Here is a 98927-nt window from a genome sequence, read left to right as displayed (position 1 = left end):
ACACCCGCGGAGGTCTTCGAGAGCAACCTGATGGCCATCAGAAACAGACTGGAGTAGAAGAAAAACAACGATTTGCGCTTCGGCGTGAGTTCTCATCGCACGCCTCTGGATCAGCGTCGATCCTTGGGCGCCGGACATGGGATGGGGGATGATGAGCGAACCCCATCTGAACCGGGTCGAGGTTCAGAGCCAGGCGGTGCAAGGCCGGATGGCGCCCTTGCCGCGCATCTCGTTCGAAATCGACAGGCAGGCGGCCCGCGCCGCCGCGCGGGGGTCAGAGGCAGCCGAGAAAGGGCACGGTTTCGCAATCAGATCCCGCGCATCAAGCCTGGCGTCTCGGCGGGAAGCTGCCGCGCCAGAAAACCCACCGGCCCGTGGCGCTCGGACAAGCGGCGGCCCGCCTCGCCGTGCAGCCAGACACCCCAGCAGGCGGCTTCCCAAGGTCCAAGACCCCGCGCGCTCAGCCCCGCGATGATCCCGGCAAGCACGTCTCCGGAACCGCCGGTGGCAAGCCCTGCGCCGCCGCCGCCATAAAGCGCGAGGTCGCCCTGCGGGTTCGCAAGCATTGTCGTCGGCCCCTTCAGAACCACCACGGCGCCCAAATCCTGGGCCAGTGGCACAAGCATCCTTGCACGGCCTTTCATCACCGCATCCCGGTCCTTTCCGGTCAGCGCCGCCATCTCTCCGGCGTTCGGCGTCAGGATCAGGCGCCCTGCCATCCGGCGCAACAGTGGCAGACGGTCATGGCCGGCAGCCACTGCGGCCGCGTCAAGGATCACGCTGCACGCCTCGGCACGCGGCAGGATCGCCTCAAGAATCCGTCCCGCCGCATCGACAGATCCCATGGCCGGGCCGATCGCCAGGCAGTCGCAGTGGTCCAGCAACGGCTCCACCGGGCGGGTGCCCGCGATCTCGCCGGTCTCGTCCGTGGGCAGGGCGAACATCCCCGCTTCGGGCAGCAGCACGCCCAGGGGGATCGCCAAAATGTCCGGCACGGCCAGTTGCACCTTGCCGGCGCCGGACTGGAACGCCGCCTCAGTGGTAAGGCGCACCCCACCCGGCACCTGTGCCGAGCCGCCGATCAGCACCACGCGACCGCGCTCATTCTTGTCGACATCATCATGAACCGGCAGCGGATGAGCCCGCAGCCATGCGGCATCCAGCGGGATCGGTGCATGGTTCATCCTCGGCTGCCCGCCATTGCGTCGGGGTTGGACGTGACCGGCGTATGGTCGGCCACCATCGGCGCGATCACGTTGTAGCGCAGCAGCCTCATTTCGCCGTCGCCTTCCTCGGTTTCGGCAAAGCGGTATTCCGTGATCGAACAGTTCGCCACATCCCCTTCCGCGTCGATCGCGAGGATTTCCTCCTCGGTCAGCCCTTCGATGATATAGCGCAGGCACAGGACCACGACCTGATGGGCCACGATCATCACCCGACAGCCGCCATGGTGAAGCCCGACCGTGTCAAGCAGCGACCGCAGGCGGAAAATGACGTCGCACCAGCTCTCGCCGCCGGGCGGGCGGTGATAGAACTTGCCCAGGAGCAGGCGCAGTTCGGCTTGCTGCGGTTCCTCGTCGCGCACGCCCATGGTCGTCAGCCCGTCCAGGATGCCGAATTCCTTCTCGCGCAGGCGTTCGTCCAGGCGCAGGCCCAGGGTGCCCCGGCAGCCCCCGGCGTCCCGGAATATTTCGGCGGTCTGTCGCGCGCGCAGATAGGGCGAACACATCAAGACGTTGGGCCGCGCGCCTTCCTCCCCGTCAGCGAACCATCGCCCCAATGCGCGCGATTGATCGCGCCCCAAGGCCGAAAGCGGGATATCCACGTCGCGGGCGCGCAGGTCGATGCGGCGCTGTCCCGCCTCGTGCGCCTTGTCGCGCGCGACATTGCCGGCGCTTTGTCCGTGGCGCACCAGCCACAGCCGTTCCGGCCACCGTGGCGTCATGGTCATACCTGCCCCCGCATGGTGTCCCCCCGGATGGTATCGCGGACTAACGGACGAAGGGGGATAACGGTTCAGTCGCCCGATGCCAAATCATCCTTGGTACCGGCTTCGTCCATGAGGTTCCGCACCTGGTGAACCGCCGGATCCGTTCGATCCCGCGTCGGTCAGGCGCCCCGGCATTGCGTCCCTCATCGGCCGAATCGGGATCGCGAGCGTCTGCCAGGCGGCCTGTGCCAAAGGAACAGGGCTGGTCCGATTGCCTCTCGCAACCTCACGCTCTTTGACAAATCCGGATTTCAGGCTGTTCGGAGCACGACCTCGAGGCTTTTCGCCAGTTGCTGATCGGAATAGGGTTTCTGAACCTTCGGGCATTGGTCGTAGGGCGGGTCGATTTCAGCGTAGCCGGTGGACAGCAGGAAGGGTATGCCTCTTGCCATCAGCCGGTCGACGATCGGATAGCTCTTTTCCCGACCAAGATTGACGTCGAGAAGGGCGATATCGACGTCTTCCTTTTCAAGGAGGGTCAGCGCCTGAGCGACGCGCGCCGCCGGACCGATGATGACGCACCCGAACCCTTCGAGCATGTCCTCGATGTCCATGCAGACCAGCATCTCGTCCTCTACGACCAGAATGCGCAGACCCGCCAGATTCGATATCATCAGCTTGCCTCCGGCATCGGCATCTTTATCTCGCAGATCAGCCCGTCCGGATGATGCAGCAGCCGCACCGTCCCCCCGATCTCGTTTGAAAGGCCTTCCTCGAGCAGGCGTGTGCCGAATCCCCTGGAGGGGGGCGGCACGACCACGGGTCCGTGTTTTTCAATCCAGGTGATGCACAAGGTGCCCTTGCCAAGATCCTGCCAGCGGATTTCAACCAGGCCGTTCTCGGATGTGAGCGCCCCGTATTTCGTGGCATTGGTAGCCAGTTCATGAAACCCCATTCCCAGAGCAAGAGCGAGCTTGGGCGTCAGGGAAACCTGCTGACCCTCCAGAAGAACCCTGTGGTTGCCGGCGACATTGCCGACAAAGGGCGCCAGCGACGCCGAGGCGATCGCCCTCAGATCGACGCTTCGCCAGTTTTCCCGCATGATAAGGCTGTGGCTGTGCGACAGGGCCAGCAGGCGCCCGGTGAACAGACGCATCGCCGTGTCCTCGGCGCGCCCGCGAAAGGTCTGCCTGGCGATGGCCTGAACCGTTGCCAGCATGTTCTTGACGCGGTGATTGAGCTCTTGCGCCAAAAGCTTCTGGTGATCCTCGGAACGCTGGCGGTCGGCGATCTCTCTCTGAGCCGCCTCGAAAAGATGAGCGTTGTCGATGGCGATGGATGCCTGTGCCGCGATCGCTGTGACAATGCGTTCACTGCGTGCGCTGAAGACGTCCGCGTCCTTGTGACCGAAAATGAGCGCGCCAAGAATCTCACCTCCCCGCGAAACGACAGGAACGGCCAGATAGCTTGTCACGGGCAAGTGGCCCGGCGGCATGCCATGAAACGGCGCATGATTCCCGTAACGGGGATCCGCCTTGATATTGCCGACCCTGAGGACGGAGCCTCCGGCAAAGGTGGGGCCGAAGACGGCCGTGTGCCGGGGCGGGGGAAAGGAGGAGAACGCAGAGCGCGGAGCGCCCGACAGGGCATAAAGCTGAAGCGTCTTTCCTTCCCGGATGGTGTTGTAGAAAAATGCGCCGAATTGCGCGCCTGACAGTTCGGTGGCGATATCGGTTACGGTCTGGACGATTTCTTCCAGATCAAGCGTGCTTGTCAGCATCGTCCCGATCCGATTGAGAAGTTCCAGCGTCCATGTTTCTTCTTCAAGCGCCCGCCGGGCTTGAATATCGGCGCTGATGTCGCGCACCTCGAGCACGGTGCCGACGACGACGCCCCCCTCCTCAACCGGACTGGCCGTATATTCCACCTCGTAGAAATGACCGTCCTTGTGAATGAAGGTGTCCTGTCCCTGCTGCCGGCGGGATTTGGGGAAAGCCTGGACGATGGGGCATTCCTTGATCGGATAGGCGCTGCCATCCGGTCGGGAATGGTGAATCGCGTCGTGCAGGGCACGCGTCTGAAGTTCTTCGAGAGCGTATCCGGTCAGATCAGACGCCGCAGAGTTCATGTAAATGCAATGCTGCTTTTCATCGAGAACGAACAAGGCGCTGCTTGCGTTTTCGCAGGCAGCCTTCAGCAAGCGGATATCCGAGGCACTCGCCGACTGATCTTCAGGTCTTCTTGTCAAGTTCGAGGCCTTTGTTGCATGCGGTCATCGCGATAGTGATGCCTGTCCTGTAACAAAGGCAGCCCCGCGCGTCTAACAAATCTCGGGTCCGTCGCGCGTGTCGAGGACGACGCGACATCGGGCCATCGGGCGCTGCGCCGCAACCCTGGCACCTCGGTCTGCCAAGGACCGTCAGGTAAGGCGCGGCATGATCGAACCGAGCCGGGCGGCGTTGCTGTTTCACCATCCACAGCAGACGCGGGGCCGGTCCGGTCCTGCCTCAGGATGTGCCCTCCCCCCGGAGATCGCGACGGTCCTGCGCGTCTCGACACGGGTCCGCAGGAAACAGTCCCGCGGGAACGCGTCGGGATCATCGCCTTGCGTGGCCATCGGCCCGGCGGCCCGCTGATCCTGGGTCAGCATAGGCGTTGTTCGTTGCCGTCGGACCCCCCAACGCCCATCCGGTCATGTCGGCTCTCTGGCCAGGATCGCGCTAAGCGCATTGGTCAGCCGGTCGACCTGCCCGACCGTATTGTAGTGAACCATCGAGATGCGCAGGACGCCGCCCAGATGGTCGTCGCCCAAATGTTCGACCAGGCGGCGGGAATGAAAGTCGCCAAAGCGCATCGCAATGCCATGGTCATCCATCGCGCGGACGATGGCGCCGGAATGGATCCCGTCGAACTTGAAGGCGATGGTCGGAACGCGCGTGCTGTTGCGGTTCACCCCCTCGCCGATGATCCGGCAGTCGTTGCGGCCGGACAGCCACGACAGCAGGCGATCGGTCAGCAGGTCTTCCTGCGCCGTTATCAGGTCATAGGCGGCGGCAATCATCGCGCGGCGGTCGCCCCCTGCCCCGTGATGGCGGGCAAGGCCGGCCAGGTATTCCACGATTCCGTCGGTGCTGTAGGCGGCCTCATAGCTGGGGTTGCCGGGTTCCAGCTTTCCGGGGACTTTGTCCTTGCCGTAGAAATAATGGTAAAGCCCGTCCAGTTCGGCCAAAAGATCGTATTTTCCATACATCAGCGCCCCATGCGGGCCATAGGCCTTGTACAGGCTGAAGGCATAGTAATCGACGTCCCAGGCCCGGACGTCGATCAGCCGGTGGGGGGCATAGGCCACCGCATCGACGCAGATCAGCGCGCCCCGGTCATGCACGAAGCGGGCGAAATCGGCGACCGGATGCACCTTGCCCAGGATGTTGGACACATGGGTCACGCAAACCAGCCGGGTGCGGCCGGTCATCAGCGGTTCCAGGTCGGACAGTTGCAGATCCTGGGTCTGCGGGTTCAGCGGCCAGACCTTGACGGTCACGCCGACATCCGCAAGCCGCATCCAGGGACCGATGTTGCTTTCGTGGTCGGCCATGGTGACGATCACCTCGTCGCCCGGACGGAACTGGCTGCGCATCGCGGCGGCCAGGTTCTGCAACAGCACGGTGGTCGAGGGGCCGAAGACGATTTCCTCGGGGCGGGCGGCGTTGACCAGCGTCTGCGCGGCCTGGCGGCCCGTCGTCAGCGCCTCGGCCGCGGCCTGCGACACGGCATAGCTGCCGCCGATCTGGACGTTGCGGTGGGTCAGGAACTCGACCATCCGATCAAGCGCAGGCTGGCAGATCTGCGATCCGCCGGCATTGTCGAAGAATACCCAATCATCGCACAGGCCGGGAAACTGGGACTGGACATGAGTCAGATCGAGAGCTGTCATTTGTGTTCGCCTTCAGTGATTCAGCACGGCGCCCAGAAAGTTCCGGGTGCGCTGCTCGACAGGATGGGTAAGCAGTTGGGCTGGCGGGCCTTGTTCGACGATCTGGCCGCCGTCCATGAAGATCACCCGGTCCGCGACCTGCGACGCAAAGCCCATTTCGTGCGTGACGACGATCATGGTCACGCCGGTGCGGGCAAGGTCGCGCATCACGTCCAGAACCTCTCCCACCATTTCGGGGTCAAGCGCACTGGTCGGTTCGTCGAACAGCATCACCTGCGGATCCATCGCAAGCGCGCGGGCGATCGCCACGCGCTGCTGCTGCCCGCCCGACAGATGCTCGGGGTATTTGTCGGCCTGATCGGCGATGCCCACGCGGGACAGCAGCTGATCGGCCCGCGCCGCCGCCTCGGCGCGCGGCGTCCCGCGCACCTTGCGGGGGGCCAGCATGACATTCTCGCGCACGGTCAGGTGCGGGAACAGGTTGAAGGACTGAAAGACCATGCCGACCTCGGCCCTCACACGGGCAAGCGCGCGGCCGGTCGCAACGGGGATGCCGTCCACGCGGATTTCGCTTTCGGGCGAAAAGCTTTCCAGACGGTTGATGCAGCGGATCAGCGTGGACTTGCCCGACCCGGACGGGCCGATCACGCAGACGACCTCGCCCTTGGCGACGTCCAGGTCGATGCCGCGCAGCGCCTCGAAGCTGCCATAGGACTTGCGCAGGTTGCGGATGCTGACGAAGCCGTCCATCTCAGCGTCTCCTTGCGGCAAAGCGGCGTTCCATCCGCGACACGGCCGCCACCAGCGGCCACAGGAACGCGACATAAATTGCGGCTGCCACGATCAGCGGCGTCGGATTGGCAGCCAGAGCCTGCGCCTGCGTCGCCTGTTTCAGCAGGTCGGGCATCGCCACGACCGAGGCAAGCGCCGTGTCCTTGACCACGTTGATCGAGTTGTTGGTCAAGGGCGGAATGACGATCTTGACGGCCTGGGGCAGGATCACCTCTTTCATGGTCTGAAGGCCGCCGAGGCCCAGGGCGGCGGATGCCTCGAACTGGCCCTTGGGAATGGCCTCGATGCCGGCGCGAAAGATCTCGGCCGTGTAGGCGCCGGAAACCAGGGTCAGCGCGGTCATCGCCGACAGAAAGGGCGACAGGCGGATGCCCACGAAGGGCAGCGCGTAATAGATGATAATCAGCAAAACCAACAGCGGGATCGACCGGAAGACGTCGATATAGACCCGCGTCAGCAGGCGCAGGGGCGCCACGGCATAAAGCCGCGTCATCGCCAGCCCCAGCCCCAGGACCAGCCCCGCGACGATGCTGGCCGCGCCAAGTTGCAGGGTAATCCACAGGCCCTGCAACAGCATGGGCAGGCTGCGCCGCATGACCTCGGCGTTGAGGAAGGTGTCGACAATATCCATGGGCGTCCTTTGCCGGTTCCGGGTCGTTGGCCGGACCCAGGGCCTTAGCCTCGGGTCCGGTCAGCCGGATCAGTCCAGCGAGGGCATCGGCAACACCGTCACGGTCGAGGTTCCCGCGTCCGGCGCCAGGCCGAACCATTTTTCATGCAGCTGGGCCATCACCCCTTCGGTCTTGAGGTCGTCCAGAACGGCGTTCACCTGGGTCGCCAGTTCGGCGTCCTTGGCGAACATCATCGAATATTTCTCGCCCGTCTCGATCCGCGCCACGACCTTCAGGTTCGGCTTGTCCTTGACATAGTAAAGCAGCGCCGGAATGTCCGAGATATAGCCGTCGATCCGGCCGGCGGTCAGGTCCAGCATCGCCGGAGCCAGTCCCTCATAGCGGCGGATTTCGGAAAAACCATAGGTTCCCTGCTGTTCCGTAGCCCACATGTCGCCGGTCGACCCGGTATCGACGCCGACGACTTTGTTCTTCATCTCCTCCAGCGACGCGGGACCGCCTTCGGCCACGGTCAGCGACTGGTCGCTGTCGTAATAGGGCTGGGCGAAGCTGACAGACTTCAACCGTTCGTCCGTGATGGTGATCGACGATGTGGCAATGTCGATCCGCCCGGACTGAACCGCGGAAAAGAGGCCGTTGAAGGGGATGTTGACCGTCTCGACCTCGACACCCAGACGTTCGGCTACGGCGGCCACAAGGTCGATTTCAAATCCCACGAACTGGCCGGTCTCGTCCTGGAATTCCCAAGGCACATTGCCGATGTTCGCGCCGACCGTCAGCGTATCCTGCGCCCAGCCCGATGCTGCCGTGCCCGCCAGCAAGCCCAGGGCGAGCGTCAGGCGTCGCATTCCATTCGTTCTCATGATACATCCCCGTTGCGTTTTTTGGTTTGACCGGAAAAACCGGTCTGACCAGTATTCAGACATGGCCCCCCGGTCTTTGCAACATCTATGTTCGCGACCGGACGAGGGCGGACAAGAAGGGATGGCAATGGCAGGGTTGGTATGGGACAAGGCCCCTGTGACGCAGACGATCGCGCGTCGCCTTCAGGACATGATCCGGTCCGGCGAATTGCAGCCGGGCCAGAAGCTGCCGTCGCAGCGGGTGTTGGCGGAACGCCTGAACGTCTCCCGCCCGTCCCTGCGCGAGGCCTTGCTGACCCTGGAGACCCTGGGCCTGGTGCAGACCCTTCCGGCGCGGGGCACCTTTGTGCTGGATCCGATCACGCGCCCGACGTCCCTTGCCTGGCGGTATGTGGACGCCCATGATCTGAAGGACGTCTTCCAGACGCGCGTGCTGATCGAATCGGAACTGTGCCGCCTGGCGGCGGCGATCATCACCCCCTCCGTGCTGCAACACCTGACGGCTGCGGCACATGCGTTCGAGGAGGCCTGGCAGTCTGGTGATCTGGTCGCCCATGTCGAGGCCGATCTGGCGTTGCATCTGGGCATCGCCATGGCCTGCCCCAACCGGATGCTGACCGGCCTGTACTGCACGGTGCAGCAATTGCTGACCGAAACGCAGCGGCAACCCATCCCCAACACCAATCATGACCGGATGACCCAGTCGATCGCCGAGCATTGGGCAATCATCGATGCCCTGCAACGCGGCGACGGCGCGGCAGCCGCCGACCGGATGCGCGATCACGTCCGCAACACCGCGCACAGCGCCGGGATCCGGATTTAGGGCATCGGACCTTGGCAACTGCGCCGCCCTTGACCGCCACCTTCAAATCGATCAGTCCAGATCCTGGGTCGGGTTTCGCGCCGGGCGATCCGGCGATCCGGCTCGGCCATGGTCCTTGCGTCCGGCGCCCCGCCGGATCGTCATGTGCCGGCGCACGGCCCGCCCCATCGATCATCATACCGGGATAGAAAAGGACAGGCTTTCATGGCTGGCGAACTGTTCGAGAAAGGCCTCAAGATCCGCAAGGAAGTTCTGGGCGACGCTTATGTCGAGAAATCGCTGGGGGACGCCGATGACTTCAACCGCGACTTTCAGAACCTCGTGACCGAGTTTTGCTGGGGTGCGGGCTGGGGTCGCGAAGGCGACGATGGCGCGTTGACGCGGCGCGATCGAAGCCTGCTGAATCTGGTGATGCTGGGCGCCCTGAACCGAGGCGAGGAATTCAAGCTGCATCTCAAGGGAGCATTGACAAACGGCTGCACTCGGGACGAAATCCGTGACGCGTTGATACAACTCGCGATCTATGCCGGGATTCCTGCCGGGGTCGAGGCTTTCCGCCTTGCCCGCCAGGTTCTGGCCGACCACGATGGCGCGTCCTGATTTCCTGCCGCGCGGGCCGAGGCTCGAACGGCCACGGCGTTCCGCCAGCCCATTCGACACGGGCTCCGGGGCTGTTTGACCAAACCCGGACGGTCTTGGCGCGGCGGCACGGCCCGGATGTCGTTGCAGCCCGCCGTCAAAGCCCCGCGACGATCACGACATGCGCAACGCATGCGCCGTCCCGCCTGTCCCGTGCCGCCCGATACTCTGGAGAGGCATAGCAGGCCCGCGCCGTCGCAAGATCGGCGAATTCGATCACGACATGCCGATCAAACGCAGGCCCTTCCAGCACGTCGGCCTCGCCCCCTTGCGCCAGGAATCGGGCGCCGTAGCGGGCAAAAGCCGCCGGGGCAAGCGTCCGATAGCCGGCATAGGCCTCGGGATCCGTCACGGTGACATGCGCGATCCAATAGGCGCTCATGACACGTCCCTGACCTTTGCGCCCTCGGCTTTTTCCAGCAGTTGTCTGGCGATATGGGCTGCTTCGGTCAGGTGTTCGCGAACGGCCTGCTCTGCGGCCTCGGGCTCGCGTGCCAGAATGGCCTCGGCAATGCGCCGCATCCGCGCCTGACCCGAGACGCGCCGATCCGTCGAGGCCAGCGTCAGCGCCCGCAGCCGCGAGATGCGGCCATTCAGACGGTGGACGATGTCCCACGCGACATGGTGCCCGGCCGATGTGAAAATTTCCTGGTAGAAGCGCGTGGTCGCGTCATAGAGCACCTGCGGATCGGCCGACTCGAACGCCTGTTCGAGCTGGCGCAGTGCTTCGGCGAGCCGCCCCCGCGCCGCATCGTCCGCAAGTCTTGCGCAATCGGCGGCCGCGGCGGCCTCTAGACGCAGACGGATGTCATAGATCTGCCGTGCCCGTTCCCAGTCCAGCGTCGCCACGACGGGACCGCTGCGGGGCAGCACCTCGACCAGCCCTTCTGCCTCGAGATAGCGGATCGCCTCGCGGATCACCGAGCGAGACACGCCCAGCTGCTCGACCAGATTGCGTTCGACCAGCCTGCGGCCTGACGGAAAATACCCTGACACGATGGCCGCCCGCATCCGCTCGACCGCGATTTCGCGGAGCGTTTGGGGAACATGATCGATTCGAAGATCGGCCAGCTTTTCGTTTTCCATATCCGTGTGCTTACCCCACATCACAGCCTGGCACAATGACAGATTGACATATGGTATGTTGGTATACCACGATTGTCAGGACGAATCGAAAGGCTTGCCCATGACTGCGGACATCCGGAAGACGCTGCTGAACGTCGAAACCACGCTGATCGAGGGCGGTCGCCCGGCCGCTGTGCCACTGAGGCTTATCGCCGCCGCCGCCGTGGTGAGAAACCCGTGGGCGGGGCGCGGCTATGTCGACGACCTGAAACCCGAGATCCACAGCGTTGGTCCTGTTCTGGGCAAAGTGCTGACCCGGATGATTCTCGACGAGGCCGGCTCGGGCGAAATGGTCGAGGCTTACGGCAAGGCTGCGGTTGTCGGCCTGAATGGCGAGATCGAGCATGCCTCGGCGCTGATCCACACGCTGCGCTTTGGCAACCACTATCGCACCGCTGTCGGCGCCAAATCCTATCTCGCCTTCACCAACACTCGCGGCCCGGCGAATTGTCCGATCCTGATTCCGCTGATGGACAAGAACGACGAGGGCCGCCGTTCGCATTATCTGACGATCCAGTTCGCGATCCCCGATGCGCCCGCCGCCGACGAGATCGTCGTGGCGCTGGGGGCGTCGATCGGCGGGCGTCCGCATCACCGCATCGGCGACCGCTATCAGGATCTGAAGGATTTGGGCCATGACGTCTCGAACCCTGCCGCTGTCTGACGGCGGCACGGCCCACATCCTCGAGGCGGGCGCGGGCGAGCCTTTGCTGCTGATCCACGGGGTCGGCATGTGCGCCGACGCCTGGCGTCCGCAGATCGATGCCTTGAGGGGCGGCTACCATGTCGTCGCCGTCGATATGCCGGGCCATGGGGGAACCTCTGCCCTGTCCCCCACGGCCCGGTTGCCGGACTTCGTGGCCTGGGCCGCGCGCCTGGTCGAGGCCCTGGACCTTGGCCCGGTCAATCTGGCGGGGCATTCGATGGGGGCCTTGGTGTCGGCAGGCCTTGCCGTGGAGCGCCCCGATCTGGTGCGACGCCTGGCGCTTCTGAATGCCGTCTATTGCCGCGGCCCGGAAGCCCGCGCGGCGGTCATGGCCCGTGCCGACGAACTGGCGCGCGGCAAAAGCAGCATCGACGGCCCGCTGACCCGGTGGTTCGGAGATGACCAGGCGGCGATCCGCGACCGGGTCGCGGGCTGGTTGAAGCAAATGGACCTTCAAAGCTACACAACGGCCTATCGCAGCTTTGCCGAAGGCGACCGCACCTATGCGGAACACCTGGATCGCATCGCCTGCCCCGCTCTGATCCTGACCGGCGACGGGGATCTCAACTCCACCCCTGGAATGAGCGTCGAGATGGCGGCACGCATTCCCAGGGGGCGCGCGGTGATCGTGGCCGGTCACAAGCACATGGTCAACCTGACCGGCCCGGACACTGTAAACGACGCCCTGAGAACGTGGCTGAACAGCGAGGTGGCCCATGAGCGCATTTGACCCCCGCGCGTTGCGCGATGCCTTTGGCTGCTTCATGACGGGCGTCACGGTCGTGACAAGCATGTCCCCGGATGGAAAGCCGCTTGGCTTCACCGCTAATTCCTTTTCGTCGGTGTCGCTCGATCCGCCGCTTCTGCTGGTGTCCATCGCGAAGTCGTCGCGCAACTTCGCCCATTTCTCTCGGGCCGAAGGTTTCGCCATCAATGTTCTGGCCGAAAGCCAGAAGGATGTGTCAGGCACCTTCGCCAAGCCTGTGGAGGACCGTTTCGCGGCTGTCGAATGGCGACCCGGCGACGCGGGTTCGCCCATCATCGCCGGCGTATCGGCATGGTTCGACTGCACGCTGGCCCAGGTGATCGACGCAGGAGACCATGCGATCCTTCTGGGCCGGGTCGAGGATTTCGGTGCCACCCAGGAAGCCGGGCTTGGTTATTACAGAGGCGCCTATGTCACGCCCGCACAGACCGGCGCTCAGCTTCCGGCCGGTCCCGACGTCAAGATTTCCGCGATCCTGGAAAGCGCCGGCGAGGTTCTGCTCTTGGATGACGGCAAGAATGGGCTGACCCTTCCCGAAACCCGCGTCGGTCGCGATGGCGTCCAGGCGGCCTTGACGCGCTTGCTGTCCGAAACCGTCCCGGACGCGTCGGCGGGCGAAATCTATGCCGTCTACGAAGGCGCTTCCGAAGGCTGCCAGCACATCGCCTATCGCTGCCCTGCCGCTACCACGGAAACGCTTCGCGGCCAATTCGTGCCGCTGGAGTCGAGCCAGTTCAAGGGCATCGCCGATTCCGCCATGCGCTCGATGCTCGAACGCCTCTGCGAGGAATCTCGTCTTGGCAATTACGGCGTCTATTTCGGTTCTCACGAACAAGGCCAAGTCACCCGGAAACCCCAAGGAAGCGCATCATGAAATTCTCTCTTTTCATCCACATGGAGCGCGTTTCGGCCACGGACGACCAGCAGCGCCTGTATGAAGAGATGATCGACCTGTGCCGCATCGCCGATGAAGGCGGCATGCACGCCATCTGGACCGGCGAGCATCACGGCATGAACTTCACCATCGCGCCGAACCCGTTTCTGAATCTGGTCGACCTGGCGCGGCGCACGAAAAACGTGCGCCTGGGCACCGGAACCGTGGTCGCTCCCTTCTGGCATCCCATCAAGCTGGCGGGCGAAGCGGCGATGACAGACCTCATCACGGACGGACGCCTCGACCTGGGCATTGCGCGCGGGGCCTATGGTTTCGAATACGAACGCATGGTGCCGGGGCTTGACGCCTGGGGTGCCGGTCAGCGGATGCGCGAGATGATCCCGGCCATCCAGAAGCTGTGGGCAGGCGATTACGAACACCACGGCGAATTCTGGAAATTCCCCAAGACCACGTCCTCGCCCATGCCGGTCCAGCAGCCTCATCCTCCGATCTGGGTGGCCGCGCGCGATCCGAACAGCCACGAATTCGCCGTGGCCAACGGCTGCAACGTCCAAGTCACGCCCCTGCACCAGGGCGACGAGGAAGTCGTCAGCCTGATGGGCCATTTCAACGCGGCCTGCGAGAAGAACCCTGGCCGTCCGCGTCCGCAGATCATGGTTCTGCGCCACACCTATGTCGCCGACAGCGAGGAGGATGCGCAGCGGGGTGCCGAAGAACTCAACATGTTCTACAACTATTTCGGGGCGTGGTTCAAAAACGAAAAGCCGATCTCGATGGGCCTGATCGAGGAGATCACGCCCGAGGAGGCCGCCAGGCACCCGTTCTATTCCGCAGAAGCCATGCGCAGGAACCAGATCGTCGGGCAGGCGCCGGAAGTCATCCGGCGGATCAGGTTCTATGAGGCCTTGGGCTACGATCAATTCAGCTTCTGGATCGACAGCGGCATGAGCTTCGAGCGCAAGCGCGCGTCCCTCGAACGTTTCATCCGCGACGTGATGCCAGTCTTTGCGTGAATCCATGGAACGCTTGCAACACTACATCGATGGCCGGTTCGAGGACGGGACACACCGCTTTGAAAGCCTCGATCCCGCGACCGGGACACCCTGGGCTGTGGTCGCGGACGCCTCGGCCGCCGACGTGGACCGCGCCGTTCGGGCCGCCGACCGCGCCTTCACGGCGCCCGAATGGGCGGGCCTGACCGCGACCGCGCGTGGCAAGCTGATCGCGCGGCTGGCGGATCTGGTGGCCGGGGCCGCGCCGCGCCTCGCGGCCTTGGAAACCCGCGACACCGGCAAGATCATCCGGGAAACCGGCAGCCAGATCGCCTATGTCGCGGACTATTACCGCTACTACGCGGGCCTTGCCGACAAGATCGAGGGTGCGCACCTGCCCATCGACAAGCCCGACATGGAGGTCTGGCTGCGTCGCGAACCCGTGGGCGTGGTCGCGGCCATCGTGCCCTGGAACAGCCAGCTGTTCCTGTCGGCGGTCAAGATCGGTCCCGCCTTGGCGGCCGGTTGCACCCTGGTCGTCAAGGCCAGCGAGGACGGTCCTGCCGCGATGCTGGAATTCGCCCGTCTGGTCGATCAGGCCGGTTTTCCGCCCGGCGTCGTCAACATCCTGACCGGCGGACCGGAAGCAGGAAAGGCGCTGACGACGCATCCGCTGGTGGCGCATATCGCCTTTACGGGCGGGCCGGACACCGCGCGTCACATCGTGCGGGCCTCGGCCGAGAACCTGTCCAAGACGTCGCTGGAACTGGGGGGGAAATCGCCCTTCATCGTGTTCGACGATGCCGACCTCGACAGCGCAACCAACGCGCAGGTCGCGGGCATCTTCGCCGCAACCGGGCAAAGCTGCGTCGCGGGATCCCGCCTGCTTGTTCAGCACAGCATCAAGGACGAGATGCTGGCCCGCCTCAAGGCCAGGGCCGAGGCGGTCCGCATCGGCGCCCCGGACGACATGGCGACCGAAATCGGCCCGCTCTGCACCGCCCGGCAGCGCGACCGGATCGGACGGATCGTGGCGGACAGCGTCGCGGCGGGGGCAAGGCTGGTGACCGGCGGCAGCGCGCCCGATAGGGCGGGCTTCTATTTCCCGCCGACCATCCTGGACTGCACGGATGCCCCGAACGCACCTTGCGTGACCCAGGAGCTGTTCGGTCCGGTGCTGTCGGTCGTCGCCTTCAAGGACGAGGCAGACGCCTTGCGCCTTGCCAACGACACGCGGTACGGCCTCGCCTCGGGCGTGTTCACCCGCAGCCTGACCCGCGCGCATCGCATGATCCGCGGCATCCGCGCGGGCATCGTCTGGGTCAATACCTATCGTGCCGTATCGCCCATCGCGCCATTCGGCGGGCACGGCCTGTCCGGCCATGGCCGCGAGGGCGGACTGGCCGCCGCCCTGGATTACACCGCCGTCAAGACCGTCTGGCTGCGAACGTCGGACGATCCGATTCCCGATCCGTTCGTCATGCGCTGACAAGAACCCGCCCGGCACGCTGCCGGGCTTTCAAGAACACAGTGGAGGAGAGAAACATGAACAGGAAAGTTTTGGCAGCCGCTGCGATGCTGACCGTTGCAGGGGGCGCGGCACAGGCCCAGCAGATGGTCTTCACCTCGTGGGGCGGAACCACGCAGGATGCGCAGACCGAATTCTGGGCCGCGCCCTTCAGCGAAAAGACCGGCACCGCCGTGGTTCAGGACGGCCCGACCGATTATGGAAAGATCAAGGCCATGGTCGAGGCGGACGCCACGAACTGGGACGTCGTCGATGTCGAATTCGATTGGGCTTTGCAGGCCGGCAATCAGGGTCTGCTGGAGCCGCTGGACTTCACGGTCATCGACAAGGCGTCCCTGGATCCGCGCTTTGTGTCGGATTACGCGGTCGGCTCGTTCTACTATTCCTTCGTGATGGGCTGGAACGAGGCCAATTTCCCGGATGCAAAGCCCGCGACGCTTGCGGACCTGTTCGACACCGCGAAATTCCCCGGCAAGCGCACCTTCTACAAGTGGTCTGCCCCCGGCGTGATCGAGGCCGCGCTGCTGGCCGATGGCGTGGCGCCCGACCAGCTTTATCCGCTGGATCTGGACCGCGCCTTTGCCAAACTGGATACCATCAAGCCAGACATCATCTGGTGGGAAGGCGGGGCGCAAAGCCAGCAGCTTCTGGCTTCTGGCGAGGCGCCTGTGGGGTTCTTCTGGAATGGGCGCCTGGCGGCTTTGGCGGCGGACGGAATGCCCGTAGGCATAAGCTGGGAAAACAACATCACCGCCGCGGACGCCCTGGTCGTCCCGAAGGGCGCGCCGAACAAGGATGCGGCGATGGCCTTCATCGCCGATTATGTGGAATTTCAATAACCACATCAGGACGGCTTGTGAGTAAGCAATCACGGAGCCCGTGATAACCATTTCGCCAGAAAAGCTTGAGAACTACCTGCACCGTTGCTTTACTTCTCGGATCGGGTTTCATTTTGCATCCGTGTGTGGTGTGGCATCTAAAGACAACGCTAGAAAACAGCTCGTTCTCCGACAACAAGGGCGGAAGTGCGTTTGAAGTGGTGAATGCCTAAGCGGAAGTTTCCGCAAGCCGTTCAGTACAGTGTCCGCTGCCTAAATTGCAGATGAATGGCTTTGCGCCGTCACCGAATAGCCATCCAGCGCCTGCGCGATCATCCGTGTCAGCGGCCGCGCAGCCGGCGTGATCTCCAGCCCATCGTCCCGCAGCCGCAGCGCTGTGCCGAACCGCGCCAGCAGCTGGGCGAACAGCTCGGCCTGCCGGGTGGCCGAGATCCCGAAACGCGCCTCGATCTCGGCCATGTCGATCCGAGAGCTGCACATCAGCATCTCGATCATGCGCCCGCGCCAGTGATCTTCGGGCGTGAAGGCATGGCCGCGGGACACCGGCAGCTGCCCGGCTCGCACCAAGGCCGTGTAGGCGCCTGTCGCCGGAGCATTCTGCACATAGCCTTGCGGAAAGCGCGCGATGGACGAAGCGCCCAGCCCCAGCAGCACTTCGGCCGGGTCGTCGGTATAGCCCTGAAAGTTTCGTCGCAGCCGCCCGGTGGCCGCAGCCTGCGCAAGCCCATCGCAGGGCCGGGCGAAATGGTCGATGCCGATCTCATCGAACCCTTCGGCGATGAACAGCTCCTGCGCCGTCTGGAACAGGTCCAGCCGGGCCTCGCCGCCCGGCAGCGTGCTTTCCGGGATCATGACCTGACGCTTCGACATCCACGGAACATGGGCATAGCCGTAAAGCGCCACCCGGTCCGGCGACAGGGCCAGCACCTTCTGCACCGTCTCGGACATGCGGGCGCTGGTCTGGTGGGGCAGGCCGTAAAGGATGTCGGTATTCAAGCTGCAGATGCCATGGCCGCGAATCAGGCGGACGGCCTCGGCCGTCATCTCGAAGCTCTGGGGGCGGCCGATCGCCTCCTGGATCAGCGGATCGAAATCCTGCACCCCGATCGAGGCGCGGTTCATCCCCGCCTCTGCCAGCGCCGCCATGCGGGGGGCGTCGATCTCGGACGGGTCGATCTCGACCGAGAACTCGCCGTCGGCGGCCATCGGGAACGCATCGTGCAGGGTGCCTGCCAGCCGCGCAATCAGCGCGGGCGGCAGCAGCGTTGGTGTGCCGCCGCCCCAATGCAGCCGCGACAGCGTGATCCCGGGCGCGAGCCGTGCCCGAAGTGCCGCAATTTCGGCCAGCAGCGTCTCGACATAGGCTTCGACAGGCTTACTGCCCTGCGTGCCTTGCGTGCGGCAGGCGCAGAACCAGCAAAGCCGTCTGCAGAAAGGCACATGTACGTAAAGCGAGATGCGCGCCCCGGCAGGAACCGCCGTGATCCATTGGGCCGCCCGCAGACCGTCCACCGAAGTGCGGAACTGAGTGGCGGGCGGGTAGCTCGTGTATCTGGGAACGCGGGCGTCAAAGAGGCCAAGGCGTCCGAGTTGCGAATGATTGCTCATAAGCGTATGCATGACTTGTAATGCGTGAAGATTCCTTGACCCAGATCAACAGACGGCAGCAAGGCTTGCACGATCGGGTCGAAGTGCGCTGTGCTGACTGCCCGATTCGTTACCGTGCCGTTTGCGCGCAATGCGAAAGCGACGAGCTGACGCAACTTGAACAAATCAAGTTCTACCGCAGCTTCGACGCTGGCCAGCCGATTGTCTGGGAAGGCGACCGGATGGACTTTGTGGCCTCGGTCGTGACTGGCGTCGCTTCGCTGACGCATACAATGGAAGACGGTCGCACGCAGATGGTCGGGCTATTGCTGCCGGGCGACTTTCTGGGCCGCCCTGGCCGGGACCGCGCGGCTTACAATGCGACTGCTGTGACCAAGGTGGTCCTGTGCTGCTTTCGTATGAAGCCCTTCGAGGAAATGATGCGGCAAACGCCGCATATCTCGCATCGTCTGCTGGAAATGACCTTAGATGAGCTGGACGCAGCGCGTGAATGGATGCTGCTGTTGGGCCGCAAGACGGCGCGGGAGAAGATCGCCTCATTCATTGTCATCGTTGCCCGCCACGAGGCCGCGCTGCAGAAACTCCAGCCGGCCGGGTGGATGGAGTTGGAGCTGCCCCTGACGCGCGAAGCGATGGCTACTTACCTTGGCCTTACGCTTGAGACCGTTAGCCGCCAGGTGAGCGCGCTGAAGCGCGACGGGGTGATTGAGTTAAAGGGCAAGCGCAAGGTAATCCTGCCCGACTTCGCCCGCCTTATGGACGAGGCGGGCGACGACGCCGATGGCGGCATGCTAGACTGACGCCATCTTAAAATTCGCTAAACTCGTTCGTAGACATAATTTGCACATTAGGATTATCGTCATTTTCTGGAGAGATGAGTGGCGTGGGTGCTGAAAGCCTAAGCTCCCCAGAGGCTGGTATGCCATCATTCTGGCGCTTTGCGTATGCAATATGTGTCGCCCCGTACAGTCTTGGCCCTAATAACCGTTTAGACAGTTATACGAGCTCGTGAATATGTGCTGTCGCAGCCGTCGTGACGCCGCCGCAGTCAGCGAGCCATGCCGCCAACGAAATGGCATCGGGCGCGAGACAGGTAGCAATCCCTTCTGAAAATGTTTCGAAAGCCGCAAGGTTCAGTGCGTTGATGCCCACGATGACCGGAACGTCCATGGACAGAGCCTCGGCGATAACACCCCGCAACCCACGCCCTTCGGCTTCGTGTTTCCCGAACTTGTTGACAATGAGGACGTCCGCACCGCGCGATAGTTGTTCTGAGACCAGGCCGACTGCAGTTTCCAGTGCAGCCGCGTCGAGCCGACAGCCACGTGCCCCTTGGCCAAGGTGTTGACTGATACGCAGCACCGGGCCGTCGGGTAGTACCTGAACATCCATATCGCATGGACGCGCATCTGCCCGTTCAGAGTTGATCTGGACAACTCCGCAGCATCTCAGCCCGCGTGATGCAAGCTCGGTGGCCAGTTTGAATAGGATAAGGTCCATATCGCCCCGTCCGGGTGCCATTGTATATGCTAGATGCATCTGTAAGGTCCTCTTGATGATCGGTGAGCTGGAACGTGACCATCGCGCCGAAAGGAGGCTGCGATGCCTGCGTCGGCAGAATGGAAATTGAATTCAGACTCCAAGGCGAAGGCGGCCAGCAATGCCGGCAACCGGACATGCCAGCTTTGCAATGGGATGGATGCTTTCATTCTGCGACCTCCGCATAAAAATGGCAGGGGCCGATGCTGCAATCCAGATCGCGCAGAAGACCATCCTTTAAGCCGTAGATCAGGCCATGCACACGCAAACCCGCGCCGCGCCGCCAGGCCCTTTGCACGATCGCCGTCTCGCAAATGCGCCGGACGCCCTCGATGACGTTCAATTGGGCCAGACGGTCGCGCCTCGCCTCGAGGTCAGGCTGTTGCGCCAGATCAATTGCGTAGCTGCGAGCCAACCGACGGATCGGCTCCAGCCAGTGATCGGCAAGGCTTTGCGGCAGATCCTCGGTCGCCGCCCTGACGCCCCCGCAGCCGTAGTGTCCGCAGACGATGATCTCGCGCACCTTCAGGTTGTCGACTGCGAATTCCAGCGCTGACAAAACGTTCATGTCGGCCGAATGGATAATGTTGGCAACATTGCGATGAACAAAGACCTCGCCCGGATCGAGGCCCGCGACCACGTTTGCCGGGACCCGGCTGTCCGAACATCCGATCCAGAAGAACTCGGGCGCCTGTAGTCCTGCGAGCTTAGTAAAATAATCTGGTTCTTCAGCCTGACGGTCCTTTGACCATTCCCGATTGCGTACCAGAAGGTCATTGAGCATTTGAACTCTCCAAGATAGGGGGAAGCCCACGCCGCGACAGCATGTTCTGTGAGAGCATCCGCAAATCTGCCCGGGTCAAACGTGCGCGGGCGATCGGCAACAGGATCGCATTTTCGGCGACAAGGTGACTTCGCACATGCCCCGCGAACTCAGCAAATGTTACGCGGTCGCTGGCATTCAGGTCGGCCCCGGTGTCCAGACATCTGGCAAGCGTCGCGCGCACTAGTGGCAGCAGACAGGTCGCTTCTTCCTGGACAGCCCTGATCCGACTAATAGCACCTTCGATAGCATCGTCTTTCGTGCAGCGCCGCGCAAGGAGAGGGAACAGATCCTCGACATCGTCACGCATATGGACATTCAGCTCTTCGTTCAGAAAACGCAGCACGGTCAGGGCCGCCTGCCGGTCCAAAGACGCGGCCATGGCCAGTCCTTGGATCACAGCACAAACATGACGTGCGCGCAGGTGGTCGTCGCTGATGAAATCAAGAGGGCTTGCAAGCAGGGTTTGACTTGGTGGGTCGACGCCGCTTCCGCGCGGCTTCGGAACTGAGTGTTTCACGGCAGACTCCTTCGCAGGGTCAAATCGGGGCAAGACTTGCACCTGAGATCTGCGCCTCTTCCGCAAGCGCTTCGATGAAGTCTCTGGACGCACGCGCCCATGCGGCCTTCTCCAAAGCCTGGGCGATCTTGGGCCGGACGGTGTCGTAGGGCAGGACCTGCCCCGGTGCGGTCGCATTCAGCCGGATGATGTGCCAGCCGTGCCGCGACAGGACGGGTGCCGTGGTCATCCCGCCTTCTGCCAAGACGCGCAGGGCGGCTTCGAATTCCGGCACCGTGTCGCCGGGTCCAAGCTGTCCAAGATGGCCGCCAGCCGCCTTCGACCCGCAGTCGCTGTCCCGGGCAACATCGGCAAAACCCCGGGCATCGCCCTTCAGCCGTGCAAGCAGGTCCTGGGCGCGCGCTTCGGCCATCGGCCGCTCGGCCTCGTCGCGCGGATCGCAGGCGCACAGGATATGGGACACATCCCACAAGGGGGCCGACCGATACCGACCCGGATCCTTCGCCCATTCAGCGCGAACCGCCTCGTCCGTGACCTGCGGGATGGTCAAGGCCTCATCGAGAAGCGTGCGGATCAGTGCTTCATCCTCTGTCTCGAACCGACCGGGCGCAAGTTCCTCCGGGTCGGCCTCCAGACCGCGCGTGCGGGCCTCCTGCAGCATGAGGGCGCGGATCGCCAGCGCCTGCGCCGCCTTGCGCCAGGCGATGCCGGGTTTGTCCCTGGGCGCGTTGTGGTTCTGCGCCTCGGCCGCGATGGCCGCCGTGGGGATGGTTTCGCCGTTCACGACGACGGCAGGAAAGAGGGGAACGTTCATGTGCATTCACTCCGCCGGTGTCGTGGCCGAGGGGCCGGGTTTGCCCTGACGCGCGTCATAGGCCTGGCGGCGCTCTTCCAGCGGGCGGCGGCGGCGCGACCGGACAATCTGATAGCCGGGGCGCAGAGTGACATAGCGGATCGGCACCGACAGCATGTGCACCAGCCGGGTGAAGGGGAACAGCGCCACGATCACCATCCCAAGGACGATATGCGCCTTGTACAGCCAATGCACATTGATGACCTCCATCCAGGCGTTCAGCTGGAGGGTCATCACGCTTTGCGACCATGTCATGAACAGCACCATTCCGGCGCCATCCATATGGTCCAGCGTCACGATGATCGTGCCCATCCCGATGACGATCTGCAGCCACAGGATCACCAGGATGCCGATATCGGCAAAACTGGAATTGACCCGGATGCGCGCATCGAACAGCCGCCGGTGCAGCAGCATGGTGGCCCCGATGAAGGCCGAAAGCCCGGCCACTCCGCCCAGGATCACCGCGATCCATTGCTTGACCCCATAGGGGATGCCCAGGGCGTCGAGGATCCAGACCGGGGTGAACAGGCCAATCAGATGGCCAAAGAACAGCACGATGATGCCGACGTGGAAAAGAACCGACCCCCACATCAGCTGCTTGCGGCGCAAAAGCTGGCTCGACGATGTTTTCCAGGTGAACGGATCGCGCTCGTAGCGCGCAATCGTGCCGATGAGTGCCACGGCAAGGACGGCATAGGGCATGATGCCGAAGATCAGAAAGTCGAGATCGAAGTTGCCGAACATGTCATGCACTCCTGTTCAAGGGTGTGGGGCCGGGTCTGTCCATCGTGGCCAGCATGTCGCGAACCTGCGGGCAGCCGGCGTTCGGATCGGGACCGAACGTGACTTCGGTTTCCTCCCATACGGCATCAAGCGCGGTCAGGTCGGTCGGATCATCGTCGGGCTGTGCCAACATTCCGGCGACTGCGTCGCTATCCGCCTGCACGCCGGCGAGCTGCGAAAGACCGGTGAAGACGGCAGCGTACCCGCTCTCGCGCCGCAGCAGGCGCGTGACCAGCCCGTCAAAGATATGCGCCGCATCCGCCAAAATATCCTGTGCTTCGGTAAAGGGACGGGTCGACAGGAACTCCAGCAAGACCGGCAGATGATCGGGCAATTCCGTGGTGGCGGGTTCGAACCCGCCCTCCCGGTAAGTCTCGATCAGACTGACCATCGCGCCCCCCCGGTCCCGGCTTTCACCATGGACATGTTCAAACAGGTTCAACGACAGTGTCCGTGACCGGTCGAACAGCATCACGTAGCTTTCCTGAAGGTCGAACAGGTCGCCCTCCGCCAGGTGCGCGGCCAGCTGCTGCAGTGCCACCCTGGTTTCCGATGTAAGCCGGTGATCAGAGACCAGGGCTGCGCCGATTTCGGGCATCGCGTCCTGCAACTCGACCGTTGGATAGCTGAGCGTCAGCGACAGCGCCTTGAGGGTCCGGTCCATCATCAGAATGCCTCCAATGGAAGAGCAAAGGATTTCTTCTTGCCACCAAACATGGATGTCTTGCCGGTCTCGCCGCTGGAGCAACCGTTCCCGTCGGTAAAGCCGCAGCCGCCGCGAATATCGGCACCTTCCTCGTTTTGTTCACGATGCGCAGTCGGGATGGCAAAACGGTCTTCGTAGTCGGCAATGGCCATGATCTTGTACATGTCCTCGATCATCCTGCCGGACATGCCCACACGGGCCGCGATGCCTTCGTCGCGCACGCCATCCACGGTCAACGCGCGCATATAGAGACGCATTGCCGACATCCGTTCCAGCGCATGAACGATGGGTTCCTCGTCGCCTGCCGTCAGCATGTTGGCGAGGTATTGCACAGGAATACGCAAGCTGCGCACGTCAGGCATCTGATCGCTCATCGCGATCTGACCAGCCTGTGCCGCATTCTGAATGGGCGACAGCGGCGGGATATACCAGACCATCGGCAGCGTCCGATATTCGGGGTGAAGCGGAAAGGCCACCTTCCACTCCATCGCCATCTTCCAGATCGGGCTGATCTTGGCGGATTCGATCCAATCTTCGGGAATGCCGTCGCGGCGGGCGGCGGCAATCACCTCGGGGTCGTTGGGATCAAGAAAGACGTCAAGCTGAGCGCCGTAAAGATCAGTCTCACGCTCGGAACTGGCGGCCGCTTCGATCTTGTCGGCGTCGTAAAGGATGACGCCCAGATAGCGTATTCGCCCGACGCAGGTTTCCGAACAGACCGTCGGCTGGCCGCTTTCGATGCGGGGATAGCAGAAGGTGCATTTCTCGGATTTGCCGCTGTCCCAATTGTAATAGATCTTCTTGTAGGGACAGCCCGAGATGCACATCCGCCAGCCCCGACATTTCTCCTGATCGATCAGGACGATGCCATCCTCCTCGCGCTTGTAGATTGCGCCTGAAGGGCAAGCGGCCGAACAGGTGGGGTTGAGGCAATGCTCGCACAGGCGCGGCAGATACATCATGAAGGTATTTTCATACTCGCCATAGATCTGCTTCTGGATGTTCTCGAAATTGTAGTCCTTGGACCGCTTCGAGAATTCGCCGCCCAGGATTTCTTCCCAGTTCGGGCCCTTCTCGATCTTTTCCATCCGCTCGCCGGTGATCTTGGACCGGGGGCGTGCGGTGGGAAAATGATCCATGTCCGGCGCGGATTTCAGATGGTCATAATCGAAATCGAACGGTTCGTAGTAGTCATCAATCTCGGGCATGTCGGGATTGGCAAAGATATTTGCCAGGATCCGCCATTTGCTGCCTTGCTTCGGGTGCAGCTTACCGGATTTTGAGCGTGCCCAACCGCCGTTCCAGCGTTTCTGGTTTTCCCAATCGGTCGGATAGCCAGTGCCGGGCTTTGTTTCGACATTGTTGAACCAGGCGTATTCAACGCCTTCTCGGCTGGTCCACACGTTCTTGCAGGTGACCGAACAGGTGTGGCACCCAATGCATTTGTCAAGGTTCAGAACCTTGCCGATTTGCGCACGAACTCTCATTCCGCTGCCTCCATCTTCCGGGTTGCGGGCGTATCCAGCCAATCGATATTCTTCATCTTGCGGACGATCACGAATTCGTCGCGGTTGCTGCCGACGGTGCCGTAATAGTTGAACCCGTAAGACAGCTGCGCATAACCACCGATCATGTGCGTCGGCTTCAACGTCGTCCGGGTCACCGAATTGTGGATGCCGCCGCGATGGCCGGTCTTCTCGGACCCCGGTGTGTTGATGATCTTTTCCTGGGCGTGATACATGAACAGCGTGCCCTGCTTGATCCGCTGCGACACCACCACGCGCGCGGTCAGAGCACCGTTGATGTTGTAGGCTTCGACCCAATCGTTATCGACAAGTCCGGCCTTCTGCGCGTCCACTTCGGACATCCACACCACCGGGCCACCCCTGTTCAGGGTCAGCATCAGGAGGTTATCGGTATAGGTGCTGTGGATACCCCATTTCTGATGTGGGGTGATGAAGTTCAGGACGACATGCGGGCTGCCATCGGCCGCATCGTTGTTGATCGCCTTGGTGATGGTTTTCAGATCCACAGGCGGGCGATAGCTGACAAAGCCCTCGCCAAAGGCCCGCATCCACAGGTGATCCTGATAAAGCTGCTGGCGGCCGGTCAGGGTGCGCCACGGGATCAGCTCATGGACGTTGGTATAGCCCGCGTTGTAGCAGACGTCCTCGCTTTCGATGCCTGACCACGTGGGCGAGGAGATGATCTTGCGCGGCTGAGCTGCAATGTCGCGAAAGCGGATCTTGGTGTGATGCGCGCCCTCTGCCAGATGGGCGTGATGGCGGCCGGTGGGTTTCTCCAGTTCCTCCCATGCCTTGACCGCGACCTCGCCATTGGTTTCCGGCGCCAGCATCAGAATCATCTCGGCTGCGTCGATGGCGGATTCCAGCTTGGCGTGACCTTTCGAGACGCCCTCGTCCAGCACGACACCGTTCAGATCGCGCAGGTGACCCACCTCGACCTTGGTGTCCCAGTTAATTCCCTTGCCGCCGTTGCCGAGCTTTTCAAGCAGCGGCCCGACGGAGGTGAATTTCTTGTAGAGGTTGGGATAGTCCCGCTCGACCGCGATATAATTCGGCGCGGTCTTGCCGGGGATCAGCTCGCATTCACCCTTTTTCCAGTCACGCACATGGGCCTGCGCCAACTCGCCCGGAGTATCGTGCAGCAGCGGCAGCTGGACGATATCCGTCTCGACCCCCAGTACCTCAGGGGCAACTTCCGAGAACTTTCGGGCAATCGCCTTGAAAATTTCCCAGTCCGACTTGCTCTCATAGGCAGGGTCCACCGCCGCCTGAAGCGGATGGATGAACGGGTGCATGTCCGAGGTGTTCAGATCGTCTTTTTCGTACCAGCTGGCGGTCGGCAATACGATGTCGGAATAGACGCAGGTCGTGGACATCCGGAAATCGATCGTTACCAGAAGGTCAAGTTTTCCCTTTGGCGCCTCGTCGTGCCAGACGGCCTCCTTCGGCATCACGCCGCCTTCCTCTCCCAGATCCTTGCCCATCACGCCATGATCGGTGCCCAGCAGGTGCTTAAGAAAGTACTCGTGACCCTTGCCACTGGATCCCAGCAGGTTGGACCGCCAGATGAATAGGTTGCGTGGCCAGTTTTCTGGCGCATCCGGGTCCTCGCAGGACATCTGTAGGGCGCCGGATGCCAGCTGCTCGGCCACATAGGCCGGGATCGTCTTGCCAGAGGCCATCGCCGCCTTCGACACCTCCAGCGGGTTCGTTTTCAGCTGCGGGGCAGAGGGCAGCCAGCCCATACGCTCGGCCCGGATGTTATAGTCGATCAGACTGATGTCCCAATCGCCCTTGGGTGCCGTGGGCGACAGGATCTCGTCCGCGCGCAGGGTCTCATAGCGCCACTGGTCGGTATGCGCATACCAGGCGCTGGTCGAGTTCATGTGCCGGGGCGGGCGGCTCCAGTCCAGTGCGAAGGCCAAGGGCTGCCAGCCGGTCTGCGGGCGCAGCTTCTCCTGACCGACATAATGCGACCAGCCGCCCCCCTCCTGACCGATGCAGCCGCACATCACCAGCATGTTGATGATGCCGCGATAGGCCATGTCCATGTGGTACCAGTGGTTCAGGCCGGCCCCCAGGATGACCATCGATTTGCCTTTGGTCTTTTCGGCGTTCGATGCGAATTCGCGGGCCACGGCGATGATCTTCTCGCGGGCGACCCCGGTGATCTTTTCCGCCCATGCCGGCGTATAGGGGCAGTCGTCGTCGTAATCCTTCGACACCCAGGAACCACCCAGACCCCGGTCCAGGCCGTAATTGGCGCAGAAGAGGTCGAAGACCGTGGCGACCAGCACCGTTGATCCGTCGGCAAGCTGAATGCGCCGGACGGGAATGTTGCGGGTCAGCACCTCGGGATGTTCGCATTTCACGAAGTCGCCGGTCGCGACCCCGCCGAAATACGGGAAATCGACACCCACGATCTGATCATGGTGCCCGTCGAGGATCTGGCTCAGGCGGAAGCTGCCTTCCGTCCCGCTGGCCTTCTGCTCGAGGTTCCATTTGCCCTCCTCCCCCCACCGGAAGCCGATGGAGCCGTTGGGCGCCACGATCTGGCCCGAAGCCTCGTCATAGGCGACGGTCTTCCAGTCGGGATTGTTGGTCTCGCCCAGCTGGCCGTCGAAATCCTCCGCGCGCAGCATCCGGCCCGGCACTAGATGCCCGTCGCTTTCGTCCAGCCTGACCAGCATCGGCATGTCGGTATACTTGCGGGCATAGTCCTCGAAATAGGCGGCCTGCCGGTCCAGGTGGTATTCGCGCAGGATCACATGGCCCATGGCCATCGCCAGAGCCGCGTCTGTCCCGGCCTGAGGATTCAACCAGATGTCGCCGAATTTGGCGGCCTCGGAGTAGTCGGGGCTGACCACGGCGGATTTTGTGCCGCGATACCGAACCTCGGTATAGAAATGCGCGTCCGGCGTTCGGGTCTGCGGAACGTTGGACCCCCACAGCATCAAGAAGCCCGCGTTGTACCAGTCCGCACTTTCGGGCACGTCGGTCTGCTCGCCCCAGGTCTGCGGGCTGGCTGGCGGCAGGTCGCAATACCAGTCGTAGAAGGACATGCAGGTGCCGCCCAGCAGCGAAAGATAGCGAGACCCCGCCGCATAGCTGACCATCGACATCGCCGGGATCGGCGAGAAGCCGAACACCCGGTCGGGGCCATAGGTCTTGGCGGTATAGGCGTTGGCGGCCGCGATGATCTCGGTTGCCTCGTCCCAGGACGCGCGTACGAACCCGCCCTTACCCCGCGTTTTGGTATAGCTGGCGCGCAAGAGCGGATCGCCCTGGATCGCGGCCCATGCCGCTACCGGCGTCATCATTGGCCGCATCTTCCGCCAGGCGCGCATCAGACTGCCGCGGATCAGCGGGTTTTTCACCCGGTTCGCAGAATAGAGATACCAGCTATAGGACGCACCCCGCGCACATCCGCGCGGTTCGTGATTGGGCAGGCCCGCGCGGGTGCGCGGATAATCGGTCTGCTGGGTCTCCCAGGTCACGATGCCCGATTTGACATAGATCTTCCATGAACAGGATCCGGTACAGTTCACCCCATGGGTGGAGCGCACGATCTTGTCGTGGCGCCAGCGGTTTCTGTAACTGTCCTCCCAATCGCGATTTTCCGACGTGGTCTGGCCCCAACCGTCCGAGAATTGCTCCAGCTCCTTGCTGCGGAAGAAGTTCAGTCTGTCGAGAAGATGGCTCATCTTGCTGTCCTTTTGGGGGTCCAGTGCCGGGCGTCGTAAAGCGCGGCCCGGAAAGGCGTTGGGGTTATTGGGCGGGCTGGGCTGCAATGGATGCAGGACGCGCGCCTTTGTGTTCGATCTGGTGCAGCAGGCCGCCGGGACGCGTGTAGACGGCCCAGGTGATGGCAAGGCACAGCACGTAGAAGGCAAGGAACAGCCACAGCGCGCCGATGGGGCTGCCCGTCATGGCGATTGACGAGCCGTAGGCCTTGGGGATGAAGAACCCGCCATAGGCACCGATGGCACTGGTGAATGCGACGATTCCACCGGACTCCATGGCGATCTGGCGGGCACGGTCGGTGCCGGTCAGATGAGGCATTAGGCGCGGCACTTCGCGGCCCATGATCACGGGGATCATCTGGAAGGTGGACGCATTCCCAACCCCGGTGAAGAAAAACAATGCCATGAAGCCGGCAAAGAACCCCGCAAAACTGCCCGCCTGCAGAGACAGGATCACGGCAAGGACCGAGACGATCATTCCTGCAAAGACCCAGAAGGTGACCCGTCCGCCTCCGAACCTGTCGGCGACCCAACCGGTGCCAGCGCGGGACAAGGCACCCACCAGCGGCCCCAGAAAGACGAATTGCAGGGCGTTGATGTCGGGAAACGCGATCCGGCTCAGCAAGGGAAAGCCCGCGGAATAACCGATGAAGCTGCCGAACGTCCCGATATACAGCACGCACATCAGCCAGTTATGGGTCCGGCCGAAGATCACCGACTGCTGAACGAAGCTGGCCTTGGCATCGGCGATGTCGTTCATGCCCAACCAGGCCGCGACGGTCGCTGCAAGGATGAACGGAACCCAGACGAAGCCTGCGTTCTGCATCCACAACTGGCCCCCGTCCGACAGGGTCTGCGGTTGACCTCCCATAGCGCCAAAGACGCTGATCGTGATGACCAGCGGCACCAGGAACTGCATGACGCTGACGCCAAGGTTACCGAGGCCGGCATTCAGCGCAAGTGCGTTGCCTTTCTCAGCCTTGGGAAAGAAATAGCCGATATTCGCCATGGACGAGGCAAAGTTCGCCCCGCCCAGCCCGCACAAAAGCGCCAGCACGAGGAACATGACATAGGGGGTTTCCGGGTTCTGCACGGCATAGCCGATACCGATGGCCGGCAGCAGCAGCGACGCGGTGGCCAGCGTGGTCCACAGTCGCCCGCCAAAGATCGGCACCATGAAGCCATAGAAGATGCGCAGTGTCGCGCCCGACAAGGCAGGCAGGGCCGCCAGCCAAAACAGCTGTTCCGGTGTAAAGGCAAAGCCGATGGCAGGAAGGCGTGCGATGACCATCGACCAGACCATCCAGACCGAAAAGGCCAGAAGCAACGCAGGGATCGAGACCCACAGATTGCGGCGGGCGACGGCACGGCCTTGCGTTGCCCAGAACTCGGAATCCTCCGGTCGCCAATCATCCAGAACGCGGGCCATGGCGTTTCGCCCGGGGACGTGGATGGCGCGCATCTCGGGCAATTCAGGCAGACGGTCCAGCACCTCGCCATGAGCCGCGCGTTCCATGGCACGGACAGAGAAGTGCATCCAGGCCAGCGCGATGGCGACCACCAGCAGCAGCAGCGCGAAGCACGACGTGTAGATGCCTGTCAGGTCCAGCAGCACCCCGAAGGCGATGGGCAGGGCAAAGCCGCCAAGCCCGCCGATCATCCCGACAAGGCCCCCGACCGCACCGACATGGTTGGGATAATAGACAGGGATATGCTTGAAGACGGCCGCCTTGCCGAGGCTCATGAAGAAGCCAAGCGCAAAGAGTGTGGCGATGAAGGGCCATAGCCCCATCGAGGTCGAGAAGGCAATCGGACCGTCTTTGCCCGCGATGACGTAATCCGTGGGCGGATAGGACAGCATGAGCAGAAACAGCATGCTGAAGCTGAAGGTCCAGTACATCACGGACCGGGCGCCGAACCTGTCGGACAAGATCCCGCCATAGGCCCGAAACAGCGAGGCCGAGAGGCTGAAGGACGCCGCTGCCATGCCGGCATAGCGCACGTCGATGCCATAAACATCGATCAGGTAATGGGGTAGCCACAGCGCCAGAGCGACGAACGCGCCGAACACGAAAAAGTAGTAAAGTGAAAAGCGCCAGACCTGCAGATTTTTCAGTGGCGCGAACTGTTGCGTCAGGGATGGCGCCTTGGCGCCCGATTTGCGTCGGGCGACCAGTTGCGGATCGTCCTTCGCCAGAAGGAAGAACAGCACCCCCAGGATCGCCAGCCCGGCCGCCCAGACATAGGCCACCCCGTGCCAGCCATAGGCGACCATAACGAACGGGGCCAAGAACTTGGTCACAGCCGCCCCGACATTGCCTGCGCCGAAAATGCCAAGCGCGGTGCCCTGATGGCCCGCGTCATACCAGCGGCTGACATAGGCAACGCCGATGATGAAGGACCCGCCCGCAAGCCCGATGCCGAGGGCCGCGACCAGATACATGACATAGGTATCCGCCAGCGTAAGCGCCCAGGTAGCAATCGCTGTCAGAAGCATCTGACTCGAAAATACCAGCCGTCCGCCATATTTCTCGGTCCAGATCCCAAGGAACAGGCGGGAGACGGAGCCTGTCAGGATTGGCGTCGCCACAAGCAGCCCGAACTGCGTGTCACTCAGGCCCAACTCGGCCTTGATGGCGACGCCAATGATGGAAAAAATCGTCCAAACCGCGAAACAGGCGGTAAAGGCGATCGTGCTCAGGCTCAGGGCGCGCGTCTGATCGGCGCTTGATGCTGTGGCTACGCTCTGCATGGAAGTGTCTCCGACAGGAATGGCTCGGTCACCCTGACTTGGGTGTCAGTGCCAGTCCTGCAGTCCGGAAGCGCCACAGAAGTTGATCCAGATCAAAACACCGGTTAAATGCCAGCAAAATAAATGGCTTATCTAGATTTCGCATTCGGTCATTACCACGATGTCAAGCAAGGCAATCGAACCCATCCAACTTTCGCTTGATAATTATCAATTAATATGATGTTTATGATGGGCGTAGCGGAAAGAGGTTCCCCGGCATGCTTGCTTCCGACAATCATGACATTCGGCAGCTGGGCCTGTTCGAAAAATTGTCCGATACACACTTTTCAGCGTTGATGCGCGGAGCCTATGTGCAAAATTTCCCGCCTCAGATCGAGCTGATCACCGAGGGCGAACCAAGCGATTTTCTGCACTTTGTCCTGTCTGGTGCGGTCGATCTGTTCTCAAGTTGGAATGGCCGGGAAACCAGCATGGCAACCGTGCGGCCCTTGTCCACCTTCATCCTTGCGGCGACGATCAGGAATGCGCCCTATCTGATGTCAGCCCGGACCCTTGAGAAAAGCCGGATCGTGCTGATCCCCAGCCAGGACGTGCGCGCCATCTTCGACGCGGACGGCGACTTTGCCCGCGCCATCGTGGCAGAGCTTGCGCAATGCTACCGCTCGGTGATCAAGGCGCAGAAGGAGCTCAAGCTAAGGACATCCCTTGAACGCTTGGCGAATTATCTTCTGCGCCAACAGAAGCAGGCCGGGGGCGGGCCGGTGTTCGAGCTGGATTTCGAGAAGCGTCGGCTTGCCTCGGTTCTGGGCATGACGCCGGAAAACCTCAGCCGTGCCCTGAAGGGGCTGCAGCATTACGGCGTTGCAGTCGACGGCATGAGGGTTACCATCAGCGATCAGACCGACCTGGACCGTTTTGCAAAGCCAAATCCATTGATTGACGACTTCCGAACCTGAGGACAGACTCATGAAAAAATCCCTGCCCGGAGCCGCCGGAGATCTGGCCGAACACCATCCTGATGTCTGGAAGGCGTATTCCGCTCTTGGCAAGGCTGCAGCGGACAGTGGGCCACTGACGTCCCGCGAAAGGCGATTGGTGAAGCTCGCACTCGCCATTGGAGCGGGTTCGGAGGGAGCCGTCCACTCGCACACCCGGCGTGGACAGACAGAGGGCGTCCTAACCGAAGCCATGGTGCAGGTTGCGATGCTGGCGATCGGGCCCTTGGGTCTTCCCCGCGCGGTGGCCGCCAAGACATGGATCGAGGATATTGTCGATCGCCCCTCAGGGCAGCGGGCTGACCCCGAACAGACTAGGGTGCAGAGCGATCAGAACCGCGTATAGAAACACGCCGGCAGCAAGCCGGCGTACCGTATTCATGTCGCCCAAGGCAGGCAATGGCGCTGTTTTCCCGACAGAGAGTGTCAGGCGGGTCCAGCGATCGCCCATCCGGCGTTGCTTGCGGTGGTCGATCATCACGCCGCCGATCAGGGCGAAGCATGCGAAGGTGCCGAACAGGACGGCATGAGCAAGATCTCCATTCGGAACGGTATGGGATGCAGACCATAGCGCCAGTGCCAGCAAAAGCGGATGGCGCGACAGGCGGATGATGCCCGGTCGTTCAGGATTGAAGCGCTCGTTCCGCGCTCCGCCGAAAGAGAATGGATTTGGCCGAGCGATTGCCAAGGTCAGGATCAGACAGACCGGCAGCATGGTCACCAGTGGAACCCAACGCTGCCAAGGCGCCCAGTCCCATAGCGGCACATGAGGCGCCTGTCCCGCTGCCCGCAACAGCCACGCCAACACCACCAGCGCCAGCAGCGAGTAGACCAGCGTAAAGCCCCGGCGGCCGAGTCGCGTCTCCAGCCATGGCCGCAGCGGCGGCCTCGCCGGCAGCACATGCGATAGCAGAAAGGCCAGCCAGGCGGCACTGTATTCCAGCCATCCCATGATGCTGTTGCCCCCCTGTTATCCCGCCGAGCGACGGCGTAGCAGCAGCGGTCCGTAGACAAGTGCGAAGCCTCCGAAGGCGCCGATCCAGCCCAGAGCGGCTAGTGGCAAGGTCCATGTGCTGCTGTCAGGCCAAAGGCCGGCGGCGACCCGCGCAAGAACCGCCACAATCAGGGCCGCATAGAGCAGGAGGGTCGCGCGGCTTGCGGTCAGCGGCTGCCCGGTATGGCCAAGCGTCGCCCGCGTCATGACGGCCAGTGTCATCAGACCGACAGCGCCCGTCATCCACAAATGCTGCGCGGTCGCCATGTCCAGGAGTGAGGGCATCAAGATCGAAGCTGCCAGCGCGCCAGCCCCGAGCGGCAGGAAGGCATAGCCAAGATGCAGCACGCTCAGCAGCGGTTCGGCCAATGTGCGATGACCTGCCCAACGTGACAGCCTGATCGCGTGAAGCAATCCGGCAGATGCCAGCGCAATGGCAGTCACAGTACCAAAGGGCGACAGCAGCCAGAGCGACAGCGCCGCGAAAAGCCCCACCAGCGACAGCGTGTCAAAGCGTTGCATGGGCGGCGTGGGCAAACGCTCTTCACCCCGCGCCTGGAGCCAGTTGCGCGTGAACAACGGGATTATCCGCCCGCCGATCACCGCAATCATCATGATGGCAGTCGCAAGCCCAAGCCGGGCTCCAACCCCTTGTGGCGCATGAATGCCCGATGCCACTTCCCAATGAAACAGAGCGTTTGCGACGATGAAGACCGCCAGCATGGCCAGCACAATTACGTTGCGCCAGTTACGGCTGGCCAAGATCTCGCGCGCGATTGCCACGGCAAGAAAAAGGGGAAACGCTAGGTCGATGGCCGCCACCTGCCAGCTGGCAAGGCCAGACGGGCTTGCGATGATCAGGCGCCCGACCAGCCACAAAAGCGCCAGCGCCCCAAGAGACCAGCCAACGAGGGGAGGTCGTCCAGTCCAGTTCGGCACGGCGGTCAGAAGAAAGCCTGCGATCACGGCCCCGAGATAGCCAAACAGGAACTCGTGCGCATGCCAGCTGACAGGATCGAAAGCCAAGGAAGATGTCAGGTGCCCCGACATCATCAGCGCCCACGCGACCATTGAAAGAGAGGTCCACAACGCCGCCCCAAAAAAGAAGGGCCGGAAACCGCGGGAAAAGATCACCAGCCCGCGAAGTGTGCGCAGCGGCGCAGAGGGGGCCGCACTCATCCCAGGGTCCCCCTCGTCGAACCATCGCTGTCCCTCGCGCTCCGGGAGGGTGATCCGGTTGGGGCCGCCGTCAGCCGTACACGAGATCTCTTCAGAACCTCCCCATCGCCGGCGCAGGTCAGGCGAAGCCGCCACATGGGGGAGGTCAGCGTCAGGCGCAGATTGCCCTCATCATCACCTTCGCCCCGCTCGGTCCGGGTGAGAATGTGACCAGCCCCCATCATCTGCCGAAACCCGGCGACATCAAGGTCGAGCAACGGCGCGATCTCGGCCGCGTCGATCACGAGATGGCCGTTCTCGATGACGATTCTCATCGGTTGCCCTTTCACGCTATGCGGCAAGCTGCTCGTCAGCCGGCCCGAAGAACTCGTAATGGATCCGTCCCGCCGGGACGCCCACCGCGCGAAGTCCGGCGACCAGATAGCGCAAGAATGGCCGAGGTCCGCAAAGGTAGATGTCAGCATCTGCAAGAGGTGTGTTTGCTTGCAGCCATTCCAGGCTGATGCGCCCCGGATTGGCAACATCGGCGGGCGACTCGTAAAAGATCTCGATCCGCATGTTCCCGTGCCGTGCACCGGCCGAACGCATCTCGGCCTCCAACGCATGATGAACGGGACTTGCCGTACCATGGATGTAGTACACGGGCACATCGCGATGCTTTTCCGCGATCACCGGCATCATGCTGGCAAAAGGCGTCAGTCCGACCCCGCCCGACAGAAGGATCAGGGGCCGCTGCGGCGCCTCGCTCAGATGGAAATCGCCGGCGGGGGGCGTTGCCTCCAGCACCGTGCCGACAGGTGCCTCGTGCAAAAGCGAGGATGCCTCGCCTTCGCGCTTGACGGTGATGCGATAACCCTTGTCACCCGGAGCGCTGGAGATCGAGTAGTTGCGCTTCAGTCCGGGCTTTCCCGTCAAGTCAAAGCGCAAGGTCAGATACTGGCCCGGTTGATGCGGCAGGACAGCCTCGCCATCCTCTGGCCGAAGATCGAACGACATGATGCCCTCCGCCTCGACATGGCGGCCCGCGATGCGAAACCTGCGCCAGTCGGTCCAGCCGCCAGGCTTCGCCTCGATTTCCTTGCGGATTGTTGCCTCACGCTCAATGAGCAGGTCGGCCAGAAACCAGTAAGCCTCTCCCCAGGCTTCGATAATCTCAGGCGTCGCGGCGTCCCCCAGAACCTCCTGAATGGCGTCCAAGAGCGCCTTGGCAACATACGGATAATGTTCAGGCTGGATGGCGTAGCCGATATGTTTCTGCGCAATCCGCTCGACTGCCGAAGCCAGAACCCCCAGGTTGTCGATGTTGCGGGCATAGGCAAGAACAGCTTGGGCCAGCGCAAGACGCTGTGTCCCGCGCTGCTGGTTCGCTTGGTTGAACAGCGCAGCGATGTGGGCGTCTTGGAACAGTCGGCGATACATTGCGCCCGTGATTTCAGGACCATGTGCCTCCAGCGCCGGCACCGTGGCCCGGACGACGTCAATTGTTCGGGTGGAAAGTTGACGAGGCATCGGCTTCTCCTAAAACATGTATTTGTAGCGCATCTATAGACGAACTATACATGCATTGGGAATACCTATATTACTGCGGCATGAAATTGACCCGATATACCGACTATGCGCTTCGCGCTCTGATCTATCTGGCAGCCCATGACGGCGGCCTTGTTTCAATCCGGCAGATCGCCGAGGCCCACCGCATTTCGCAGAACCATCTGATGAAGATCGTTCAGGATCTGGGCCATGCGGGTTTTGTGGAAACCGTGCGGGGGCGGCATGGCGGGCTGCGGCTGGCCCGACCGGCAAACGAGATTACCATCGGGCAGGTCGTCCGGCATACCGAGGCGGACGAAAGCTTGGTCGATTGCAGCACCTGCCGGATTGCAGAGGGCTGTGGACTTCCATCAGTCATCGCACAAGCGCGGGAAGCCTTCATGGTCGTCCTGGATCAGTGTCGGCTGACGGATGTAGCAAAGACACCCCACGCTTTCCAACATCTCTTCATAGCGTAGTTGGCCGACGTCTTATTCTGCCGAACTTCTGCATTGAATGGTTGAGACCTATGCAATCCTGGGGTGCGGCATCCCGTGCCATTAAAGCCTCGACGGTCTTTGCGGTCTGCAGCAGTCTCTGCGTGTATGATGAGGCTGTGAGCGCTGGCATAGGCGCTTTTCCATGTCAGAACGTACAAAGTCTTCCCGCAAACGACCATTGTTCATGCTTGGGATTCCCACCCCTCGCCGCTGGCCTCGATCTGCTGGCGTGTACGCCCGTCTGGCGCCGGCACCTGTTCGAGGCCAGCGGCGAGTATGTCCATCATCCGCGCGCCGTCCTCGACTGCGTCTCGTTCGGTGTCGGTCAGGGGGATTTCCTGCAGCATCCGCTTGAGGTTCCCGCCCGCCTCCAACGCCTGCATGCGCGCAGAGGCCTTTGGCTGATAGAATGAGCATTTGGCGCAGGCCATTCGGTGCGCGCACTGATCGAAGAAATCATAGGTGCAGTAGCCATGCCCGAGGTCGTAATACTGCCAGGGTTTCGACGGTCCGTCGCCGCGGGTCCGCTGCGCCGCCTGATCAATCAGGACCTCGATCGTACGGACGTTCCGCTCGAAATAGCCGGCGCGGTCAAAGGAGCGCGCCAACTTCGTCGGCGTGATGGCCGCGTAGTACTGGGTGGCTTGCGGTGAGGCGTGGCCGAGCCAGGCCTGCAGTTCGAACAGCGACAAAGGCTCTTTGGCGTTGAAGAGCTGCGTGGCGATCGTGGCGCGAGCGCGGTGACTCGTAATCCGACCCCGTGCATCTGTTTCGGGCACGCCTGCTTTGGCGCATAAGAGGGGAATGAGAGAGCGATTGATATAAGCAGCGGCCACCCGCCGCCCCTTATGAACAAAAAGCCAGTCGACCCGCTCGCCAGTCTTGACGTCCACCTCCCGAGGGTGGGGAAGTCGTTCGGCCTCCCACGCTTCGATCGCTGTTCCAACGATCGGGTCCACCGGTTTGGTGAAGGCACGGCTGGTTTTGTTGACTGGAACGTCAAGCAGGCATACTGGGGACGCGTCATGATCGTCCGGCATGGGCGACCAGCGGATCGCACCGACCCGCATGCGGTGAATTTCGTCGCGCCGCAGGCCGCCGAACAGCCACAGGATCGCAATCGCCCGTACCATGGCAACGGGGTAACGGAGTGGTTGGTCCGCCCAGCCCCTGCGCTTTGATCGATCCCGAAGGTCGTTCTCTGTCAAGTTGAGAGCAGCCCAGATCAGCTTGGCCCAGATGTCGTCGGCAATAACCCGCGGTGCCGGTCCGATCTTCGCCAGTATGGCCCGCGACGGCACAAGTGTCTGAGCCGGGGCGAACCGGGGTGCAATCCACTCCCACTCCTGAAGGTCGGAGAAAAATGCCCGTACGCACCGCAGGTGTGCCGCGATCGCGGCTGGTTTTAGAGGCTCTCCCATACGGCCAGCGGCTGCACCGAAGGGCGCCGCCCAGTCTCCGATCCGCATCTTCATTGCGGCTGCGGCATATTCGAGGGCCAGGGACCGATCCCATTGGGTTGGCGAGCGAATATCTGCATGCCGGTCACCAAGCCAGCGGCCACACTTGAGAATACCATAATAGGTGCTCGTCACCGAGGAGGGTGCGAGGGTTGCGGTCGTGCGCCAGCGATCACACCAACTCAGCCACTCGTCCGGGACGTCCGTAGACGCTTGTCGCTCGTTGGGCGGACGTCGCCTGTCTTCCTGCCAAAGGCAGAACCCCGTCTCGATGATTCCGAGGCGTGCCAGGACGCGCGAGAGCGCTGCAGTGCCTGTGCGTGTGCTGCCCAATTTGCTGGACGCGACGCGGCGCATCGTTTCTACGGTGATGTCTTCAAGGCGGCCCGATCTTTGATAGAGCAGCGCGGAGTAGAGAGCCTGCTTCAGCCCACAGGGAACCTCTGCCCTGAGGCCGACGGAGCGCATCTCATCGCGCACTCGCTTGCCCGCCGCCTCGACCTCCTCGCGGCCGAACACCTTGAGCGCCAAGCGATACTGATAGAACGTCCCGATCTGCTCCAAGCGGTCGAAACTGCCAAGACGATACGCGAGAGCCATCACGTATTGCCTGCAGTTGCCGTGGCAGCCGTTGCGCTTATGGAAAGCGCCTTCAGATGGTGCCAACACGTCCTGCCACTCGTCCTGCGACCACGCCCAATAGGCGTGCCGCCGTCCGATCAACTCCTGTGTCACGACGCGGATTGCGGAGTTCCGCGGGGCGGGTGCCGCGTTCATGCGATCAAGAGCCGCTTCGAGGGGCAATAGAAGCCTTTGAAGATCAGCACGCACGGTTCGTGGCCAATGCCGATGGCGCTCAGCAAAGAGCCGTTTCAACGCGTCCAGGGCCCTATGTTCAGGCTTTGAGAGTTCAGTCGAGCAATCAGGAGGCAGAATGAGTTCCCAGAATGCGGGGTTCGACGGCGCCAGCCCGTCAGGAACCGCGCTCATCGGGGTGTATCCGTGATGGAGGCTAGTCGCGCTTCGTGCAGTTCGGCCGCAGTCGCAGCGAATTTAGCTGACAGGTCGCGCGCGCTGAGATGGATGTAGAGAAGCGTAGACTGAATGCTCCGGTGACCGGCAAAGCGGGCAATCTCGTGTATGTCCCAGCCTACCCGCGCCAGGTCGGTCAGGCACAAATGCCGCATCGTGTGCGTACCAAGCTTTGGCTCGCCTGCGCGGGAACCCAGGGCATGTACGACCTTCGACCATGTCCACTTACTGATAGGCATTGCTCGGTTGCGCGGCGAAGTGGAAAGAAACAGCGGCCCCCTGGCACGGCTTAGCGTGCGGCGTTCGGGGAGATAGGCGGCAAGCAACTCCCCTGTAACGGCAGAGTACGGTACGACGCGCCCGGCCTTGGTCTTTGTCGTCTCAGCCCGGATCGTCACCAACCGATGCGAGGGGTCCATGTCTGACGTGTCCAGTGCACACAACTCCTCACGCCGTAGGGCGCAGTCATAGGCGAGCGCGAGCATGAGGCGGTTGCGGACTGGCTCAGTACGGGCCGCTTTGAGAATGGCGCCCCACTGCCCCTCCGAAGGGATCCAGGGAAGCACGCGATGAACCCGTACCAACCCGCGTTCACCGCGATGACGTCCCCCGTCAAAGGCACCCCTGCGTCCTCGAGCCACAGGGTTTGTTGCGCGTACACCCTCTTCCACAAGGTGATCATAGAACAGTCGAATGATCGTCAGTCTGTGCCGCAGCGACGCATTCGACGGCTGACGGGGTGAGGCAGGCAAACTGCCGACTTGACCTGCATACCCGCCCCCCGGGGGGCGGGTATGCAGGTCAGCGAGATACGCCGCGATGATACCTCTGCGAACATCAAGCGGATCGACGCCCTGCACGCGGCAGAATGCTGCGAAGTCGGTAATTCCTCTGGCATAGGCCGCGACGGTGTTGGGCGCCTTGCCCAGATCTGTCTGCAGGGCGATCCAACCGTCGACATGAATGTCTGCGCGGGTTGTCGACTGCTGAGACATGGGCACACCTCCGCACTGAAATAATACCAGAAAGAAACCGACTCGTCGTCTGGCTATTCCACGTAACAGCGAGGCGACGAGCGCCCAGGCCCAGACGGATTTCGCCGCCAATACCGGCTATGCCCCGATCAACACCGGCTCGGCGGACCTGATGGACGCAGAGATCCGCAAGACCTTGCCCGACAGCCAGACGGCGACCCAGATCAACGCCGACATGGCCTATTGGGCCGAACACCGCGACGAGATCGGCACCCGCTGGTATGTTTGGCAGGCTGAATAGGGCCGGTGACGCGACCGGAGGCCCGGCATCGGGCCGCCGTCCCATTCGCGAAAGGTGATCCCCCATGCTGTCCTTCTTTTCGCCTGCGCGACGCGGTTCGGGGCTTGGCACGGCCTTGCCGGCATTGCTTCTGCTTCTGGCCTTTTTCGTCATCCCCGTTGCGGCCCTGCTGAGCCGGTCCATCACCGAACCGGAGCTGGGCCTGCACAATTACAGGACGCTGCTGGGCTCGGCGACCTATCTACAGATCTTTCTCAACACCTTCATGGTGTCGGCCGTGGTGACGCTGATTACGGTGCTGATCGCCTTTCCGGTGTCCTGGGCGCTGGCCATCATGCCACCGCGCCTGTCCAGCGTGATCTTTGCCATCATCCTGCTGTCGATGTGGACCAACCTGCTGGCACGCACCTATGCCTGGATGGTGCTGCTGCAACAGACGGGCCTGGTGAACCGGATCCTGATGGGCATCGGGCTGACCGACCGGCCGTTGCAGTTGACCAACAACCTGGTCGGCGTCACGATCGGCATGGTCTATATCATGCTGCCCTTCATGATCCTGCCGCTGTATGGGGTGATCCGCAAGATCGATCCTGCCGTCCTGCAAGCCGCAGCCCTGTGCGGCGCGACCCGTGGGCAGGCCCTGCGCCGGGTTCTGTTGCCTCTGGCCGCGCCGGGCATCGCGTCGGGGGCGCTGATGGTCTTCGTCATGTCGCTGGGCTATTTCGTCACGCCGGCGCTGCTGGGCGGCACATCGAACATGATGGTGGCCGAACTGATCGTGCAGCAGGTCCAGAGCCTTGTGAACTGGGGCATGGGCGGGGCCGCGGCCTTCGTGCTGCTGGTCATCACCCTGGCGATCTATGCCGTGCAACTGCGCGTCTTCGGCACGGAGGTCCGCTGATGCTGCTCGACTTCGACAAGCTTGGTGCCTGGAAATGGATCCTGTCGGCGGTCTGCGCGCTGATGGCCCTGTTTCTGCTGCTGCCGATCCTGTTCATCGTCGCCCTGTCCTTTGGCGATTCCCGCTGGCTGATCTTTCCGCCCCAAAACTGGACGCTGAAATGGTACGGCGAACTGTTCGCCGATCCGCGCTGGCTGGCGGCTGCCTGGACCTCGGCCAGGATCGCGCTGATCGTGATGGTGCTGTCGGTCGTCCTGGGGCTGCTCGCCTCGCTGGCGCTGACCCGCGGCACGTTCCGCGGAAGGGCGGTCCTGCGGGCCTTCTTCCTGACGCCGATGGTCCTGCCGGTGGTCATCATCGCCGTGGCCCTTTACGCGGCGTTCCTGCGGCTGGGGCTGAACGGCACGCTGGCGGGTTTCGTCATCGCCCATCTGATCGTGGCGCTACCGTTCTCGATCATCACCATATCCGGCGCGCTGGAGACCTTTGATCCCTCCATCGAGGACGCGGCGATCCTGTGCGGCGCCAGCCCGTGGGAGGCGCGGTTCCGCGTCACCCTGCCCGCCATCAGCCACGGCCTGTTTTCGGCCGCAATCTTCTCGTTTCTCATTTCCTGGGACGAGGTCGTGCTGGCGATCTTCATGGCCTCGCCCACGCTGCAAACCCTGCCGGTCAAGGTCTGGACCACGCTGCGCCAGGATCTGACCCCGGTGATCGCCGCCGCCTCGACCCTTCTTGTGGCCCTGACCATCCTGCTGATGATCGTGGCCGCCCTGATCCGCAAAGGCAAATCCCGATGAGCAGCCCGTATCTGCATATCAACGGCATCCGCAAGACCTTTGGCGAGGTGGTCGCGACCGATCACGTCGAACTGGAAATCGCGGAAGGGGAATTCATGACGTTTCTCGGGCCGTCGGGTTCGGGCAAGTCCACGACGCTGTATATCCTGGCCGGGTTCCAGGATCCGACGGCAGGCGACATCCGCCTGCGCGGCCGGTCGATCCTGCAAACCCCGTCCCACAAGCGCAACATCGGCATGGTCTTTCAGCGATACACGCTGTTTCCGCATCTGTCGGTGGGCGAAAACGTGGCTTTTCCCCTGCGCGTGCGCCGCGCGCCGCAGGCCGAGATCGCGGCCAAGGTGCGCCGCGCGCTGTCCCTCGTGCGCCTGGACGGATTCGAGGACCGGATGCCCGCCCATATGTCCGGCGGGCAGCAACAGCGCGTGGCCCTGGCCCGCGCCCTTGTCTATGATCCGCCGGTCCTTTTGATGGACGAGCCGCTGTCGGCCCTGGACAAGAAGCTGCGCGAGGAAATCCAGCACGAGATCCGCCGCATCCACCAGCAGACCGGCGTGACCATCCTGTATGTCACCCATGACCAGGAGGAGGCGCTGCGCCTGTCGGACCGCATCGCGGTATTCAACACGGGCAAGATCGAGCAGGTCGGCACCGGCCCGGAACTCTATGCCAGCCCGGCCACGCATTTCGTGGCCGACTTCATCGGCAACAGCGCCTTCCTGGCCGGTGATCTGGTTGCGATCGGCGCCGGTCGGGCCAGCCTGCGTTTCGCGGATGGCACCGTCCTGGCTGATATCCCCATGCACGGAACGGGCCTTGCGGGCGGCAAGGCGGAACTGATGCTGCGTCCCGAACGGATCGAACTGACCGCCCAGCCCGGTCTCTCTGGCGCCTCGCTTCCGGTTACCGTCGAGGATGTGACCTTTCTTGGCAACAGCAGCACCGTCTCGGCCCGAACCGGCTGGGGCGAGGTGCTGTCGGTGCGAATGAACTTTGGCCATCCGATGATGGGCCAGGTGCGGCAAGGGGACGCGCTGCACGTCCGCTGGCAACCCCAGCACGCGCATGTCTTTGCCAAGGCCTGACCGGCCGCTCGGCGACGATCCAGGGACATGACCATGCTGGGCGTCGGACGATCCTTTCCTTCGGGCCGATGCCTGCCTGCCGAATGGCAGATGGGTCCAGGCCCGGTCGGGCGCCACGATCACGGTGACGAGCCCCGCGGCCGGGTCCGGGGGTGGCCGGGTTTGCCTCCGCCGGTATTGCAGAAATCGCCCCGAGTTCCTTTGTCGCGGGGCCCGATCCGCAAGCCCTGCATTCCGCGGCCGGATCGGGTTATCCTTTTTCGCTCGCAACCCGCCGGCTCTCGTCTCGCAGCGCGGCCATTGCCGTGTGCAATCGCGCAATCGGCTCTGCGCGGCACTGACGTATTCCATGACCTGCTGTTGCGTTGGGTTGCCGGGGTCGGGATCGATGAACCCTGCCCGGATGCCAACCAAGTTCCGCAAGAACCGCGACCGGCTGTTTGTGACCAAGATGTCGCGCAAGGTCATGGCGGCGATCCTGGCCTATGCGAGGTCGCGCCGCTCCTGTCGGACGATCGCCTCTTGGTCGATGGCGCCCTCATCAAGGTCTGGGCATCGGTGGAAAGCGTCAAGCCGACGGCCGGGGCATTTCGCCCGACGATAAGGGCCTCGGCGGTCAGGCCGCCCCGATGCCCCGCCTCGCACAACGCAGCCGAACGGCCGAGGCCGGCTTCACCCTTGCAGCCAAGCGCCCGCATCTCCTCGACGATCCGGATCAGGGGCTGCCGAACACGCGCGAAAGCGTTTCGGCACGACCTGATGCGACCGGCGGCACCCGGACGAACCTTGCCCCGCGGTCCTCGGGCCTCAGGTGATAAAGACCGTTGCAGGCTCCTTGCTGCGAACTGGATCGAGGGGTTCAATCCTGGTCGATCATGACCTCAACCCGACCTCGATCCTCGTTCCGCCCGTTATTGCCGATGCCCGAGCGTCACCCCCGTGGACGCGCGCGATCGCCCGAACCATGGCAAGGCCCAGCCCGATCCCGAAACCGGCATTGGCAGGATTGACGCGATGCAGGCGCCGGAACACGGCTTCGATTTCCTTTGCAGGGATACCGGGTCCGTCATCTTCGGCCACGACGGTAACTTCGGTCTCTTTTTTCTGGACCGATAAGCGCAGGTAGGTCGCTCCCGTCGCGTGATGGACAGAGTTCTCGATCAGATTTGCCAACATCTGCACCAGCAGGGCGCGATCCCCCCGCAGAGTGGGTCCGATGTCGGGCACGTCCAGGACCAGGGCAATGCCGACATCCTCGGTCACGGGTGCATAAGTCTCGGCGACGTTGCGGACCAATGCTCCAAGATCCAGCGGCGCCGTTTCCGGACGGGTCTTGCGGCCATCAAGTTCGGCAATGGAGAGAAGAGCCCGGAAGGTCCGAAGAATGTCGTCTATCTCATGCAGTGCCGCGGCGCGGTCATCGGCTGCTACGCCCCTCAGCTTTTCGATCCGCTGGCGCAGATGCTGCATCGGCGTGCGCAAATTATGAGCCACCTCGGCAGTCACCATTTCCTGGGCTTCCATCAGATCGGTGATCTGCGCTAGGGCGTCGTTGACGCTTGCGGCGACCTGACCCAGATCATCTTTGGGCCGGCTGATCTCGGGGGGCACACGCGCCGTCATTTCCCCCCTGCCCGCCGCCGCCAATGCTGCCGAAATGGCGCTGACCCGATCGCCCGTCAGGCGGCCGACACGAACGCCCACGATCGCACCGATCACCACCAATGCAACAAACCCAAGAACCAAGGCAATCAGCAAGGCCTCGGTGATCTCGAAGATGACGTGATCGCTTGTGCCCTGATAAAGGATCAGATCCCCAAGCGTATCGCGCCGCATCCAATAGCCTGACACCTCGTCATCTGTTCGCGTTGCGACATCCAGGTCGCTGGCCAGGATGAAGTCCAGCGAGGTTTCAGGCATTTCGCCAAGATTGCCGGCAAGACGTCTGCCATCCGCATCAGTCAGCAAATAGATCCGGCCGGTTTCGAAGTTGACCTGCGTCATGGCCTCGACGACCGAGACCACCTGCATATTGCCCTTCATCTTCTGGATCTGGGCCAAATCCTCGGCGTCCGAGCGCATCTGGTCGCTGATCCAGTCATGAACCTCGTATCGCGCCAGCAGATAGGCCCCGGCAAAGATCAGCGCCGACAAAACGCCGTAAAGCAGCGCGAACTGCAACGAAAGGCGCAAGGCTATGGCGCCCCGCAACCGTCGCGCGAATGTCCTAAGCATGAAGCGAATAGCCTGTCCCGCGCACCGTATGGATCAGCGGTGTTTGAAAGGGCTTGTCCACCTTGGCGCGAAGCCGGCTGATATGCGTTTCGACAACGTTCGTGCCCGGCTCGAAATGGAAGTCCCAGACATTCTCCAGCAGCATCGTGCGGGTGATGACGCGGCCCGCATTGCGCGCCAGATGGCACAGCAGGCGGTATTCGCGCGATTGCAGCGTGATCGGTTGCTCGGCACGCCACACTTTCTGCGCGATCAGATCAATGACAAGATCACCCACCCGCAGTTCAGCCGATTCCTCGCGCAAGGGCGGGCGGCGCAAAAGGGCGTCCAGCCGCGCCGACAGCTCGGCGAAAGAGAACGGCTTTATCAGATAGTCGTCAGCACCGCGGCGTAATCCATTGATGCGGTCGTCAACCTTGCCCAAGGCACTGAGCATCAAGATCGGGGTCGTCACGCCGGCTGCCCGCACGGCGGACAGAATGGACAGGCCATCCAGGCGGGGCAGCATCCGATCCATGACCATGGCATCGAAATCCCCGTCCAGGGCGATCAGCATCCCCTCGCGGCCATCCGACGCAGACGTCACCGCGTGCCCCGTCTCCCGAAGGCCTGCAATGATGTAATCTGCGGTTTCTTGGTCGTCTTCGATCACCAGAATGCGCATTGCCTGCTCATACCCCTTTTCCCGGTCCGGCGCACCTTACGAATTTGTAAGGTGCTTATCATCCTTCGGCGATGATGGCAGATCCATAACCGCCGGGACACGAAACGGCCGGAGCAGCGGATGCGACAGGAACGACTGACCGAACTGGCCGCAGCCTTGGCTGTGGACGAGATATCGGGCCCCGAGCTCAGCATTGTGATTCCGGCACTGAACGAGGCCGCGTGCATCGTGGAAACACTGTGCGCCGTCGATCAGCAGATAGCGGGTCTGGTGCGGTCCCACGAGATCATCCTGGTGGATGACGGCAGCACAGACGGCACCTTGTTGCGCGTCGCGACCTTGGCCCATCGCCTGCCGCTGACCACCATCCGCCTGTCGCGCAATTTCGGCAAGGAACAGGCAATGATGGCGGGTTTGGCGCAGGCCCGCGGCAATGCGGTGATCGTCATGGATGCCGATCTGCAAGAGCCTGTCGATGCAATGGCGACGATGGTGGCCCATTGGCGCGCCGGCTGGGACATGGCCTATGCCGTCCGCGCGCATCGGCAGGATGAAGGCCGGCTGAAGCGCGGCCTGACCCGTGCCTTCTACCGGCTGGTGAATGCCGGATCCGACGCGCCGATTCCCGAGGATGCGCGCGATTTTCGTCTGATGGACCGGCGCGTGGTCGATGCGCTTTTGGCATTGCCGGAACGCAACCGGTTCATGAAGGGGCTTTATGGGTGGGTCGGGTTCCGGTCAATCGCCGTGCCGGTCGAACTGGCCCCGCGCGCGGAAGGGGTCAGCAAGTTCGGCCTCGCCAATCTCTTTCGGCTGGCGCTGACCGGCATGACCGCCTTTACCAGTTGGCCATTGCGGGTCTGGACCGGCGTGGGCCTTGTCATGTCCATCATTGCCCTGGTTTACGGCAGCTATCTGGGATTGCGCACGGTGCTTTTTGGCCACGACGTGCCCGGCTGGTCGACACTGGCCGTGGGCATGTTCCTTCTGGGCGGGGTCCAGCTGTTCTCGATCGGGGTGCTGGGCGAGTATCTGGCGCGTATTTTTACCGAGGTTAAGGGCCGCCCAGGCTATATCATCGCCGAACTGCGCCGCTCGCAGGACGAGAAGCGCGGGTGAGCCTGCGCCGGCAGGTCGGACGATTTGCGGTCGTGGGCGCGGCGGCAACAGTCCTTCATATCGCGTCCGGCAGTATTTTGATCGCCATCGGTATCCCGCCGCTGGTCGCGAACCTGCTGGCGTTCCTGATGGCCTTCGGGTTCAGCTTCATGGGTCATTGGGGCTATACGTTCGCGCAGGGGCAGGTTCCGCTGAGCCGGGCTTTTCGCCGTTTTGTCGCCGTTGCAGCAGTCGGATTCGTTCTGAACGAAACAGTCCTCCTCTTGCTGCTGCAAGTCACGGATGTGTTGGTCGCGGCCCTTGCCTGCGCCGTTCTGGTTGCGGCTGCCGCCTCCTTCGTGCTTGGGCGCAGCTGGGCCTTCAGGTCGTCACCCTCGGGTCTTTTGGCGCGGACGGACGACCTGCCATAGCCAGGCCAGCACGACCAGCCCAAGGATCGCCGTGGAAATCGGATCGATCCAGGTCGCCAGCAGGTCGTATTTCGCTTTCAGGACATAGCCACCGGTCATCAGCAATCCGGTCCACAACGCGCTGCCTGCGGCAGTCAGCAGCAGAAAGCGCGTGACGGGCATTCCGGCTATTCCGGCAGGAATGGATACGAAGGTGCGGATTCCGGGAACCATCCGCCCCAGAAACACGATCTTTCCGCCGTGCCGCTCAAACCACGCCTCGGCTGCGGTCAGATCGTCGATCGTGAACCCGATCCAGCGTCCGCGGCGCGTGGCGAAGGCGCGTAACCGATCGCGCCCAAGGCGGCGTCCGGCCCAATACCAGAACAGCGCGCCCAGCGATGCCCCCGTGGTCGCCGCGAGAAAGGCGAGGATCGGCGAAAACCGGCCCTGCGCAGACAGGTATCCGGCCAGCGGGATCACCAGTTCGGACGGGATGGGCGGAATGATGTTTTCAAGCAGCATCAACAATCCAAGACCGGGCACCCCAAGGCTTTCGATGGTCGAGACGATCCAGTTGAACATGACGTATTCTCGTGATGGGGCGGTTATCGCCAGGGCATGATGATGTTGCGGGTCCGCTTGCGGGGCGGTTGCCGAAAGCGGTCCGCCGCGGGCAGCTATCGCGCCCGTGAAGGCTCGACCCAAAGGCGATAGATCGTCCAGCGGCCAAGATCCTGGAACCCTTCCGGCAGCACGGCCGATCCCTTGGGATCTCTCACGATGATCGCATCCGTCCGATCATCGTTCAGCAGACTGGGCAGATCGTCCGGCATGATCGCCTGCGCGCCGCCCCGCGTGTAGAATTCGGCCGAATAGACGCGGTCGCCAAGCGTCCAGACCCGCGCGTCCGGCGCGACCTCGGACAGGACGCGAATGGCGCCCTCTGTCGTCCGGAACGGATAGGTCTTCAGGTCGTGGGTCATGAACACTCCAAGGGCGAAGACAGGCAGGACGGTCGCCGCAACCAACGCGGCCGCGCTTATCAGACGGCCCTCGGGTGCGTTCAGGTCGCGCCATGCGACGACCAACAGGGCGGCTGCGGCGGGCATCCCCGGCAGAACATAGGCTGCAAGGATATTCGCGGCGGGGGTGAACAGGATCAGCGGCGCGATCGTGAACAGCGCAAGATAGCTGTAAAGACCCCGATCGACGGCGCGCCCGGCCCGCCATGGCAGGATCGGCACGAACAAAAGCCAAGGCAGGAAGGCCCCCAGCCCGTAAAGCCAGATCATGCCCTTGGCACGCTCGTGTCCCGACCCGTAGAGATCACCCTGCCAGTTCGGCACGGTGAATCGCTCGAAATGTTCGCCGATGACGAAATAACGCAGAAAGCCTGGTGTCTTGATCTCGGCCGCGGCATACCACGGCAGGACCGTCAGACCCAGCAACACCGTCCCGGCGAACCAGGGAAGCCGGCGCAGAAGGCGCCAGCGGTTCCCGATCAGCAGCCACAGGAACAACGGTATGCCCACCAGAACCGCCGCGACCGGACCCTTGGCCAGCAGCCCCACCGCCAGCCCGCCAAAGAAGGCCAGACCCCAGCGACGATCCGGAACATCGTCGGCCAGGCCGACCCCGCGATGAAAGCCCACCATCGCCAGCACGACGCCCAAGGCCAGCGGCATGTCGGTCATGACAAAGGCCGAGGCTCCGAAGAACAGGGCCGACGAGCTTAGGACGATACCGGCGATCAGGGCCGTCTCTCGATCCCGCAGCAGGGCGATCCAGCGATAAAGCACCCAGAGCAGGGCAAGCGCCGTCCCGAGGATCGGCAGCCGCGCGGCAAGGGCAACCGGTTCCGGAGCGTGCAGAAAGGACAGCACCGGCCCGAATGCCTTGATTCCGGCCGCCGACAGCCATGTATGCAAGGGCGGCTTGCCCCAGAAGGGCACGCCATAGTCGATCTGCGGCGTGATCCAATCGCCCGTTTCCGCCATCATCCGCGCCATGTCGGCATAGCGCGCCTCGGTCGTATCCGTGACCGGCGCAATGGCGGCAAGAACCAGCCGCGCCATCAGCAGGAATGCCAGGACCAATTCGAATCGTCCGATGCGCGCCACCGCGCCGGCTTGGACCAAATTACCCTGCAAGCCCGCTTTATTCTGTTCCGTCATGCCCATACCTGCCGTCTTTCGACAGCGGCATAGCCGGGTGCGCCTGCCGGGCGCGTGGCGGCAAGATTACCAATTCGCAATGATCGATCCGGGACGACGCGGCCAGTTGTCGTGCCAATTGCGAAACGGTCACGATCAGGTCGGACGGGTGCCAAGGGTCTTTTGGCGTTGGCAGGGATCGCAGGCCGTATTGCCGTCTGGCTGACCAGCCATGGGGGGATCACTTTATCCTCATGACAAGGCTCTTGCGCGAGAGGCTGATGGCCTGTCCGGCGTTTCTGGACGTGTTGGCGGGTTTCGGGGGCCAACCATTCCATCGCCACAGCCTTAACCAGGGCGATCCATGCCGAGCGGAACCGATTCTGACGCCTACAGGCTTTTCAGCATGGTCCAGAACGCGTTCTCGGCAAGGTTCTTTTCGCCGGTCAGCCGGGTTGCCGTGATGTTCAGGTCATAGAAGGGCAGCGTTTCGGACAGATCGACCAGACAGCCCGATGCCAGACCGTCGCCGGCAAGCGACTGGGGCACCCAGGCAATGCCGATCCCCATCTTTGCCATTTCGACGGCGGCAAGGGTCAGCGCCGTTTCCACCCTGGGAATATGCCGCAGGCACGGATCCACAAAAGGCAGGATTTTCCGTTCCATCACGTGGCCCAGAAACACTTCGGAAGGATAGGTGATATAGGGGATCTCGGACGCGCCCTGTGCGGGCGCCGTGGCCAGGGCCGCGTTGAAAACAGGCACGAGCCGGTCCGAGCCGATCGTCAACTGTTCCAGAAAGTCCGCCGCGACATCGTCGCTTTCATCGGGCATGCTGTAGACGACCGCGACATCGGCCTGTCGGGACAGCACCATGCCGGTGCACTGGTCCAGATTGGCGGACCGCAGGCGGACATAGATGCCGTCGCGCTCGGTCGGCAGCTTTTGCAAAAGCGACGGCAGGCGCATGGCGGTCAGCGAATGCTGACAGGCAATGACGATCCGGTTGCTGGTGATGCGTTCACCACGGCGCAGATCGACCGCCAGCTGACGCAAGGCAGAGGCGATCATGACAATCTGTTCGCTTTGCGCGATCGTCGTCGGTTTCAGCCGGATGGGCTTGTGCGCCCGGTCAAACAGCTCGACCCCCACGAAATCCTCGATCTGCTTGATGCGCCGCGAGAATGCCGATTGCGTAAGCCGCCTGCGCTCTGCCGCGCCGCTGAAGGATCCGGTTTCGGCAATCGCCAATATATCCTCCAGCCACTCCAGCCTCATATCACCCTCCGACTTGCAATTTTTGCATTATAAATCAAAAATTTTGAATTTGCGTTGATGAAATCAACAAGCAATGATCGATACACACAAGTTATCGAGGAACACCACATGCATCTCGCTCGCTTTCCGCGCGTTCATCTGGCCCATCTGCCGACCCCTCTGGAAAAGCTCGACCGGCTGTCGAAAGAACTGGGCGGACCCGAAATCTGGATCAAGCGGGACGACTGTACGGGCCTGTCCACCGGCGGCAACAAGACCCGCAAGCTGGAGTTCCTGATGGCCGAGGCCATGGCGATGGGCGCCGACACGGTGATGACCCAGGGCGCGACGCAATCCAACCACGCCCGCCAGACAGCGGCCTTTGCCGCCAAACTGGGCCTGGATTGCCATATCCTGCTGGAAGACCGCACCGGATCAAGCGACCCCAATTACAACGGGAACGGGAACGTCCTGCTGGACCACCTGCACGGGGCCACCACCTCCAAGCGCGCGGGGGGCATGGACATGCAGGCCGAAATGGAAGCCGCGGCCCAAACGCTGAAGGACCAGGGCCGCAAGGTCTATCTTATTCCAGGCGGGGGATCGAACGCCACGGGCGCGCTGGGCTATGTCAACTGCGCGTTCGAACTGGTGGGCCAGGCCAACGACCGCAGCCTGGTCATCGACCACCTGATTACAGCCACAGGTTCGGCCGGCACGCAGGCGGGCCTTGTCACCGGTCTCAAGGCGATCAACGCCCGCATTCCGCTGACCGGCATCGGCGTGCGCGCGCCCAAGGACAAGCAAGAGGAAAACGTCTTTGCCCTGGCGCGCAAAACCGCCGAACGGCTGGGCTGTCCCGATGCCGTCCAGCGGGCGGATGTCGTGGCCGACAGCAACTATGTCGGCGCGGGTTATGGAATCCCCCGTGAGGACACGATCGAGGCGATCCGCATGTTCGCGCAGCTTGAAGGCATCCTGCTGGACCCTGTCTATTCCGGCAAGGGCGCGGCCGGACTGATCGATTATTGCCGGACCGGCAAGCTGAAAAAGGACGAGCGCGTGGTGTTTCTGCATACCGGCGGATCGGCCGCGCTGTTCGGTTACGATGCCGTCTTCGCCGATGGCCGCAACGCCCTGAAAGCGGCCTGACACGATGGCCCCGGCGCGCTTTTCCAAAAGCTTCACACAGCAACTGCCGATTCCGGACGAGGCCATCGACGCGGCCGTTGCGGTGATGCGTTCGGGGCGGCTGCATCGTTACAACACGCTGCCGGGACAACCCAGCGAAACGATGGAGCTGGAGCGGGAGTTCGCGCGGTGGCAGGGCCAGACCTTCTGCCTGGCCGTCGCCTCGGGCGGGCAGGCCATGCAGATCGCCCTGCGCGCGGCGGGCGTTGTGCCGGGCGATCCGGTGCTGACCAACGGCTTTACCCTGGCCCCGGTCCCCGGCGCCATCGCGGCCGTCGGAGGCCGGACCATCCTGGTCGAGATCACCGGGGATCTGGTGATCGACCTTGACGACCTTGCCGCCAAGGCCCGCGCCAGCAACGCCCGGCATCTGCTGCTGTCGCACATGCGGGGGCATCTGTGCGACATGGACCGCCTGATGCGGATCGCCGCCGACCTGGATCTGACGGTCATCGAGGACTGTGCCCATACGATGGGTGCCCGCTGGAACGGCAGGCTGTCGGGATCGTTCGGGATCGCGGGATGCTTCAGCACCCAGACCTACAAGCACATGAATTCGGGCGAGGGCGGCTTGCTGACCTCGGACGATGCAGAGTTCATGGCGCGGGCGACGATGCTGTCGGGATCCTACATGATGTACGAACGCCACGGGGCCGGTCCGGCGCCCGAGGTCTATGACCAGATCCGCCTGGACACGCCTAACATGTCCGCGCGGATGGACAACCTGCGCGCCGCCCTGCTGCGCCCGCAGCTGCGGATGCTGCACGACAGCATCGACGCCTGGAACGCGCGCCACGATCTGATCGCCGAACGGCTGGCGCGACACGACGCGATCCGCCTGCCCAGCCGGCCCCCGGCGGAACGCTATGTCGGATCGTCGATCCAGTTCCTGGTGCCGGGCATCACCCGCGACGATGCGGCCGCCCTGGTCGCGCGCCTTGCCGATGCGGGGGTCGAGGTGAAATGGTTCGGCGCGGCCCAGCCCGTGGCCTTCACCTCGGACCACCACAGCTGGCGGTTCGTGGCGGCGCAAAGCCTGCCTCGGACGGATGCGATCCTGTCGGGCCTGTTCGACATGCGCCTGCCGCTGACCTTCGACCTGGACGATTGCAGCCTGCTGGCCGATCACATCATCGATGCCGTCGCGGCCCTTCGCATCAAGGAGAACGGATGATGCGCCGGGTCGGTATTCTGGGCGGGATGGGGCCCGAAGCCACGATCCTCATCATGCAAAAGGTTCTGGCGGGCATCGAGGCGCGGGACGACGCCGATCATGTTCCGCTGATCGTGGACCAGAACCCGCAAGTCCCATCGCGGATCAGGCACCTGCTGGAAGGGGGCGGCGACGACCCGGCCCCCGTGCTTGCCGGCATGGCGCGGCGCCTGCTGGCCGGCGGGGCCGAGGCCCTGGCGATGCCCTGCAATACCGCACACCATTATGCCGATGCGATCCGGGCCGCGGTGCCCCTGCCCTTTCTGGATATGGTGGACCGGTCGGTCGCCCATGCCGCGCGCCTTGCCGGATCGCGCGGCACCATCGGCGTCTTGGGTTCCCCTGCCCTGCGCAGAGTCGGCCTGTTCGACGCCCCCCTGGCCCGCCATGGCCTGACAAGCCTTTACCCCGACGACGACGATGCGATGCTGAAGGCGATCCGGCATCTGAAATCGCCGAGCTCCCGGACTGCGGCGCGGCAAACCCTTGCCCAAGCCTCGGCTGCGCTGCTGGATCGGGGCTGCACCGTGCAGATGATCGCCTGCACCGAATTCTCTCTCATCCCCGATGCGGTTTCCCCGCACGCGACCGTTTTCGACACGCTGGACCGGCTGGCCCAGGCAATCCTGGCATTTTCGACCGGCTGGGATGGTCCGCCGCACGAGATCCGACACCATGAACCATAAGCGGCACCAACAGCCGCAGTTCCAACAACGGAGGTTAACGATGACTGGACTATGGAAACCGATCCTGACGAGCGCGACGGCCTTGGCGCTGTCGGCGACCGCCCTGGCTGCCGAAACCCTGGTGGTGGCAACCTTCAGCGACCCCACCCCCATGAACGCGGTGCGCGCCACGGACGCCTTTGAAAAGGCGACCGGCTGGGACATCGAATGGCGCGTGTTCAATTCGGGGACCGAGGTGATCGCGGCAATGGCCTCGGGCGACGTGAAGCTGGCGGAACTGGGATCCTCGCCCCTGGCGATCGCGGCCACGCAGGGCGTCGATCTGCAAATGTTCATGCTGTCCTATGCCATCGGCCAGTCCGAAAGCCTGATCGCCCGCGAAGGATCGGGCATCGCCGCGGTTGCCGATCTAAAGGGCAAACGCGTCGCCGTGCCGGTCGGATCGACCGCACATTATTCGCTGATCGGGGCGGTGGCCCATGCCGGGCTGACAGAAGGCGACGTGACGATCATGTCCATGCCACCCGACCAGATCGCGGCGGCCTGGGACCAGGGCACCATCGACGCGGCCTTCATCTGGCCGCCGGTCCAGACCCAGCTGCTGGAAAGCGGCACCCGGATCGTTGGCGCCGACGAGACCGCCGAATGGGGCTATCCGACGTTCAACGCCTGGGTGGTGAACACGGAATTCGCCGCCCAGAACAGGGACCAGGTGGTCGCCTTCGCCAAGGTGATGGACCAGGCCAACCAGGCCTATCTGACCGATCCCGCGGCGTGGACGGCCGACAACGAAAGCGTGCGGGCCATCGCCGAGGTGACGGGCGCCCCCGCCGACCAGATCCCCGAGATCCTGCGGGGCTATACCTTCATTCCGCTGGCCGACCAGGTCGGCGAGACCTGGCTGGGAAATGCCGCCAACATCATGAAGTCGAAGGCGGAATTCCTGCAATCGGCCGGCCGCATCGACACGGTGGCCGACGATTATTCGGCGTTCGTGAACACCGACATCGCGGCAGAAGCCGTGAAATAGGTGCCCGTCCCTGTCCGGGCGCCCTGTCCGGGCGGGCTTGTCACTGCGCAAGGAAGCCAGCTCATGGGACTGAACATTCAGGATGTGTCCGTGGTCTATCCGGCCGCCGACCGCCGGCCGCCGGTCAAGGCGCTGAGCGGGATCAACCTGACCATCGACGACAACGAATTCGTGGTGGCCCTCGGGGCTTCCGGCTGCGGAAAATCGACGCTTTTGAACCTGATTGCCGGGTTTCTTTCGCCCAGTTCGGGCAGTCTTGTCCTGGATGGCCGGCATGTGTCGGGTCCGGGCGCCGACCGGGCCGTCGTGTTTCAGAAACATGCCCTCCTGCCCTGGCTCAGCGTGCTGGACAATGTGGCCTTCGGGCTGCAAATCCAGGGCCTCGGCAAGTCCGCACGGATCGGGACCGCGAACCGCTTCATCGCCATGCTGGGCCTGGACGGCTTTCAGGATTCGCCGGTCTACAAGCTGTCGGGCGGGATGCAGCAGCGCGTCGGCATCGCCCGCGCGCTGACCTGCGATCCCCGCATCCTGCTGATGGACGAACCCCTGGGGGCGCTTGACGCCCTGACGCGCGAAAAGGCGCAGGAACTGATCCTGCACATCTGGAACGACACCTACAAATCGGTGTTCTTCATCACCCACAGCGTCGAGGAGGCGCTGTTCATGGGCACCAAGCTGATCGTCATGTCGCCGCGCCCCGGACGGATCACCCATACGTTCGACCTGCCCTTTTCGCGCCAGTTCCTGGACGGGACGCCCGCCCGCGAGGTCAAGGCGTCCCCCGATTTCATCCGGCTGCGCGAGGACGTTCTGAAAATCATCTTTGCCGACGAGGAGGCTGCGGCATGACCATCCAGGATCCGGTTGCCACGCCCAAGGCTGGCGGTCTGCTGGGCCGCCTTGCCCGGTCGCGCCCGACGCGGCCCGGAGAGATATACGGCGTTCCCGGACAGGGCAACACGCTGTGGTTGTCCGCCGTCTCGATCGCGCTGTTCTTTTTCGTCTGGTGGCTGGTCACGGCGATGGGGTGGGTCAAGCCGCTGTTCGTGCCATCCCCGCTGACCATCGTGGAAAAGTTCGTGTCGGTGTGGCAGACCGGCTATACTGGCACTCCGTTTTTGGAACATGTCGCCATATCGACCGCGCGCGTGTTCGGCGCCTTCCTTCTGGCCTGCGCCATCGGGTTGCCGCTGGGTCTGGCCATGGGCATGAGCCCGGTCATGCGGGGGTTGTTCGATCCACCCATCGAATTCTACCGCCCGATCCCGCCGCTGGCCTATCTTCCACTGATGATTATCTGGTTCGGGATCGGCGAAACGTCCAAGATCCTGCTGATCTTCCTGTCGGTGTTTGCCCCGGTCGTCCTGGGGGCACGGTCGGGTGTCAAATCCGCCGCCATCGAACAGATCCATGCCGCCTATTCGTTCGGGGCGACGCGGTGGCAGGTCATGCGGCATGTCATCATGCCGTCGGCCATGCCGGAAATCCTGACCTCGATGCGCATCGGCATCGGGTTCGGCTGGACCACGCTGGTCGCCGCCGAAATGGTCGCCGCGACCAAGGGGCTTGGCTATATGGTCCTGTCGGCCAGCCAGTTCCTGCAAACCCCCGTGGTCATCATGGGCATCTTCGTCATTGCCTGCATCGCCTTTGCGTTCGATCTGCTGATGCGCTTCGTCGAACGCCGCCTGGTGCCCTGGAAGGGCAGAATGTAACCGGAAGGTCAAAGACATGATTTACCTCAAGAAGGCCGTCCGAACCGCCGAGACGGAACAGGACGACGTGCGCCGTGTCGTGGCCCAGATGCTTGCCAGGATCGCCGACGGTCAGGAGGACGCGGTCCGTGCCTATGCCAAAGACCTGGACAGATGGACCGGCGACATCGTTGTCACCCGTGAACAGCGTGCCGCGGCGGCGGCGCAGGTGCCCGAACGGCTGAAAGCCGACATTCGATTCGCCCATGACAACATCAGCCGCTTTGCCCGTGCGCAGCGCGACACCCTGTCCGAATGCCGGATCGAGATCCTGCCGGGGCTGGTGGCCGGGCAACGGCATATCCCGATATCGGCGGCCGGCTGCTATGTGCCCGGCGGCCGTTACAGCCATATCGCCAGTGCCATCATGACGATCACGACGGCCAAGGTCGCGGGCGTGCCCCATATCGCCGCCTGCTCCCCGCCGCGTCCGGGGATCGGCATCCCGCCGGCAATCCTGTACACGATGGATCTGTGCGGCGCGGATGCGATCCTGTCGATCGGCGGCGTGCAGGGCATCGCCGCCATGGCGGGCGGGCTGTTCGGGCTTCCCAAGTCCGATATCCTGGTGGGACCGGGGAACCAGTATGTCGCCGAGGCCAAGCGGCTGCTGTTTGGCGGTGTCGGCATCGACATGGTCGCGGGTCCGACCGACAGCATGGTGATCGCTGACGGTTCGGCCGACCCGGACCTGGTGGCCGCCGATCTGATCGGCCAGGCCGAGCACGGCTATAACTCGCCCGTCTGGCTGGTGACATCGGATCGGAATCTGGCCCAGCGGGTTCTGGCTCTGGCGCCGGACCTGATCGCCGCCTTGCCGGAACCCAACCGCCAGAGCGCCTTGTCCGCATGGACCGATTTCGCCGAGGTCATGCTGTGCAGCACCCCCGAGGAAATGGCGTCGGTCGCCGACAGCTATGCGCCCGAACATCTGCATGTCCAGGCGGCCGATCTGGACTGGTGGCTGCGCCGCCTGAAGGCCTATGGCTCGCTTTTTCTGGGCGAGGAAACGACCGTCGCGTTCGGCGACAAGGCGGCGGGTCCGAACCATGTCCTGCCCACCTCGGGCGCGGCCCGCTATACGGGCGGGCTGTCGGTGCACAAGTTCATGAAAACCGTGACATGGCAACGCGCCACCCGGCACGGCGCCCGCCCCCTGGCCGAAGCCACCGCGCGGATCTCTCGGCTTGAAGGGATGGAGGGCCATGCCCGGTCCGCCGACATCCGCCTGGCCAAGTTCTTTCCGGACCAGGTTTTCGATCTGGGTGCAACTGATGTCGCATCCTGAGCAGGGTGAGCGTTCGCCCATGTCCCTGCCGCATCAGACGGTGGAGTGGTTCCGCCACCACCGCGGCGGCATGGCCTTGGCGGCCATCATTGCCCTGGCGTCCAGCTTTCTGGACGAACATTACGGCGCCCCGGCCATGCTGTTTGCGCTGCTGATCGGCATGGCGTTCAACTTTCTCGGCGAGGCGCCCCCGACGGCCGCAGGCATCACCTTCTGCTCGCGCAGCCTGCTGCGGCTGGGGGTCGCCCTGCTGGGGCTGCGCCTGACCTTTGGGGACGTGTCGCAACTGGGCGTCGTGCCGATCGTGGGCGTCGCCGGGATGCTGGCGATTACCGTGATCGGTGGCGTGGTCTTTGCCCGGCTGTTCAGGCGAAACACGGCCTTTGGTTTGCTGACCGGCGGATCCGTCGCCATCTGCGGGGCCTCGGCCGCCATGGCCATCGCCGCCGTCCTGCCCAAGGCGCATTTCAAGGACGAGGATCTGCTGCTGACCGTCGTGGGGGTGACCGCGATGTCGACCTTGGCCATGATCGCTTATCCGATGCTGTTCGGATCCCTGGGGCTGACGGACATCGAGATCGGCTATCTGATCGGCGCAACGATTCACGACGTCGCCCAAGTCGTCGGCGCAGGCTATTCGGTCGGCGACACGGCGGGCGATATCGCCACGTTCACCAAGCTGCTGCGGGTGGCCTTGCTGCCCGTCGTGCTGGTGGCGGTGACGCTGTTCTTTCGCAGGGAATCGGGGGCGGCGGTCGGTCTTCCATGGTTTGTGGTGGCGTTTCTGATTCTGATGATGGCGCGCAATTTCCTGTCTTTTCCCGAACCGGTCCTGGACCTTGCCAGCGATGTGTCCCGGTTCCTGCTGGTCATGGCCATTTCGGCGCTTGGTGTGAAGACATCGCTGCAACAGCTGTTTGCGCCGGGCGTGCGCGGCCTGGTCCTGATCGTGGTCGACACCGCCTTTCTTCTTGGACAGGCACTGGTGTTCGCAAGGATTTTCCTGACATGACATGACATGGGCGGGCGCACGGAACGGGCCGAAGCGGGCGGCACCGAACCGCTGGTGATGCGGCAAATCCGGGCCGGCATCATGCTGTCTCGGGCGCGGTGAATCCGATCCCGCGCCTCTGGATGCATCCGCGAAATCCGGCCTTCAGAGCCGGATCGATCCAGCATGGCCCGTCCCATCCGTTGCCGGGACTGCCCAGCCGATTGCCGAATGCCGGGCGATGACGTTCCGGTCTAGTCCTTTGGCAGGGGATAGTCCTCGGCATTCAGCACCCATCCCGGCTTCAGGGAAAAGTCCATCCGGGGCGGGCAGAAGATATCCACCAGATCGTTGTCCGCGGCGTCCATGGCACGGGTCGTGTGGATCACGGGCGGCGGGATGACCAGTGACGAGGGCGAGCCGACCTCGACATGCCGGTCGTCGCGCCAGTCGGCCATGTCCACGGTCCATGGCCAACGCAGGTGATGAACGAATTTGCCCTTCAGCGCCAGCGAGCACTGTTCGAAGTCGTCGTGGTGGTGTGGCGACATCCTGGTGGTGTCGCGCGGGCCTTTCTGCGGCTCGAAGATGTTCACCATGAAGGTCGTGCAGCGAAAGATGCGCCCAAAGCGGCCCGGTTCGGCGGGCACGTCCAGCGAATAATGCCGCACCCGGAAGCCGTGCTTTGGCGCGGGCCAGGCCTCGAAGGGGGGAATGTGGGTGCGGGCCGCGTCATAGGCCCGCGCATTCGACGCGGCCTCGGCAAGGTCGGTTGATCGGGTCGTGAACAGGCGCACCAGCACCCCGCCTTCGGGCAGCGTCACGCGGCTGTCGCCGGGCGGCACGAAGGCGATCCTATAACCGGGCACCGCCACACGTTCGTCGCCAGCCTCGATCACCGCGCCATGCGCGGCATCGGGAAGATAGACGACATATTCATCGGGCTGGCCGTCGCGGGCGAAGACGGCCCCCGGCGCGGCCTCGGAATAGGCGAGTACGAAATTGTTTCCCCGATGATACCAGCTTTTCCAGCCGACCCCCTCGGCCTGTGGCGGCGTACCGTAGAACAGCGCGAGTTGATCCTCGGCAATCAGACCGGTCGCAGGCGGCTTGGTGGTGGCGGCGAACAGATCGGCGCGCGGATCCTTGCCCGTGTACATCCTATGTCCTTTCAGAAGCAGCAGGTTCAGGCCTGCCGGGTTGTCATCAGGCGGCGCGCGCCCTTCATCAGCAGGCTCTGGTCCGAGCCGCAGACGAATACGGTGACGCCGCGTTCCTGCCAGACCGGGATCTGCGTCTCGTCGCCGACGAACAGGCCGGTGGCGACTCTGGCCCGGCGCGCGGCCTGGGTGACGCGCAGGATCGCGGCGTCCAGTTCCGGCGATGGAAAGCCCACGCGCAGCGACTGCGACAGGTCGGCGGGACCAACGAACAGCACGTCCACGTCCCGGCACGCGGCGATGTCGTCCAGCCGGTTCAGCGCGGGCGCGTCCTCGATCTGCACCATCACCACGCTGTCCTCGTCGCAGCGGCGGCGATAGTCCAGAAGACCCAGGCTGCCATAGCCCCCCGCCCTGGGCGAGGGCGAGATGCCGCGGCTGCCCCGGTCGAACTTGGCCGCCGCGCAGACCGCCTCGGCCGTGGCGCGATCGGCCACATGCGGGACCATGACGCCCGCGCAGCCCAGATCCAGCAGGGGCGCGATCCAGTCGGGCCGGGCGCCCCAGCGGCGCGACAGCAGCGGCAGGCCGCTGGCCCGCGCCGCCATCGCCAGCATGTCCATCTGGGCCAGACCGATGGGCGCATGTTCCTGGTCGGCCACCGCGAAGTCGAGGCCGGCGAGGCCCAGGATCTCGACGACATGGGGGGCTGGGGTCTTGACGAAGGTGCCGACCACCGTTTCGCCCGCCCGTATCCGCGCGCGAAGGCTTGTTCCGGTCATGCCGCCAGCCCGACCAGTTCGGCGCCGACGGTCGTGGTCATCTGGCGGACCTCGTCATCGGCATAGCCGCAGTCCAGCAGCAGTTCGATCATCATCCGCATCCCCTCGGCGGGGTTGGGATTGTTCTTCTGGCCCAGATCGGTGCCGAAGAAGGTATTTTCCACGCCCGCCGCGTCGATCACGGATTTCAGATGGCCGGTGTCGAACATCGTGAAGGTGGATTCGATGAACATGCAGGCCGAATGCTCCATCTTCACGCCCATGCCGACCAGATGCGCGATTTCCTGGAACGAACAGTCGTTCACATAGGTCGGATGGTTCAGGAACAGACGCTTGACGCCGCGCGCCTTGGCTTCCTCGTAGAAGGGCAGCAGTTCGCGCGCGTGGTGATGCCCGCCCGACACGACCGCGTCCGCCTCGGCGATCAGGTCCAGGATGTGCTTGACCTCGTCGCGCACGGCGCCGTTGTCGTCGGTCAGGGTCAGCGGGACCGGCGCCACGGTCTTGGCGGTGTTCTGGGGGAACTTGAAGCCGGGCTTGTCCGCCTCGTGGTCCATGTGGTTCTTGGCGTGCGCCGTCGCCATCCAGACGACTCGCGCGCCTTGTTTCAGCGCGTAATCCACGGCGGCGGGGTTCAGCCCGCCCAGCGGGTTGTTCAGAACGATCGACCCGATGGCCTGCGTCGTGAAGCCGCAGTTCTCGTTGATTAGCCGGGCGACTGGCATCGTCGGGTAATAATGATCCTTCAGCAGGATCGCGGCCATGCCCTGTTCATCCGCCTCGCGCACGGCGGCGATGTGGTCCAGCTTGCGCGGATGCAGCGAAGGGCCGGAATGGATGTGCAGATCCACCGCGCCCTTCATCAGCGCGTCGATGCGGTCGGTCATGTCGGTCATGTCGTTCTCCCTTGATCGGTTGGCCGCGCAGCCTGCGCGGGAATATGGTGCCGCCAGACCTCGTCCAGCACGGGCATGTCGGCAAAGCGGCGGCGGGCATCGGCGGCCCGTCCGACCAGATCCGGGGCGGTCACGTCCTTGTCCCGGCAATAGGCAGCCAGGCTCTCAACCGCCTCTGTCAGGAGGCCATGGCCGCGCAGCATCACGGCCGAGGACAGGCCCACGGCGGATGCGCCCGCCAGCATCATGCGGGCGACGTCGTGGCCGTTCGTCGCGCCGTTGATGCCGATCAGCGGCTGGTCCGGTCCCAGGACCGCCCGCGTTTCCGCCAGCCAATGGCAGGTCAGCGGCAGGTTCCAGAAGCCGCCGATGCCGCAACTGGTGCCCAGATGCGGCGCCATGGCCTGAAGGTCGGGCAGCAGTCCCAGTGCCCGCCCGGCGATCACCACCGTTGCTGCCCCGGCCCCGGTCGCGGCGGCGGCCAGGGCCGTCACACGCTCGCTCTGGCCCGACAGCTTGACCCAGACAGGGATGGTGACCGCCGAAGCCACCGCTCGGACGATCTGGCCGACCCGCGCCGGATCGAGTTCGGTGGACACCGCCCCGCGCGCGGCCTGGCTGGCATAGGGCGTGCCGATGTTCAGCTCCAGCACCTGCAATCCTGCCTGCGCGATCTGCCGGGCAAGGCCGGTCGCCGCATCAAGATCGGCAAGCACCAGCGACGGCACCAGCAGGCAGTCGGCGGCGCGGGCCAGCCGGTCGTGCCGGACGGCCTGATCCAGCCAGGCCTCGAAGGCCAGCGGATGCAGCCCGGACCGGCTCAGGACCGTGGCGGCCGCAGGCGCGTCCGGCCCCCATGGGACCGGGCGCCAGTCGGGGTCCAGGACGGCATATTCCGCTTGCAGCAGTTGGCGCTTTGCCGCCTGGGATTCGTTGGTCGACTTCATCACCACCGCGCCCGCCCCCGAGGCGATGGCGGCGGCCAGCCCCGCATCCTCGATCAGGTGCTCGCCCGGAGCGGCGATCATGGGGTTCTTCAGGCGAATCCCGCCAACCGGGACCGAAAGCGCGTCGGTCATCACCGTGCCCCCAGAAGCTCTGGCAGGAACAGCGAGATCTGCGGGAACAGGGTAATCAGCGCCAGAACGATCAGCGCGATTCCGATCATCGGCAGGGCCGCGACCGCGATCCTTTCCATCGGCCGCCCGGTCACGCCGGCGATCACGAACAGGCACAGCCCGACCGGCGGCGTCACGAAACCCACCAGCACGTTGAAGACCACCATCACCCCCAGATGCACGGGGTCCAGGCCCAGGGTGCTGCCGATTGCCATCAGCGCCGGAACCGTCAGGATCAGCACGCCGATGGTGTCCAGGAACATGCCCATGAACAGCAGGATGATGTTCACCATCAGCAGGATGACGAGAGGATCGTCCGAGATGCCGGTCAGCAGCGCGACGGCCTGCTGCGGCAATTGCTCCATGGCGAAGATGAAGCCCGCGATATTGGCGATGGCGACCAGGAAGTAGATCGCCGACGTGATGATCGCGGTCGAGATGAAGGCTTCCTTCAGGAAAGCCCAGGTCATCGCGCGATAAAGGAAGGTCGCCACCAGCAGCGCATAGATGGCGGCGATGGCGGCGGCCTCGGTCGCGGTGAAGATGCCGCCGCGGATGCCGACGACGATGATGACCGGCAGCAGCAGGACCGGGATCGCCTTCCAGAAGCCCTGGACGATCTCGGCCAGCGATTGCGCGGGGGCGGTGGGATAGTTGCGCCGGCGCGCAACGATGATCGCATAGACCGACAGCAGGGTCGCCAGCAGGATGCCGGGCGCCAGCCCCGCGATCAGCAGCTGCGCAATGGACGTGCCCGACAGCGCGCCATAGAGGATCATCGCGATGGACGGCGGCACCAGCGGCGCCATCAGCGACGACACCGCGATCAGCGCCGCCGAATAGTCCACGTCATAGCCCTGGCGCTTCATGTCGGGCACCATCACCGTGCCGATGGCCGCGGCATCGGCGGCGGCCGATCCGCTGACGCCGCCGAACAGGAAGCAGCCCCAGACGGCCGTCAGCGACAGCCCGCCCCGGAACCGGCCGACGATGGAATTGGCAAAGCCGATCAGCCGCCGGGTCAGCCCGCCCACGTCCATGATGCTGCCCGCCAGCACGAACAGCGGAATGGCCAGCAGCACGAACATGTCCATGCCCGCCAGCATCCGCTGCGGCATGACCAGCAGGAAATTGGTCTGCCCCGTCGTCACGAAATAGGCAAGCGCGCTGAATCCCAGCACGAAGGCGATCGGCATGCCGATCAGCAAGGTCAGCAGGAAAGTCGAACCCAGCCAGATCACAGCGCCTCCTCCGCACCCATCAGGTGTTCTGCTCGGGCCGAAGAACGCGCCACCCCGAAAAGCTCGTTCAAGGCGACATGGACCGCCAGCAGCAGCGCCCCGACCACGACCGAGATGTGGATCCAGAACATCGACAGCCCGAGGGCAATCGCGGTCTGCCGGCGCGTGCCCCAGCTGAAGGCGATGCCGTACCAGACGATGACGCCGAGAAAGATCAGGATGCAGATGGCGGCCACCACGTCGGCCTTCCGGCGCATTCCCTGCGGCAGCTTTTCGACCGCCATCCGCATCCCCAGGAACTGGCCGCGGGAATAGCTGATGCCGGCGCCGACGGCGACGATCCACAACATCAGATAGCGCATGAACTCCTCGGACCAGAACAGCGAGCTGTCCAGGACATAGCGGGCAAAGACCTGCAGGACGCCGACGAACAGGATGGCTGCGATGCCGGCAAAGCAGAAGGTTTCAACGGCAGCCACATAGGCCCGCCAGAACTTGGACATGGTCGTCCCTCTTGCATCGGAGGATGGACGGGGCGCGGCGTCGGGGCCGCGCCCCGGACGGATCACTGCGCGGCGGGCGTCAGCATCTTTGCCTTGGCGCTGAAATCGGCGATCAGGGGATCGATGGCCTCGTACTGTTCGACCACCGGCGCGAAGGCGGCGGCAAGTTCGGCCTTGAACGCGTCCGATGGCGTCACCACGGGAATGCCGAGTTCGTCCAGGCGCTTCAGAACTTTCGTGTCCAACTCCTTTACCGCCATCACCTGCGGCTCGACGATCTCGTCGGCGGCCTGGCGCATCGCGGCCTGCTGCTCGGGCGTCAGGCTGTCGAACTTGTTCTTGTTCACCAGCAGGAAGCCCGGCCAGAAGTATTGGCCGGTCAGGGTCACGGCCTTGCCGATCTCGTAGTACTTCTCGCTCTCGATCGAGGTCAGGTTGATCTCCACCGCGTCCAGCGTGCCGGTTTCCAGCGCGGAATAAACCTCGCCATAGGCCATCGGCGTCGGGTTCACGCCGACGGCCGACCAGGCATCCAGGAACATCCGGTTCGGCGCCACGCGCGTCTTGAGACCCTTCATGTCCTCCAGGCTTTCCACCGGCTCGCCCACCGTCATGAAATGGCGCAGGCCGCCGTCATAGACGCCAAGGGCGACCATGCCGTGGTTTTCCAGCCGGTCCATGATCGCGCGGGCCTCGGCCGATTTGGCCATCGTCACAAACCCCTCATAATCCGGGATCGCGCCCGGCAGCTGAAAGGCGTCGATCGCAGGTTCCAGGGTGGCATAGGCCGAGGTCGAGTTCACCGTCATGTCCACAGTCCCGAACTGCACGCCTTCGGCCAGCTCCTTCACGTCGCCAAGCTGGCGGGCCGGATAAATCTCTACCGTCACGTCGCCGTTCGAGATGCGCTCCACCGCTTCCTTGAAGCGGACGGCGGTGTCGTGGATGGGGTGTGCCTCGAACACCGGATGCCCCAGGCGGAGCGTCACCGGCTCCGCCAGGGCGGTGGTGGCGAACAGCGATGCGCCGAATGCGGCGCAGGCGGCAAACTTCCTCATACTTCCCTCCCAATTGTTCTCATATGGAGAACGACGTTCTCAATATTGACGAATCAATGTTGCTGAGTCAAGAAGGATCGCAGTCAACAGGAGCAGCCTCGGGTGGATGTAATTTCCAGTGTGCGCGCAGCAGATACATGTCTGCGCATCCTTCAGCAGATCGCGTTTGCCGAGCAGCCCCAGGGCGTGACGCAGATTGCCGGAAAGGTCGGGATCGCGAAGGGTGCGGTTCACAAGCACCTGCGCACGCTGATTGACCATGGGATGATCGTGCAGGATCCCACCACCTCGCTGTACCGCCTGGGGCCGAAGATCTGGCTTATGGGACAGAAGGCCCCCGACGGGCAGATGCTGTCCGAGATCGCCCTGCCGCTGATGCAGGCGGTGCGGGACGATCTGGGCCTTGCGGTCGTTCTCAGCGTGCCGACGCCAAAATCGGCTTTCGTTCTGGCGACCTTGCGCAGCAATCAGCCCATCGACATCGGCGTGCGCCCCGGCAGCGAGTTGCAACTGCACTCTTCGGCTCAGGGAAAGGTGTTTCTTGCCTTCGGCCCTGCGGACTTGTGGAACCAGTTGCAAACACCACTGGAGGCCGTCACGCCCAGGACCACAACCGATGTCGAAACGCTCAGGCGCGATATCGACCGGATACGGCAGGCGGGCTATGCGGTCGCCCCAGAGGAATCCTTGCTGGGGATCAATGCCCTGGCGGCGCCGATCTTTAGCGCGACCGGGGCAATGGTCGGAAGCATCGGCCTGATCGGCTCGATCCAGCATCTGTCGGCAGACGCCACGCCTCATCAGCTGAAAGTCCTTCTGGACCTGACAGAAGCCATCTCTCACCGCATCTAGGACCGAGCCTGTGACAGGGCGGGCTGCGGAGATCGGAACAGCCGGAACAGCCGGGATGGGCGGGTTTTCCAGGCACAGCAGCATGGACGTGCCCGACGTCCGCGGAACGCGTGTGCCGCGCGTCCCGTGCCGTTCGCTCCAAGGCCGGGCAGACCGGTGGGGCGAGGACGCCGCTCGGGCTGGCACCCATGGCACGACACATTCCGCTGATCGAAAAGCCGGCCGCCGCGGCCCCGGCAGGCCTCTGCCCATCCGGCAGGGGCGGAACATCGCAGGGTTGCAGCCGTTCGGCATGACTGTCGCGTTTCAGAAAACCAAGGAGCCGTTTTTGAGCAGCACCGCAAACATCAGGCATATCGAGGCCCTGACAGCCATGAGGGGCCTGGCCGCGATCCTGGTCGTCATCTTCCATTATTCGGGGGGCTTCCTGCCGAATTTCACCCCCAGCCAGTACACCGCCTTCCTGTCGAAGGGCTATCTCTGGGTCGACTTCTTCTTTTTGCTCAGCGGCTATGTCATGGCCCATGCCTATGCCGCGGATTTTCGGGACAGGGCCTCGGCCGGGACGGTCCGGAAATTCATCTTCGCCCGGTTCAGCCGGATCTACCCCCTGCACCTGGCGATCCTTCTGGCGTTTCTGCTGCTGGAACTGGTCAAGCTGTTGCTGATCTCATTCGGCATCGGCCAGGCGTCCTTTCCGGTCTTCGAAGGCGCCCGAAGCGTCGAATCCCTGGCAAGCAACGTCCTGCTGCTTCAGACGACCGGCCTTCATGGCGGGCTGACCTGGAATGGCCCCGCGTGGTCGATCGGGGCCGAGTGGTTCGCCTATCTCGCGTTTCCGATTCTGGTGGTGGGGATCATGAAGCGGGGCATGGTCGCGTCATCGCTGATGATCGCGCTGTCGCTGCTGGGACTGGCCCTGCTGTCGGGGATGGGCGACAATCTCGATGTCACCTATGACTACGGCATCCTGCGATGCCTGTTCGGCTTTGTCATCGGCATGGTGCTGCATCGCTTCTCGGGTCTGGCGACGCGGTTCCGGCTTGGAAGCGATGCCGCCGCGATCGCGCTTTTGGCCCTGACCGGGGTGCTGATGCATGCGGGCGTGCGCGACATCGCCATACCGCCCGTGTTCGCCCTGCTCATCCTCAGCCTGTCGCTGAACAACGGGCGCGTGTCCCGCGGCCTGTCCCATCCGGCTCTTGTCTGGCTCGGAACGATCTCCTACTCGGTCTATCTGTCGCACATGCTGATCCTGTCAGTCATCAACGTCGTCTCGGTGACCATGCTGGGAAAGCCGGTCGGTCGGTTTCTGGAGACCGGACCGTCACTTCTCCTGCTGGCCGGGCTTGTGGGACTGGTGATCGCCCTGTCGGGATGGCTTTACGTCAATGTCGAGGCAAGGGCGCGCAGCGCCTTGCAGAAAAGCCGGTTCGCCCGTCGCCACGTTTATCGCTAGATGGGACGGACACGGCCCCCCGGCGGCCCGAATATGTTTCCCGTCCGCCTGCCAAGGAACGATGCCAGACGGGTCGCGTTGGCCCTTGCGAGCGGCTGCCGGACGGGGTGGGCTGGAACACGGGTTTTGTGACCGGAGAATGGCGAAGCAATGACGATGCGTGACGACAGGGCCGGGGATCTGGCCGTGGCCGACATTCAGTCCCTGAAGGCAAGCGATCATCCCGATGCCCTTCTGCAACTGTTGTCGTCGTCCACTCAGGATGTCTTTCCGGTCCTGGACGATCGGGGTCGGGTCGTCGGCACGATCGGAGAGCCGGACCTGCTGCGTGTTCTGTCCCCAAGCGAGCCGACCTTGTCGTTCGGTCCGGGCAAGCTGATCCGCGAGGGCCTGATCGACACCATCGAGGACATGATGACCCGCCGTCCCCTGACGTGCCGGGTATCCGACCCGATCCATGCGGCGTTGAAAAAGATGGCCACGCTGAACATCGCGCAGCTGGTCGTCATCGACGACAACGACACCCTGGTCGGCCTTCTGCGTGCCCGCGACTTGTTCAAGGCTCTGTTCGGAAAGGACCGGCCATGAACGAGCTTCTGGCGTTGGTCATTCTGATCGCAGCCGCCCGCATGGGCGGCGAGCTTGCGACCCGGTTCAGGCAGTCGCCGATGCTTGGCGAAATCATCGCAGGGCTTCTTCTGGGTCCGACGGCCCTGAATCTGATAGCGCCGTCCGAGACCCTGGAATTCCTGGGCCATCTGGGCATTCTGTTCATGACCTTTCTGGCGGGGATGGAAACGGACCTGCGGATGCTGCGCAAGGTCGCGGGGCCGAGCGTGCTGGTGTCGGCATTGGGCATCGCCCTGTCCGTCGGCCTCGGCTTTGCGGTCGGGTGGATCGTCGATTTCGGCGTGGCATCCAGTCTGTTCCTGGGAGCGGCCCTGTCCACAAGCTCGATCGCCGTCACCGCCAGGGTGTTCACGGACTTCAAGCTGATGCGGACGCGGGTGGGGCTGTTGTCCATGGCCGCCCATGCCATTGACGACATCCTGGCGATGATGCTCATCATCTTTGTCGTGTCCTTCTTTGGAGGAGAGGCGACCTCCGATCCGGTCTGGCTTGTCCTGGGCAAGGTCGCGGCCTTTCTGCTGATCGCCGCCGTGATCGGGCTTTGGATCCTCAAGCCGGTCATGGGGTGGGTCTATCGGCTGCGCAGCCGCGAGATGCATTTCACCGTGGCCATTCTTCTTGTCCTGGGCTTTGGTTGGATGGCCGAGTTCTTCGGACTGGCCGACGTGCTGGGCGCCTTTGCCGCCGGGGCCTTTCTGCATTACACGGACGAGGCCGAACCCGCGATGGTTCAACGCGTCGAAGCCCTGTCCGACGGCTTTCTGGTCCCCGTATTCTTCGGCGTCATCGGCTTGCAGACGGATCTCTTTCTGCTGCTCGACGCGGTGCCGCTGGTCGCTCTGGCTCTGGTGGCGGCCGTGGTCAGCAAGCTGGCGGGTTGCGGGATGGGCGCAAGGCTGACCGGATATTCCCTCCGGGAAAGCGTCATCGTGGGGGCTGGAATGGTTCCTCGGGCCGGGCTTGCCCTTATCATGCTGGGTCTGGTCCCCGAGGGTTCCTTGCCGGCGGTCATGGCGCCCTTGCTGGTCGCCATCGTCTTCCTGACCGCCCTTGTAACCGCTCCGATCCTGCGGCTGGCCGTGAAGCCGAAGCCGGAAACACAGACTGCCTGAATCGCGCGTCGTCCCCTGAATGCTGTCTTGACGAAAGGAAAACACATCATGCTGAAATTCGTGCAAGGCGCTGTTAAGATCATTCTGTCATCGGCCTGCGGCCGAGGCCAGGGCAGGACGGCATTCCTGAATCACTTGAATATCGGATCAGCATCCGGCATCCGGCCCCTTGCCGTTCCCGAACCGGCCTAAAGGTGATCTTGCCCCGTGAACCACGATCCTGAACTTTTCCGACCTCCACGTCACCAGAGGACGAGGCGATGATCGAAGCCCTTCTGCTGTTCCTGATCGGAACGCTGGTGATGCTGGCGATCATCGCCGCGAACGGCTATTTCGTGGCCCAGGAATTTGCCTATATGTCCGTCGATCGGACACGCCTGGCCGCGCAGGCCGCAGAGGGTGACGCGGCAGCCAAGCGCGCCCTGAGGGTGACACGGCGCACCAGCTTCATGCTGTCGGGCGCACAGCTGGGCATCACCGTCACAGGTCTGCTTGTCGGGTTCGTGGCCGAGCCGCTGGTTGGAGAGTCGCTGGGCGTTCTGCTGGGCGGAACGGGCATTCCGACCGAAGTTGGCGTCGCGGCGGGCACCATTCTCGCGCTCCTCGCCGCGACCGTCATCCAGATGGTCTTTGGCGAGCTTTATCCCAAGAACCTGGCCATCGCCGATCCCGAGCCCCTGGCGCGCGGGCTGGCCCGTTCCACCCTGATCTATCTGACGGTGTTCGGCTGGCTGATCGGCGTCTTCGACAAGGCGGCGAACCTTTTGCTGCGCGCGCTGCGCATCGAGCCGGTCCACGACCTGGACGTCACGGCCTCGGCCGATGACTTGCCGCATATCATCGAGGATTCGCGCGACAGCGGCGACTTGCCGGTCGAACTGTCGCTGATGATGGACCGCATCGTCGATTTCCCCCAGCAGGATGTCGAACATGCGATGATTCCGCGCTCTCAGGTCGACTGGGTCGGCCCCGAGACAACTCTTTCCGAGGTGCGCCGTCTGATGGCCCGCGCCCACACCCGCTATCCTGTCATCGACGACGCGGACGCGCCCGTGGGGGTCGTCCATCTGGCCGACGTGCTGATCCATTCCGCCCCCGGCCAGGCCGAGACGACCGTGGCATCGGTGATGCGCCCCCCAATGGTGATCCCGACGCTGATGAGCTTGCCCGACGCCCTGTCGCAACTAGCCTCGACCAGGAACCAGCTGGCCTGCGTGATCGACGAATACGGCGGATTCTCCGGTGTGCTGACGCTGGAGGATCTGGCCATGGAGATCGTCGGAGAGATTACCGACGAACATGACGACGATCCAGGAAACGGCCTGACATCCGAGGGCGCGGATGTCTGGCTTATCGACGGCGACGTGCATCTGGACGAACTGCGCCGCACCATCGGCCGCGATCTGCCGCAGCCGGATGTCGAAACAGTGGCGGGATTGCTGATCGCCGAATGCGGCGCCTTGCCGGCCGAGGGTGAGCGGGTGACCATCGCGCTGCCCATCGATCCGGCCGAACTGATTGACCGCGACCCTTCCCGCTGGCTGCTCGAGGTCGATGTCCTGCGGGTAGAGCGTCATGTTCCCACACTGCTGCGCGTACGCCTGGTCGAAACCCGCATCCCCGAGGACGACGCATGACCGACCCTATCGTTGTCACCATCGTGACGATCATCCTGATCGCCCTGAGCGCGCTGTTCGTCATCATTGAATTCGCCCTTCTGGGCGCCCGGCGCCATCGGCTCGAGGAGCTGGCGCCGACCAGTCGGTCTGCCCGTGCCGCCTTGCGGGGCATGAACGACCTGACGCTGATGCTGGCCGGCGCGCAGCTTGGGATCACCATCTGCACCTTTGCCCTGGGCGCAATCACCAAGCCCGCCCTTGACGCCTGGCTGGGACCGGTTCTGGTGTCGGTCGGACTGCCCCTCTGGTTCGCGGGCGGTGCGGCCTTTGCCATGTCGCTGTTCGTCGTGACTTTCCTGCACCTGGTCGTGGGCGAGATGGCGCCCAAGTCCTGGGCGATCGCCCATCCCGAACGATCCGCCCTTGCCGTCGGCGCGCTTTCTCAGGCTTATGTCTGGCCGTTGCGCCCGCTCCTGGGATGGGTAAACCGGCTTGCCAACCGCCTTGTCCGGGCCAGTGGGGTCGAACCGGTCGACAAGGCGGCCGTCGGGGGCCGCGACGCGGCGACCATCCGGCAGCTGGTGGAGCATTCGGCCAAGGCCGGCACCCTCGAGCCGCAGATCCAGCAGCAGTTTTCAAGCCTTATTGAACTGGGAACCCTGCCTGTCGCCGCATTGATCGACAAAGACGCGAAACCGGTTCAGGTCCGTGCCCAGGCCACCGTGGCCGATGTCCGGTCCGCAGGCCTGGCATCGGGGCACATGCGGATCCTCGTGACCGGCGAGGCCGGCGCCCCGCCCAGCATCGTGCACGTGCGCGACATTCTTCTTATGCCCGATACCACTCCTGTTCTTGAAATTGCCAGACCGGCGCATTTGCTTCGACCCAAAACGCCGGTTTACGAGGCGTTGACCGGCATGCGGGCGGCCAGCGTGCAGCTGGCCGTCGTCATGGACAAGGATCGGATGCTGGGGGTGGTTTCGCTGTCGGACATCCTGAGGCGCGTCCTGCCCGCAAAGGCAGCCGCCTAGCGGTGCCATTCTCCAAGAACGGTCCCGCCCCGGCGCGATGCGCTTTGCAACCTTTGTCTGACCTTGGCGAAGGCCTGCATGCATCCATGGTCCCAATCTGCGCGGCGCACCCACTTGCTAAGGTGCGGACCTTTGGCGGTTCATGCGTCAGCCCAAAGGAGCCAAGCAGGTTTGCACCAGATGTCCTCGCCGGTTGCGCCACGGCGGGTAAGCGTGCGGCTCACCGGCGCGACGTCACACTCCCTAGCAGGAAACCGATTCCGACCGCGATACCCAAGGCTGTGACAGGGTGGCGGCGGACGAGGAAAATGACTTCTTCAAACCCCAGTTCCGTATAGAAGGCCGCTTCTTCGACCTTCTGCCGTCCCACCTCATACGCACGCTCCGCATAATCCCGTCCGGCCTCGAGCGTGTCGTTCGCCTTCGAAGCCGCCTGTTCGGCCAGTTGCCGGGCGTTTTCCCGCAGAGTGCCCGTTGTCTCGTCCACAGCCGCGGAAACGTCGCCCGCCTGGGGCATGCTGGGATTCTGTGCCATTCTTGTCCGTCCTCGAATGATATTCTGAAAGGACGTAACGGCCGGATTGCCTTGGCGTTCCATCGCAAAAGCCTCATGCCGCATGTCCGCATCCGCCGGACTGAAACAGGACGGGACACAAGGTCCGAAGGCGCGTGGCGGCCAGGTGGCGGCAGGACGGCCAATCGCATCAGATCACCTTCCGCCCCGTTCGCGCAAGCCAGTCAAGGATTGAGAAGGCAGCCTTGGGGAAGACAATCGGATCCGGGGCGTCATGCGTCGTGCGCCGCGGCTCTGTTCTGTATCCGCAGGGCGATCCTTGATCGAACGCCGTCAATCCGCGTCCACCGGATACTGCCGTCGCTGCCTGCGCAGATGCATCAGCGCGGGCAGCATGATCGCCAGCAGGGCGAGCAGCAGCAGAGCGGCCGAAATGGGTCGGCTGATGAAAACCGACAGGTCGCCCTGGCTGATGGTCATGGCGCGGCGGAACTGTTGTTCGGCGAACGGCCCCAGGATCATGCCGATGACCACCGGACTGGTCGGAAAATCAGAGCGGCGCATGAAGAAGCCCAGCACTCCGATGCCGTAAAGCAGCGCAAGGTCAAAGACAGACCGGCTGATCCCATAGGTGCCGATCGTCGCGAAGACCAGGATGCCCGCATACAGATAGAGCATGGGGATCTTCAGGATCTGCACCCACAGGCCCACCAGCGGCAGGTTCAGGACCAGCAGCATGACATTGCCGATATACAGGCTGGCGATCAGCCCTCAGACAAGGTCCGGCTGCGAGAACAGAAGCTGCGGACCCGGATTGAGACCATAGCTCTGGAATGCCGACAGCATGATCGCGGCCGACGCGTTGTTGGCGGCCTCGGGGCCCGCGACGCCTTCGATGGCGCCCTCGCCGAACTCCTCGGGGTGCCTGGACAGGCGCTTTTCCAGGAAATAGGACAGAAAGGTCGGGATCTCGGCCCCGCCCGCCGGCATGGCGCCGATGGGAAAACCCAGGAATGCCCCCCCTCAGCCATGGCTTCCAGGATCGCCCCCAGTCGCGGCCGGTCATCCACAACGACCCCTTGATGGCGATGACCTTGTCCTGGCCGCGGCGATAGCGGGTGGCCAGGTGCGGCGTTTCGCCCACGGCGAACAGGCCCACGCAGACGATCACCACGTCGATCCCGTCCAGCAGGCTCATCTGCCCAAAGGAGAACCGCGCTTGGCCGGTCTGCAAATCCACGCCGATAAGCCCGATGAACAGGCCCAGGCACAGCGCCGTCAGCCCGCGCACCACGGAACTGCCCAGCACCACCGATACCGCGACAAAGGCCAGCACCATCAGCGAAAAGTAATCGGCTGGCGCGAAATTCAGCGCCAGACGGACAATGACGGGCGCCAACAGCGTGATGCCGACCACCCCGATGGTCCCCGCGACGAACGACCCAATGGCAGCGATTGCCAGCGCCGGCCCTCCCCAGCCCGCCTTTGCCATCTTGTGTCCTTCGAGGGCGGTCACGATGGTGGCGCTTTCGCCCGGCGTGTTGATGAGGATCGAGGTGGTCGATCCCCCGAACATCGCCCCGAAATAGATGCCTGCGAACTAGGATGAATGCGGCCTCGGCCGGAACCTGAAAGGTGATGGGCAGCAGCAGGGCGATGGTCAGCGCCGGGCCGAGGCGCGACAGCACGCCGATGGCGGTTCTCGGCGTGACGCCCACGACCGACCACATCAGGTTGTAGGGCGTGAGCGCCACGGAAAATCCATGCAGCAGCTTGGCGAGCGATTCCATCATAGCAGATCCTCGATCAATCCGCCGCCCATGCGCAGGCCCAGCAGCTGCGCGAACCCATAATAGACGACAAGGGCCAGAAGAAAGCCGACAAGCGCGGCCAGCCAGATGCGTCACGCGCCAAAGCCGGTGGCGACCATGACATGCATCAGCGACGACGACAGGATGAACCCGACCGGCCTTATCAGCATCAGATTCAGAAGCAATCCGCCCCCGACCCACAGCAGCGGGACAAGGTCCGGCCGTTCTTCCTCTGGGTCGGTCGCCTCGCAATGCCACCGGCCGGCCAAGGCCTCGGCCAGAAGGGCCACCCCCAGGATCAGTAGCGCGCCGCCGACGATCAGGGGGAACAGCGTCGGACCGACGCGCGCATAGCCGGGCGAGACCGGGATCAGCCGGGTGGCCATGACCATCCCGATCCCGCCCGCAATGACCATCAGCGCGACAAGGATCGGACCGGGCCGCAAGGGGATGCCCAGGCCCCTATCCTGCCGCCACCAGGCCCAGCCCTTCCAAGACGGTCCGGATTCGGGCGGTATCCTCGTTCAGATACACGGCGAATTCGTCGCCCGCCAGGAACAGGGGCGTCCAGGACCGGCTGGCAAGCTCGGTCTGCCACGCCTCGGAGGCGTTCAGGCGGGTCAGCACGTCGATCATCCTGGCCTTGTCCCCGTCGCTCATATCGGGCGGATCGAAGACGGCGCGCCAGTTCAGCAATTCGACATCCAAGGCCCTGTTCGCGGATGGTGGGCGCATCGATGCCCTCGACCCGTTCGGGTGCCGAGACGGCGATGGCGCGCAGGGTGCCCGACGCGACCTGTTCGGCAAACTCGCCCCAGCCCGAGACGCCTGCCGCTTGTGCGATCAGGCCGGCCAGCATGTGATCGCTGCCACCCGCGCTGCCGCCCGCCCAGGACACCGCGCCGGGATCGGCCTTCAGCTTTGCCACAAGATCGTCAAGCGAGGCGATGTCCGACGCGGCCGGCACGACGACGGCCAGGTATTCGCCGGTCAGGCGCGCGATGGGCGTGACCATGTCCAGACCGACGGGCGAATTGTTGGTGAGGATCGCGCCGATCATCACCATGCCGCCGGTCATCAGGGCGTTTCCTTCGCCGCCGTACGGGTTGATGAACTGCGGCAGGCCGATGGTGCCGCCGGCGCCCCATCGATGTTCATGGGCACGGGCCGCGACGTGGTGGCGCGCAAATGGGCGTCCACGGCGCGGGCGATGGCGGCAAAGCGGCCTTCGACGATGCCCTTCGCGACAGCCCCATCCACCCGTTCCAGCAGCCGGGGCGCGCGCGGGTCGACCGGATGGAACCGATGCCCGAAGCCGGGCACGTATTTCCGGCCCGCGGCCCGGCGCCGTTCCAGCACGCCGGCGACGGCCTTGGGCAGGGGGGCGGTTTCCGCCGCGATCTCGTGAAACAGCTCCACGCATTGCTCGCCCGCGCCGCCAGGGATGTCGTCAAGCACGTTGATGGCCGAGACCATGGCACCGTTGATGCCGGTCCCCCCGGTGATCGCCATGCGGGAAATCGCGATGGACGGCGCCTGCGGGCCGTGATCGACGCCTGCCACAAGCGCCGCGTCCAGCAGGCGGGCCTGGCCAGGGGCCGGCAATTCGCCGCGCGTTATCAGCCAGACCATCTGCGGGTAACTGACACGGCCGATCAGATCCTCGATCGCATAGCCGCGAAAGCGGATCTCGCCCGGCCTCATGCGGATGATCGAGGTCGTCCACCAGTCCTCGGCCAGGCGGCGGCCGGCGCTTCGTTCGCCAGGGAAACGATGTCTGCCATCAGATCGCCCCGTTCTGGGCAAGGCAGTCGAGTTCGGCGGCGGAAAGGCCGAGGCCGCCAAAGATTTCGGCGTTGTGCGCGCCAAGCGGCGGTGGCGGCGTATCCACGGCCGGGGCCTTTCCATCGAACGTCACGCCCGTCCGGACGACGGTGATGTCACGGCCCACGCCCTCGGCATCGGGAAAGGTTCCCAGCATTCCGCGATCCGCCACCTGCGGCGAGGCAAGGATCTGGGGCAGCGTCAGCATCGCGCCCGCAGGCACGCCGATCCGGTTCAACGCGTTTGCCCAATCCTCGGCCGGGCGGGCCTTGAGCGTCTGCTCCAGAGCCTCACGCAGCGCCAGGCGGTTCTTCTTGCGCAGCTCGCGCGTGGCATAGTCGGGATGGTCCAGCAGATCGTCGCGGCCCAGGTGGCGGGCCAGCGACACCCATTGTTCATCCTTGTTGGCGGCGATGTTCATCAGCCCGTCCGCCGTGCGGAACGCGCCCGAAGGTGCCGAGGTCAGGTTATCGTTGCCGTTGGCCGAAGGTGCCCCGGTCGGGCGCGTTCAGCGCCGTGGCGACGGCCATGGCCGCCGTCAGCCCGCCGATCGTATCGGCCAGGGGATAACCCATCCGCAGAGGCGCGGAACCGGGATCGCCCGTGATCCACATGACCCCCGAGGCACCCTGGATGATCTGGTCATAGGCGGGCCGGTCCTTCCATGGCCCGGTTTGTCCAAAGCCCGAGATTGCGCAATAGATCAGGCGCGGGTTCTCGGCCCGCAGAACCTCGTAGTCCACGCCAAGCCGCGTCATCACGCCGGGGCGAAAGTTCTCGACCAGAACATCGGCGCTTTGGACCAGCCGCTTGAGCAGCGCCTTGCCCTCGGGGTGCTTGAGGTTGACGGTGACGGACTTCTTGCCCGCGTTCTGGGCCAGGAAGGACACGCCCATGCCCTTGCGGTTCAATTCGGGATCGGCGCCCAGATTGCGGGCCAGATCGCCCCGGCCCCGCGCCTCGACCTTGATGACCTCGGCGCCGAAATGGGCAAGCTGGTGGCAGCAGAAAGGCCGGGCAAGAACATTGGTCAGGTCGCGGCACATGTGCCGCATATCGAGACGCCTTGTGGCATCCGCATGGCGATCGACCGGCTGGTTCAGGCACAGCCTTGCCTTGCATCCGGGTCCGAACGTTTCCCTGCGCCGGAACGACCGCGCCTTCGCACGATCTTGCGGCCTGCAAACTGTCTTGGATGACGGGCGGCCTGACGTGCCGGACGCCCTCGCCGATCGTCTTCTCCGGGGCCAGGGCCGGGGCGTTCGGAGGATCTTGCCCTGGACGAATCCGGCTTTCTGCGCCCTGGCGTCTCTGCTCTGGCGGCGTTCCGAAACTGGCAGAGGGCGCCATCCCGTGCCGCGCCCCTGCCGTTTCTCCGACAGGGCCTGCGACACTTCGCCTGAATCGTTTTCCGGCTTTCAGGCGAAGTATTGCGGGAATTCCCGGCGCAGGTCTTCGACTTTCGCGACGGTCTGACTCAGGTGGTCGCGGATCGCGCCGATGGCGCTGTCGGGATCGCCGCTGCCGATGGCCTCGACAATGGCCCGATGGCCCGCAAGAATGTTCAGCACCTTGCCCTTTTCCGGCAGATGCAGGCGGCGGATGCGTTCCAGGTGGCCAGACCGTTCGCGGACCAGCTGGTGCAGGCCCGTCCGGCCAAGGCCTGCGAACAGCGTCTGATGGAACAGTTCGTCCAGTTCCTGGAATACGGCGATCTGGCTGGGGTCGTCGGCCACCGCCTCTTGCATGCGGATGATCGAGGCGGCGCGGGTCAGCACCGTCTCGTTGCCTTCGGTGGCCAGCCTGCGGCACACCTCGGTTTCCAAGGCGACGCGCAGGAAATGCGCCTCGTAGGTCTGCGGCACGTCGATGCGGGTCACGACGGTCTTGGACTGCGGAAAGACCATCACCAGCCCTTCCTGTTTCAGCAGTTGCAACGCTTCGCGAATCGGGGTCTGGCTGACGCCATAGCGGTCGGTCAGCTCGGTTCGGGTCAGCGGCGTGTCGGGCGGCAGATCCAGCGTGATGATCCGTTTGCGCAGGCTTTCATAGACGCGCTGCACGGTCCCGCCGCTGCCGGGTATGGCCATGTCGTTCAATCCTAGGCTGGCCGCAAGCGAGGTTGCCATACCGTTCTCCTTTGCCGTTCGCGCGCCGTCGCGCCACATGTTCATCGCCACAATAAAGGGATTGATATACCGCGTGAACTGAAATATTAGTATGAACAGTTGGGTTCTGACCTGACCTGGAGGAGAGGATCATGTCGATCAGGAAAACAGCCGCCGATCTGCGGTCCGCCCGCTGGTTCGCACCCGATGACCTGCGCAGCTTCGGGCACCGGTCGCGGATGATGCAGCTTGGCTATGGCGAGGCGGATTTCCACGGCAAGCCGGTCATCGGCATCCTGAACACCTGGTCCGAACTGAACACCTGCCATTCGCATTTCCGCGAACGGGCGCGGGACGTGGCGCGCGGCGTGTTGCAGGCCGGAGGCCTGCCGGTCGAGATGCCGTCGCTGTCGGTCGATGAAAGCTTCACCAAGCCCACCTCGATGCTGTATCGCAACATGCTGGCGATGGAGACCGAGGAGATGATCCGGTCCCACCCGCTGGACGGGGTGGTGCTGATGGGCGGCTGCGACAAGACCACGCCGGGCCTGGTGATGGGCGCGATCAGCGCGGGCATCCCGATGATCTATCTGCCGGCGGGGCCGATGCTGCGCGGCAATTATGCCGGGCGCATCCTGGGGTCCGGGTCGGATGCCTGGAAATACTGGGACGAACGCCGCGCGGGCAACATCACCGATCAGGAATGGATCGGGTTGCAGGGCGGCATCGCGCGGTCGGCCGGGGTCTGCATGACCATGGGCACCGCCTCCACGATGACGGCCATTGCCGACGCCATGGGCATCACGCTGCCGGGCGCATCCTCGATCCCCGCCGTCGATGCCAACCATCAGCGCATGGGCGCCGATTGCGGCCGGCGTGCGGTCGAGATGGTGTGGGAGGATCTGACCCCCGACAAGATCATCACCGAAGGCGCGGTCAGGAATGCCGCCATCGTCGCCATGGCCACGGGCTGTTCCACCAATGCCGTCGTCCACCTGATCGCCATGGCGCGGCGCGCGGGCATCGGCCTGACGCTGGACGACCTGGACGCGCTTGGCCGCACGACGCCGCTGATCGCCAATGTCCGCCCCTCGGGGCAGACCTACCTGATGGAGGATTTCTATTACGCGGGGGGCCTGCGCGCGCTGATGACGCAGATCGCCGAACGGCTGGACTGCGGCGCGCTGACCGTGACCGGCAAGACCCTGGGCGAGAACCTGGAGGGCGCGGTCGTCTATAACGACGACGTCATCCGGCCCCTGTCGAACCCTGTTTATCACGAAGGATCGCTGGCGGTGCTGAAGGGCAACCTCTGCCCCTCGGGCGCGGTCATCAAGCCCGCCGCCTGCGATCCGCGCTTTCATGTCCACGAGGGTCCGGCCCTGGTCTTCGACAGCTATCCCGAGATGAAGGCGGCCGTGGATGACGAGGATCTGGAGGTCACGCCCGATCACGTCATGGTCCTGCGCAATGCGGGTCCGCAAGGCGGGCCGGGTTTTCCCGAATGGGGGATGCTGCCGATCCCCAAGGCGCTGATCCGGCAGGGCCATCGCGACATGCTGCGGATTTCGGACGCGCGCATGTCGGGAACCAGCTATGGCGCCTGCATTCTGCATGTCGCGCCCGAAAGCTTTGTCGGCGGTCCGCTGGCGCTGCTGAAGACCGGCGACATCGTGCGGCTGGATCTGCCCAACCGCCGTCTGGACATGCTGGTCGCAGAGGAGGAGCTGGCCGCCCGGAAGGCCGCCTGGACGCCCCCCGAACCCCGCTTCGAGCGCGGCTACGGCTGGATGTTCGAGCGTCACGTGACGCAGGCCGACCAGGGCTGCGACTTCGATTTCCTGCAAACCGACTTTGGCCGCGCGGCGGGCGAGCCGGACATCTTCTGAGGACATCATGACCGAACACACCCTTTCGGACGAAACCCGCGCCAAGCTGAAAAAGGTCTCGACCGCATCGGTCGCCACGGCGCTGTACAAGCGGGGCCTGCGCAACCAGTTCATCCAGGGCGTGGTCCCGGTCGCCCCTAAGGATCAGACCATGGTCGGCCCGGCCTTCACCCTGCGCTATATTCCCGCGCGGGAAGACCGCAACCCCCTTACCGTCTTTCGCAACGCCGACCACCCGCAGCGCGTGGCCATCGAGACCTGCCCGGCAGGCCATGTCCTGGTCATGGACGGGCGCAAGGACGCGCGCGCCGCGACGGCCGGGTCGATCCTCATTACCCGGCTGGCCCTGCGCGGCGCGGCGGGGGTCGTGACCGATGCCGGGATGCGCGACGCCGAAGGCATCGGCAAGCTGGACATGCCCGCCTATTTCGCCAGATCAAGCGCGCCCACCAACCTGACCCTGCACGAGGCCCTGGACATCAATGTCCCCATCGCGTGCGGCGACGTGGCGGTCTTTCCGGGCGACATCATGCTGGGCGACAAGGACGGCGTGATGGTGATCCCCGCCCATCTTGCCGACGAGATCGCCGAGGACTGCACCGGCATGGAAAGCTTCGAGGATTTCGTGCTGGAACAGGTCCAGAACGGCGCGGCCATCATCGGCCTGTATCCCTGCACCAAAGACGAGAACCAGAAGAAATACGACGAATGGCGCGCCCGAACCGGCCGCTGATCCTCCGGGCCGCACCACGACGAAAGGATTTTCGATGACGTTCACCCCCCACGGCCGTCACCTGATCGCCGGCGACTGGGTCGGGACCGAAACCCGTTTCCCGAACGAACCCGCCTTCGGTCCGGTCCACCACTTCAGCACGGGCACGGTGGACCTGGTCGACCGCGCCTGCGAGGCCGCCGAGGAGGCGTTCTGGTCCTATGGCCAGTCCCGACGCGACGACCGCGCCGCCTTTCTGGACGCCATCGCCGATCAGATCGAGGCGCGGGCCGAGGCGATCACCGCCATCGGCACCCAGGAAACCGGCCTGCCCGAGGCGCGGCTGCAAGGCGAACGGGGCCGCACCACCGGCCAGTTGCGGCTGTTCGCGGACCATATCCGCAACGGCGCCTATCTGGATCGCCGCCACGACCCGGCCATGCCCGACCGCCAGCCCGCCCCCCGCCCGGACATCCGCATGGTCCAGCGGCCGATCGGTCCGGTCGCGGTCTTCGGCGCCTCGAACTTTCCCCTGGCCTTCTCGACCGCCGGGGGGGACACCGCCGCCGCCCTGGCCGCAGGCTGCCCGGTGGTGGTCAAGGGCCACAGCGCCCATCCCGGCACCGGAGAGATCGTGGCCGAGGCCGTTCAGGCCGCCATCGCCGGATGCGGCATCCATCCCGGTGTCTTTTCCCTGATCCAGGGCGGGCGGCGCGATGTGGGCACAGCCTTGGTGCAGCATCCGCGGATCAAGGCTGTGGGGTTCACCGGCAGCCTGCGCGGCGGCCGCGCGCTGTTCGACCTGTGCGTGCGGCGCGACGAGCCGATTCCGTTCTTCGGAGAGCTTGGCTCTGTCAATCCGATGTTCCTGTTGCCACATGCGGTCAAGGCGCGGGCCGGGGAACTGGGGAAAGGCTGGGCGGGCAGCCTGACCATGGGCGCGGGCCAGTTCTGCACCAATCCGGGCATCGCGGTCGTGACCGAGGGCGCGGACGCCGACCGTTTCGTCGCGGCGGCCAAGGCCGGCCTGGAAGCCGTGGCACCGCAGACCATGCTGACCGACGGCATCGCGCGGGCCTATCGCGCAGGCCGCGAACGGTTCGAGACGCGCAACTCGGTCACGCCGGTCCTGTCCGCCGACAGCGAGGGCCGCCAGGCCAGCCCGAACCTGTACGAAACGACCGCCGAGGCCTATCTTCGCGACCATGCCCTTGGCGAGGAAGTCTTCGGCCCCCTGGGTCTGGTCGTGCGCGTCCGCGATACCGACGCGATGCTGCGCCTGGCCCGCGGCCTCGAAGGGCAACTGACCGTCACGATCCACATGGACGACGCCGATCTGGCCGAGGCGCAAAAACTGCGCCCGGTGCTGGAACGCAAGGCGGGTCGGGTGCTGGTCAACGGCTTTCCCACCGGGGTCGAGGTGGTGGACAGCATGGTCCATGGCGGACCTTATCCCGCCAGCACCAACTTTGGCGCCACCTCGGTCGGCACGTTGTCGATCCGCCGCTTTCTGCGGCCCGTGGCCTACCAGAACGTTCCCCACGAACTCTTGCCCGAGGATCTGCAATGAAGGATGCCACCATGATCGCCCCCGGCCACCTGCGCGACATCATCCGCACCGGCCTGCTGTCCTTTCCGGTCACGCCCTTCGACGATCAGGACCGCTTCAGTCCCAGGCCCTTTGCGGCGCATCTGGAATGGCTGTCGTCCTATCCGGTCGCGGGGCTGATCGTCGCGGGCGGCACGGGCGAACTGTTCTCTCTGACCCCCGGCGAGGTGGTCGAGGTCGTCCGAACCGCGCGGCAGGTGGCGGGCGACCAGCCGGTGATCGCGGGCTGCGGCTATGGCACCCGCATCGCCTGCGACATGGCGCGCGAGATCGAGGCGGCGGGCGGCGACGGCATCCTGCTCTTGCCGCATTACCTGACCGAGGCCCCGGCCGACGGAATCGCCGACCGCATCCGCGCGGTCTGCCACGCCACCAACATGGGCGTCATCGTCTACAACCGGGGACAGGCCCGCGTCAGCGCGGAACAGCTTGCACGCCTGGCCGACGAATGCCCCAACCTGATCGGCTTCAAGGACGGCACCGGCGACATCGACACGGTGCGGCGCGTCACGATCCTGCTGGGCGACCGGCTGTCCTATATCGGCGGGATGCCCACGCACGAGCTGTTCGCCCAGGCCTACAAGGGCGCGGGAATGCCGACCTATTCCTCGGCCGTGTTCAACTTCGTTCCCGAAACCGCGCTGAAATTCCACGCGGCCTTTACGGCGGGCGACGACGCGACCTGCGAAGCCATGCTGCGCGACTTCTATTATCCCTTCGCCGCGATTCGCGACCGCAAGGCGGGCTATGCGGTGTCGGCCGTCAAGGCGGGCGTGCGCCTGCGCGGGTTCGACGCCGGGCCGGTGCGCGCGCCGCTGACCGACCTGACCGAGGAGGAAACCGCCATGATGCAGGCCCTGATCGAGAGCGTGAAATGACCCTGCAAGCCGCGCTGACCGGCATCTCGGGCATCCTGGTCACGCCCTTCGACGGCGATGACCGGATCGCGCCCGCGCGGCTGGCGCCGATCATCGACCGGGCGTTGTCGGCGGGGCTGCACATCCCGGTGGTCAACGGCAACACGGGCGAATTCTACAGCCTGACGGTGGACGAGGCCCAGGCGATGTGCGCCGAGGTTTGCCAATTGGTCGCGGGCCGCGCGCCGGTCCTGGCAGGGGTCGGCCGTTCGGTGGGGGATGCCTGCCGCCTGGCCGGGGCCGCCGCCACGGCAGGCGCATCCGGCCTGATGGTCCATCAGCCGCCCGATCCCTTTGCCGCGCCGCGCGGGGTGGTGGAATACATGCGCCGCGTGGCCGACGCGGGCGGCGGCCTGCCCCTGATGCTGTATCTGAGAAACGATGCCATCGGCACGGCGGCCATCGCGGATCTGTGCGCCATCCCCGGCGTGATCGGCGTCAAATGGGCGACCCCCAATCCCCTGAAGCTGGCCGAGGCGATCGCCGCCTGCGATCCCCGCATCATCTGGGTCGGCGGGCTGGCCGAGGTCTGGGCGCCCGCCCTGTATGCGGTGGGGGCGCGGGGCTTTACCTCGGGCCTCATCAACATCTGGCCGGACCGGTCGCTGGCGATCCATGCCGCGCTTGAAGGCGGCGACTATGCGGGCGGGCGCGCCCTGATCGCCGGAATGGCGGCGTTCGAGGAGATCCGCGCCCAGGAACTGAACGGCACCAACGTCACGGGCGTCAAGGCGGCGTTGCAGGCCATGAACCGCGACTGCGGCCCGACCCGCCCGCCCGCCGCCTGGCCGCTGACGGACATGCAGCAGCAGAGGTTGAGTGATTTCCTGAGCCGGAATCAGTTGCTGCAAAACTGAAATATTAGTGTATATAAAGTCGAAAGATGCGGAATCACTGGGGACGCGGAGGGAGGAGCCGCGCCGCCAGCCACGAAAACAGCCCACACGGGCAAGGGGAGGATCCATGAAAACCAAAGCTGCCATCCTTGTGTCGGGGACCATCCTGGCCACCGGCCTGTCGCCTGCCTTTGCCCAGAGCGACGACCGCAACGTGACGGTCGTGCTGTCCGAAACCGTCAGCGTGGTCGAACCCTGCATGGCCGCGCGTCAGGACGTGGGCCGCGTCATGTCCGAGAACGTCAACGAGATGATGATCGAGTTCGACTATGTGAACGGCGGGCTGAAGCCGCGCCTGGCGACCGAATGGAGCCAGGTCGACGAGGACACCTGGGAATTCAAGCTGCGCGAGGGCGTGACCTGGCACGACGGCAGCCCCTTTACCGCCAGGGACGTGCAGTTCAGCATCGAGCGGAACAAGAACGCCGACCTGTCCTGCGAGACCGGCGGCAAGTATTTCGGCGGCATGGAGTTCAGCTTCGAAATGCCTGACGACACCACCATCCGCATCACCACCACCCCGCCGCAGCCGATCCTGCCGCTGCTGATGTCGGTCATGCCCGTGCAGTCGGCCGCGACCACGCCCGCCGCCGAATTCGACCGCGCCCCGAACGGCACCGGGCCTTATGTCTTCAGCGACTGGCAGACCGGGCAGTCGATCACGCTGGCCCGCAACCCGGATTACTGGGGCGACCAGCCGCAGGTCGAGAAGGCCACCTATCTGTTCCGGTCCGACAGCGCGGTGGCCGCCGCCATGGTCCAGACCGGAGAGGCCGACATCGTTCCCTCGATCGCGTTGCAGGATGCGACGAACCCCGAAACGGATTTCAGCTATCCGAATTCGGAAACCACGTCGCTGCGCATCGACACCCGGACGGAGCCTACCAATGACCGCCGCATCCGCGAAGCGCTGAACCTGGCCGTGGACCGCGAGGCGATGGTGGGCACGCTGTTTCCGGCGGACGCGCAGATCGCCACGCATCTGGTCGTGCCCACCACCATCGGTTACAACCCCGACATCCCCGCCTGGCCCTATGACCCCGACCGCGCCCGCGAACTGGTCGCCGAAGCCAAGGCCGACGGCGTGAACGTGGACGCGCCCATCCGCATCATCGGCCGCAACGGGATGTATCCCAACGGGACCGAGACCATGGAGGCGATGATGGCCATGTTCCAGGACGTCGGCCTGAACGTCACGCTGGACATGTACGACGTGTCGGTCTGGAACAATTATTTCGTGTCGCCCTTCGTCGCCGACGCGGGGGCCACGCTGACCCAGTCCCAGCACGACAACGCCACGGGCGATCCGGTCTTCACGGCGCATGTGAAATACGCGTCCGGCGGCGCGCATTCGATGGTCCGCGACGAAACCGTCGATGACCTGATCGCGCGCGCCAGTGCGGCCACCGGGGACGAACGCACGGCCCTGTGGCAGGAACTGTTTGCCAAGGTCGGCACCGAGATCATCGCCGACGTGCCGATGTTCCACATGGTCGGTTTCACCCGCGTGTCGCCGCGCCTGGACTTCAAGCCGACGATCGCCGCGAACTCGGAACTGCAACTCCAGCAGATCCGGTTCAAGTGACCGGACGGCGGGCCGGTCCTCCGGCCCGCCCTGCCACAAGGAACCCCCGCCCATGCCCCGTTTCGACCGCACCGCGTTGCTGGACTATGCGGCCGCCCTGCTGACCGCCGGCGGGATGGAGGCCGACAAGGCCGCCGTCACCGCCGAAATCCTGGTCGAGGGCGACATGATCGGTCATGACACCCATGGCCTGCAATTGATGCACTGGTATCTGGAGTGCCTGGCCGACGGCAGCCTGAACGGCATCGGCAGCTATGAAATCGTCGCCGACAAGGGCGCGGCCTTCGTCTGGGACGGGCGCCTGCTGCCCGGCGCCTGGCTGCTGAGCCAGGCCCTGGACCAGGCGATGGACCGGGTGCGCGACCATGGCATCGTCGGCGCGGCGATCCGCAATTGCCATCATACCTGCGCGCTGTCGGCCTATATGCGCCGGGCGACGGACCGGGGGCTGATCGTGCAGCTGTCGGTGTCCAATCCGGCGGCGCGGCGGATGGCCCCCTATGGCGGGACGCGGCCCATCATGACGCCAAATCCGCTGGCCATGGGCTTTCCGACCTCGGACGATCCGATCCTGGTGGACATATCGTCGTCGATCACCACCACGACGATGACGCAGCTTCTGGCCAAAAAGGGCGAACGATACCCCGAAGCCTGGGGCCTGACCGCCGAGGGCCGGCCCACCGACGACCCGCGCGAGATCACCGAGCGCGGCGGCACCATGATGCCCCTGGGCGGCGCGTCCAAGGGCCACAAGGGTTACGGTCTGGCGCTGATCGTCGATCTGCTGGGGCAAGGGCTGTCGGGCAAGGGGCGCGCCAATACGAATGCGCCGGGACCGCTGGCGCAAAGCGCGTTCCTGCAAGTCATCGATCCCGCGTTCTTTGCGGGTCTCGGCGCGTTCACTGAACAGTCCGACTGGCTGGCCGATGCCTGCCGGACCAATCCGCCCGCGCCCTGGGCGGGGGGCGCGGTCCGGGTGCCGGGCGACGCGGCGTCGGCCAGGCGGCGGGATGCGCTGCAAGACGGCGTGCCGGTGGCGCAGGACGACTGGGTCCGCATGGAACGGCAGGCCGGACGTCTGGGCGTCACACCGCCGCAGCCGATCCGTTGTTGACACACTAATATTTCAGTTTTATGCCAAGAAGGGGAGGACGGCCGATACGCCGTCGAGGGAGGACAACATGTTCATGAAATTCGTGGCGGCCGCATCCTGCGCCGCAAGCCTTGCCGCGGCCTTTCCGGCCCTAGCGCAGGATTACCCCGCCGACAACGTCACCGTCATCGTGCCCTTTGCGCCGGGCGGGGCCAGCGACACGACCGCGCGCACGGTCACGCAGGCCATGCAGGCTGATTTCGGCCAGCCGCTGGTGGTGGAAAACAAGCCCGGCGCGAACGGCGCGTTGGGGGCGGCCGAACTGGCGCGCGCCAGGCCCGACGGCTATACGATCATGGTGGCGTCCATCGGCACCTATGCCATCAACCCGGCCCTGCGCGACGATCTGCCCTATGATCCGCGCGAGGACATGGAGATGCTGACGGTTGCTGTCCGCACCCCCAACGTGCTGGTGACGCGCCCCACGCTGGACGTGGCCTCGGCCGAGGATCTGATCGCCATGCTGAAGGACCAGCCCGACACGATGCTGTTCGCGTCTTCCGGCGTCGGCTCGTCGGACCACCTGACGGCGGAACTGTTCTGGCAGCGGACCGGCACCACCGGCATCCACGTCCCCTACAGCGGCGGCGGACCGGCCCAGACCGACCTGATCGGCGGCCATGCCGACGTGTCCTTCCAAAACCTCGGCGCCGTGGCGGGCTTTGTCCGCGAGGGCCAGATGAAGATGCTGGCCATCGCGGCTGCCGAACGCTCTCCGGACTTTCCCGACGTGCCGACCTTCAAGGAACTGGGCATCGACGGGATGGAGGTCTATTCCTGGCAGGCCTTCGGCGCCCCCAAGGGCCTGGATCCGGCGGTCAAGGACAGCTTAGCGACCGCGATCACCGGCGCGCTGCAAACGCCCGAGGTGCAGGAGACCTTTGGCAACCTGGGCTTCGAGATCCTGGCGAATGCGCCCGCCGAGGCCGACGCCTTCGTCGCCGACGAGATCGCCCGCTGGTCCGAGGTGATCGAGACCGGCAACATCACCCCCGAGGAATGATGCACCCCTGCGCGCCCCGGTCCGGGCGCGCCTCGTCTTTGTCACAAGGGTGGATGCGATGCAGGGACACCGCACGAAGGATTTCTGGGCCGGCGCCCTTTATCTGGCGCTTGGCCTTGCGACCGTCATCCTGGCGCGCGGCCTGACGCTGGGCAGTGCCGCGCGCATGGGGCCGGGCTATTTCCCGACCGTTCTGGGCGGGCTGCTGGCGGTGATCGGGCTGGTGTCGCTGCTGCGCGGCCTGGTGCGGCCTGCGGAACGGGTGGACCGCATCCACCTGAAGCCGATGGTTCTGGTGATCGGCGCGACCCTGTTCTTTGCCGCCAGCCTTGATGTGCTGGGGCTGGCCGTGGCGCTGCCTGCCGCGATGGTCATTGCCGCCACGGCCAGCAGGCGGTTCCGCATCGCGCCGATGCCGCTGCTGGGCCTGGCGGGCTTTACCCTGTTCTGCGTGCTGGTGTTCGTGCGCGGGCTTGGTGTGCCGCTGCCGATGTTCGGCACCCTGTTCGGAGGCTGAGTCCATGGACATCTTCGGCGACCTTCTGATCGGCGTCCAGACGGCGTTTTCCTTCTGGAACCTGACCTATTGCCTGCTGGGCGTGTTCCTGGGCACGGCCATCGGCGTGTTGCCGGGCCTTGGCCCGACCGCGACAGTGGCGATGCTGCTGCCCGTGACTTTCGGCCTGCCGCCGGAAACGGCGATCATCATGCTGGCGGGCATCTTCTATGGCGCGCAATACGGCGGATCGACCACGGCGATCCTGGTGAACCTGCCGGGCGAAAGCTCCAGCGTGGTGACGGCCATCGACGGCTATCAGATGGCGCGGCAGGGACAGGCGGGCAAGGCCCTGGCGACCGCCGCCATCGGATCCTTCATCGCAGGCTCGGTCGCCACGGTGCTGATCGCCTTCTTCGCGCCTTTGCTGTCGAACGTCGCCCTGGCGTTCGGACCGCATGAATATTTCGCGCTGATGGTGCTGGGGCTTGCCGCCTCGGTCGTGCTGGCCAGCGGATCGCTGCTGCACGCGGTCGGCATGATCCTGGTCGGGCTGATCCTGGGCCTGATCGGCACCGACATCCAGACCGGCGCCATGCGGTTCACCTTTGGCAGCTTCGAGCTGGCCGACGGGATCAGCTTTGTCGTCGTGGCCATGGGCGTGTTCGGCCTGGGCGAGATCCTGTCGAACCTGGAACGCGAATCCGACCGCACGACGGTGCTGGCCAAGGTGACGGGGCTGATGCCGTCGCGCGCCGATTTCCGCCGCATCCTGCCGCCGGTCGGGCGGGGCACGGCCATCGGATCGGTCCTGGGGATCCTGCCCGGCGGCGGGGCGATGCTGTCGTCCTTTGCCGCCTATGCGCTGGAAAAAAAGGTGTCGAAGACGCCCCAGCAGTTCGGCAAGGGCGCCATCGAGGGCGTCGCGGGGCCGGAGGCCGCCAACAACGCGGGGGCGCAGACCAGCTTCATCCCCATGCTGACGCTGGGCATACCGTCGAACCCGGTGATGGCGCTGATGATCGGCGCGCTGATTATGCAGGGCATCCAGCCGGGACCGTCGGTCATCCAGGACCAGCCCGCGCTGTTCTGGGGGCTGATCGTGTCGATGTGGGTCGGCAACCTGATGCTGCTGGTCCTGAACCTGCCGCTGATCGGGATCTGGGTAAAGATGATCTCGATTCCCTATGGCTATCTGTTTCCCTGCATCGTGGCCTTTTGCCTGATCGGGGTGTTCAGCCTGGCCAACTCGACCTTCGACATCTGGCTGATGGGCCTGTTCGGCGTTGCCGGATACATCCTGCGCAAGCTGGATTGCGAACCGGCGCCGCTGTTGCTGGGCTTTGTCCTTGGGCCCATGCTGGAGGAACATCTGCGCCGCGCCATGCTGGTGTCGCGGGGGGACGTGACGACCTTTCTGACCAGCCCGATCAGCGCGGCCCTGCTGCTGATCGCGGCGGCGCTGATCGCCAGCGTCCTGGCGCCGGCGATCCGCGCCACGCGCGAGGAAGCCTTTCAAGACGAGGATTGATCGTGTCCCGCCGCACGGGACGCGCAGCCGCCGGGCTGATGCTGGCGGCGGCGGTGCTGGCGGGCCTTGACGCGGTGATCGTGCGCCTGCTGGCAGGGCAGGTGCATCCGCTGGTCATCGGGTTTTTCCGCGCCCTGTTCGGCCTGCTGGCGGTGCTGCCCTGGGCCATCGGGCGGGTCAATCTGCGCGCCTCGCCCTGGCGGTGGATGCATGTGCTGCGCGCGGGGCTCAAGCTGGCGTCGCTGGTCGCGGTCTTCGTGGCCTTTGCCCATGCGCCGCTGGCCGATGCCATGGCGCTGACCTTTACCATGCCGCTGCTGGTCACGCTGGGGGCCTGGGCCTTTCTGGGCGAATCCGTGGGGCCTGGGCGATTGCTGGGCGTGATCGGCGGCTTTGCGGGCATCCTGGTCATCGTCCGGCCCGGCGCGGACTTCGACCCCTGGCTGCTGTTCGCCCTGGGCGGCGCGGTCCTGACGGCCATCATCCAGCTGATGCTGCGGCACATGTCACATGCCGACACCACCGAACGCCTGGTGGCCTGGAACCTGATCGCCATGGCGCCGCTGGGCCTGTTGGCGGCCTTGCCGGTCTGGGGCACGCCCAGCCGGGAACAGTTGGCCCTGCTGGCACTGCAAGGGGCGATCGGGGCCTTGAACATGACGCTGATTACGCGCGCCTACGGGCTTGCGGACGTGTCCTTCCTGGCCCCGCTGGACTTTCTGCGGCTGCCGGTTGTGGGGATTCTTGCCTGGCTGTTCTTTGCCGAACTCGCGCCCGTTTCGACCTGGATCGGCGCGGCGGTGATCGTCGCCTCGGTGCTGCTGTCGATGCGGCGCACGGGGCCATGACCGCGGCAGGATCAGAAAACCCTTTCCTTGCCAAACAAAGATACTAATATATCAGATAGGCGGATGGTGATTCGTCTGGCCAAGAGGAGACGGCCGAAACGGGAAACGGCGGGCACCACGACCCGTTGGTACCAGGGGAGGGGTCGCTGATGACCAGCTTCATCGGAAAGCGGGCCTTGGCCAGCGGCATATCGCTGATCGGGCTTGTGATCCTCGTGTTCTTTCTGTCGCGCCTGACGGGCGATCCCACGAACCTCTATCTTCCGCTGGACGCGTCCATCGAGGCGCGCGAACAGTTCCGCGACATGAACGGCTTCAACGACCCGCTGATTGTCCAGTTCGGCCGTTATGTCGCGGATCTGGTCCGCGGCGATTTCGGCCAGTCCTTGCAGCAGGCCCGCCCCGCGATGGAGGTGGTCCTGCAAGCCTTCGCCTGGACGCTGTGGCTGGCGGTCATCACCATGACCTGCGTGACGGTCGCCGCCATCGTCATCGGATCGCTTGCGGCCTTCAGGGTCGGCGGGATCTTCGACCGGCTGGCCACCTTCTTTTCGCTGGTGGGCGCGTCCGCCCCGGATTTCTGGCTGGCGATCGTGGCCATCGTCATCTTTGCCGTGAACCTGCAATGGCTGCCGACATCGGGGACGGGCACGCCTTGGCACTGGGTGCTGCCGGTGGCGGTGCTGTTCATCCGTCCCTTCGGCCTGATCCTCCAAGTCGTGCGCGGGTCGATGATCTCTGTCCTGTCGTCGGCCTATGTGAAGACCGCGCGGGCCAAGGGGGTGCGGACCCGACCCATCATCTTCGTGCACGGGCTGCGCAACGCCATGCTGCCGGTCATTACCGTGATCGGCGACCAGGCGGCCGCGATCCTGAACGGCGCCGTGGTGATCGAAACGATCTTCGGCTTTCCGGGCATCGGCAAGCTGATGATCGACAGCATCCTGCTGCGCGACTTTTCGGTCGTGCTGGCGTCGATCATGGTATCGGCCCTTGCCATCTTCATCATGAACATGCTGATCGACATCGCCTATGCGATGCTTGACCCGCGCATCCGGTACTGAGCGATGGCGATGACAGACACCAAGATCCGGGCCACCCCCAAACCCCGCAGCCCCCTTGCCTGGGCGGCGATGCTGTGGGCCGACAAGCTGGCGTTTTTTGCCGCCCTGTTCCTGCTGCTGGCCCTGCTGAGCGCGCTGCTGGGGCCGTGGCTGCTGGGCGATCTGGCGACGAAACAGAACCTGCGCGGCCGCAATGCCCCGCCGTTCGACGTGACGCGCGGCTGGGCCTATGTCCTGGGCGCCGACGCCCTGGGGCGGCCGCTGCTGGCGCGGATCGTGGTGGCGGCGCAGAACACGCTGATGGTGGCGGCGGGCGCGGTGCTGGGATCGGCGATCATCGGGTCCGCCCTGGGCCTGGTCGCGGGCTATTCCCGCAGGCGCGCGGCGCAATGGATCATGCGGCTTGGCGACGTCATCATGTCGTTCCCGTCGCTGCTCTTGGCGGTGATCGTGCTCTACATGCTTGAACCCTCGGTCGCCAATATCGTGCTGGTGCTGGCGATCACCCGGATTCCGGTCTATCTGCGCACCACCCGCGCCGAGGTGCTGGAGATCCGCGAACGCATGTTCGTGCAGGCCGCACGCGTCATGGGCGCCTCGGACCGCCGCATCGTGTTCCGCCACATCCTGCCGGTGGCGCTGCCGACGCTTGTGACCATCGCGACGCTGGATTTCGCCTTCGTGATGCTGGCCGAAAGCAGCCTGTCGTTCCTGGGCATCGGCATCCAGCCGCCCGAGATCACCTGGGGCCTGATGGTGGCCCAGGGGCGGCAGTACCTGACCACCGCCTGGTGGCTGTCCTTCTGGCCGGGCCTGGCCATCATCCTGACCACCCTGTCGCTGAACCTGCTGTCGAACTGGCTGCGCATTGTCCTGGATCCCGCGCAGCGGTGGCGGCTCGAGATGAAAGGACGCAAGAATGGCCGACCATCTGCTGGAAGTCTGTAACCTTTCTGTCGAGTTCCACACCGCCGCAGGCACCGTCCGGGCCGTCCAGAACGTTTCCTGGCATCTGGACCGGGGCGAGACGCTGGCGATCCTGGGCGAAAGCGGGTCGGGCAAGTCGGTGTCGGCATCCGCCGTGATGAACCTGATCGACATGCCGCCGGGCCGGATCACGGGCGGCCGGATCTTGCTGAACGGCCGGGACATGCTGGCGATGACGGCCGAACAGCGCCGCCGGATCAACGGCTGCACCATCGCGATGATCTTCCAGGATCCGCTGGCGCATCTGAACCCGGTCTATTCCGTCGGCTGGCAGATCGCCGAAATGGTGACGACCCATGGCGGCACCCGCGACACGGCGCAGGCCCGCGCCCGCGACCTGCTGGCCCGCGTGGGCATCCCCGATCCCGAAGCCGCGATGCGGAAATACCCGCACCAGTTCTCGGGCGGGCAGCGGCAGCGCCTGATGATCGCGATGGCGCTTGCCTGCAAGCCCGACATCCTGATCGCGGACGAACCCACGACCGCGCTTGATGTCACCGTGCAGGCGCAGGTTCTGGACCTGTTGCAGGAATTGCAGGCGGAAACCGGCATGGGCCTGCTGCTTATCACGCATGATCTGGGCGTGGTGGCGGAAATCGCGGACCGCGTGGTGGTGATGAACGGCGGCCAGATCGTCGAAACGGGCGACGCGGCCGAGGTCTATCGCGACCCCAAGCACCCCTATACCCGCAAGCTGATCGACGCGGCGCCGGGCAAGGGCGCGATGCCCGACGAACGCGACCGGACCGGGCAGCCGCTGCTGCGCGCCGAAGGGCTGACCAAGACCTATGGCGCGTTCCGGGCGTTGAAGGGCGTGGATCTGACCATCATGCCGGGCGAGACGGTGGCGGTCGTCGGCGAAAGCGGATCGGGCAAATCGACGCTGGCCCGCGCGATCCTGCGGCTGGACGACCCGGACGGCGGACGCATCCTCTATCGCGGCGAGGATCTGATGGCGATGGCGCCGCGCCGGCTGTTCGGGCTGCGCCGCGACCTGCAAATGGTGTTCCAGGATCCCACGCAGTCCCTGAACCCGCGCATGACGGTGTTCCAGCTGATCTCGGAAGCCTGGGTGATCCATTCCGACATCCTGCCCAGGGCCCGATGGCGCGACCGGGTGGCCGAACTGCTGGTCAAGGTGGGCCTGAGTCCCGACATGGCCGCCCGTTATCCCCACCAGTTTTCCGGCGGGCAGCGCCAGCGGATCGCCATCGCCCGCGCCTTGGCGATGGAACCGAAGCTGATCGTCTGCGACGAGGCCGTCTCGGCGCTTGACGTGTCGATCCAGGCGCAGGTGATCGCGCTTCTGGACGGGTTGCGCCGCGAATTCGGCCTGTCCTATCTGTTCATCGCCCATGACCTGCCGGTCGTGAGGGATTTCGCCGACCGCGTGATCGTCATGAAGGCGGGCGAGATCGTCGAGGAAGGCCCCGTCCGCCGGATGTTCGAATCACCGCGCCACCCCTATACTCGCGCCCTGCTGTCGGCCAGCCTCGATCCCGACCCCGCGGTGCAGGCCGCCCGCCGCGCCGCGCGCCATTTGGAGACCGCATGAAACCCGCAGAAAAGCCCGACGTCCTGATCGCCTATCCCCTTCGGCCCCGTTTCATGGAGGAACTGGAACGGCGTTATACGCTGCACCGGCTGGATCGGGCGGACGACCGGGAGGCGGTGCTGGACAAGGCCGGGCCGATCTGCACGGCCATGGTCGTGAACGGCCATGTCGCCGTGGACGGGCCGCTGCTGGACCGGCTGCCCGCGCTGCGGCTGGCGGCCTGTTCCTCGGCCGGGTTCGACCTGATGGATCTGGACGAAATGACCCGGCGCGGCGTCACGCTGACCAACACCTCGGTGGCGCTTGTCGATGACGTGGCCGACATGGCGATCCTGCTGATGCTGGCCGCGCGCCGCCGTCTTGTCCAGGGTGACGCCTATGTCCGGTCGGGCGACTGGGGGCGGCGGGGGATGTTTCCGCTGACGACCTCTGCCGCGGGCAAACGGGTGGGGATCGTCGGCCTGGGCAATATCGGCCTGGCCATCGCCACGCGTTGCGGGGCCATGGGGCTGACCATCGGTTACAGCGGCCGCAATCCCAAGCGGGGGGTGGATCATGCCTATTTCGCCGATCCGGCGGCCCTGGCGGAATGGGCGGACATCCTGATCGTCGCCACGCCGGGCGGGGCGGGCACCGCGGGCCTGATTTCGGCGGATGTGCTGCGCGCCCTGGGACCGCAAGGCACGCTGGTCAACATCTCGCGCGGGTCGGTGGTGGACGAAGCGGCGCTGATCGACGCCCTGCGCCACGGTCGCATCGCCCATGCGGGGCTGGACGTGTTCCTGAACGAACCCCATCCCGACCCGGCGCTGACGGCGCTGCCGAACGTCACCCTGTATCCGCACCATGCCAGCGGAACCGAGGAAACCCGCGACGCCATGGCGCAACTGACCCTGGACAATCTGGATGCCTTTTTTGCGGGAAAGCCCCTGCTGACGCCGGTGGCATGACGCACGACGCCGCGAAGGCAAGGCCGCAAGCGATTGCCGCACGGTCCGTTGTGGATGGGAAAGGTCGGCGGAATGGCCCGCTGCCGATGGGGCCGCGCCCCTTCGGGACCGGGCGTCACGGACACGCAGAAAACCGGGCAGGCCGCATCCGCCCGCATCGATCGCCGCCAGGAAACCGTTCTTCGGAAAACGGCGGGCGCGCCCCTGATGGGGCGGCCGGATTCCCCCGGCGGGCACGGCGGCCCTGCACGGAACCCGGAAACCCGGCCAGGGTTGTTCAAGGCCCTGGTCAAGGGCGCGTATCCAGGGAATCGTCATGGCATTGCAGAAAACCGGGCCGCTTGTGCCGCGACATCAACGGCTGCCCGATGACGATCCTGCACTGGCCCTGGATGCCGGCGATCGGCGAACGGGCATCGTTCAGATCGCGGCCTGGCTGATCGTCGGCGCGATCGTCATCGGCCTGCTGTATTTTGGCCGGGATGTGCTGATCCCGCTGGCCATCGCCTTTCTGGTCAGTTTCGCGCTTGGCCCGCTTGTAAAGGTTCTGGTGCGGCGCGGGATCCCCCAGGTCGCCGCCGTCTTGCTGGTGATGCTGGCCGTCATTGCGGCGCTGCTGGGGCTGGGGCTGCTGATAACCTCTCAGGTCAGCGTGCTGAGCGCCGAGCTGCCGGCCTATCAGTCCACGATCCGCAGCAAGATCGCGGGCCTGGGCCAGCAGATCGAGGGGCCGGGGCTTTTCGATGGCGTTTTCCAGACCATCACCACCGTCCAGGAACAGCTTGCCACGGCCTTGCAGGACACGCCGGGCAGTGTCGCCGATCCCATGGCCGTGACTGTGGTGGGCGACGGGCCGTCGCCTTTTTCCACCGCGATGGCCTGGCTGGCCCCGGCCCTGGCGCCGCTGGCGACGCTGGGCATCGTCGTCGTCTTCGTGTTCCTGGTGCTGCTGGATCGGGGCGACCTGCGCGACCGTCTGATCCGTCTTCTGGGCGGCAACCTGCACCGGACGACCGACGCGTTGGAGGAAGCGGGCAAGCGGATCTCGAAATACCTGCTGATGCAATTGGTCGTGAACGCCACCTATGGCATTCCCATGGCCATCGGGCTGTGGGCGATCGGGGTGCCCGGCTGGATCCTGTGGGGGACGCTGGCCGCGATCATGCGGTTCATCCCCTATGTCGGGCCGATGTTGTCGGCGATCTTTCCGCTGGCCCTGGCCTTTGCCGTGGATCCCGGCTGGCAGATGGTGCTGATGGCCCTGGCGCTGATCCTGATTCTGGAACTGGTCAGCAACAACATCGTCGAACCGCTGCTCTACGGCACCTCGACCGGCCTGTCCGCCCTGTCGCTGATCGCGGCGGCGACCTTTTGGACCGCCTTGTGGGGCCCGGTCGGCCTGATCCTGTCCACGCCCCTGACGGTGTGCCTGCTGGTGCTGGGGCGCAACCTGCCGCAGCTTGCGTTTTTCGATACCCTACTGGGGTCCACCCCGGCGCTTGACCTGCCGACCCGGATCTATCAGCGCCTGATCGCCAACGATCCCGACGAGGCCTACGAGATCGCATCCGACGCGATCCGCATCAGCGGCGTCACCGCCTTTTACAACCAGACCGGCATCGAAATCCTGCGGCAGGCCACGGACGATTACCACGCCAACGCGCGCGTCGAACACCGGCTGCGGGTTGTGGACGGCATGGACCGGCTGCTGGACGACCTGCAAGAGGATCACCCTGCCCCCGCCGACACGGCATCGGCGGAAAAGGTCGTCTGCATCGGCGGCAAATGGCAGGTTGACGCCATTTCCGCCCAGATGCTTGTCCACGCCCTGTGCCTGTCCGGCGTGGCGGCCGGTCAGCGGGCAACGGGCGTCGTCACCACCGCCTATGTCGACAAGCTGGAGCTTGACGGAATACGGACGGTCGTCCTGTCCTATTTCAGCCGCGACCCGGATACCGCCGTGCGCGGCTTCGTCCGCCGTTTGCGCCGCCGGTGGCCCGATGTCCGGATCGTGCTGGCGTTGTGGAATGCCCCCGAGGACAGCATCGCCGCCGACCGCGCCGAGTCGCTGGGCGTCGACCAGATCGTGCTGTCCCTGGACGAGGCGGTCCAGCGGCTGTCGCTGAGCCACGCGGACAGCCCGCAGGCCGCCGCCGAAGCCGGGGATGCGGCCGGCGAACGCGCCCGCCTGGCGGCCTTGGCCGCCACCGCCGTTCTGGACGGACATGCGCGCGAGGAACTGGACGATCTTGCCGCGCGGGCGGCGGATGCCTTTGACGTGGATTTCGCCTTCATCTCGGTCGTTGATGCGGATGCGGAATACATCGTCGGCCAAAGCATGGATCTGGCCGGGCAAAAGACCGAAACTGCCCCGGAGATGATCTGGATGCCGCGCGGCGAAGGGCTGTCCAGCCCCGTCGTCACGTCGGGGGAAACCCTGGTCGTTTCCGATACGGAACGTGACGCGCGCTTTTCCGACCATCCGGCGGTGCGCCGATGGAAGGGACGGTTCTACATCGCGACTCCGCTGCGGACTTCGGACGATCAGGTGATCGGCGCGCTTTGCCTGATGGACGACACCCCCCGCCAGATCGAGGACGGCGACCTGGATTTCCTGGACAAGGTTGCCGCGGATGTGGTCTCGCTCTTGACCGAACAGGATCCGGTGGCGCCGGAACCGCGCCGGGAGGTGCCGCCCGATCCCCGCGCCATGCTGGGCCAGCGGGTGCCGGACTAGGCGCCGGCGTGGCCGGACCGGCGGCGATGCCGAAACGGGCCGTTGACATGGCTTGACGAAAGAGCGGCCGCATCGCGGCCTATCGGCGGCAGCGGTTCCCTGCCCGCATCGCGCGCCGCCCCTGTGGGGGGACGCGGATTTGCGGCGGCGCCCTGGGAGGAGGAGGGGGCGCCGCCGCGCAACGCTGGCCCAGGGAGGAGGGGGGGCCGCGCTTGGGGTGCGGTTCAGCCGGGGAG

At 64.4% G+C, this 98927-nt stretch carries 93 protein-coding genes and 4 pseudogenes; 50 read left to right on the top strand and 47 right to left on the bottom strand.

Annotated elements, in window-relative coordinates; all coding sequences use genetic code 11:
- Positions 1-308: 308 nt before the first annotated feature.
- From CHB77_RS14605 to CHB77_RS14570, 8 genes are all read right to left on the bottom strand, one after another.
- Positions 309-1184: an NAD(P)H-hydrate dehydratase gene (locus CHB77_RS14605; RefSeq protein ID WP_089388950.1), complete on the bottom strand. Its 876-nt coding sequence runs from the start codon at positions 1182-1184 to the stop codon at positions 309-311.
- On the bottom strand, positions 1181-1945 hold the full coding sequence (locus CHB77_RS14600) for a histidine phosphatase family protein (protein ID WP_089388959.1): 765 nt from the start codon (positions 1943-1945) through the stop codon (positions 1181-1183). Before CHB77_RS14600 ends, CHB77_RS14605 begins: the two co-directional genes overlap by 4 nt.
- Before the next feature lie 296 nt (positions 1946-2241).
- Complete coding sequence (locus tag CHB77_RS14595; protein ID WP_089388949.1) at positions 2242-2604, bottom strand: response regulator; 363 nt, start codon at positions 2602-2604, stop codon at positions 2242-2244.
- Positions 2604-4178 (bottom strand): PAS domain-containing sensor histidine kinase, encoded by a 1575-nt coding sequence (locus CHB77_RS14590; protein WP_131023375.1) that lies wholly within the window; start codon positions 4176-4178, stop codon positions 2604-2606. The genes CHB77_RS14595 and CHB77_RS14590 overlap by 1 nt, the downstream gene beginning before the upstream one ends.
- Before the next feature lie 444 nt (positions 4179-4622).
- Entirely contained in the window at positions 4623-5864 is a 1242-nt protein-coding gene (locus CHB77_RS14585; RefSeq protein WP_089388947.1) for a cysteine desulfurase-like protein, read from the bottom strand.
- A gap of 12 nt (positions 5865-5876) precedes the next feature.
- Entirely contained in the window at positions 5877-6614 is a 738-nt protein-coding gene (locus CHB77_RS14580; protein ID WP_089388946.1) for an amino acid ABC transporter ATP-binding protein, read from the bottom strand.
- A 1-nt stretch (position 6615) separates the two neighbouring features.
- On the bottom strand, positions 6616-7287 hold the full coding sequence (locus CHB77_RS14575; protein WP_089388945.1) for an amino acid ABC transporter permease: 672 nt from the start codon (positions 7285-7287) through the stop codon (positions 6616-6618).
- Between the two features lie 69 nt (positions 7288-7356).
- On the bottom strand, positions 7357-8136 hold the full coding sequence (locus CHB77_RS14570; protein ID WP_242626664.1) for a basic amino acid ABC transporter substrate-binding protein: 780 nt from the start codon (positions 8134-8136) through the stop codon (positions 7357-7359).
- 142 nt (positions 8137-8278) lie between these two features.
- On the opposite strand from CHB77_RS14570, the gene CHB77_RS14565 reads away from it, so the two are divergent.
- Both CHB77_RS14565 and CHB77_RS14560 read left to right on the top strand, forming a co-directional pair.
- Positions 8279-8974: a FadR/GntR family transcriptional regulator gene (locus tag CHB77_RS14565; RefSeq protein WP_089388943.1), complete on the top strand. Its 696-nt coding sequence runs from the start codon at positions 8279-8281 to the stop codon at positions 8972-8974.
- A gap of 204 nt (positions 8975-9178) precedes the next feature.
- Positions 9179-9574, top strand: a complete 396-nt coding sequence (locus CHB77_RS14560) for a carboxymuconolactone decarboxylase family protein (RefSeq protein ID WP_089388942.1) — start codon at positions 9179-9181, stop codon at positions 9572-9574.
- A gap of 136 nt (positions 9575-9710) precedes the next feature.
- On the opposite strand, the gene CHB77_RS14555 is transcribed toward CHB77_RS14560, so the two are convergent.
- Together CHB77_RS14555 and CHB77_RS14550 are read right to left on the bottom strand one after the other, a co-directional pair.
- A complete protein-coding gene (locus CHB77_RS14555; RefSeq protein ID WP_089388941.1) occupies positions 9711-9995 on the bottom strand; it encodes a DUF1330 domain-containing protein in 285 nt (94 codons plus the stop codon).
- A complete protein-coding gene (locus CHB77_RS14550) occupies positions 9992-10699 on the bottom strand; it encodes a GntR family transcriptional regulator (protein WP_089388940.1) in 708 nt (235 codons plus the stop codon). Before CHB77_RS14550 ends, CHB77_RS14555 begins: the two co-directional genes overlap by 4 nt.
- Before the next feature lie 100 nt (positions 10700-10799).
- Between CHB77_RS14550 and CHB77_RS14545 the strand changes: the two genes are divergently transcribed.
- Genes CHB77_RS14545 through CHB77_RS14520 form a run of 6 tightly spaced genes read left to right on the top strand, consistent with a single transcriptional unit; the run spans position 10800 to position 16464 of the window.
- On the top strand, positions 10800-11402 hold the full coding sequence (locus CHB77_RS14545; protein WP_089388939.1) for an amino acid synthesis family protein: 603 nt from the start codon (positions 10800-10802) through the stop codon (positions 11400-11402).
- Positions 11374-12174, top strand: a complete 801-nt coding sequence (locus CHB77_RS18685; RefSeq protein WP_089388938.1) for an alpha/beta fold hydrolase — start codon at positions 11374-11376, stop codon at positions 12172-12174. Before CHB77_RS14545 ends, CHB77_RS18685 begins: the two co-directional genes overlap by 29 nt.
- Positions 12161-13084: a flavin reductase family protein gene (locus CHB77_RS18680; RefSeq protein WP_089388937.1), complete on the top strand. Its 924-nt coding sequence runs from the start codon at positions 12161-12163 to the stop codon at positions 13082-13084. Before CHB77_RS18685 ends, CHB77_RS18680 begins: the two co-directional genes overlap by 14 nt.
- Positions 13081-14118, top strand: a complete 1038-nt coding sequence (locus CHB77_RS14530; RefSeq protein ID WP_089388936.1) for an LLM class flavin-dependent oxidoreductase — start codon at positions 13081-13083, stop codon at positions 14116-14118. Before CHB77_RS18680 ends, CHB77_RS14530 begins: the two co-directional genes overlap by 4 nt.
- Before the next feature lie 4 nt (positions 14119-14122).
- Positions 14123-15586 carry an aldehyde dehydrogenase gene (locus CHB77_RS14525; RefSeq protein ID WP_089388935.1) on the top strand — a complete coding sequence of 488 codons (1464 nt, stop codon included), beginning with the start codon at positions 14123-14125 and terminating at the stop codon, positions 15584-15586.
- A 56-nt stretch (positions 15587-15642) separates the two neighbouring features.
- Positions 15643-16464 (top strand): ABC transporter substrate-binding protein, encoded by an 822-nt coding sequence (locus CHB77_RS14520; RefSeq protein ID WP_089388934.1) that lies wholly within the window; start codon positions 15643-15645, stop codon positions 16462-16464.
- Positions 16465-16716: 252 nt separating this feature from the next.
- Here the strand turns inward: CHB77_RS14520 and hemN are convergent, their stop codons facing one another.
- Positions 16717-18072 (bottom strand): oxygen-independent coproporphyrinogen III oxidase, encoded by a 1356-nt coding sequence (gene hemN / locus CHB77_RS14515; protein ID WP_089388933.1) that lies wholly within the window; start codon positions 18070-18072, stop codon positions 16717-16719.
- Positions 18073-18092: 20 nt separating this feature from the next.
- Between hemN and fnrL the strand changes: the two genes are divergently transcribed.
- Entirely contained in the window at positions 18093-18872 is a 780-nt protein-coding gene (gene fnrL / locus CHB77_RS14510; RefSeq protein WP_089388932.1) for a transcriptional regulator FnrL, read from the top strand.
- A gap of 196 nt (positions 18873-19068) precedes the next feature.
- Here the strand turns inward: fnrL and CHB77_RS14505 are convergent, their stop codons facing one another.
- The 9 genes from CHB77_RS14505 to CHB77_RS14465 form a co-directional block, all read right to left on the bottom strand.
- The gene (locus tag CHB77_RS14505; RefSeq protein ID WP_089388931.1) at positions 19069-19611 is read right to left on the bottom strand and encodes a DUF2478 domain-containing protein; all 543 of its coding nucleotides are present in this window, start codon (positions 19609-19611) and stop codon (positions 19069-19071) included.
- A gap of 166 nt (positions 19612-19777) precedes the next feature.
- Entirely contained in the window at positions 19778-20395 is a 618-nt protein-coding gene (locus tag CHB77_RS14500; RefSeq protein ID WP_089388930.1) for a carbonic anhydrase, read from the bottom strand.
- Complete coding sequence (locus CHB77_RS14495; RefSeq protein ID WP_165456291.1) at positions 20385-20954, bottom strand: hemerythrin domain-containing protein; 570 nt, start codon at positions 20952-20954, stop codon at positions 20385-20387. Before CHB77_RS14495 ends, CHB77_RS14500 begins: the two co-directional genes overlap by 11 nt.
- 19 nt (positions 20955-20973) lie before the next feature.
- Positions 20974-21738, bottom strand: a complete 765-nt coding sequence (locus CHB77_RS14490) for a peptidylprolyl isomerase (RefSeq protein ID WP_341273563.1) — start codon at positions 21736-21738, stop codon at positions 20974-20976.
- Positions 21739-21774: 36 nt separating this feature from the next.
- On the bottom strand, positions 21775-22551 hold the full coding sequence (narI, locus tag CHB77_RS14485) for a respiratory nitrate reductase subunit gamma (RefSeq protein WP_089388928.1): 777 nt from the start codon (positions 22549-22551) through the stop codon (positions 21775-21777).
- A gap of 1 nt (position 22552) precedes the next feature.
- The gene (gene narJ / locus CHB77_RS14480; RefSeq protein WP_089388957.1) at positions 22553-23254 is read right to left on the bottom strand and encodes a nitrate reductase molybdenum cofactor assembly chaperone; all 702 of its coding nucleotides are present in this window, start codon (positions 23252-23254) and stop codon (positions 22553-22555) included.
- Positions 23255-23256: 2 nt separating this feature from the next.
- Entirely contained in the window at positions 23257-24783 is a 1527-nt protein-coding gene (narH, locus tag CHB77_RS14475; RefSeq protein ID WP_089388927.1) for a nitrate reductase subunit beta, read from the bottom strand.
- Positions 24780-28526 (bottom strand): nitrate reductase subunit alpha, encoded by a 3747-nt coding sequence (locus CHB77_RS14470; protein WP_089388926.1) that lies wholly within the window; start codon positions 28524-28526, stop codon positions 24780-24782. The genes narH and CHB77_RS14470 overlap by 4 nt, the downstream gene beginning before the upstream one ends.
- Positions 28527-28590: 64 nt before the next feature.
- Entirely contained in the window at positions 28591-31317 is a 2727-nt protein-coding gene (locus CHB77_RS14465; protein WP_089388925.1) for a nitrate/nitrite transporter, read from the bottom strand.
- Positions 31318-31574: 257 nt separating this feature from the next.
- Here CHB77_RS14465 and CHB77_RS14460 point away from each other — a divergent pair, with 257 nt between their 5' ends.
- Both CHB77_RS14460 and CHB77_RS14455 read left to right on the top strand, forming a co-directional pair.
- On the top strand, positions 31575-32273 hold the full coding sequence (locus CHB77_RS14460) for a cyclic nucleotide-binding domain-containing protein (RefSeq protein WP_089388924.1): 699 nt from the start codon (positions 31575-31577) through the stop codon (positions 32271-32273).
- A gap of 10 nt (positions 32274-32283) precedes the next feature.
- Entirely contained in the window at positions 32284-32658 is a 375-nt protein-coding gene (locus CHB77_RS14455) for a carboxymuconolactone decarboxylase family protein (RefSeq protein ID WP_089388923.1), read from the top strand.
- On the opposite strand, the gene CHB77_RS14450 is transcribed toward CHB77_RS14455, so the two are convergent.
- From CHB77_RS14450 to hmpA, 4 genes are read right to left on the bottom strand one after another with little or no spacing between them, the layout of a single operon-like run.
- The gene (locus CHB77_RS14450) at positions 32599-33264 is read right to left on the bottom strand and encodes an NnrU family protein (RefSeq protein ID WP_089388922.1); all 666 of its coding nucleotides are present in this window, start codon (positions 33262-33264) and stop codon (positions 32599-32601) included. The genes CHB77_RS14455 and CHB77_RS14450 overlap by 60 nt on opposite strands.
- Before the next feature lie 18 nt (positions 33265-33282).
- Positions 33283-34485 (bottom strand): NnrS family protein, encoded by a 1203-nt coding sequence (locus CHB77_RS14445; RefSeq protein WP_089388921.1) that lies wholly within the window; start codon positions 34483-34485, stop codon positions 33283-33285.
- Entirely contained in the window at positions 34482-34799 is a 318-nt protein-coding gene (locus CHB77_RS14440; protein WP_089388920.1) for a DUF6522 family protein, read from the bottom strand. Before CHB77_RS14440 ends, CHB77_RS14445 begins: the two co-directional genes overlap by 4 nt.
- Positions 34800-34815: 16 nt before the next feature.
- Entirely contained in the window at positions 34816-35994 is a 1179-nt protein-coding gene (gene hmpA, locus CHB77_RS14435) for an NO-inducible flavohemoprotein (protein ID WP_089388919.1), read from the bottom strand.
- Between the two features lie 50 nt (positions 35995-36044).
- Here hmpA and CHB77_RS14430 point away from each other — a divergent pair, with 50 nt between their 5' ends.
- Entirely contained in the window at positions 36045-36491 is a 447-nt protein-coding gene (locus tag CHB77_RS14430; protein WP_278185023.1) for an RrF2 family transcriptional regulator, read from the top strand.
- A gap of 203 nt (positions 36492-36694) precedes the next feature.
- Here the strand turns inward: CHB77_RS14430 and CHB77_RS14425 are convergent, their stop codons facing one another.
- Positions 36695-38962 (bottom strand): tyrosine-type recombinase/integrase, encoded by a 2268-nt coding sequence (locus CHB77_RS14425; RefSeq protein ID WP_089388918.1) that lies wholly within the window; start codon positions 38960-38962, stop codon positions 36695-36697.
- Positions 38959-39999: a tyrosine-type recombinase/integrase gene (locus tag CHB77_RS14420; protein ID WP_089388917.1), complete on the bottom strand. Its 1041-nt coding sequence runs from the start codon at positions 39997-39999 to the stop codon at positions 38959-38961. Before CHB77_RS14420 ends, CHB77_RS14425 begins: the two co-directional genes overlap by 4 nt.
- A gap of 151 nt (positions 40000-40150) precedes the next feature.
- On the opposite strand from CHB77_RS14420, the gene CHB77_RS18800 reads away from it, so the two are divergent.
- From CHB77_RS18800 to CHB77_RS18895, 5 genes and pseudogenes are all read left to right on the top strand, one after another.
- Positions 40151-40279, top strand: coding sequence for a hypothetical protein (locus CHB77_RS18800; RefSeq protein WP_278185024.1), 129 nt, complete (start codon positions 40151-40153; stop codon positions 40277-40279).
- A 64-nt stretch (positions 40280-40343) separates the two neighbouring features.
- Positions 40344-41180, top strand: coding sequence for an ABC transporter permease (locus CHB77_RS14410; protein WP_089388916.1), 837 nt, complete (start codon positions 40344-40346; stop codon positions 41178-41180).
- Entirely contained in the window at positions 41180-41980 is an 801-nt protein-coding gene (locus CHB77_RS14405) for an ABC transporter permease (RefSeq protein WP_089388915.1), read from the top strand. Before CHB77_RS14410 ends, CHB77_RS14405 begins: the two co-directional genes overlap by 1 nt.
- The gene (locus CHB77_RS14400; RefSeq protein WP_089388914.1) at positions 41977-43065 is read left to right on the top strand and encodes an ABC transporter ATP-binding protein; all 1089 of its coding nucleotides are present in this window, start codon (positions 41977-41979) and stop codon (positions 43063-43065) included. Before CHB77_RS14405 ends, CHB77_RS14400 begins: the two co-directional genes overlap by 4 nt.
- A 348-nt stretch (positions 43066-43413) precedes the next feature.
- Positions 43414-43641, top strand: a pseudogene (locus CHB77_RS18895) (transposase); the annotation flags it as partial.
- 297 nt (positions 43642-43938) lie between these two features.
- On the opposite strand, the gene CHB77_RS14395 reads toward CHB77_RS18895, so the two are convergent.
- Both CHB77_RS14395 and CHB77_RS14390 read right to left on the bottom strand, forming a co-directional pair.
- Positions 43939-45219: a sensor histidine kinase gene (locus CHB77_RS14395; protein ID WP_176430352.1), complete on the bottom strand. Its 1281-nt coding sequence runs from the start codon at positions 45217-45219 to the stop codon at positions 43939-43941.
- A 73-nt stretch (positions 45220-45292) separates the two neighbouring features.
- Positions 45293-45964: a winged helix-turn-helix domain-containing protein gene (locus CHB77_RS14390; protein WP_089388912.1), complete on the bottom strand. Its 672-nt coding sequence runs from the start codon at positions 45962-45964 to the stop codon at positions 45293-45295.
- A gap of 120 nt (positions 45965-46084) precedes the next feature.
- On the opposite strand from CHB77_RS14390, the gene CHB77_RS14385 reads away from it, so the two are divergent.
- Positions 46085-47083: a glycosyltransferase family 2 protein gene (locus tag CHB77_RS14385; protein ID WP_089388911.1), complete on the top strand. Its 999-nt coding sequence runs from the start codon at positions 46085-46087 to the stop codon at positions 47081-47083.
- Entirely contained in the window at positions 47080-47493 is a 414-nt protein-coding gene (locus tag CHB77_RS14380; protein WP_089388910.1) for a GtrA family protein, read from the top strand. The genes CHB77_RS14385 and CHB77_RS14380 overlap by 4 nt, the downstream gene beginning before the upstream one ends.
- Here CHB77_RS14380 and CHB77_RS14375 read toward each other — a convergent pair.
- The 3 genes from CHB77_RS14375 to CHB77_RS14365 all read right to left on the bottom strand — a co-directional run bounded on the left by CHB77_RS14375 (position 47452) and on the right by CHB77_RS14365 (position 50906).
- On the bottom strand, positions 47452-48057 hold the full coding sequence (locus CHB77_RS14375) for a DedA family protein (protein WP_089388909.1): 606 nt from the start codon (positions 48055-48057) through the stop codon (positions 47452-47454). The two genes, CHB77_RS14380 and CHB77_RS14375, sit on opposite strands and share 42 nt — an antisense overlap.
- Positions 48058-48152: 95 nt before the next feature.
- Positions 48153-49649: an ArnT family glycosyltransferase gene (locus CHB77_RS14370; RefSeq protein WP_242626665.1), complete on the bottom strand. Its 1497-nt coding sequence runs from the start codon at positions 49647-49649 to the stop codon at positions 48153-48155.
- Positions 49650-50018: 369 nt separating this feature from the next.
- Entirely contained in the window at positions 50019-50906 is an 888-nt protein-coding gene (locus tag CHB77_RS14365) for a LysR family transcriptional regulator (protein ID WP_089388907.1), read from the bottom strand.
- Positions 50907-51014: 108 nt separating this feature from the next.
- Here CHB77_RS14365 and cuyA point away from each other — a divergent pair, with 108 nt between their 5' ends.
- The 8 genes from cuyA (at position 51015) to CHB77_RS14325 (ending at position 59062) form a co-directional block, all read left to right on the top strand.
- Complete coding sequence (cuyA, locus tag CHB77_RS14360) at positions 51015-52037, top strand: D-cysteate sulfo-lyase (protein ID WP_089388906.1); 1023 nt, start codon at positions 51015-51017, stop codon at positions 52035-52037.
- Positions 52038-52041: 4 nt separating this feature from the next.
- Positions 52042-53250 (top strand): DegT/DnrJ/EryC1/StrS family aminotransferase, encoded by a 1209-nt coding sequence (locus CHB77_RS14355; RefSeq protein ID WP_089388905.1) that lies wholly within the window; start codon positions 52042-52044, stop codon positions 53248-53250.
- Positions 53247-53975, top strand: a complete 729-nt coding sequence (cuyB, locus tag CHB77_RS14350; protein WP_089388904.1) for a cysteate racemase — start codon at positions 53247-53249, stop codon at positions 53973-53975. The genes CHB77_RS14355 and cuyB overlap by 4 nt, the downstream gene beginning before the upstream one ends.
- A 40-nt stretch (positions 53976-54015) precedes the next feature.
- The gene (locus tag CHB77_RS14345; protein ID WP_165456293.1) at positions 54016-55005 is read left to right on the top strand and encodes a taurine ABC transporter substrate-binding protein; all 990 of its coding nucleotides are present in this window, start codon (positions 54016-54018) and stop codon (positions 55003-55005) included.
- A gap of 63 nt (positions 55006-55068) precedes the next feature.
- Positions 55069-55857 (top strand): taurine ABC transporter ATP-binding protein, encoded by a 789-nt coding sequence (locus CHB77_RS14340; RefSeq protein ID WP_089388903.1) that lies wholly within the window; start codon positions 55069-55071, stop codon positions 55855-55857.
- Positions 55854-56723, top strand: coding sequence for an ABC transporter permease subunit (locus CHB77_RS14335; RefSeq protein WP_089388902.1), 870 nt, complete (start codon positions 55854-55856; stop codon positions 56721-56723). The genes CHB77_RS14340 and CHB77_RS14335 overlap by 4 nt, the downstream gene beginning before the upstream one ends.
- A 16-nt stretch (positions 56724-56739) precedes the next feature.
- Entirely contained in the window at positions 56740-58050 is a 1311-nt protein-coding gene (hisD, locus tag CHB77_RS14330; RefSeq protein ID WP_089388901.1) for a histidinol dehydrogenase, read from the top strand.
- Positions 58051-58069: 19 nt separating this feature from the next.
- Positions 58070-59062, top strand: coding sequence for a YeiH family protein (locus CHB77_RS14325; RefSeq protein WP_089388900.1), 993 nt, complete (start codon positions 58070-58072; stop codon positions 59060-59062).
- 233 nt (positions 59063-59295) lie between these two features.
- On the opposite strand, the gene CHB77_RS14320 is transcribed toward CHB77_RS14325, so the two are convergent.
- The 8 genes from CHB77_RS14320 to CHB77_RS18675 all read right to left on the bottom strand — a co-directional run bounded on the left by CHB77_RS14320 (position 59296) and on the right by CHB77_RS18675 (position 66060).
- Positions 59296-60201 (bottom strand): cupin domain-containing protein, encoded by a 906-nt coding sequence (locus CHB77_RS14320; RefSeq protein WP_089388899.1) that lies wholly within the window; start codon positions 60199-60201, stop codon positions 59296-59298.
- Positions 60202-60227: 26 nt separating this feature from the next.
- Positions 60228-60983 (bottom strand): HpcH/HpaI aldolase family protein, encoded by a 756-nt coding sequence (locus CHB77_RS14315; protein ID WP_089388898.1) that lies wholly within the window; start codon positions 60981-60983, stop codon positions 60228-60230.
- On the bottom strand, positions 60980-61879 hold the full coding sequence (locus CHB77_RS14310; protein WP_089388897.1) for a DUF6282 family protein: 900 nt from the start codon (positions 61877-61879) through the stop codon (positions 60980-60982). The genes CHB77_RS14315 and CHB77_RS14310 overlap by 4 nt, the downstream gene beginning before the upstream one ends.
- Positions 61876-62958 carry a tRNA-dihydrouridine synthase gene (locus tag CHB77_RS14305; RefSeq protein WP_089388896.1) on the bottom strand — a complete coding sequence of 361 codons (1083 nt, stop codon included), beginning with the start codon at positions 62956-62958 and terminating at the stop codon, positions 61876-61878. Before CHB77_RS14305 ends, CHB77_RS14310 begins: the two co-directional genes overlap by 4 nt.
- Positions 62958-64238: a TRAP transporter large permease gene (locus CHB77_RS14300; RefSeq protein ID WP_089388895.1), complete on the bottom strand. Its 1281-nt coding sequence runs from the start codon at positions 64236-64238 to the stop codon at positions 62958-62960. Before CHB77_RS14300 ends, CHB77_RS14305 begins: the two co-directional genes overlap by 1 nt.
- Positions 64235-64741, bottom strand: a complete 507-nt coding sequence (locus CHB77_RS14295; RefSeq protein ID WP_089388894.1) for a TRAP transporter small permease — start codon at positions 64739-64741, stop codon at positions 64235-64237. Before CHB77_RS14295 ends, CHB77_RS14300 begins: the two co-directional genes overlap by 4 nt.
- Before the next feature lie 62 nt (positions 64742-64803).
- Entirely contained in the window at positions 64804-65799 is a 996-nt protein-coding gene (locus CHB77_RS14290; protein WP_089388893.1) for a TRAP transporter substrate-binding protein, read from the bottom strand.
- A 39-nt stretch (positions 65800-65838) separates the two neighbouring features.
- On the bottom strand, positions 65839-66060 hold the full coding sequence (locus CHB77_RS18675; protein ID WP_242626666.1) for a hypothetical protein: 222 nt from the start codon (positions 66058-66060) through the stop codon (positions 65839-65841).
- On the opposite strand from CHB77_RS18675, the gene CHB77_RS14285 reads away from it, so the two are divergent.
- The 7 genes from CHB77_RS14285 to CHB77_RS14260 all read left to right on the top strand — a co-directional run bounded on the left by CHB77_RS14285 (position 65986) and on the right by CHB77_RS14260 (position 72502).
- Positions 65986-66651: an IclR family transcriptional regulator gene (locus CHB77_RS14285; protein ID WP_423212901.1), complete on the top strand. Its 666-nt coding sequence runs from the start codon at positions 65986-65988 to the stop codon at positions 66649-66651. The two genes, CHB77_RS18675 and CHB77_RS14285, sit on opposite strands and share 75 nt — an antisense overlap.
- A 328-nt stretch (positions 66652-66979) precedes the next feature.
- A complete protein-coding gene (locus CHB77_RS14280) occupies positions 66980-68110 on the top strand; it encodes an acyltransferase family protein (RefSeq protein WP_165456294.1) in 1131 nt (376 codons plus the stop codon).
- A gap of 156 nt (positions 68111-68266) precedes the next feature.
- Entirely contained in the window at positions 68267-68698 is a 432-nt protein-coding gene (locus CHB77_RS14275) for a CBS domain-containing protein (RefSeq protein ID WP_165456295.1), read from the top strand.
- Positions 68695-69852: a cation:proton antiporter gene (locus tag CHB77_RS14270; protein WP_089388889.1), complete on the top strand. Its 1158-nt coding sequence runs from the start codon at positions 68695-68697 to the stop codon at positions 69850-69852. Before CHB77_RS14275 ends, CHB77_RS14270 begins: the two co-directional genes overlap by 4 nt.
- A 48-nt stretch (positions 69853-69900) precedes the next feature.
- Positions 69901-70044: a hypothetical protein gene (locus tag CHB77_RS18385; RefSeq protein ID WP_165456296.1), complete on the top strand. Its 144-nt coding sequence runs from the start codon at positions 69901-69903 to the stop codon at positions 70042-70044.
- A 68-nt stretch (positions 70045-70112) separates the two neighbouring features.
- A complete protein-coding gene (locus CHB77_RS14265; RefSeq protein ID WP_089388888.1) occupies positions 70113-71489 on the top strand; it encodes a hemolysin family protein in 1377 nt (458 codons plus the stop codon).
- Positions 71486-72502, top strand: coding sequence for a CNNM domain-containing protein (locus tag CHB77_RS14260; protein WP_089388887.1), 1017 nt, complete (start codon positions 71486-71488; stop codon positions 72500-72502). The genes CHB77_RS14265 and CHB77_RS14260 overlap by 4 nt, the downstream gene beginning before the upstream one ends.
- 220 nt (positions 72503-72722) lie before the next feature.
- Here the strand turns inward: CHB77_RS14260 and CHB77_RS14255 are convergent, their stop codons facing one another.
- From CHB77_RS14255 to CHB77_RS14225, 8 genes and pseudogenes are all read right to left on the bottom strand, one after another.
- Complete coding sequence (locus CHB77_RS14255; protein ID WP_165456297.1) at positions 72723-73037, bottom strand: ElaB/YgaM/YqjD family protein; 315 nt, start codon at positions 73035-73037, stop codon at positions 72723-72725.
- 312 nt (positions 73038-73349) lie between these two features.
- Positions 73350-74806 (bottom strand): annotated as a pseudogene (locus CHB77_RS14250) (tripartite tricarboxylate transporter permease).
- 113 nt (positions 74807-74919) lie between these two features.
- The gene (locus CHB77_RS14245; protein WP_207303050.1) at positions 74920-75273 is read right to left on the bottom strand and encodes a tripartite tricarboxylate transporter TctB family protein; all 354 of its coding nucleotides are present in this window, start codon (positions 75271-75273) and stop codon (positions 74920-74922) included.
- Positions 75274-75289: 16 nt separating this feature from the next.
- Complete coding sequence (locus CHB77_RS18670; protein WP_242626670.1) at positions 75290-75562, bottom strand: type 2 periplasmic-binding domain-containing protein; 273 nt, start codon at positions 75560-75562, stop codon at positions 75290-75292.
- A 142-nt stretch (positions 75563-75704) separates the two neighbouring features.
- Positions 75705-75938, bottom strand: a pseudogene (locus tag CHB77_RS18665) (tripartite tricarboxylate transporter substrate binding protein); the annotation flags it as partial.
- The gene (locus CHB77_RS14235) at positions 75905-76531 is read right to left on the bottom strand and encodes a citryl-CoA lyase (protein ID WP_089388885.1); all 627 of its coding nucleotides are present in this window, start codon (positions 76529-76531) and stop codon (positions 75905-75907) included. The pseudogene CHB77_RS18665 and the gene CHB77_RS14235, both read right to left, overlap by 34 nt.
- 79 nt (positions 76532-76610) lie before the next feature.
- Positions 76611-77697, bottom strand: a pseudogene (locus CHB77_RS14230) (CaiB/BaiF CoA transferase family protein).
- A gap of 372 nt (positions 77698-78069) precedes the next feature.
- Complete coding sequence (locus CHB77_RS14225; protein WP_089388884.1) at positions 78070-78780, bottom strand: GntR family transcriptional regulator; 711 nt, start codon at positions 78778-78780, stop codon at positions 78070-78072.
- Between the two features lie 131 nt (positions 78781-78911).
- Here CHB77_RS14225 and araD point away from each other — a divergent pair, with 131 nt between their 5' ends.
- The 16 genes from araD to CHB77_RS14145 all read left to right on the top strand — a co-directional run bounded on the left by araD (position 78912) and on the right by CHB77_RS14145 (position 98691).
- On the top strand, positions 78912-80648 hold the full coding sequence (araD, locus tag CHB77_RS14220) for an L-arabinonate dehydratase (RefSeq protein WP_089388883.1): 1737 nt from the start codon (positions 78912-78914) through the stop codon (positions 80646-80648).
- Positions 80649-80655: 7 nt separating this feature from the next.
- On the top strand, positions 80656-81381 hold the full coding sequence (locus tag CHB77_RS14215) for a ribonuclease activity regulator RraA (protein ID WP_089388882.1): 726 nt from the start codon (positions 80656-80658) through the stop codon (positions 81379-81381).
- Between the two features lie 34 nt (positions 81382-81415).
- Entirely contained in the window at positions 81416-82930 is a 1515-nt protein-coding gene (locus CHB77_RS14210; protein ID WP_089388881.1) for an aldehyde dehydrogenase (NADP(+)), read from the top strand.
- Positions 82931-82944: 14 nt separating this feature from the next.
- Positions 82945-83847 (top strand): 5-dehydro-4-deoxyglucarate dehydratase, encoded by a 903-nt coding sequence (locus CHB77_RS14205; RefSeq protein ID WP_207303055.1) that lies wholly within the window; start codon positions 82945-82947, stop codon positions 83845-83847.
- Positions 83844-84743 carry a dihydrodipicolinate synthase family protein gene (locus CHB77_RS14200; protein WP_089388880.1) on the top strand — a complete coding sequence of 300 codons (900 nt, stop codon included), beginning with the start codon at positions 83844-83846 and terminating at the stop codon, positions 84741-84743. The genes CHB77_RS14205 and CHB77_RS14200 overlap by 4 nt, the downstream gene beginning before the upstream one ends.
- Before the next feature lie 106 nt (positions 84744-84849).
- Positions 84850-86367: an ABC transporter substrate-binding protein gene (locus CHB77_RS14195; RefSeq protein ID WP_089388879.1), complete on the top strand. Its 1518-nt coding sequence runs from the start codon at positions 84850-84852 to the stop codon at positions 86365-86367.
- A 52-nt stretch (positions 86368-86419) separates the two neighbouring features.
- Entirely contained in the window at positions 86420-87481 is a 1062-nt protein-coding gene (locus CHB77_RS14190; protein ID WP_089388878.1) for an Ldh family oxidoreductase, read from the top strand.
- 67 nt (positions 87482-87548) lie between these two features.
- Positions 87549-88523: a Bug family tripartite tricarboxylate transporter substrate binding protein gene (locus CHB77_RS14185; RefSeq protein WP_207303051.1), complete on the top strand. Its 975-nt coding sequence runs from the start codon at positions 87549-87551 to the stop codon at positions 88521-88523.
- A 58-nt stretch (positions 88524-88581) separates the two neighbouring features.
- Positions 88582-89040 carry a tripartite tricarboxylate transporter TctB family protein gene (locus tag CHB77_RS14180; protein WP_089388877.1) on the top strand — a complete coding sequence of 153 codons (459 nt, stop codon included), beginning with the start codon at positions 88582-88584 and terminating at the stop codon, positions 89038-89040.
- A gap of 4 nt (positions 89041-89044) precedes the next feature.
- On the top strand, positions 89045-90550 hold the full coding sequence (locus CHB77_RS14175) for a tripartite tricarboxylate transporter permease (RefSeq protein WP_089388876.1): 1506 nt from the start codon (positions 89045-89047) through the stop codon (positions 90548-90550).
- Between the two features lie 2 nt (positions 90551-90552).
- The gene (locus CHB77_RS14170) at positions 90553-91398 is read left to right on the top strand and encodes a DMT family transporter (protein WP_242626669.1); all 846 of its coding nucleotides are present in this window, start codon (positions 90553-90555) and stop codon (positions 91396-91398) included.
- A gap of 149 nt (positions 91399-91547) precedes the next feature.
- Positions 91548-92462: an ABC transporter permease gene (locus CHB77_RS14165; protein ID WP_089388875.1), complete on the top strand. Its 915-nt coding sequence runs from the start codon at positions 91548-91550 to the stop codon at positions 92460-92462.
- A 9-nt stretch (positions 92463-92471) separates the two neighbouring features.
- Positions 92472-93410: an ABC transporter permease gene (locus CHB77_RS14160; RefSeq protein ID WP_089388951.1), complete on the top strand. Its 939-nt coding sequence runs from the start codon at positions 92472-92474 to the stop codon at positions 93408-93410.
- Positions 93382-95004: an ABC transporter ATP-binding protein gene (locus tag CHB77_RS14155; protein WP_089388874.1), complete on the top strand. Its 1623-nt coding sequence runs from the start codon at positions 93382-93384 to the stop codon at positions 95002-95004. Before CHB77_RS14160 ends, CHB77_RS14155 begins: the two co-directional genes overlap by 29 nt.
- Positions 95001-95954, top strand: coding sequence for a 2-hydroxyacid dehydrogenase (locus CHB77_RS14150; protein ID WP_089388873.1), 954 nt, complete (start codon positions 95001-95003; stop codon positions 95952-95954). Before CHB77_RS14155 ends, CHB77_RS14150 begins: the two co-directional genes overlap by 4 nt.
- Before the next feature lie 316 nt (positions 95955-96270).
- Complete coding sequence (locus tag CHB77_RS14145) at positions 96271-98691, top strand: AI-2E family transporter (RefSeq protein ID WP_089388872.1); 2421 nt, start codon at positions 96271-96273, stop codon at positions 98689-98691.
- The last annotated feature ends 236 nt before the right edge of the window (positions 98692-98927 follow it).

Origin of the sequence: Paracoccus sediminis (assembly GCF_900188295.1) — a bacterium.
GTDB lineage: Bacteria > Pseudomonadota > Alphaproteobacteria > Rhodobacterales > Rhodobacteraceae > Paracoccus > Paracoccus sediminis.
Note: the sequence above shows the minus strand (reverse complement) of the source record. Positions and strands in the feature narration are given on the sequence as shown.

What these genes read in the sequence shown, in the direction of transcription:
- CHB77_RS14405 (WP_089388915.1), top strand. Translation starts at nt 41,180, where the DNA reads ATGCTGCTCGACTTCGACAAGCTTGGTGCCTGGAAATGGATCCTGTCG.
- CHB77_RS18685 (WP_089388938.1), top strand. Translation starts at nt 11,374, where the DNA reads ATGACGTCTCGAACCCTGCCGCTGTCTGACGGCGGCACGGCCCACATC.
- CHB77_RS14150 (WP_089388873.1), top strand. Translation starts at nt 95,001, where the DNA reads ATGAAACCCGCAGAAAAGCCCGACGTCCTGATCGCCTATCCCCTTCGG.
- CHB77_RS14290 (WP_089388893.1), bottom strand. Translation starts at nt 65,799, where the DNA reads ATGAGGAAGTTTGCCGCCTGCGCCGCATTCGGCGCATCGCTGTTCGCC.
- CHB77_RS14145 (WP_089388872.1), top strand. Translation starts at nt 96,271, where the DNA reads ATGGCATTGCAGAAAACCGGGCCGCTTGTGCCGCGACATCAACGGCTG.
- CHB77_RS14265 (WP_089388888.1), top strand. Translation starts at nt 70,113, where the DNA reads ATGATCGAAGCCCTTCTGCTGTTCCTGATCGGAACGCTGGTGATGCTG.
- CHB77_RS14215 (WP_089388882.1), top strand. Translation starts at nt 80,656, where the DNA reads ATGACCGAACACACCCTTTCGGACGAAACCCGCGCCAAGCTGAAAAAG.
- CHB77_RS14605 (WP_089388950.1), bottom strand. Translation starts at nt 1,184, where the DNA reads ATGAACCATGCACCGATCCCGCTGGATGCCGCATGGCTGCGGGCTCAT.
- CHB77_RS14175 (WP_089388876.1), top strand. Translation starts at nt 89,045, where the DNA reads ATGGACATCTTCGGCGACCTTCTGATCGGCGTCCAGACGGCGTTTTCC.
- hisD (WP_089388901.1), top strand. Translation starts at nt 56,740, where the DNA reads ATGATTTACCTCAAGAAGGCCGTCCGAACCGCCGAGACGGAACAGGAC.
- CHB77_RS18670 (WP_242626670.1), bottom strand. Translation starts at nt 75,562, where the DNA reads ATGCGCCCACCATCCGCGAACAGGGCCTTGGATGTCGAATTGCTGAAC.
- CHB77_RS14555 (WP_089388941.1), bottom strand. Translation starts at nt 9,995, where the DNA reads ATGAGCGCCTATTGGATCGCGCATGTCACCGTGACGGATCCCGAGGCC.
- CHB77_RS14165 (WP_089388875.1), top strand. Translation starts at nt 91,548, where the DNA reads ATGACCAGCTTCATCGGAAAGCGGGCCTTGGCCAGCGGCATATCGCTG.
- CHB77_RS14275 (WP_165456295.1), top strand. Translation starts at nt 68,267, where the DNA reads ATGCGTGACGACAGGGCCGGGGATCTGGCCGTGGCCGACATTCAGTCC.
- araD (WP_089388883.1), top strand. Translation starts at nt 78,912, where the DNA reads ATGTCGATCAGGAAAACAGCCGCCGATCTGCGGTCCGCCCGCTGGTTC.
- CHB77_RS14260 (WP_089388887.1), top strand. Translation starts at nt 71,486, where the DNA reads ATGACCGACCCTATCGTTGTCACCATCGTGACGATCATCCTGATCGCC.
- CHB77_RS18385 (WP_165456296.1), top strand. Translation starts at nt 69,901, where the DNA reads ATGCTGAAATTCGTGCAAGGCGCTGTTAAGATCATTCTGTCATCGGCC.
- CHB77_RS14580 (WP_089388946.1), bottom strand. Translation starts at nt 6,614, where the DNA reads ATGGACGGCTTCGTCAGCATCCGCAACCTGCGCAAGTCCTATGGCAGC.
- CHB77_RS14385 (WP_089388911.1), top strand. Translation starts at nt 46,085, where the DNA reads ATGCGACAGGAACGACTGACCGAACTGGCCGCAGCCTTGGCTGTGGAC.
- CHB77_RS14400 (WP_089388914.1), top strand. Translation starts at nt 41,977, where the DNA reads ATGAGCAGCCCGTATCTGCATATCAACGGCATCCGCAAGACCTTTGGC.
- CHB77_RS14225 (WP_089388884.1), bottom strand. Translation starts at nt 78,780, where the DNA reads ATGGCAACCTCGCTTGCGGCCAGCCTAGGATTGAACGACATGGCCATA.
- CHB77_RS14525 (WP_089388935.1), top strand. Translation starts at nt 14,123, where the DNA reads ATGGAACGCTTGCAACACTACATCGATGGCCGGTTCGAGGACGGGACA.
- CHB77_RS14565 (WP_089388943.1), top strand. Translation starts at nt 8,279, where the DNA reads ATGGCAGGGTTGGTATGGGACAAGGCCCCTGTGACGCAGACGATCGCG.
- CHB77_RS14200 (WP_089388880.1), top strand. Translation starts at nt 83,844, where the DNA reads ATGACCCTGCAAGCCGCGCTGACCGGCATCTCGGGCATCCTGGTCACG.
- narH (WP_089388927.1), bottom strand. Translation starts at nt 24,783, where the DNA reads ATGAGAGTTCGTGCGCAAATCGGCAAGGTTCTGAACCTTGACAAATGC.
- CHB77_RS14340 (WP_089388903.1), top strand. Translation starts at nt 55,069, where the DNA reads ATGGGACTGAACATTCAGGATGTGTCCGTGGTCTATCCGGCCGCCGAC.
- CHB77_RS14390 (WP_089388912.1), bottom strand. Translation starts at nt 45,964, where the DNA reads ATGCGCATTCTGGTGATCGAAGACGACCAAGAAACCGCAGATTACATC.
- CHB77_RS14255 (WP_165456297.1), bottom strand. Translation starts at nt 73,037, where the DNA reads ATGGCACAGAATCCCAGCATGCCCCAGGCGGGCGACGTTTCCGCGGCT.
- hemN (WP_089388933.1), bottom strand. Translation starts at nt 18,072, where the DNA reads ATGAGCAATCATTCGCAACTCGGACGCCTTGGCCTCTTTGACGCCCGC.
- cuyB (WP_089388904.1), top strand. Translation starts at nt 53,247, where the DNA reads ATGATGCGCCGGGTCGGTATTCTGGGCGGGATGGGGCCCGAAGCCACG.
- CHB77_RS14425 (WP_089388918.1), bottom strand. Translation starts at nt 38,962, where the DNA reads ATGAGCGCGGTTCCTGACGGGCTGGCGCCGTCGAACCCCGCATTCTGG.
- CHB77_RS14235 (WP_089388885.1), bottom strand. Translation starts at nt 76,531, where the DNA reads ATGAGGCCGGGCGAGATCCGCTTTCGCGGCTATGCGATCGAGGATCTG.
- CHB77_RS18800 (WP_278185024.1), top strand. Translation starts at nt 40,151, where the DNA reads ATGGACGCAGAGATCCGCAAGACCTTGCCCGACAGCCAGACGGCGACC.
- CHB77_RS14155 (WP_089388874.1), top strand. Translation starts at nt 93,382, where the DNA reads ATGGCCGACCATCTGCTGGAAGTCTGTAACCTTTCTGTCGAGTTCCAC.
- CHB77_RS14370 (WP_242626665.1), bottom strand. Translation starts at nt 49,649, where the DNA reads ATGACGGAACAGAATAAAGCGGGCTTGCAGGGTAATTTGGTCCAAGCC.
- CHB77_RS14460 (WP_089388924.1), top strand. Translation starts at nt 31,575, where the DNA reads ATGCTTGCTTCCGACAATCATGACATTCGGCAGCTGGGCCTGTTCGAA.
- CHB77_RS14440 (WP_089388920.1), bottom strand. Translation starts at nt 34,799, where the DNA reads ATGAGAATCGTCATCGAGAACGGCCATCTCGTGATCGACGCGGCCGAG.
- CHB77_RS14410 (WP_089388916.1), top strand. Translation starts at nt 40,344, where the DNA reads ATGCTGTCCTTCTTTTCGCCTGCGCGACGCGGTTCGGGGCTTGGCACG.
- fnrL (WP_089388932.1), top strand. Translation starts at nt 18,093, where the DNA reads ATGCGTGAAGATTCCTTGACCCAGATCAACAGACGGCAGCAAGGCTTG.
- CHB77_RS14195 (WP_089388879.1), top strand. Translation starts at nt 84,850, where the DNA reads ATGAAAACCAAAGCTGCCATCCTTGTGTCGGGGACCATCCTGGCCACC.
- CHB77_RS14465 (WP_089388925.1), bottom strand. Translation starts at nt 31,317, where the DNA reads ATGCAGAGCGTAGCCACAGCATCAAGCGCCGATCAGACGCGCGCCCTG.
- CHB77_RS14315 (WP_089388898.1), bottom strand. Translation starts at nt 60,983, where the DNA reads ATGACCGGAACAAGCCTTCGCGCGCGGATACGGGCGGGCGAAACGGTG.
- hmpA (WP_089388919.1), bottom strand. Translation starts at nt 35,994, where the DNA reads ATGCCTCGTCAACTTTCCACCCGAACAATTGACGTCGTCCGGGCCACG.
- CHB77_RS14600 (WP_089388959.1), bottom strand. Translation starts at nt 1,945, where the DNA reads ATGACGCCACGGTGGCCGGAACGGCTGTGGCTGGTGCGCCACGGACAA.
- CHB77_RS14470 (WP_089388926.1), bottom strand. Translation starts at nt 28,526, where the DNA reads ATGAGCCATCTTCTCGACAGACTGAACTTCTTCCGCAGCAAGGAGCTG.
- CHB77_RS14430 (WP_278185023.1), top strand. Translation starts at nt 36,045, where the DNA reads ATGCATTGGGAATACCTATATTACTGCGGCATGAAATTGACCCGATAT.
- CHB77_RS18680 (WP_089388937.1), top strand. Translation starts at nt 12,161, where the DNA reads ATGAGCGCATTTGACCCCCGCGCGTTGCGCGATGCCTTTGGCTGCTTC.
- cuyA (WP_089388906.1), top strand. Translation starts at nt 51,015, where the DNA reads ATGCATCTCGCTCGCTTTCCGCGCGTTCATCTGGCCCATCTGCCGACC.
- CHB77_RS14505 (WP_089388931.1), bottom strand. Translation starts at nt 19,611, where the DNA reads ATGCATCTAGCATATACAATGGCACCCGGACGGGGCGATATGGACCTT.
- CHB77_RS14355 (WP_089388905.1), top strand. Translation starts at nt 52,042, where the DNA reads ATGGCCCCGGCGCGCTTTTCCAAAAGCTTCACACAGCAACTGCCGATT.
- CHB77_RS14455 (WP_089388923.1), top strand. Translation starts at nt 32,284, where the DNA reads ATGAAAAAATCCCTGCCCGGAGCCGCCGGAGATCTGGCCGAACACCAT.
- narJ (WP_089388957.1), bottom strand. Translation starts at nt 23,254, where the DNA reads ATGGACCGGACCCTCAAGGCGCTGTCGCTGACGCTCAGCTATCCAACG.
- CHB77_RS14550 (WP_089388940.1), bottom strand. Translation starts at nt 10,699, where the DNA reads ATGGAAAACGAAAAGCTGGCCGATCTTCGAATCGATCATGTTCCCCAA.
- CHB77_RS14295 (WP_089388894.1), bottom strand. Translation starts at nt 64,741, where the DNA reads ATGTCCAAGTTCTGGCGGGCCTATGTGGCTGCCGTTGAAACCTTCTGC.
- CHB77_RS14310 (WP_089388897.1), bottom strand. Translation starts at nt 61,879, where the DNA reads ATGACCGACATGACCGACCGCATCGACGCGCTGATGAAGGGCGCGGTG.
- CHB77_RS14320 (WP_089388899.1), bottom strand. Translation starts at nt 60,201, where the DNA reads ATGTACACGGGCAAGGATCCGCGCGCCGATCTGTTCGCCGCCACCACC.
- CHB77_RS14325 (WP_089388900.1), top strand. Translation starts at nt 58,070, where the DNA reads ATGTCCCTGCCGCATCAGACGGTGGAGTGGTTCCGCCACCACCGCGGC.
- narI (WP_089388928.1), bottom strand. Translation starts at nt 22,551, where the DNA reads ATGTTCGGCAACTTCGATCTCGACTTTCTGATCTTCGGCATCATGCCC.
- CHB77_RS14560 (WP_089388942.1), top strand. Translation starts at nt 9,179, where the DNA reads ATGGCTGGCGAACTGTTCGAGAAAGGCCTCAAGATCCGCAAGGAAGTT.
- CHB77_RS14190 (WP_089388878.1), top strand. Translation starts at nt 86,420, where the DNA reads ATGCCCCGTTTCGACCGCACCGCGTTGCTGGACTATGCGGCCGCCCTG.
- CHB77_RS14545 (WP_089388939.1), top strand. Translation starts at nt 10,800, where the DNA reads ATGACTGCGGACATCCGGAAGACGCTGCTGAACGTCGAAACCACGCTG.
- CHB77_RS14210 (WP_089388881.1), top strand. Translation starts at nt 81,416, where the DNA reads ATGACGTTCACCCCCCACGGCCGTCACCTGATCGCCGGCGACTGGGTC.
- CHB77_RS14270 (WP_089388889.1), top strand. Translation starts at nt 68,695, where the DNA reads ATGAACGAGCTTCTGGCGTTGGTCATTCTGATCGCAGCCGCCCGCATG.
- CHB77_RS14585 (WP_089388947.1), bottom strand. Translation starts at nt 5,864, where the DNA reads ATGACAGCTCTCGATCTGACTCATGTCCAGTCCCAGTTTCCCGGCCTG.
- CHB77_RS14365 (WP_089388907.1), bottom strand. Translation starts at nt 50,906, where the DNA reads ATGAGGCTGGAGTGGCTGGAGGATATATTGGCGATTGCCGAAACCGGA.
- CHB77_RS18675 (WP_242626666.1), bottom strand. Translation starts at nt 66,060, where the DNA reads ATGGTCAATCAGCGTGCGCAGGTGCTTGTGAACCGCACCCTTCGCGAT.
- CHB77_RS14445 (WP_089388921.1), bottom strand. Translation starts at nt 34,485, where the DNA reads ATGAGTGCGGCCCCCTCTGCGCCGCTGCGCACACTTCGCGGGCTGGTG.
- CHB77_RS14420 (WP_089388917.1), bottom strand. Translation starts at nt 39,999, where the DNA reads ATGTCTCAGCAGTCGACAACCCGCGCAGACATTCATGTCGACGGTTGG.
- CHB77_RS14575 (WP_089388945.1), bottom strand. Translation starts at nt 7,287, where the DNA reads ATGGATATTGTCGACACCTTCCTCAACGCCGAGGTCATGCGGCGCAGC.
- CHB77_RS14500 (WP_089388930.1), bottom strand. Translation starts at nt 20,395, where the DNA reads ATGCTCAATGACCTTCTGGTACGCAATCGGGAATGGTCAAAGGACCGT.
- CHB77_RS14375 (WP_089388909.1), bottom strand. Translation starts at nt 48,057, where the DNA reads ATGTTCAACTGGATCGTCTCGACCATCGAAAGCCTTGGGGTGCCCGGT.
- CHB77_RS14345 (WP_165456293.1), top strand. Translation starts at nt 54,016, where the DNA reads ATGACTGGACTATGGAAACCGATCCTGACGAGCGCGACGGCCTTGGCG.
- CHB77_RS14305 (WP_089388896.1), bottom strand. Translation starts at nt 62,958, where the DNA reads ATGACCGACGCGCTTTCGGTCCCGGTTGGCGGGATTCGCCTGAAGAAC.
- CHB77_RS14450 (WP_089388922.1), bottom strand. Translation starts at nt 33,264, where the DNA reads ATGGGATGGCTGGAATACAGTGCCGCCTGGCTGGCCTTTCTGCTATCG.
- CHB77_RS14595 (WP_089388949.1), bottom strand. Translation starts at nt 2,604, where the DNA reads ATGATATCGAATCTGGCGGGTCTGCGCATTCTGGTCGTAGAGGACGAG.
- CHB77_RS14520 (WP_089388934.1), top strand. Translation starts at nt 15,643, where the DNA reads ATGAACAGGAAAGTTTTGGCAGCCGCTGCGATGCTGACCGTTGCAGGG.
- CHB77_RS14570 (WP_242626664.1), bottom strand. Translation starts at nt 8,136, where the DNA reads ATGCGACGCCTGACGCTCGCCCTGGGCTTGCTGGCGGGCACGGCAGCA.
- CHB77_RS14335 (WP_089388902.1), top strand. Translation starts at nt 55,854, where the DNA reads ATGACCATCCAGGATCCGGTTGCCACGCCCAAGGCTGGCGGTCTGCTG.
- CHB77_RS14160 (WP_089388951.1), top strand. Translation starts at nt 92,472, where the DNA reads ATGACAGACACCAAGATCCGGGCCACCCCCAAACCCCGCAGCCCCCTT.
- CHB77_RS14185 (WP_207303051.1), top strand. Translation starts at nt 87,549, where the DNA reads ATGTTCATGAAATTCGTGGCGGCCGCATCCTGCGCCGCAAGCCTTGCC.
- CHB77_RS14180 (WP_089388877.1), top strand. Translation starts at nt 88,582, where the DNA reads ATGCAGGGACACCGCACGAAGGATTTCTGGGCCGGCGCCCTTTATCTG.
- CHB77_RS14530 (WP_089388936.1), top strand. Translation starts at nt 13,081, where the DNA reads ATGAAATTCTCTCTTTTCATCCACATGGAGCGCGTTTCGGCCACGGAC.